This is a genomic window from Streptomyces sp. NPDC017940 (assembly GCF_044328435.1).
In the GTDB taxonomy this organism is placed as follows: Bacteria; Actinomycetota; Actinomycetes; order Streptomycetales; family Streptomycetaceae; genus Streptomyces.
Map to the genome: position 1 here is coordinate 414,636 of NZ_JBIRHJ010000003.1, position 99,730 is coordinate 514,365.

A 99,730-nucleotide genomic window follows, 5' to 3' on the forward strand; every position below is an offset into this window, starting at 1 on the left:
CTGGTGACCGCCGAGGGTGTCTCCACCTTCGAGGCCGAAGGGCGCACGTTCCTCAAGGTCGAGCCCGAGGCGCTGCGCAAGCTCGCCGCCGAGGCGATCCACGACATCCAGCACTATCTGCGCCCGGCCCACCTGGCGCAGCTGCGGCGCATCGTGGACGACCCGGAGGCCTCGGGCAACGACAAGTTCGTCGCCCTCGACCTGCTGAAGAACGCGAACATCGCGGCGGCGGGCGTGCTCCCCATGTGCCAGGACACCGGCACGGCCATCGTCATGGGCAAGCGCGGCCAGAACGTGCTCACCGAGGGCGGCGACGAACAAGCCCTGTCGCGCGGCATCTACGACGCGTACACGGAGCTGAACCTGCGCTACTCGCAGATGGCCCCGCTGACCATGTGGGAGGAGAGGAACACCGGCTCCAACCTCCCGGCCCAGATCGAGCTGTACGCGACCGACGGCGGCGCCTACAAGTTCCTCTTCATGGCCAAGGGCGGCGGCAGCGCCAACAAGTCGTTCCTCTACCAGGAGACCAAGGCGGTCCTGAACGAGGCCTCCATGATGAAGTTCCTGGAGGAGAAGATCCGCTCCCTCGGCACGGCCGCCTGCCCGCCGTACCACCTGGCGATCGTGGTCGGCGGCACCTCCGCCGAGTTCGCCCTGAAGACCGCGAAGTACGCCTCCGCGCACTACCTGGACGAGCTGCCCGCCGAGGGTTCGGCGACCGGCCACGGCTTCCGGGACAAGGAACTGGAGGAGAAGGTCTTCGAGCTGACGCAGAAGATCGGCATCGGCGCGCAGTTCGGCGGCAAGTACTTCTGCCACGACGTGCGCGTGGTGCGCCTGCCCCGGCACGGCGCCTCGCTGCCCGTCGCCATCGCCGTGTCCTGCTCGGCCGACCGCCAGGCCACCGCGAAGATCACCGCCGAGGGCGTGTTCCTTGAGCAGCTGGAGACGGACCCGGCGCGCTTCCTGCCCGAGACCGAGGACGCGCACCTGGAGGACTCCGGCGACGTGGTGAAGATCGACCTCAACCAGCCCATGGACGCCGTCCTCGCCGAGCTCACCAAGCACCCGGTCAAGACCCGTCTCTCGCTCACGGGCCCGCTCGTCGTCGCCCGCGACATCGCGCACGCCAAGATCAAGGAGCGGCTCGACGCGGGCGAGGACATGCCGCAGTACCTGAAGGATCACCCCGTGTACTACGCGGGCCCGGCCAAGACCCCCGAGGGCTACGCCTCCGGTTCCTTCGGCCCGACCACGGCCGGGCGCATGGACTCCTACGTGGAGCAGTTCCAGGCCGCGGGCGGCTCCAGGGTGATGCTGGCCAAGGGCAACCGCAGCAAGCAGGTCACGGACGCCTGCGCCGCGCACGGAGGCTTCTACCTCGGCTCGATCGGCGGTCCTGCCGCGCGCCTGGCCCAGGACTGCATCAAGAAGGTCGAGGTCGTCGAGTACGAGGAGCTCGGCATGGAGGCCGTCTGGCGGATCGAGGTGGAGGACTTCCCCGCGTTCGTCGTCGTCGACGACAAGGGCAACGACTTCTTCCAGGCCCCCGCCGAGCCGCCGACCATCATGAGCATCCCGGTACGGGCGCCCGGCCAGGCCTGACGCCCGCCGTCCTCCGTCGGCGCGCGGGGCCCCGGGAATACTCCGGGCAGGACGAGGGCTCACCCCCGTAGAGGCAGTCACGGGCCGGGCGACCGTTCCGTGGCTGCCTGTTGCGGGCACCACGGATCGGAAGGACAGTCGGAACATGAGCGGCGGCGCAGGCAGCGACGAGTACCGGACCGAGCACGACTCCATGGGTGAGGTCCGGGTCCCGGCCCACGCCAAGTGGCGGGCCCAGACCCAGCGGGCCGTCGAGAACTTCCCCATCTCCGGGCAGCGCATCGAGCGCGCCCACATCGCCGCGCTCGCGCAGATCAAGGCGGCCGCCGCGAAGGTCAACGCCGAGCTCGGCGTGCTCGACGAGGACATCGCGGAGGCCGTCGCCGACGCCGCCCGCGATGTGGCGGAGGGACGCTGGGACGAGCACTTCCCCGTGGACGTCTTCCAGACGGGTTCCGGCACCTCGTCCAACATGAACACCAACGAGGTCATCGCCACCCTCGCCACCGAGCGGCTCGGCCGGGACGTCCACCCCAACGACCACGTCAACGCCTCGCAGTCGTCCAACGACGTCTTCCCCTCCTCCATCCACATCGCCGCGACGGCCGCGGTGACGGGCGACCTGATCCCCGCCCTCGAGCACCTGGCCGCCGCCCTCGAACGCAAGGCCGAGGAGTTCGCCGACGTCGTCAAGTCCGGGCGCACCCACCTGATGGACGCCACGCCCGTCACCCTCGGGCAGGAGTTCGGCGGGTACGCGGCGCAGGTGCGGCACGGCGTCGAGCGGCTGCGGTCCTCGCTGCCCCGGCTCGCCGAACTCCCCCTCGGCGGCACGGCCGTCGGCACGGGCATCAACACCCCGCCCGGCTTCTCCGCCGCCGTCATCGCCGAGGTGGCCCGCGCGACCGGCCTGCCGCTCACCGAGGCCCGCGACCACTTCGAGGCACAGGGCGCGCGGGACGGCATCGTGGAGACCTCCGGGCAGCTGCGCACCGTCGCCGTGAGCCTGACGAAGATCTCCAACGATCTGCGCTGGATGGCCTCCGGGCCGCGCACCGGACTGGCCGAGATCAGCCTGCCCGACCTCCAGCCCGGGTCCTCGATCATGCCCGGCAAGGTCAACCCCGTGATCCCCGAGGCCGTCCTGATGGTGGCCGCGCAGGTCACCGGGAACGACGCGACCGTCGCGGTGGCGGGGGCCGCGGGCAACTTCGAGCTGAACGTGATGCTTCCCGTCATCGGGAAGAACGTCCTGGAGTCGGTGCGGCTGCTCGCCAACGCCTCCCGGCTCCTGGCCGACCGGACGGTCGACGGGATCGTCGCCCACCGCGAGCGGGCCCTTGAGTACGCCGAGTCGTCGCCCTCCGTCGTCACTCCGCTCAACAAGTACATCGGGTACGAGGAGGCGGCGAAGGTGGCCAAGCGGGCGCTCGCCGCGCGGCGGACGATTCGGGAGGTCGTGCTCGAGGGCGGGTATGTGGACCGGGGGGATCTGACTCTGGCTCAGTTGGACGAGGCGCTGGACGTGCTGCGGATGACGCGGCCGTAGGTCCTCGCGGGGCGCCCCGCTGTGTCCATCAGCGCGCTCCGCGCGCGGGCACCCCTGCTCCGGAACCGGGGCTCCCCCTCGGACTCCGTCGTCGGCGCTCCGCGCCTCGTCCTCGAACGCCGGACGGGCTGAGACGCCGCCGCACCGGGGCGGGGTGGGGGAGGCCCCCGCCAGGACCTAATATCTGTTCATGACAGACCTCGACGGTACGGCGTCACCAGGAAAGGCCCGGCGCTGGGCGCCGGGGACGCAGATTCTGTGGCGGTACCGGGAGAACGCGGGCCCCCGCTTCCACATCTGCCGGCCCGTCACGGTCGTCGAGGACTCCGACGACCTGCTCGCGGTGTGGCTGGCCCCGGGCACGGAGTGCGTGAAGCCGGTCCTCGCGGACGGCACCCCCGTGCACCGGGAACCCCTGGCCACCCGCTACACCAAGCCGCGCGCGGTCCGCCGCGGCCACTGGTTCGGCACCGGCGTCCTGAAGCTGGCCCGGCCGCACGACCCGTGGTCGGTGTGGCTGTTCTGGGAACCGGGCTGGCGGTTCAAGAACTGGTACGTGAACCTGGAGGAGCCGCGCGTCCGCTGGAGCGGCGGCGTGGACTCCGAGGACCACTTCCTGGACATCTCGGTGGACCCGGACGGCAGTTGGCGCTGGCACGACGAGGACGAGTTCGCGCAGGCCCAGGAGGCGGGCCTGATGAGCCGGGAGCAGGCCGGCGCGGTGCGCGCGGCGGGGCACGCGGCGGTGGACGTCATCCGTTCCTGGGGACCTCCTTTCGGTGACGCGTGGCCCGCCTGGCGGCCCGACCCGACATGGCGGATTCCCGCCCTGCCCCAGGACTGGGACCGCACGCCCGCGCACGTGTCCTCATGAGACCCTTGATGCGCCCCCGTACTTCAAACGTAGGATCGTCCTCCGCAAGGGCGCACAGCAGTAACTCCTCGTGCCGCCCGCGCGCTTGACAGGATGTCATCAAGGAGCGGCTGAACGTGAGCGTGGAACACAGCGCGCCTGGCGGCCACGACCGCACGGGCCAGGCCGAGGCCTTCGACGCCATCGGCGCGTCCTACGACGTCGCTTTCCCGCACAAGGACGGTCAGCTCGCGGCAGGACGCCGGCTCGCCGACGAGCTGCCCCCGGGCTCGCGCGTCCTGGACGTCGGCTGCGGCACGGGGCTGCCCACGGCCCGTCAGCTCACCGAGGCGGGCCACACCGTCCTGGGGGTCGACCTGTCGGCCGGCATGCTGGAACTCGCCCGCGCGAACGTTCCTCCGCCCGCGGCCGAGTTCCGCCGCCTGGACCTCGCCGAGCTGCGGCCGACGGGCGAAGGACGCGCCGCCGTCGGCCGGTTCGACGGCATCGTCTGCTTCTTCGCGCTGTTGATGCTGCCCCGGAAGGAGATACCGTCTGCTCTTCGGCTGCTGCGGTCGCTGCTCGGGCCCGGCGGTCTGCTCGGGCTCTCCATGGTCGAGGCCGACCTGGACGACGCCGCGATTCCGTTCCTGGGGCACACGATCCGGGTATCCGGTTACCTGCGGGACGAACTGCGGCAGGTCGTGCGGGACGCCGGTTTCGACATCGCCCACGAGGAGTCGTACACGTACGCCCCCGCGAGCACGACCGCACCACCCGAGCACCAGCTGTTCCTGCACTGCCGACGCGGCTGAGCAACGCTTGGACGGCGCGCGCGGCGCGCAGCCCCGGACGGACGGATTCGAAACGCGTGACGGAGCACTTCAGCCCCTACGAGGGCCGCGAGGCACCAGGTGCCCGGCCCCCAGTCCCCGCGGACCCCCGCGGGGCGCTGCTGCGTGCCCCGGAGACGGACACGTACGGCTCCGGAGCCATGAACGCCCTGCCCGCGCAGGCCCGCACGGGTGAACAGGACGCGGGCACGGGCAACGAGCACGCCCAGTCCGCGACGCCCGCCACCGAGGGCCCCGAAGGCCCCGGCGGCCACCGCCCCCGCCCGCTCCCCGAAGGTGCCGGGGGCGTACCCGCACCCGCCCGCCCCGGCTCCGGCGAGTCGGCCCACCCCGACAGCGAAAGCGCCATGACCGCACCCGACATCACCGGCGTGCCGGGCTCCCCCGACGGCCCGGAGCGCCGCACCGGAAGGCCACGCCCGCCGGGACCCGCGGCCATGCGCCGCGACGGCGACCGCCTGCGCTTCGTGGGCGCCGCCACCCGCCGCATCGCCCGCGGCATCGACCTGGACGAGATCGTGATGGGCCTGTGCCGGGCCACGGTGCCGACGTTCTCGGACGCGATCCTCGTCTATCTGCGCGACCCGCTGCCGGTCGGCGACGAGCGTCCCGCGGGGCCGCTGCTGCTGCGGCTCCGGCGCACCGACCGCATCCCGGAGGACCAGGACACCGACGGCGGCACGCTGCCCGCCCTGCAAGTGCAGTCCGACCTGTCGGCGGCGGCCGAGCTGTGCGAGGTCCGCGTGGGCAGCGCGCTCGCCGAGGTCCTGCGCGGCGTGCGCCCGGTGTTCGCCGACGCCACGGCGGCGCTCGGCGCGCTGCCCGAACTGCTCGGCGAGGGGCGTACGGTGCCCGGCGGGCAGCGGGCCATCCTGGCGCCGCTGCGCGGCCGGCGGCGGGTGATCGGCGCCGCGGTGTTCCTGCGCCGCCCCGACCGGCACCCCTTCGAGGCGGACGACCTCCTCGTCGCCGCCCAGCTCGCCACGCACAGCGCGCTCGGCATCGACAAGGCCGTCCTGTACGGCCGCGAGGCGTACATCGCGGACGAGTTGCAGCGCACGATGCTGCCCGAGACCCTGCCGCGCGCCACCGGCGTGCGCCTCGCCTCGCGCTACCTCCCCGCGGCCGAGACCGCCCGGGTCGGCGGCGACTGGTACGACGCCATCCCGCTGCCCGGCAGCCGTGTCGCCCTGGTCGTGGGCGACGTCATGGGGCACTCGATGACCTCCGCCGCGATCATGGGTCAGCTGCGCACCACCGCGCAGACCCTCGCCGGACTCGACCTGCCGCCCCAGGAGGTCCTGCACCACCTCGACGAGCAGGCCCAGCGCCTCGGCTCCGACCGCATGGCCACCTGCCTGTACGCGGTCTACGACCCGGTCTCGCACCGCATCACCATCGCCAACGCCGGTCATCCCCCGCCCGTCCTGCTGCATCTGGGCGGCCGCGCCGAGGTCCTGCGGGTGCCGCCGGGCGCGCCCATCGGCGTCGGCGGTGTCGACTTCGAGGCCGTGGAGCTCGACGCCCCGGCGGGCGCCACGCTGCTCCTGTACACGGACGGCCTGGTCGAGTCCCGCCTCCGGGACGTCTGGACCGGCATAGAGCAACTGCGCGAGCGGCTCGCAGCGACCGCCCAGCTCACCGGGCCCGACCATCCGCCGCCCCTGGAAGCGCTGTGCGACGAGGTGCTCGACATGCTCGGCCCCGGCGACCGCGACGACGACATCGCGCTGCTCGCGGCCCGCTTCGACGGGATCGCCCCGAGCGACGTGGCGTACTGGTTCCTGGAACCGGAGGACGCCACTCCGTCGCGCGCCCGGCGGCTGGCCCGCAGCGCCCTCGAACGCTGGGGCCTGACCGAGCTGAACGACGCGGTGGAGCTCCTCGTCAGCGAGGTCGTCACCAACGCCGTGCGGTACGCCACCCGGCCGATCACCCTGCGGCTGCTGCGCACGGACGTGCTGCGCTGCGAGGTCGGCGACGACGTGCCGCAGCTGCCGCGGCTGCGCCAGGCCCGCGCGACGGACGAGGGCGGTCGCGGGCTCTACCTGGTCAACAGGCTGGCCCGGCGGTGGGGCGCCACCCGGCTGAGCACGGGCAAGGTGGTCTGGTTCGAGCTGAACCAGAACGGCTGAGCCCGCCGCTACTCCTCGCGCCGCCCGTCCACGCGGTCGGAGCGGTCGGAGCGGTCGGCCCTGTCGTCCGGGTCCTCCGTCGTCGACGGCGGGGGCGTCGTGGGAGGCGTGGTCGGCGGCTTCGTCGTCGGGGACGTCGGCGGCGTCGTCGTCGGAGTCGTCGGCGGCTTCGTCGTCGGAGTCGTGGACGGCGGCGTCGGGGGCTTGGTCGAGGGCTTGTCGTCCTCGTCCTTCGTCTCCGTGGGGCGGGTCGTCGGGGTCGGCGGGGCCTGCGTCGTCGGCTGCGGCGGCGGGGCGACACCGGAGCCCATGTCCGTGTCCAGGTCGAACCTGGTGCGCGAGCCGGACGCGTTGAAGGTGTACGCCGCCCAGATCTGGGCCGGGAAGCTGCCGCCGTCGATACGGGAACGCCCGAGGGCCCCCTTCATCGAGGCCTGGTCGCCCCGCCTGACCTTGTACCTGCCCTTGTCCTTGCCCTCGTTCTTCGGTGCCTCGCCGAACAGGCCGACGGACGTGACGAGCTTCGGCGTGTAGCCGACGAACCAGGCCGACTTGTTGTCGTCGGAGGTACCGGTCTTGCCGGCGACCTGCTGGCCCCTGCGGTTGGGGGCGTCGCGCACCGAGGCCTTGGCCGTACCGTCGTCGACGACGCCCGTGAGCACGGAGGTGACGGAGTCCGCGGCGCCCCGGCTGATGACCTTGTCGCCGATCGGGTCCGGCATGTCCACGGCACGGTCCTTGTGCTCGACGGACTTCACGAGCGCGGGCGTGACCTTCTTGCCGTGGTTGTCGAGGGTCGCGTACACGCCCGCCATCTCCAGCGGGCTCGCCCCCATCGAGCCGAGGGTCTGCGCGGGCACGGCCGGCAGGTCCTCGGTGTCCATGCCCAGTCTGCCCGCGACCTCAAGGACCTTGTCCATCTTCACGTCCACGCCCATCTGCGCGAACACGGAGTTGATGGACTTGTTCATGGCGGTCTGCACATCGACCTGGCCGTAGGAGACGTTGTCCTCGTTGGGCGGGGCGAAGCCGATGTCGCTGCCCACGACCGGGCGCCTGCTGCGGCCGCTGTAGATCGTGTCGGCCGTGATCGGCCTGCCACTCTGCGTGGTCGCGCCCTCCTCCAGGGCCGCGGCGAGGATCAGCGGCTTGAAGGTGGACGCGGGCTGGTAGTCCCTGCGGGTGGCGTTGTTGACGAAGTGCTTCACGTAGTCCCGGCCGCCGTACATCGCGAGGACCTTGCCGGTCCTGGGGTCGACGGAGACCGCACCGGCCTGCACGCGCGCGTCGGCCTTGTTGCGCTCCGGCTCCAGCTCGGCGTTGAGCTTCTTGTCGACGGCTTCCTTCAGCTGCTGCTGCTTCTTGCGGTCGATGTTGAGCGTGATGGTGTAGCCGCCCGCCTTGAGCTGGGCCTCGGCCTCGGACTTGGTGAGCCCCTGCTCGACGAGCTGCTTCTCGACGTCCGCCTCCGCCGCCTTCACCAGGTAGCCGGTCTGGCCCTCCAGGGTGGGGTCGGGCTTCGGCTCCTTCGGCACCGGGAACTTCTGCGCCTCGCGTTCGGCGGCGGGCAGCCAGTCCTCCTCGACCATGTTGTCGAGGACGTAGTTCCAGCGCTGCTTGACCAGCTTCCTGCCGGTGGGGGTGGCGGACGTCCAGTCGTAGGAGCTCGGGGACTGGAGCAGGGCGGCGAGGTAGGCGCCCTGGGAGACGTTCAGCTCCTCGGCGTCGACGCCGTAGTAGGCCTGGGCGGCGGCCTGGACGCCGTAGGCGCCGCGGCCGTAGTAGCTGGTGTTGATGTAGCCCGCGAGGATGCTGTCCTTGCTCTTCTCGCGGTCCACCTTCAGCGAGATGACCAGTTCCTTCAGCTTGCGCGAGACGGTCTGGTCCTGCGTGAGGTAGTAGTTCTTCACGTACTGCTGGGTGATCGTGGAGCCGCCCTGCTTGCCCTTGCCGGCCAGCGTGTTGATGACGCCGCGGGCGGTGCCCTTCAGGTCCACGCCCGAGTCCTTGTAGAAGGACTTGTTCTCCGCGGCCACGAAGGTGCGCTGGACCTCCTTCGGCACCTTGTCGAGATCGACGATCTCGCGGTTCAGGTCACCGGTGCGGGCGAGGAACGTGCCGTCGCTGTACTTGAAGACATTGCTCTGGATCTTCGCCGCGGCATTGCCCTTGGGTATGTCCACGACCAGGTACAGCACGACGAAGCCGAGCATGCCGAGCAGGATGAAGCCGAAGAACGCGCCCAGGAGCTTCTTCCAGGTGAGGAAGCGGCGTATGCCGGTGCGCCTGGGCCCCGCCGTACGCGCCCTGCGGCCGACGCGGCGCCCGCCGTCGCCGGAAGCCGCGTCGGCGCCGGGGGTGCCCCCATCGCCGGTGCCGCCACCGCCGGTTCCGCCGTCCGCCGGGCCGCCCGCCGAGGGACCCGCCGGGCCGCCCGCGGCGGAAGGACCGCCGGTGGCCGGGGCGTCGCCGGGCGAACGACCGGGCGCTGCCCGGCGCGCACCGCGCTGCCGCGCTTTTCGGTCTTCCGCTCGGCCCATGGCTGTGGCTGCTCCGCTCGTCTCGTCGTCCTCGTACGCTTCGGCTCCGTACGTCCCGTCGCTCGCGTACGTCGCGTCGGGTGCGTACGTCCTCGTACCCCTGGCAACGCAGGTCAGCTCACGAAGCTAACACCGCGCCGCAGGACAAACTCCCCACGATCCGCCCTTTTCCGGACGTGACAATCAGCACCCGTCACCGGGGAACCGGTGGTGTCCCACCCAAATCGACTCACCAGGGCCACGGACGGTTGCCCGCGCCTCGACCGCGCGAGCGGCCCTCCAGCTGGACACTGGGTGTATACACCGCAGGTATACGTGGTGTGTATAGTGCTCCGCATGTCCATCGGTCACACCCTCCTCGGGCTCCTCGAATCCGGGCCCCGCCATGGTTACGACCTGAAGCGGGCCTTCGACGAGAAGTTCGGACACGACAAGCCGCTGCACTACGGCCAGGTCTACTCCACCATGTCCCGCCTCCTGAAGAACGGCCTCGTCGAGGTCGACGGCATAGAGGCGGGCGAAGGCCCCGAGCGCAAGCGGTACGCCATCACCGAGGCGGGCATCACCGATGTCCAGCGGTGGCTCGCGACGCCGGAGAAGCCCGAGCCGTACCTCCAGTCGACCCTGTACACCAAGGTCGTCCTCGCGCTGCTCACCCGCCGCGACGCCGCCGACATCCTCGACACCCAGCGCGCCGAACACCTGCGCCTGATGCGGATCCTCACCGACCGCAAGCGGAAGGGCGATCTCGCCGATCAGCTCATCTGCGACCACGCCCTGTTCCATCTCGAAGCCGACCTGCGCTGGCTGGAGCTCACCTCCGCGCGTCTGGGCAAGCTCGCCAAGGAGGTGCTCCCCGGATGACTCCCGCGGGCTCCCTGCTGACCGCCGACGGTCTGCGCAAGGTCTACGGACCGACCACCGCCCTCGACAACGCCGACTTCTCCATCCACCCCGGCGAGATAGTCGCCGTGATGGGCCCCTCCGGCTCCGGCAAGTCCACGCTCCTGCACTGCCTCGCCGGCATCGTCCGCCCCGACGCGGGCGAGATCACCTACAACGGGCAGCGCATCACGGACATGAACGACGCCGCGCTCAGCGCGCTGCGCCGCAGTGAGTTCGGGTTCGTCTTCCAGTTCGGGCAGCTGGTCCCCGAGCTGACGTGCGTGGAGAACGTCGCCCTGCCCCTGCGGCTCAACGGCGCCAAGCGCAAGGACGCCGAGCGCACCGCCCTGACCTGGATGGAGCGCCTGGAGGTCGACGACGTACGCGACAAGCGCCCCGGCCAGGCCTCCGGCGGCCAGGGCCAGCGCGTCGCGGTGGCCCGCGCCCTCGTCACGAGCCCCCGGGTGCTCTTCGCCGACGAGCCCACCGGCGCCCTGGACTCCCTCAACGGCGAGCGCGTGATGGAGCTGCTCACCGACGCCGCCCGCGGAGCCAACGCCGCGGTCGTCCTCGTCACGCACGAGACCCGGGTCGCCGCCTACTCCGACCGCGAGATCGTCGTCCGCGACGGCAAGTCCCGGGACATGGAGCGCCTGGTATGAGCACGACCCGCACGAAGCCCGCGGCCCCGGCCGGTACGGGCCCGCACCCCGGACCCTCCCGGCCCACCGGGCCCACCGGCGCCCGCGCCTGGCTGCGCGATCTCGTCATGGGCATCCGGTTCGCGGTCGGCGGCGGCCGTGAGGGCTGGGTCCGCACCACGCTCACCGCGGTCGGTGTGGGCCTCGGCGTCGCCCTGCTGCTCGGCGCCGCGTCCGTGCCCGACCTGCTCGCCAACCGGGACGCCCGCGCGGCGGCCCGCAACCCCGCCGACACGATGTCCGTCAAGAAGATCGCGCGCACCGACAGGACGATCCTGATAGTCGACGCGGGCACCGACTTCCACGACTCGGAGATCGGCGGCCGCTCGGTACGCGCCGACGGCGACCACCCGGTGCTTCCGCCCGGCGTGCGCGAGCTGCCCGGGGGCGGCGAGATGGTGGTGTCGCCCGCCCTGCGCGACCTGATGAACAGCTCCGGGGGCAAGCTCCTCAAGCAGCGCTTCGACGGCTACCGCGTCACGGGCACCATCGGCGAGGCGGGCCTGATGAGCCCCAAGGAGCTGTACTACTACACCGGTTCCGACACCCTCTCCAAGGCACAGGGCGCCCACCGCGTCGAGGCCTTCGGGTACGACGAGCCGGCCGAGCCGCTCGACCCGCTCCTGGTCGTCCTCGTCGTCCTGATCTGCGTCGTGCTCCTCACCCCCGTGCTCATCTTCATCGGCACCGCGGTCCGCTTCGGCGGCGACCGGCGCGACCAGCGGCTCGCGGCGCTGCGCCTGGTCGGCGCGGACCGGCGGGCGGTGCGCAGGATCGCCGCGGGCGAGGCGCTGTTCGGCGCCCTCCTCGGCCTCGCGCTCGGCGCCGTGTTCTTCCTCGGCGTACGCGAGCTGGTGGGCGTCGTCGACATCTGGAAGGTCAGCGCGTTCCCCTCCGACATGGTGCCGATGCCCGGACTCGCGGCGATGATCGTGGTGGCCGTGCCGGTCTCCTCCGTCCTGGTCACGCTCGTCTCGCTGCGTGCCGTCGCCATCGAACCGCTCGGCGTGGTGCGCAGCACGACGGCCCGTCGCCGACGGCTGTGGTGGCGGCTGCTGCTGCCCGTCGTGGGTCTGCTCATCCTGCTCAACCAGGACCAGGTGTCGCGCACCGGCGGCGAGGACGTGCAGGTGTACACCGTCGCCGTGGGCGCCACCCTCGCCCTGGTGGGTCTCGCGACGCTGATGCCCTGGCTGGTCGAGGCGGCCGTGGCCCGGCTGCGCGGCGGCCCCGTGCCCTGGCAGCTCGCCACCCGGCGGTTGCAGTTGAGCAGCGGCACGGCGGCGCGCGCGGTCAGCGGTATCACGGTCGCGGTGGCGGGCGCGGTCGCCCTCCAGATGCTCTTCGCCTCCATGCACGACGAGTTCAACACCACCACAGACCAGGACCCCCGGCGCGCCCAGCTCAACGTCACCTCGCCGGAGGCCAGCGGCCCGCTCGCCCAGCGGATGATCGAGGACTTCCGTGCCGCGAAGGGCGTCGAGGGCGTCATCGGCCGGGTCTCCTCGTACGTGGTCAGGCCGGGCGAGCTGAAGAACGCCGACGACATGCGGCCCACCACGGAGCTGTCGGTCGGCACCTGCGCGACCCTGCGCGAACTGGCGCGGGTCGGCTCCTGCGAGGACGGCGACACCTTCGTCGTGCACTCCGGGGACCGCGAGCTGGACCAGTGGGTGGACCGCACCGCCAGGCCCGGCGAGAAGGTGGACCTCAACAGCGAGAGCTGGGGCGACTACGAGGGCGAGGCACGCGGGAAGCACACGCCGTGGACGCTGCCGAAGTCGGCCCGCACGATCACCTCGCGCCCCGACCCGGTGGGCGACCGCTACTACGGCATCTTCGTGACGCCCGGCGCGATCGACGTGGCGAAGCTGGCGGACGCGAGCACCCAGGCCATGGTGCAGATCGACCCGAAGGTCACGGACGCCGAGGAGTACGTGCGCAACGCGGCCACGCACATCGACCCGCTGATCCGGGTGTACTCCATCCGCATGGTCGAGCGCGACAAGCAGTACGCCTCCGTGCAGAAGGGACTGCAAGCCGGGGCCATCGCCACCATGATGCTGATCGCGGCGTCCATGCTGGTTTCGACCCTGGAGCAACTGCGCGAGCGCAAGCGGCTCCTGGCCGCCCTGACCGCCTTCGGCACCCGCCGCTCCTCGATGGCGTGGTCGGTGCTGTGGCAGACGGCGGTCCCCGTGGTGCTCGGCCTCGGCCTCGCCATCACCGGCGGCCTGGCACTCGGGGCCGTGATGTGCCGGATGGTGGACAAGCCGGTGTCCGACTGGCTGGTGTTCCTGCCGCTGTGCGCCGCGGGCGCCGCCCTGGTCGCGGTGGTGACGCTCCTGAGCCTGCCGGCGCTGTGGCGGATGATGCGCCCGGACGGGCTGCGTACGGAGTGAGCCCGCCGCCGGTGCGGGTGCCGGGCCCGGTCAGGCCTCGAGCACCCGTACCGGCAGCGGGCGCAGTGCCTCCCGCAGGGCCGCCGCCAGTTCCTCGTACTCCGCCGCCCGCGCGGCCCCCGTCCGCATGGCGAGCGCGACCCGCCGCGTCGGCGCGGGATCGGCGAAGTACCCGGTGAGGAGCTGGCTGCTGCGGCTCGTCTCCACGCGGACCGCGGTGCGCGGCAGGAGCGTCACCCCGAGGCCGCCCGCCACGAGCTGGACGAGCGTGGAGAGACCGGCGGCGGTCGTGGTGACCGGCGCGCCCGCCCGTCCGGCACCACCACCCCCGGCGGACGAGCTACGCCCCGCGCCCAGGTTCTCGCGCCCCGCCTCCCGGCAGATGTCCAGGGCCTGGTCACGCAGGCAGTGCCCCTCGTCGAGCAGCAGCAGGTTCAGCTCGCGCAGCGCTTCGCGCGGGATGCCCTCGCGTCCGCCGAGCCAGTGGTCGAGCGGCGTCACGAGTACGAAGTCCTCGTCGAAGAGCGGCAGTTCCGTGACCCCGGGGACGCCGAGCGGAACGGCGAGCAGGAGCAGGTCCAGGCGCCCCGCCGCGAGCCCTTCGAGCAGCGAGGACGTCTGCTCCTCGTGCACCTGGAGGTCCAGGTCCGGATACCTCTCGTGGACGAGCCCGAGGACCGTCGGCAGCAGATACGGCGCCACCGTCGGGATCACGCCGAGCCGCAGCGCACCGGTGAACGGCGCCTTCACCGCGTCGGCCTCCTCCAGGAGCGCCTCGACCTCGTCGAGGACCGCCCTGGCGCGCACCGCGAGCCGCTCCCCCGCCGGGGAGAGCAGCACCTTGCGGGTGGTGCGCTCCAGGAGCTGGACACCCAGTGCCTCCTCCAGGGCCGAGACCGCGCCGGACAGCGCGGGCTGACTCATCCCGATCGCTGCCGCCGCGTCCCTGAAGTGCAGCTGCTCGGCCACGGCCGCGAAGGCGCGCAGCTGCGCCAGACTGGGTTGCTTACCCCTATTTATGGCTCGCACTGATAGCCACCTCCGATCAACGTGACCAAGTGTAGCTATTTCCCTAATCAATGCACTCTGTGCCACGATCGACAGCAGTCCAACCCTCTGGAGCCCCTTACCGGGCTCCTCCCCTGCAAGGAGTACGTGTGCTCACTGTCGGTGACAAGTTCCCCGAGTTCGACCTGACTGCCTGTGTCTCGCTGGAGACGGGCAAGGAGTTCGAGCAGATCAACCACAAGACGTACGAAGGCAAGTGGAAGATCGTCTTCGCGTGGCCCAAGGACTTCACCTTCGTGTGCCCGACGGAGATCGCCGCCTTCGGCAAGCTGAACGACGAGTTCGCCGACCGTGACGCCCAGATCCTCGGCTTCTCCGGCGACTCCGAGTTCGTGCACCACGCCTGGCGCAAGGACCACCCGGACCTGACGGACCTGCCCTTCCCGATGCTGGCCGACTCCAAGCACGAGCTCATGCGTGCGCTCGGCATCGAGGGCGAGGACGGCTTCGCGCAGCGCGCCGTCTTCATCGTGGACCAGAACAACGAGATCCAGTTCACGATGGTGACCGCCGGTTCCGTCGGCCGTAACCCCAAGGAGGTCCTCCGGGTCCTCGACGCCCTCCAGACGGACGAGCTCTGCCCGTGCAACTGGAGCAAGGGCGACGAGACCCTGGACCCGGTCGCGCTGCTGTCCGGCGAGTGAACGGAGCCTTCTGACATGGCACTCGACGAACTGAAGTCCGCCGTACCGGAGTACGCCAAGGACCTGAAGCTGAACCTCGGCTCGGTCATCGGCAACTCCGACCTGCCGAAGCAGCAGCTGTGGGGCACGGTGCTCGCCTGCGCGATCGCCTCCCGCTCCCCGAAGGTGCTGCGCGAGCTGGAGCCCGAGGCCAAGGCGAACCTCTCCCCCGAGGCGTACACCGCCGCCAAGTCGGCCGCCGCCGTCATGGCGATGAACAACGTCTTCTACCGCACGCGTCACCTGCTCTCCGACCCGGAGTACGGGACGATGCGCGCCGGTCTGCGGATGAACGTCATCGGCAACCCGGGCGTCGAGAAGGTCGACTTCGAGCTGTGGTCCCTCGCGGTCTCCGCGATCAACGGCTGCGGGCAGTGCCTCGACTCCCACGAGCAGGTGCTCCGCAAGGCGGGCGTCGACCGCGAGACGATCCAGGAGGCCTTCAAGATCGCTGCCGTGATCCAGGCGGTGGGCGTCACGCTGGACTCCGAAGCGCATCTCGCCTAGCGGCGCGCTTCCTCTTCACGCCCGTAGGGCCCCGCTCCTTGGTGAGCGGGGCCCTACGGGTGTGTACGCATATCGCCCTGCGGGCTCGTCCTCAATCGCCGGACGGGCTCAAAAGATCCGCAAGGAAAGGCGGCGGGTGGGAGAAGCCCGTCCGGCGCTTGAGGACGAGGCCGCAGGCCGACACAGCCCGTCCGGCGCTTGAGGACGAGACCGCAGGCCGACACAGCCCGTCCGGCGCTTGAGGACGAGACCGCAGGCCGATACAGCCCGTCCGGCGCTTGAGGACGAGGCCGTAGGCCGATACAGCCCGGGGTCAGGGCTGGGGCGAGTCGGTGGCGGGGGCCGGGGCCACCTCGGAGGCGGTGGCCTCACGTGGCTGGGGCGCCGTCTTGAGGGCCGCCTCGCGGGCGTACGCACGGAGGTAGCCGACCACCGTATTGGTCACGGCGACCAGCGGCACCGCGACCACCGCCCCGCCGATCCCGGCGACCATCCCTCCGGCGGCCACGGAAAGCACCACGGCCAGCGGATGCACGGACACCGCACGGCCGAGGATGAACGGTTGCAGGATGTGCCCCTCGATCTGCTGCACGGCGAGCACGACGAGCAGCGTCATCAGCGCCGTGAACACCCCGTGCGTGACGAGCGCGACCACGACGGCGAGCGCCCCCGAGACGACCGCGCCCACGAGCGGGATGAACGCGAACAGGAAGATGAAGACGGCGAGCGGCACGGCCATCGGCACACCGAGGAAGTAGATGCCGACGCCGATGAAGACGGCGTCGATGAGCGCCACTATCACCGTGCCCCGCACATACGCGGTGAGCGTCCGCCACGCCCGCGGCCCCGCCCCCGCGACCCCCGGCCGGGCCGCCTTGGGCACCAGCTTCAGGAACCACTTCCAGATGCGCGGCCCGTCGTACAGCAGGAAGAGCGTGGAGAACATCGCGAGGAGTATGCCCGTGAGGGCCTCCATGATGACGGTGACGCCCTCGAGCCCGGCGGAAGTGATCTCCTCGGAGTTGGCGCCCACCGCCTCGCGCAGCGACTTGGCGATGTCGTTGATCTGGTCCTCGGTGACGTGGAAGGGGCTGTTGAGCAGCCACTTCCGCAAGTCCTCGATGCCGTCCTGGACTTGGCTGGAGAGCGTGTCCACGTTCTCCATGACCTGCCAGACCACGAACCAGCCCACGAGCCCCATGATCACGAAGCCGAGTACGGCGGTGGCCACCGTGGCGAGCCCCTGCGGCAGCCCGAGCCGCTTGAGGCGGGCCACCGTGGGCTGGAGCAGTGCGGTGATGAGCAGGGAGGCGACGAACGCGAACACGACCAGCTGGACCGCGCTGATGACCTTCATCAGGACCCAGACGGTGCCCGCGAGGACGAGCAGCCGCCATCCGGCCTCGGCGGCCACCCGCATGCCCCAGGGCACGGCGTCCACGGGGTCGGGGCGGGCCCCTATGTCGGGGGCGTAGGTGGGCGGGGCGGGCACCTGATCGGTGGCGGGCGCGTCGAGGTCGTCCGTCAGGTCGTCGGCGCCGGCCTGCGCGGCCCGCACCCGGTCCGCGTACCGCTTGCGCAGCGACAGCTTCGGCGGGGCGGCCACGGCTCCGGAGGCCGGGGTGCGCGCGGACCCGGGCTGCGCGTCGTCGGCGCGCCCGCCGGAACCCGATCCGCCGGCGGCGGACCCCTCAGGTCCTGCTCCCCCGGCGCCCTCGGCCCTCTCGGAGGAGGCCCCGCGGGAGGACGCGGCACCGGCCGCCGCCCCCGCGGTCTCCGCTCCCTCGAGTCCCTCGAGCTCCGACGTCCCGTTGTCCGGGGACCCGTTGTCCGGGGACCCGTTCGCCGCCGCGTCCGCGGGACCGTCCGTGGACGCGCCCGCGCCGAGGCGTTCTCCCATCCTGGTCAGCGCGGAGCCCACCCGACCGCGCCACCCTGGAACTCGCGCCATGATCCGTCCTCTACCCCCGTCATTCCCCACCGAGCGTCCCCGGTTGGCTCGGGGAACTTGTTCGGACCGACCGTACACGGGCGGGACCCCTCACCGTAGGACGGTGAGGGGTCCCTGAAGGTTGTGCGCGAGCACCTCAGTACCAGTGGTTCGCCTGCCAGAACTCCCAGGCGCCGCAGGGGCTGCCGTAGGACTCGTTCATGTAGTTGAGGCCCCACTTGATCTGCGTGGCCGGGTTCGTCCGCCAGTCGGCGCCCGCCGACGACATCTTCGACGCGGGCAGTGCCTGGACCAGGCCGTAGGCGCCGGAGGAGGGGTTGGTGGCCTTGTAGTTCCAGGTCGACTCGTGGTTCACGATGTTGCTGAAACACTGGAACTGGCCGCCGGGCACCATCTGCCGTGCCATCGACTGGACCTGCGAGACGGAGTACGAGCCCTGCGGCGCGAAGTCGGAGGCGTCGCGGGAGGACGAGCGGCTGGCCGTCTTCTTGGCCTCCTCCTCGCGCTCCTTCTTCTCCTTGGCCTTCTGCTCGGCGGCTTCCTTCTCCGCCTTCTCGGCCTTTTCGGCCGCCTGCTGCTTGGCGACGGCGTCCTTGGCCGCCTGCTTGCGGGCGGCCTCCGCCGCGGACTTCTTCGCGGCCGTGTCGGCGGCCATCGCCTGGGCGTCCGCCTGCTGCGCCACGGACGTGGTCTGCACCTGGGCGTGCTGACCCGCGGGTATGTCTGCGAGGAGAGTCGCGTCGCTTGCCGTGGCCTCGATGTCGTTCGAGTTCGAGGACTGGGTGTTGCCCGAGGCAACGCCCACGACGGCGCCGACGGTGGTGACCGCGGTGGCCGACGCCACTGCGAATCCCCGGACCGAGATCCGGCTCACACGGTTTCCTTCCAGCATCGCCCGCATAGGTGACCCCGCGGACGCAATCGTGCCCCTGGCGCTGGCCTCCGCTGGGTACATCGGTCACGGGAGGCGCGGGCCCGGTGGACAACTCCTGGGACAGGAGCGCCGCTTGGTGCTCGGGCGGCATACGGCAGCCACTATGAAGTTCTGTTGTTCCGTACCGCTGGGGGTACAGGAGTGCCGTATGCGGGGCCTGACAGGACCCAGACTCTGCCGTAGCGGGACGCCGCGAGGCAATTCCCAGTTGCGTGGGAAAGCTCACACCTCGTTTGCCCCAGGAGTTTTTCGGAAACACCGGCACACCAAGACGCCGCCCGGCTAGGCTCGCTCGCTTCGCCGGACGGCGCCAACTACCGCGTGACGGTGTCGAGCTCGACCAGGGGCGTCACCAGACCCGCCAGACCTGCCGGACCCGTCACGTCCGCCAGACCCGCCAGACCCGTCAGATCTGCACGTCCTCCAGCATTTCGGTCACGAGCGCCGCGATCTGCGACCTCTCGGACCGCGTGAGGGTGACGTGCGCGAAGAGCGGATGCCCCTTCAGCTTCTCGATGACGGCGACCACTCCGTCGTACCGGCCCACTCTGAGGTTGTCGCGCTGGGCGACGTCATGGGTCAGTACGACACGCGAATTCGCCCCGATCCTGGACAGAACGGTCAACAGGACGTTCCGCTCCAGGGATTGGGCCTCGTCCACGATCACGAAGGCGTCGTGCAGCGAGCGGCCGCGGATGTGGGTCAGCGGCAGGACCTCCAGCATGCCGCGGGCCGAGACCTCCTCGATGACCTCCTTGCCTGCCACGGACCCGAGGGTGTCGAAGACGGCCTGGGCCCAGGGCCCCATCTTCTCGGCCTCGGTGCCCGGCAGATAGCCGAGCTCCTGCCCGCCGACGGCGTACAGCGGCCGGAAGACCATCACCTTCTGGTGCTGGCGCCGCTCCAGGACCGCTTCGAGGCCCGCGCACAGCGCGAGCGCCGACTTGCCGGTGCCCGCGCGGCCGCCCATCGACATGATGCCGACGTCGGGGTCGAGGAGCAGGTCGAGGGCGATGCGCTGCTCGGCGCTGCGGCCCTTGAGGCCGAACGCCTCACGGTCGCCGCGCACGAGACGCACATTGCCCTCGGGGCTGATGCGGCCGAGCGCCTTGCCCCGCTCGGACTGGATGGTCAGGCCCGTGTGCACGGGCAGGTCCGCGACCTCGGGGACGTACAGCGTCTCCGTGTCGAAGAGGAGGTCGACCTGTTCCGCCGAGAGGGTCAGCTCGGACATGCCGGTCCAGCCGGAGGCGTCCGTGATGGCGAGCTCCGCGCGGTACTCCTCGGCGAGGAGGCCGACGGACGACGCCTTGATCCTCAGTGGCAGGTCCTTGGAGACGACCGTGACGTCGTACCCCTCCGCCTGGAGGTTGCGGGCCACGGCGAGGATGCGCGAGTCGTTGTCGCCCAGGCGGAAACCGGCCGGGAGCACGCCGGGGTCGGAGTGGTTGAGCTCGACGCGCAGCGTGCCGCCCAGGTCGCCGGTCGGAATCGGCGCGTCCAGGCGCCCGAAGCGGATCCGGCAGTCGTCGAGCAGGCGCAGGGCCTGCCGGGCGAAGTAGCCGAGCTCGGGGTGGTGCCGCTTGGCCTCAAGCTCCGTCACCACGACGATCGGCAGCACGACTTCGTGCTCGTCGAAGCGGGACAGGGCGTTCGGGTCGGCGAGCAGAACGCTGGTGTCGAGAACATAGGTGCGCCGGCCTTGCTGGCGCTTTGTGCTGGTCACCACGGAAGGACGTACCCCCTCGGATGAGGTCGGGGAGCGACGGAGGGAACTGGGCCGGTGCCTGGCCACCCTGCGCGGGCCGTGCGCCGGCCCTCCCTGTCGTCCGCGCTCGGCGCGCGGTCGTCCTGGTGCAAAGGGCCTCCCGGGCGGACGGCCCCGTGCCGTCCGCTGAGATACGGCGTCCGTGAATCGGGCGCCGACCTGCAAGGGGTATTCCCTCGAACAAGCGCAGCCATGCCATGGCATATGACGGCGCGTTGGTTAACTCCTGGTTACCGTGACCTCGTCAGGGCTTTCGGGTCATCCGCCGTAACGGCGGTGGCGCGCCGCGTAATCGCGCAGGGCACGCAGGAAGTCGACTTTTCGGAAGGCGGGCCAGAAGACTTCGCAGAAGTAGTACTCGGAGTGGGCGGACTGCCAGAGCATGAAGCCGGACAGGCGCTGTTCTCCACTCGTACGGATCACCAGATCGGGGTCGGGCTGCCCACTCGTGTAGAGGTGCTTGGAGATCTGTTCGACGTCGACGCTCTCGGCGATGTCCTCGATGGAGGTGCCGCGCTCGGCGTGGTCGAGCAGCAGGGAGCGTACGGCGTCGGCGATCTCCTGGCGGCCGCCGTAGCCCACGGCGACGTTGACCAGTATCCCGGTGCGGGTGTGCGTGGCCTGCTCGGCCTCCTTGAGCACGGCCTGGGTGCGGGAGGGGAGCAGGTCGAGGGCGCCGACGTGGTGGACGCGCCAGCGCCCGTCGTCGACGAGGCTGCGGACGGTGTCCTCGATGATGCCGAGGAGCGGGACCAGCTCCTCCTCGGGGCGGTCGAAGTTGTCCGTGGACAGCATCCACAGCGTGACGACCTCGACGTCGGTCTCGGCGCACCAGCCGAGGAACTCCTCGATCTTGTACGCGCCCGCCTGGTGGCCCTGGGCGGTGGTGCCCCCCGAGGCCTTCGCCCAGCGGCGGTTGCCGTCGAGGATGACGCCGATGTGCTTGGGCACCTGGTCGTGGTCGAGGCGGCCTTCCACCCGGCGTGCGTAAAGTCCGTACACCAGGTCGCGCAAGCTCACGGAATTCCACCTCTCACGAAAGTTGACCGCTGCCGCGGGGGCCGGCCTGCCGGGGGTCCGGGGGCGTGCGGACCTGCCCCCGGGGACGCCGGGAGACACACCACAGGTGTCGGTCCCCGCGCACGGACGGCAGTCCCCGAAGGCGAAAGCGTACCGCTGCCGGAGGGGGCCCGTTCCCCATGTACCGGGCGGGTGGGGGGCGGCGCCCGCGCTCGGCTGCCGTACGCGAGCGCCGTACTCGGTCGCCGTACTCGGAGACGCTCAGGAACCGCTCGCGGCTCCATGACGGGAAACGTTCACGGACACGTTCACTGATCCGCTGACGACTCGTTCACCGATCCGCGCACGACTCGTTCACTGATCCGCGCACGACACGTCCGCTGATCCACTCACGGACACGTTCGCCGACCCGCCTACGAACACGTTCGCTGATCCGCTGAAGTAGCTTCGTCGTCATGAACGACACCTCCGCGTACCGCGCAGCAACGGATCGTTACGACTCCATGGAGTACCGGCGCAGTGGCCACAGCGGTCTGCGACTGCCCGCCGTCTCCCTCGGCCTGTGGCACAACTTCGGTGACGACCGCACACTCGACTCCCAGCGCGCCATCCTGCGTCGCGCCTTCGACCTGGGCGTCACGCACTTCGACCTGGCGAACAACTACGGTCCGCCGCCCGGCAGCGCGGAGCTGAACTTCGGCAAGCTCTTCGCCGACGACTTCGCGCCGTACCGCGACGAGCTGATCGTCTCCACCAAGGCGGGCTACCTCATGCACCCCGGCCCGTACGGCGAGTGGGGCTCACGGAAGTACCTGCTGTCCTCCCTGGACGCCTCCCTGGAGCGCATGGGCCTGGACTACGTAGACATCTTCTACTCGCACCGCTTCGACCCGGACACCCCGCTCGAGGAGACCATGGGCGCGCTCGCGTCCGCGGTCCAGCAGGGCAAGGCGCTGTACGTCGGTGTCTCCTCGTACACCGCCGAGCAGACCGCCGAGGCGGCGCGCCTGCTGCGTGAGATGGGCGTACGTCCGCTCATCCACCAGCCCTCGTACTCGATGATCAACCGCTGGACCGAGGACGACGGCCTGCTCGACACGCTGGAGGAGGCGGGCATGGGCTGCATCTCCTTCGTGCCGCTGGCCCAGGGACTGCTGACGAACAAGTACCTGAAGGGCATCCCGGAGGGTTCGCGCGCGACGCAGGGCAAGTCCCTGGACCCGGACCTGCTCAACGAGGAGGTCGTCCGCCGCCTCAATGGCCTGAACGACATCGCCGTCCGGCGGGGTCAGTCGCTGGCGCAACTGGCTCTGAACTGGGTGCTCCGCGACGAGCGCATGACGTCGGCGCTCATCGGCGCGTCCAGCGTGCGGCAGCTGGAGGAGAACGTGGCGGCGCTCGCGGGGCCGAAGCTGACGGACGCGGAGCTTGCGGAGATCGACACGTTCGCGGTGTCGACACCGGGGACGAACATCTGGGCCGGCCGGGGCTGACGCCCTCGGCGGCCCCCCGCCCTTCCGGCCGGGGCCTCGTCCGTTCCGCCTGATGGGGCGGTACGGGGGCCCGGTCGGGGGTGTGGGGTACGGGGAGCTGCCGGGCAGCGGTGCGGGTGCGGGCGGGCCGCGGCGCGGGTGCGGGCGGGCCGCGGTGCGGGCGCGGGCGGGCCGCGGTGCCGGGGCTGCCGGGCTGGCGGGGCGTGGTGGGTGCGGGCGGGTGCGCGTGGGCACAAAAAACGGGCCGGTCCGTGGGGGGGGAGACGGACCGGCCCGAGGGGGGGTTTCCACCATAACCCTTCGTAAGTGGTTCGGGGTGCATCGGCGTGCCACAACTACGCTCCGAAGTCGCGCGGCGACTGACCGACCCTGTCCTCCCGCCGGGTTTCGGCCCTGGCGGCGGGATTCGACCGCGGCGGCCGATACTCCTGAAGGGTGACGCGCGGGGGGGCGCGGACTTGACGCCGGCGCCGCTACCGGGCGCCGCTGCCCCGGCGCCAGGGGGCACGCTGGGCCGCGCAGCCCCCTCCACTGCGCGGCCCCGTCCGCGCAGCTTTGCTGGCGCGAATTAGCGTTGGTCTGAACTTAGGGGACCGTGGCGGGGGAATCGAGCCATGGGAGGTAACGATCCCGCTAAGCGGGGGCGGAGAGTGGTTCCTGGGGCGGTGCGGTTCGGGGCCCTCTGGGGTACGGGGCCCTCTGGGGTACGGGGCTGTCCTTGTGGCGGCGTGGTGCGCGGGGGGCTTGGGGAGCGGGGGGAGGTCCCCTCAGGGAGCCGTCGTACCACCGACCGCAGCCACGCCCGCGGCGCCACGTACCGCCGCGGGACGCGGAACGACCCGTGCCGCTTCGACGACTCGCCGCGCGGGCCCGCCCCCGCCCGCCTGCTCAGCCGGGGTCCGCGAAGCCCGCCGGGCCGGGTCCTGCTCAGCTCGCTTCGCTTCCCCCGCCCTCTTCGCCTGCTCCGCCTCGTCCGCCTTCTTGGCCTTGGCGGCCTGCTCCGCGGCCGCCTTCTCGGCCTGTCGGGCGACGAGCTGCTCCATGTGCTTGTCGCCCCAGCGGCCGAGGGGCCCGAGCGCCTCGTTCAGGGTCCGGCCGAGTTCGGTGAGGGAGTACTCGACGCGCGGCGGGACCTCTCGGTACACCTCGCGGTGGACGATTCCGTCGGCCTCCATCTCGCGCAGCTGCTGGATCAGCACCTTCTCGCTGACGCCGGACACGTGCCGCCGCAGCTCACCGAAGCGGAACGTCCGGCCCGCGTAGAGCGCCCAGAGGATCAGGGGCTTCCACTTCCCGCCGACGACGTCGACGGCCGCGTCCAGGCCACAGACGTACGGCCCCTTGCCCTTGGCCATGTCCCACTCCTCGTCCCCGTGGTGCCCTGCCGGGGCACCCACTTCCCACAACCAACGGACGAGCCCCGCGAGGAATTCCTCGGTGGGCCCACGGCATGCCTACCGCTTGCGGGCGTCGAAGAGATGCCGGGTGCTGTGGGCGACGAACGCCCCCTCGTCCTGAATCCTTTGGTGCAGTTCACGCAGCCGGGGGCGGTGGGCGTCGACGGTGAAGCCGGGCACCATCCACACGACCTTGCGGAGGAAGTGGACGACGGCGCCGATGTCGAGGAACTCCATGCGGAGCCGCTCGGCGCGCAGTTCGACGACGTCGAGCCCGGCGGCCTCGGCGGCCCTGCGCTCCCCCTCGGGATCCCGCGCGCCCCTGACGTCCGCGGGCTGCTCACCGAGGAAGAACTCGACGAGCTCGAAGACGCTGGCGGGCCCGACGTGCTGGGCGAAGTAGGTGCCGCCGGGCCGCAGGACGCGGGCGATCTCGTCGAAGTGCGGGGTGACGGGGTGACGGCTCGTCACGAGGTCGAAGGCGGCGTCGGCGAAGGGCAGCGGCGCGTCCTCGGGCGAGGCCACGACGACCACCCCGCGGGGCCGCAGCAGAGCGGTGGCCTTGGCGACGTTGGGGGGCCAGCCCTCGGTCGCGGCGGCGAGGGGCGGCAGGACGGGCGCGGAGCCGAGCACCTCCCCGCCCCCGGTCTGGATGTCGAGCGAGGCACAGGACCGCCCGAGCCGCTCCCCCATGGCCCGCGCATACCCCCACGAGGGCCGCGCCTCGGTGGCCCTCCCCTCGAACCACGAGAAGTCCCACCCCTCGGTGGGCACGGCTTCCGCTTCGGCGACGAGGGCGTCGAAGTCCTGGGGGCGGCCGGAGGCGATGCGCATGCGCCGATCGTACGAAGCCAACCGCTCCGTCGCCTCCGCATATCGCCACATCGCCTCGCCCTCGACGCCTCCGCACGTCACCTCGCCCGCGACGCCACCGGACACCGGCTAGCCATTGACGCCTCCGAGCGTCGCTTCACCCTTGCCGCCTCCGAAGATCGCTACCGCGTGGGTCCCGGACACATGTCCCGCCTTGAAACGCGTGTACGTGGACGTGTCCACCTTCAGACACCCGAAGCCGGGGAAGCGTCGGTGCCGTCCGACCAGGCCTTGAGCGCCGCGGTGACCCGAGCGGGCGCCGTCGGCTGCTTCAGGACGACGCCCCCTCCACTCCCACCCCGCCATCCCCTGCCCCGGCAGCCGGCCCCCCGCCCCGCGGGAACGACACCTCCACCCGCCGGTTCTTCTTGCGGCCCTCCTCCGAGCCGTTGTCCGCGATCGGATAGTCCTCGCTGTAGCCGCGCACGGCGTACGTGACCTCCGGGCCCAGGTGGGAGGCCAGCTCGTCGTGGACGGCCTCGGCGCGGTCCTTCGAGAGCTTCTTGCCGTGGCTGTACGAGCCCAGGTTGTCCGTGAAGCCGAAGACGCGGACGTCCGTCGCCTTCTGCGCCTTCGCCTCGTCGGCGATCGCCTTGATGCGCGCGCTCGCCTCCGGGTTCAGCTTGGGGCTGTCCTTGGGGAAGAGGACCTCCGCCTGCAACGCGAACTTCACGTCCGTGTTGGTGTCCTCACGGCGTTCCGCCCCTCCCATGTCCTCCACCACGGACTTGATGTCCAGGACCTTGGCGGGCGCGAGGGTGGCACCGTCGGCCAGCTTGAGACCGGGGCTGTTGGAGTCGACCTCGGGGGGTGGGGAGGTGGTGGTGCTGCCCGGGGGGGCGCTGGGGTCTTCGTCGTCTGCCCAGGCGGGGGTGGTGGGGGCTAGCAGGAGAAGTGCCGTAAGAGTTGTCGTCACGACACGCGTTCGAGGGCGGGAGCCTGGACGGGCCATGGGTCACTCGCCCTCAGAGATCTCGATGGGTGCCGGTGGCATCGACCCGACTTGGAAACTGACCTTGGTGACACCTTCGGGCGGTGCCGGGAACTGGGCGAACCAGTCGACCGTGCTTCCTGCGTCGACGCCCCCCGCGAACTTGGTGCAGAGACAACGGCCGCTGGTGTCCCTCAGGACGAGATACCTCTTCTTGCCCTTACCGTCCAAGAGGTTCGCACCGGCGATCGAACCACCGTTCTTGCGCAGCTCCTGCTCCTCGCCACGCCAGTCGCCGCCGGTCCACAGGTCGCTCGAAGTGTTGGTCACCGTGCCTGAGACAGTGACAAAACCTCCCCCGTCCCGCACCGCCGAGTTGACCACGAGCGTGACTCCATCACCCTTGGCCTCGGCGAGCGCCTGATCGTCTTCGGGCGCCGCCGACTCCCCCTGTTCTCCTTCCGTTGCTGCAGCGGAGGACGAGGACTTGTCCTTTCCGGACTTCGGTTCGTCATCGTCGCCACCGCCGCCGCAACCGACCACCACGAGGACCAGGCCGGTCGTGATCGCCACCGCGGTCATTGCCCTGTGGGCCTTCATGGTGCGCCGAACGTTCATCGCTACGGCTTCCTTTTCTCGATGCTCACTTGTCAGTCGGCCAAGTGGACGCTGAACATGTCGGGCGGGTCAGGGAGGTCTGCCAGGTCGAAGTCGTCCGGGTCGACCACGATCGGATCATCGATGCCTTCGCAGGTGAACTCCACGGCCTTCTCCGGATCGGCGGACGAGTCCGGTTCGCAGCGCGGCTTGATGATCGCGGTGGCACCGGCCTTGGCGTGCTTGGACTCCGTCCCCGGGATGATGGAATCGCCGACGGTGTAGTTCGTCGTGACCTGGGCGCGCCAGCCCGGATACCCGTTCCTCTCGGTTGCGAAGAGGTCTGTCACCGTGGCGTCGTTCTCGGCCGCGAGTGAGTCGGCCGCAGCTTGGGCTCCACCATCGCCGAGCAGGTCGCCGCTGAGCCAATCGAGCCACTCGTCGCCGTCCCCGTTCTCGATGGCGAGCCCCAAACCCTCCATCAATTCGTCCCTGGACTCCTGGGCGGCGGCCAGGGCAGCCGCGTCGGCGGCCGACTGGGCGCCGTTTCGTGCGGAGGCTGCCTGGGCGAAGGCGAAGAACGCCAACGCGACGAAGAGCAGGATGCCTGTCACCCAGATGTAGATCGGGAGCGTCGACCCCCGGTCATCTACTTGACTGCTGGGCGTCAGCCACCGATGACGTCGCCGACCGCGCTTCCGATGGCCTGCGAGATCTTGTTGTCCAGTGCCAGTCCGTCGATCAGTGTGTAGATTCCGGCGATCAAGATCATCAACCCCGCATACTCCACAAACCCCGCGCCCCGATCCCTCTGCGCGCCCCGGACGCGTGCCCCAAGCTCCACCGTCCACTTCACCCACGCCCCCAGCAAGCGTTCCTTCAGCACGACGGACGACCTTTCTCTCCCACCCGATACCGCGACCTTCACCGACGCCGCTGTTCTCATGGGCAACGTACGCGACAACACGTATCTCGGCAGCAACTCCGCGCGACCGATGCGGCTTCGGGTGCGCCCGATGCGCAAGTTGGCGAGTTCCCTTCCCCTTCCGCAAGGCCACCATGCACCCCCTTGAGCCCGGCCACCATTTGTTTCGCCGGATGTCACCCGGCTTCGTACGACACCACCAACTCATCCAGGTCATCGGCGACATATGACACCGGCGAGTGGTCGCACAGGTCGACCGTCGAGTTTCCGGCGGTACCGAGCCCGGTCGAAGTCGTACGCCATCTCATTTCCCCAGAATCGAACCGAAGTCGGAGCCAGACCCGAGGAACATGCCGGACGCGATGAGGATCATCGTGGCCGGGAGCATGAAGACGAGCGTCACCATCGTCGCCTTGGGGATCGTCTTCGCGGCGCGGCGGCGGGAATTCTGGGCGTCCGTACGGCGCATGTCGGTCGCGAGTTGGATCAGGGTCTCGGCGATGGGGGAGCCGAGTTCCTCGCCCTGTTGGAGGGCCGAGACGAACTGGGCGACCTGCTCCGAGGAGTTGCGTCTGCGCAGCTCGTCGAAGGCCTGGCGGCGGCTGACGCCCATGTCCATCTGACGCAGCGTGATGCGCAGTTCGTCCGCCCAGGGCCCCTCGTACTTCTCCGCGACGCGGTCCAGCGCCTGCCGGAAGCCGAGCCCCGCGGAGACGACGACGGCCAGGACGTCGAGGAAGTCGGGGAGCGTACGGTCGATGACCTCGCGGCGTTCGCGGATCGCCTGCCAGATCAGGGCGTCCGCGGCCACCGCGCCGAAGACGAACGTCATGACCGCGAACAGCGGCTGGCCGTTGGTGAGGAAGATCAGGCCCAGGACGATGCCGAAGGCCCCGTACACGGCCCGCCGTGCCGCGTAGCGGTCGATGGTGAGGCCGCCCGGATTGCCCGCCATGTCGATGCGGCGGCGCTTGGCCGTGACCCGCCGGGGACCCATCAGGCGCAGCACGAGTGGCGCGAAACGCATGCCGAGGCGGTCCACCGCGCCGCCCGCCACCGAGACGCGGGACGCGCCGACCTCCAGGGCCACCGCGAGGTCGGCAGGGAGCTTCGCCTCCGCCCGGTACATGCGGATGCCCTGGGCGGCGCCGGCCACGGCGAGGCCCATCAGGGCGGCGAGCAGGAGTGCGGTCATGGCGCGCTCACACCTCGATCTTTCCCAGGCGCCTGATCACGAAGAAGCCCACCGCGTACAGGCCCAGCGAGATCAGGATCAGGGTCTGGCCGAGGGGAGAGCCCGTCACGCGCTCCAGTGCGCCCTCGTTCGAGGAGTTGATCAGCAGCAGGGAGCCCAGGCCGAGGAGCGGGACCGTGAAGGCCGTCGCGTGGACCTCCGACAGCATCGTGCGGACCTCCCGCCGGGTCTCCTTGCGGTCCTCCAGGGTCTGGGTGAGGTTGCGCAGCGAGTTCACCACCGAACCGCCCGCCTTGTTGGACAGGACCAGGGTGGTCACCAGCACTATCAGCTCCCTGGAGGGCAGGCGCTGGGCCAGTTCCTCCAGCGTGTCGTCGATGGAGCGGCCGACGGTCAGCTGGTGGGCGACGTGGGAGAGTTCCTCGCCCGCGGGCGCCTCGAGTTCCTCCGCCGCCATCGCGAGCGAGGTGCGCAGGGCGAGGCCCGCCGCCGTGGCGTTGGCAAGGATGCGGGCGACGTCCGGGAGCTGGTTGATGAACGCCTCGATGCGCTTCTGCCGCTGCCAGTTGAGGAAGATGACGGCGCTCCACACGGCCACGACTCCGGCGATGGGGCCGAAGAAAGGGGCCAGGGACGCGGCCGCTATCAGCCACAGCGCCGCGACGACCGCCATGACGTACGTGAAGAACTCGCCGGGCGTCAGGTCCAGGCCCGTCGCGGAGAGGCGCAGTTGCAGCTCGCGGCCCAGGCGGGTGCGGCGCAGCCTGCGGTCGACCGCCGTGAAGCGGCGCACCCGGCCGCCCTCCAAGGCGGGGCGGGCACCGCCGTCGGCCGCGAGGCGGTTCTCCAGCGCCTGGCGCTGGGCGCGCCCGGACGCGTACGTCTGGAGTCCGGCGACGCCCAGGGTGCCGGTGAGGAGCGTGGCGCCGAGCGCGAGAAGCGTGGGGTTGTTCATCGGCCGGTCGCTTCCCTCGTGTCCCTCGCGTCCCTCGTGGCCCTCGTATCCGTCGTGTCCCTCGTGGCCCTCGTATCCGTCGTGTCCCTCGTGGCCCTGTCCGATACGGCGTTCATCGGCCGGTCGCTTCCCTCGTATCCCTCATGCCTCTGTCCGGCACGGCGTTCACATCTCCGTCCAGTACGGCGCACATCAGCCGATCGCCTCCCTCGTGTTCAGTACGTCGACGGCCTCCGCGACGCCGTACGCGGGTGGCACCGGCTCCCCCGCGACGTACAGCCGGTCGGCGACGGGCCGTGGCAGCGGCAGGTGCTCGAAGTAGCCGTGGACGACGCGGTCCGGGCCCGCGGGGCGCGGTACGAAGCGGGTGACGGGCGCGATGCGGAACTGCTGGCGGCCGTGGCTGACCAGGAGCACGATCTCGGCGACCCTGCGGGAACCGTCCGCGTGCCGGGCGAGTTGGACGACCACGTCCACCGCCGAGTTGATCTGGTCGCGCAGGGCCTCGAAGGGAACCTGGACCTCCGACATGGAGCCGAGGGTCTGGAGCCTCGTCAGGGCGTCCTCCGCGGTGTTCGCGTGGACCGTCGCGAGGGAGCCGTCGTGGCCCGTGGACATGGCCTGGAGCATGTCGAGGGTCTCGCCGCCGCGGACCTCGCCGACGATGATGCGGTCGGGGCGCATCCGCAGCGAGTTCCTGACCAGGTCGCGGATCGTTATCTGGCCCTTGCCCTCGACGTTCGGGGGCCGGGACTCGAGCCGGATCACGTGGTCCTGCTGGAGCTGGAGTTCCGCGGAGTCCTCGATGGTGATGATGCGTTCGTGGGCGGGGAGCAGACCGGAGAGCGCGTTCAGGAGGGTCGTCTTGCCGGAGCCGGTGCCGCCGCTGACGATGATGTTGAAGCGGGCGCGTACGAAGGCGGCGAGCAGCATCAGCATGTGCTCGTCGAGCGAGCCGAGGCCGATGAGTTCGGGGAGCGTGTACGCGCGCGGGAAGCGGCGGATCGTGAGGGTCGCGCCGGTGAGGGCGAGCGGCGGGATGATGACGTTGACGCGTTCGCCGGTGGGCAGGCGGGCGTCGACCATGGGGTTGGACTCGTCGACGCGGCGGTTCACGGTGGAGACGATGCGTTCGATCGTCTGCATCAGCTGATCCTCGGAGGCGAAGCGGAGGGGCAGCTGCTCCACCCTTCCGGCCCGCTCCACGAAGATCGACTCGGGGCCGTTGACCATGATCTCCGTGATGGAGGCGTCGGCGAGCAGCGGTTCGAGCACGCCGAGTCCGAGGGCCTCGTCGACGACCCGGCGGACCAGGTGGGCGCGCTCGGCGGAGGAGAGGACCGGGCCCTCGCGGCTGATGATGTGGTTGAGCACGCGCTCCAGGCGCAGGCGGCGGTCGGGTGCCGCGAGCGACGACATCTCGGCGAGGTCGATCTCTTCGAGCAGTTTCGCGCGGTACGTGGCCACGAGGCCGTCGTCGCGGCTGGGGGCGGTGGTTTCGGCGGGCGACGCGATGCGGGCTCGCAGACTCATGGGGTCAGCCTCCTGTCCCGGGACCGGGACCGGTACCGGTACCGGAACCGGGGCCCGTGCCGGAGCCGGGGCCGGAACCTGTGCCGGGGTCGCCCGGGGCGCCGGTGTCGTCGTTGGGCATCGTCGCGGACTTCTCGACGCTCCAGTCGGTGTCGACGAAGGGGAGCAGGGTGGGGACCTGGACGGTGACGGTGGCGGTCGTCGTCTCACCGCTGCCGTCACCGACGCTGACGTCCGCTTCGAGCCCGGAGTCCATGGCGGCGTGCCCGGCGGCCTCCCCGCCCCCCTCGCCCTGCGAGGCGACGCGGGCCGCGGCACGGGCACCGGATCCGGCCTGGTTCGCGGCGTAGCCGACGAGTCCGAGCTGGATGGCGGCGAGGCCGATGAGGAGGAGGATGGGCAGGAACCCGGCGAACTCCAGCATGGAGACGCCGGTGTCGTCGTAGCGGCGCCGGCGGGGGCCCCTGCGGGGGGCTGCCGGTGCCGGGGCCCCTCGCCGGCGGGCGCTCGCGCGGAGGGTGCCTCCCGGTCCCGGGGGCGTCTGCCGTCGGGCGCCCCCACGGAAAACACCTCCCACTCCCAGGGACGTCAACCGACGGGTACTCGCGCGGAGGGTGCCTTCCGCTCCCGGGAACGTCCGCCGACGAACGCCCCCACGGAAGACGCCTCCCACTCCCAAGGACGTCAACCGACCGGCACTCGCGCCGAGGGTGCCTCCCACTCCCGGGAACGTCTGCCGACGAACGCCCCCACGGAAAACACCTCCCACCCCCAGGGACGTCAACCGACGGGCACTCGCGCCAAGGGTGCCTCCCACTCCCGGGAACGTCCGCCGACGGGCGCCCTCACGGAGGACGCCTCCCGGTACCCGAGGTGTAGGCCCCCGGCCGAGCGCTCGATGCGGGGTGACGGGCGGGCGGGTGGGAGACCCGCCGCGAAGCGGCGAAAGCCGGCGCCCCCCGACAGGGAGCACCCCACGCAGTCCCTGGGCGCGAAGCAAGGGCAAGACCCCCCGGGGCAACTCCCGCTCCCCGGGCAAAGCCCCACCGCCCCGGGGCAACTCCCGCTCCCCGGGCAAGGCCCCACCGCCCCGGGGCACCCCCCGCCCCCGGGCCAAGGCACCCCCGCGCCTCACGGCGCCCCCTCGTACGCCGCCCCGGCCTTCGCCTCGACGGACCACCCCGTCTCGACCCCCGGAAAGAACAGCGGCACATCCACCGTCACGGTGGCCTCCACCACGTCGCCCACCGGCACGCAGGAGATCGCGGCACCCTGCCACGCACCGGGCAGATGCTCCCGCCCGGCCGCGTCGCAGGCACCGCCCGGGTCGCCGCCGGCCACGGCGTACGCGGCCGTCGCGGCCCGGGCCGCCTCGTCCGCCGCGTTCCCCGCCAGCGAGTACGTGTACCCGTACAGCGCGCACTGCCAGAGCAGCCCGATGACGGTGAGCACCAGCGGGAACATCCCGGCGAACTCGAGGGTGACCGCGCCCCGGTCGGACTTGCCGAGCCGCCGCGTGCCGCGCCCGCCCTTGCGCCCGTGGCCGCCGGCCCCTGACTCCCCCTCCACGAGGCCGATCTCCCCGGCGAGCCCCCACAGCGCCTGCTTGACGGTGGACTTGCTGTCGAGGTCCTGTACGCGGCCCGCGTCGACGGCGGCCTGGAGTTCCTTCGGCACGTCGGGGACCGAGGTGCGGGCGGCCCGGGTGCCGGTGACGCGGGCGACGAGGGCCGGCTGGATCTCCGCGCCCCGCGCCGCCCTGTTGAGGACCGTCACCGTCTCCTCGGCCTTGCGGATCTGGAGCCGGTCCCACAGCCGCACCATGCGCTTGGCGGCGCGTACGGCCACGACGTCGGGGGTCAGCAGGAGCACGGCCTGGTCGGCCGTCTCGATGGCGGTGGCGGTCGCGGTCGTGACGTACGTACCGCAGTCGACGACCACGACGTCGTACCGTCCGCGCAGCGCGTTGACGGTCTGCCGGGCGACGCGGTCGGTGATCTCCTCGCCTCGCTCGCCGTCGGCGGGTGCGAGGAGCAGTCCGACGCCGGACTCGTGCGCGTACACGGCGTCCTGGACGACGCGCGGCGAGATGTCGCTGATGGCGGCGAGGTCGGCGACGGAGCGGCGGAACTGTACGTCCAGGTACGAGGCGACGTCGCCGGACTGGAGGTCCAGGTCGAGCAGGACGGTGCTGCGCCCCGAGGCCTGCGCGGCCAGCGCGAGTTGGACGGCGGCGAGCGTGGTGCCGACGCCGCCCTTGGCGCCGGTGACGGCCACGACCTGCCCCCCGCCGCCCACCGCCCCGCCGGGGCCGCCCCCGTACAGCTCGACGGCGGTGGAGCCCAGGTGCCGGCGCATGCCCGTCGACCAGGCGGAGGCCGCCTGCACCCGCTCGGCGAGGGCGTCGTAGCCGAGGGGGAACGTGACGATGCCGCGGGCGCCGCTGTCCATGGCGGCGGTCAGGAGCGCCGGGCTGGTGTCGGCGGTGACGAGGACGACGCCCACCGCGGGGAAGCGCAGGACCAGGTCGCGGATGAGGTCGAGGGCGGGCACGGGCGCGATGCGCTCGTGTACGAGGACGACCTCGGGCAGCTCGTCGAGGGACTCCGCGGCGAGCCGGGCCAGGGTGTCGAGGAGGGCGGTGGAGTCCGGGACGGGCGCGGCGGGTTCGGCGTCCGGGAGCTGGGCGGCGAGGCCGGTCAGGGCCCGGGCCGCGTCCGGGTCGCCGACGGCGGGCAGGATGCGGGTGCTCACGTCCGGCCTCCCCGCGTCCGCACCCGTCGGCTGCGGCGGTACGAGGGAACGTCCCTAGGGCGGCTCATGCGGCGGCTCCCCTTACTTGTCCTCGTCCAGGGTGTACGTGCGGTCCCCGCGCGGCACATCCGCGTCACCCCCCTGTCCGACCAGGGCGAGCCGTACGTGTGAGGCGAACGACTCGGCGTACGCGACGCGTTGGGTGTCCTTGGTGTCCAGCGCGAAGGTGATGGGCACCGCTTCGGCGTTGCGGCGCCGCGAGCGGTCGTCGGGGTCGGCGTCGAGTGCCGTCAGCCTGCCCACGTCGATGACCTTCGCGCCCTCCACGATGACCTTCGACTGGTCGGAGCCCTTCTCGTCCTCGGCCTTGAAGGTGGCGTAGATGTTGACCGTCGAACCGGGAGTGATCTTTCCGGCGACCCCTGTCGCCGCGTCGATCATGATGGCGATCTCCTGCTGCCCGGGCTCCAGTCGGGGCCGCTTCACGATCATGTCGGTCTGGAGCAGAGAGCCCTTCCGCAGCTGCGTGACGGCGATCTTCCCGCGGATCTCGCGCAGATCGGTCACGGCGTTGTCGGACAGCCAGCGTTCGGGCATCTCCACCTTCGTGAACTGTCCGGGCTCCAGTGCCTTGTAGGGCGCGATGTCCGTCTTCAGCTCGTACGCCTCGACCTCAGGACCGACCTTGGAGTTCACGTCGCGGATCACCGAGAGCACCCCGGCGAAGGCGCCGAGCGCGCACAGGACCGAAAGGACAAGGAGGATGACTCCGCGGCGCTGGCGTGCGTTCATGGGCCGGACTACCTACCTCGTTCGTGCAGCGGGTGCGTGTGGCTACGGACGGTGAGCGGTGTGGTGCGCGGGTTGTCGGCGGTGGTGCCCGCGCGGCCGTGTGGGCCGGTGGGCACGGGGCCCTAGGTGGCGCCTCTGGGCAGGGCGCGCACTCCGGTGGCCGCGGGCCCTTCGCCGCCGGGGTCGGCGGCGGGCGTCCGCTCGGCCGGGGCCCGCTCGGCCGGGGCCCGCTCGGCCGGGGTGCGTTCCGGCGGCGGGAGCAGTGGTGCCGCGCAGAAGGCGCAGCGGTCACCGATGAGTTCGAGACCGCACCAGCGGCAGTCCTCCCTCCGCACGGACGACACCAGTTGGTAGAGCACGGAGATGTCCGGGATGGCGGCGGCGAACTCGACGAGTCTGCCGGTGGCCCACCAGCGGGCCGACTCGCCGGGGAGCCGCACGTCGGCGCAGTCCTGCACGTTCCACGCGGGCGCGAGCGTGTCGACGACCCAGTCGGGAGCGAGCTGCCCGGCGGCGTACAGCATCTTCGTACTGAACGCGGGCCCGGCGAGCGGCGCGTCACCGCTCGCCTTGCCTACCTTGACCAGCTCGGGCCGGGGCGTCGCGAGGACGGCGAACTGTGTGCCGGGGACCCAGGACTTGGCGTGCGACTGGAGGGTGACGGGCACGCGGTCAAGCCTGGCGACGGAGCCGAGGAGGGCGCCCGCGTAGATGTAGTGACTGAGGAGCCGGGCGGCGCACGCGAGCACGCCCGGGCTGAAGTCGCAGACCGACAACTGCCGTAACTGGAGCGCGAGTACGGCAAGGCCGAGCGGTGGCAGCTCGCTGCGCACGATGGCGATCCGGTCGGTCTCCAGCACGGAGCGGACGGTGTGGAGGCGGTGCAGGACCGCGGGTGGTGCGGAGGCGGGGCAGAGGACGATGACGTACCCGTGGTACTCGATGAGGGTGTGCGCCTCGGTGAGCGCCTGCTCCAGGGAGTACGCGGCGCTCCCCTTGCCTCCCTTGCCCCCCTTGGCACCCTTGGCCCCCCGGGTGCCGATGCCCTCGATGGCCCCTGCGGCACCCTTGGCCCCCGCGCCGCTACCGGGACGGGCGACGCCCTGGAGGACGGCGGCGGTCGGGGTGTGCCGGTCGGGCGAGGGCAGCACGAGATCGGGGCTGGTGACGGCTATCGCGGTCGGCATCCCCACACCCCCGGTCCCGGTCCCCAGGCTCCCGCCCGCACTCCGACGGTCACCTGCACCCTGCGCGCACGCAGGATCACGCGCGCCTCTGCCTGTGCACCATATCCACGCAGGGCCCCGGCCAACACCCAACTTCCCACTGTTCACCTACGGGTTGTCGGAACGCCCCGGCTTCTGGGACCCACGCCCCACCACCAGATCCCCTCGCTCGCACCCTGGAACCCCACTGCCGTCGCCCCTGTCCCCGTGTGATGCCCGCGGCTCTACTCCTATAACAGGGCGACGATCTGGCCGTCATCAAGAACTCCTTCGACCACGCCCGCATCGGCGTCACAGTCGGTGTCTACGCCCATATCAGACTCCGACGCCAAGCCATCAACAACCTCGGCAACACGCTCAGCACACCACAGAGATGCACTGACGAACCGTCCGCCACGATGACCGTCCACTGACGTTGCCTTCACGGTTGCCGTCAAGGCACAGCGGAAGTTGACGTATCAGACCTACTGGCTCAGCAGCGTCGCCATCCACCGACTCCGCGAGAACACCCACACCCGCTACGCCGCCTGCGTCCGCCTCCACCTCATCCCCGACCTCGGCACCAAGAAGGTCGCCCGCCTCACCGCGAAGGACGTACGCACCTCTCTCGACCGACTCCGCACCACCTGCCAGTGCCCACTGCGGCCGCCGTCCGCTGACGTTGCCGTCACCGTTGCCGTCAAACGCCCTGGAGGCCCGGTCGGAATCTTCTCCGTCCGGGCCTCCAGGCTTTTGCGTAAGCAGAGCGCTATGCATGTTCCATTCGACTGATCCATCGCTGGCATACGTCAACGGTGATCGGCTCGAATAGTTCAGGACTCGACACCTCGAAGAGGAATTGAGTCAAAATCTCAACGTCCACTTCGTCGATCTCGACACGCTCCAGCATGTGAATCGCCCCAGCCCATCGTGGCAATTGTAGAACGTCTAGCTCTCCGGAGGTGCATCGCTCCAGAACCTCTCTTACCGCATCACGATCCAAGCGGACAGACGGCCCCTCGTGTCGATCGCATCGGTTAGCGGCGTCGATCAGGCCATCCAGCGATGATTCCCAACCAAGCAGGCTGGTCAGAGCTTGGCAGGTATCCGACCCCATGGACCTCACCCTCACTTGAACTTGATGTGAGCAATGCTGCCATCAGGAAGGAAGGTCGTCTTGTAAGCCAACTCCGTGACCCCTTCAGAATCTACTCGCTTCCGATACATCGCGTACGACCTGGGAACCCTTCCGGGGACCTTGTAGTAGAACTCCGCACCACCTCCAGGGAGGCGAACGATCTGTGGAATTTCGGCATCCCCTGGACTCTTCTTCATGAAGCCGGTGAGGCTCTTTCGCAACGCTGGCGACAGATCATCGACACCCGTAGTGGCCGCAACCTTTTCACCTCGTGTCAGGTTTGTGCCGCAGGCCCCATTCGAATTATGCACGAGGACCGGAGTCTGCCCCGCCAGCACATAGTACGTGTGAATGCCCTCGACAGTGAGGTTGTACGTACGCGCACGCTGCGTGAAAGCGCGGTTCTTGGTGACGGTGACCGTGTCGCCGTCGTTGGTCCGCAGGGTCATCCCCGGCTTCAGTTCCGCTGCCCCGAGCCAGCGGTGTTCCGACGGGGACCAGAACGGGTGCTCGTAGGTCGCCTTCAGCCGCTCGACGCCCTGGTCGGTAGCGATGAACAACTCGTTGAAGCGCTTGTCGCGGTCCGTGACGATGAGATGGGTGACCTTCCTGGGGCCGGTCTCCCCCGTCTCCGGGTCGGTTGCCAGGACCTTGTCGCCGAGTTCGACGTCTTCGATGTTCTTCGTCGCACCGTCGGCCATGAGCACATCAGTGCCGGCCAGGAAGCAATTGCAGTCCGCCTTCTTCAGCCGCTTGAGCGTCTTGACCGCCTTCAGCGCCTTGGCCCAAGGAAGGTCCATGGCCGCGTTGCCGCACTGACTACTGAGGCCACGCTGGTTGAAGCAGGTCTTCCACGCCTGTACGTCAGGCAGGACGACCGCCTTGATGAAGTCCAGAGCACCGAACGACGAGGAGTCGCTCGGGCCCTACTTGGGCAGTTCACCCGTGGTGCAGTAGGTGGCAAGCCCCGATCCCATGCATTTCAGCCCGGTGCCACCGCCGGAGGAGGTGTGGCCGCCGCTGCTCGTGCGGGCAGTACCACCACCGCCACCGCCACCCCCCCTCCGCCACCGAAGGAGCCGGGACCCGGGCTGATGACACCTCCAGGCCAAGGGCTACTTCCGCCACAATCCCAGCCGATGATGGGGTTACTGGGGCAGTGTCCACCGCCGCCCCCTCCACCGCCGCCACCGCCACCACCGCCACCACCGCCACCATCTTTCACATGGCAGTAGTCATCGGCGCAGAACTCCAGGCCAGTGGGGTCACTAAATGTGACAGGACTGTTGTTCGCATAGGCGTAGCCGTTGAGGGACTGATTCTGCGCAGGGCTCAGGAGGGGGTCCACGCTGATGAACTGGGCGATCGCCGGGTCGTACTCGCGTGCCCCGATGTGTGTCAGGTCCGTCCCCCGGTCAACGGGTTTGCCCAAGAACCCCTTGTCGTCCGGCCAGGCCGGGGATTTCGCGCCGCGCGGGGTCCCGAACGGCGACGTGTACCGCTTCGTCACCGCGTACGTCGTCGCGTCCAGAGCGATGCTCGACGTGCCGTGGTGGTCGGCCGCCAGGAAGCTGAGTTCCGTTTCCGCCGTACCGCTCGTGCCGGTACGGACCGCGATGGTCTGGTCGTTCGCCGTGTAGTAGCGGGTGCCGGCGAGGGTCTTCTTCGTGCCCTTCGTCGTCAGACGGACTTCCATGCCGCCGAGGTAGAGCACGGTGTCACCGTCGCCCTTGGCCCGGCGGATGAGGAGTGCACCGTCGGCGTCGTACAGGTAGCTGGTCTCCGACGTGCCTTCGAGGGCCTTGGCCAGCTTGCCCTCGGGACTCCACGTCAGGGTCTGCCGGTCCTTCGGGCCGGGGCGCTTCGTCGTGTTGCCGGTCTTGTCGTACTCGTACGTGGCAGCGCGCGCGCCGGTCGTCTTGGTGAGCGGGTGCGGCTGACCCTCCGGCGTGCCGTAGTCGTACGTCGTGGTCTCGTCGTCACCCGTCGTCTTGTGCTGGGTCTCGGTCTTCCGCTGACCTGCTTCGTTGTAGGTGTAGGACGTCCAGTAGGGGGCCGCGCCCTCGATGTTGGACTTCGTGCGCTTCGCGGTGGCGCAGTCCGCCGTCTTCGGAGTCCAGGCCTCGGTCAGGCGGCTGTAGCCGTCGTACGCGAAGCACTGGTAGTCGGGTTTGCTCGTGCCGCCCTGCGTCGTGGCGTCGAAGATCGACGTGACGTTTCCGGCGTCGTCCCTCTTGAATTTCAGCTCCTGCGGCATATAGCCGTGCACGTCGTCGGTGACGTAGGAGCGAGTGAGGCGACGGGTGCCCGCCTCGTAGTCGTAGTTGAGGTAGGCCTTCTTCTCCGCGCTCGCACCGCTCATGCCGAGCGTGAGCTGGCGCAGGTCGCCCTGCGGGGAGAACGCGGCCTCGTGGAGGTAGCCGGTCGTCCCGTCCAGGCCGGTCTGCTGGCCGGTGGCGTTGTACTCGTAGCCGATCGTCTCGGCCTTGAGGCCGCCGGCCGCCGGCTGCGAGGCCTGGCTGATCGTGCCGTCGAAGCGGTACCCCGTACTGAACGGCAGCTTCTGCGGGACGCCCGCCTTCACGAGGGGGTCGCTGTCGGGCAGGCTGAGCTCGCTCTCCTTCACCTCGTAGAGAGGGGTGTAGGAGGTGACCTTCTGGGTGTACGCCTTTCCGGTCAGACCGCCGTCGTAGCGGGTGGCCGTGTCCTGCCGGCCCTTGGCCAGGTCGTCGTACGTCCACGCGGCCAGCTTGTGGTTGTCCGTCTTGTCCGTGTGCCACATGCCGGTCCTGCGGCCCAGGTCGTCGTAGCCGTAGAGCAGCTGCCGGTTCTCGTCGTCCTTGGCGGTCAGCGGACGGTCGAGGACGTCATACGTCGTCGTGGTGACGCCCTTGTCCGGGTCGTCGGCCCTCACCTGGCGGCCGAGCAGGTCGTAGGCGTAGGACCACTTGGCCTTGTCCGGGCCGGTGATCGTCTCCTGCTGCCCACCGGGGGTGTAGGTGAAGCGGGTGCTCGTGAAGTCGGTTCCGGCGGGCTTCGGGCTTCCGTACTCGCGGCGCAGCACGACCTGACCGCGGGCATCGGTGACCTCGGCCGTGGCCTGGCCGTCCTCGGGGGCGCTGGTGGCCACCGAGTCACCGGTGTACGCCGTGGTGGTCGTCCAGCGCGGCACGCCGAAGTTCTTGGTGACGGACTTGGTGGCGCGGCCCGCCGCGTCGTACGTCGTGTCGGTCTGGAGGGGGGCCTGGCTTCCCTCGGTCTGCACGGGCTCGCCACTCGGGGCCGACGTCTCGTCCCAGGTGTCGCCCTGGCTGCTGACGGCGAGACCGCGGTCGTCGTAGAGCGTGATACCGATCAGACGACCGCCTGTCGGCGTCGGAGTCTGCGTCTGGCGGGAGCGCAGCAGGGAGTCGTAGAACTCGTACGAGGTGTTGTAGCCGGAGCCGTCACCCTTGAGGGTGCCGGTGGACACCCAGGACATGGCCTTGCTGGTGACCTTGTAGTCGTAGACATGGTTGGGGGTCTTGTCGAGGACCCGGAGCCGGTTGGGCAGCCAGATCTGGGTGGTCCGGCCGAGACTGTCGTACGTCGTCTCGGTGATCCTGTTGTTCGGGTCGGTGACCTTCTCCGGTGCCCCGGTGGCGAACTCGACGTCCGTGGTGACCTTGTGGCCCAAGGTGTTCGTCACGCTGCTCGACGTCAACGGGCCGGAGGCGGCCGGCGTGTAGCTGGTCCTCGCCGTCGTCAGGCCGTTGGTGTCCTTCACCTCGGCCGGGCGCCCGAGGGTGTCGTACGTCGTCGTGGTGGTCCTCTGCCAGGACGCCACATTGTCGCTGCCGTACCCCTTGGCCCTGCCGGTCCAGGTGGGCTGGCCCTTGGTCGGCTTCAGGGAGGACATCCACTTGGTGGCGTCGGGGTCGTCGTACACGGTCGCCGTGTCGCTCACGACATCACCGGGCTTGTCGGAGTCGGCGGGCAGGTCCAGGTCCGCGACCGGGGTCGAGCAGGGCTTGGCGACCGTACGTACCCGGGACGCCAGGGCGTTGAGACCCTTGTCGTCGTTGCGGGCGTACCAGGTGCGGGTGCACGTCTCGTCGCCCGTTGCAGCACTGTCGCCCTGGTCCTCGACGGCTTCGGCCATGCCGTACTCGTCGTAGGTGGTCTTGGTGGTGCGCACCCGGTCGCTCGGCTCGGAGCCGCTGGTGACGCGGGTGCGGGCGTGGGACGCGGCCGTACGGACGTAGTACGCCTCCGTGTCGGCGTACGACTTGTGCTGTGTGGCCGTGCGCTTCGACCAGGGGTCGTTGATCGTCGCGGAGACCTCGGTGTCGCCGTTGTACGTCACCGTCTCACGGGCGAAGCCCGCGTACTGGTCGGCGTCGGTGATCTCCGCCGCCTTGATGCCGTCGGCCTTGGCTGCCTTGCGCTTGTCGGGATCCGGGGTCTTGCCGTCCGGCAAGACCTGGCCAGTCGGCACCCGTGCGGCAACAGCGCGCACTCACTCTGAGCGATCCCCCGACACCCCCGCCCCACCCCCACCCCCCGCCCAAACCCTTGACAACCCCAATGGTCTGGACCAGTTTGTACGACCAGCGGTGGCCACCGTTTTCGGCTCTCCTCCCTCACTTCCCCCCACACGGAGGCAGAAGATGGACCGCGCACGCACGAAGAGAAGTGCTCTCGTCGGTGGGATCGCCGCGCTGGGGCTCGCGTTCGCCGGGCTCGCGACCGGGGGTACCGGTGCCGCGGACGCCGCGGATGCCGTCGGCTCCGCCGGGACCTCGGGGGCTTCGGCCGTCGGGGCCCGTGCCGTCCCCAAGCACGCCGTCACCGGCTACTGGCAGAACTTCAACAACGGCGCGACCGTGCAGAAGCTCAGCCAGGTGCAGAACCAGTACGACATCATCGCGGTGGCCTTCGCCGACGCGACCGGTACGCCGGGGCAGGTGACCTTCAACCTCGACTCCGCCGGGCTCGGCGGGTACACCGTCGCCCAGTTCAAGGCCGACATCAAGGCCAAGAAGGCCGCCGGCAAGTCCGTGATCATCTCGGTGGGCGGTGAGCGCGGCGCCGTGGCCGTCAACAGCTCCGCCGCCGCCACGAACTTCGCCAACTCCGTCCACAGGCTGATGCAGGAGTACGGCTTCGACGGCGTCGACATCGACCTGGAGAACGGGCTCAACTCCACCTATATGACGCAGGCCCTGAAGTCTCTCGGGCAGAAGGCCGGGCCCGGCTTCGTGCTGACCATGGCGCCGCAGACCATCGACATGCAGTCCACGAGGAACGAGTACTTCAAGACCGCCCTGAACGTGAAGGACATCCTCACGGTCGTCAACACGCAGTACTACAACAGCGGGTCGATGCTCGGCTGCGACGGCAAGGTCTACTCCCAGGGGTCCGTGGACTTCCTGACCGCCCTCGCCTGCATCCAGTTGGAGGGCGGGCTCGCGCCCTCCCAGGTCGGCATCGGGACGCCCGCGTCCGCGCGCGGCGCCGGCTCGGGGTATGTCTCCCCCACCCTCGTCAACAACGCCCTGAACTGCCTCGCCAAGGGCACCAACTGCGGCTCCTTCAAGCCGTCGAGGACCTACCCGGGCATCCGCGGCGCCATGGCCTGGTCCACCAACTGGGACGCGGCAGGCGGCAACGCCTGGTCCAACGCCGTCGGCCCGCACGTCCACGGGCTGCCGTAGGCCCCCCCGCTCCGCAGCGCCGCGGCGCCGCCGCTCCCCCGGCGGCGCCGCGGCGCGGTGGGGCAGTGCGGCGGTGGGGCCTAGAAGAAGCTGCCCCAGTCCTGGTCCGTGATCTGCTTGACGGTCAGGATCAGGAAGAGCAGGCCCGCGATCAGCAGCATGCCGTTGCTGAGCCAGCCGTTGCGCCACTCGCGCGGAGTGCGCTCCGAGTTGAGCAGCCAGATCAGGGTCAGGGCGAGGAACGGCATGAAGGCCGCGCCCAGGACCCCGTAGATGATGATCAGGCGGAACGGCTGGCCCTCGAACAGCAGGATCATCGGCGGGAACGTGAGCCACAGCAGGTACGCGCGGAACGGCACCGACTTCTCACGGGCCCCGGAGGCCACCTCCTGGCCGGTCAGGGCCGTGCTGTCGGCGCCCACCCGCGTCTTGCGGTAGCGCTCGACGAAGTCCGCGAACATCAGGCTCACGCCGTGCCACACACCGATCAGCGAGGTGAAGGACGTGGCGAAGAAGCCCACCAGGAACAGCTTCGCGGTGGCGTTCCCGTACTCCTTCTCCAGGATGTCGGAGAGCTGGACCAGGCCCTTGTCGCCGCTCGCGATGGCGACGTTCGTGGAGTGCAGCATCTCGGCGCCGACGAAGAGCATCGCGATGACGAAGATGCCCGTGGTGATGTACGCGACGCGGTTGTCGAGCCGCATCACCTTCATCCAGCCGGTGTTCGTCCAGCCCTTGGCGTTGACCCAGTAGCCGTACGCCGCCAGCGTGATGGTGCCGCCGACGCCGCCGATCAGGCCGAGGGTGTTGAGGATCGAGTCCTTCTCGTCCGGGACCACGGGGAGCAGGCCCGCGAAGGCGTCGCCGAGGTTCGGGGTGACGCGGATCGCCAGGTACACCGTCACCACGAACATGACGCCGACCAGGACCGTCATGACCTTCTCGAAGACGTCGTACTTGTTGAACCAGACGAAGACCAGGCCGACGAGCCCGCTGAGGATCGCCCACCACTTGAGGTCCATGACGTCCGGGAACAGCGCCTGTAGTGGCAGCCCCGACGACGACATCGCCGCGGCGCCGTAGACGAAGCCCCACACCACGACGTAGACGACGAAGAACCACGTCGTCCAGCGGCCCAGGCTCGCCCAGCCGTCGAAGAGCGTGCGTCCCGTCGACAGGTGCCAGCGGCCCGCGGCCTCCGCGAGGGAGATCTTGACGACGCAGCCGAGGACCGCGGCCCACAGCAGGGTGTAGCCGAAGTTGCTGCCTGCGATCAGCGTGGCGACGAGGTCACCGGCGCCGACACCGGTCGCGGCGACGACGATGCCGGGACCGATGTACTTCCAACTGGACTTGCGGGGCGCTGAGGCGACGTCCCCGGATTCGGTGGATCCACCCTTGGTTTCGGCCATGCGATCAAGAAAGCGTAAAGCCTCCTGGCGCACAAGAGGTCGTACCGCCGTACGCGAACTGGCCCGCGGGGGAGGCTCAGACGGCTCAAAGGGGCCATTGACCGGAGCATGCCAGGCCGCGACCATGGGCCAGCACGGCCCCGCCCGACCGGCGGCGGCCCGTGCGACCGGGCCGCGTCCGTGCCCGCACCACCCGCACAGCGCACCCCGCACGCCGCACCCCGCACCGCACCGCACCGCACCGCATCTCATATGGGCCATGAGCGTCATACGGCTCATACGCGTCGCACTGAACCACCCCCCACCCCCACAGGAGCATTCATGCGACTTCGCATCCGCGGAAGGAGATCAGCGGCCATCGCCGCCGTGCTCGCCCTCGCGGTGGCGGCGCCCCTGAGCGCCAATGCCTCCGATTCGTCCTCGCCGTCGGCCAAGAAGGCCGCGGCGGCCACCGCGGCCGACGAGAACGTCCGTCAGTACTCCATACCCGGCCCCTCCACGCCCGCCGAACGCACGGCCGTCGCCGCCACCGGCGTGTCCATCGACGAGGCCCACGACCACGCGGTCGTCGTCACCGCGGACGCCGCCCAGGCCAGGAAGCTGCGCGCCCTCGGCTACAAGCTCAAGGTCCTGCCCGCGCCGCCCGCACGCACCGACGGCAAGCGCGTCGAGGTCCGGGACTTCCCGCCCGCCGACTCCCGCTACCACAACTACGCGGAGATGAACGCGGAGATCAACCAGCGGCTCCAGCAGTACCCGAACATCATGAGCAAGCGCGTGATCGGCAAGTCCTACCAGGGCCGGGACATCGTCGCCATCAAGATCAGCGACAACGTGGCCACGGACGAGAACGAGCCCGAGGTCCTCTTCACCCACCACCAGCACGCCCGTGAGCACCTGACGGTGGAGATGGCGCTGTACCTCCTGCGGGAGTTCGGCGCGGGCTACGGCGGCGACGCGCGCATCACCAAGATGCTCAACGAGCGCGAGATCTGGATCGTGCCGGACCTCAACCCCGACGGCGGCGAGTACGACATCGCGACCGGCTCCTACCGCAGCTGGCGCCTGAACCGGCAGCCCAACACCGGCGGCGCCACCGGCACCGACATGAACCGCAACTGGGACTTCAAGTGGGGCTGCTGCGGCGGCTCCTCGGGCACGCCGGGCTCCGAGACCTACCGCGGCCGCGCCCCCGAGTCCGCGCCCGAGGTGAAGGTCGTCGCCGACTTCGTGCGCAGCCGGGTCGTCGGCGGCAAGCAGCAGATCAAGACGGGCATCGACTTCCACACGTACAGCGAGCTGGTGCTCTGGCCGTACGGCTACACGTACAACGACACGGCGCCCGGTCTCACCCAGGACGACCACGACGCCTTCGCCACCGTCGGCCGCAAGATGGCCGCGAGCAACGGCTATACGCCCGAGCAGTCCAGCGACCTCTACATCACGGACGGCACCATCGACGACTGGCTCTGGGGCAACCAGAAGATCTTCGGCTACACCTTCGAGATGTACCCGCGCTCCGGTGGCGGCGGGTTCTACCCGCCCGACGAGGTCATCGAACGCGAGACGTCCCGGAACCGGGACGCTGTGCTCCAGCTTCTGGAGAACTCCGACTGCATGTACCGGTCCATCGGCAAGGAGCAGCAGTACTGCTCCGGCGGTCGACGGTAGCCAGGCTGCCGCACGGGCACGGCGAGGGTCCCCTCTCGGGGCCTCGCCGTGCCCGTACGTCACTCGGCTCGCGGCCGGCCGAGGCTCGGGGGGCCGCCCGGGAGGGCCGAGGTGCCGCTGCCGGTGCATTTGTATACGTTGCGGGCGGCCAGGCGGAGGGTTTCTGCGGTGAGTTCGGCGAAGGCTTGGGGGTCTGAACTGGTTGCCGGGGAACTACTCGTGTCGCGGACCCTCGCCGAGATAGTCCCTGGATAACCCTGCATGGTGCAGTTCAGGAGCAGCACGGCGGCACGCTTCGAGGTGTAACCCCGAGCTTTACCGAGACGCAGCGGAGTACTGCCTGGGATATCTGCGATGCGCTCGACTTGTTCCTCTGCCTCGTGACGAGTCTTGTACCTCTCCGTGTCCAGGAACTTGTCGTAATCCACGGTCACTTGTCGGTCGCCAGCGGCAAAAGTACACGTGGGGGGCGGCCCGGTGTATGGTAAGCCAAATTCTTCCAGGCGGTTACTGTGCTCTTGGTATCGCTCTCCCTTTTCCGGCAGGAGATCAGCCACTGGCTTTCCCGGTAGCTTTTCGGCGCACACTCGTTCCGGTATGGAGACAGCAGGCGCGTCGGTGGGCCTAAACAGCCATACAGCCACACCAATGGAGGCCACCAAGACCACGGCGGCAGCCCCCCAGAGCTTCGTCTTGCGCCTAGGCGCCTGGGACCCAGCCATCAACCTTCCCGACTTCTCTCCGGCCCGAAATCTCATACTGCAATACCGTGCTTCGGCGCGCGCTATCCGCTACGACCGCCGCATCGGACGGGCTCTGCCCATGCTGCCTCGCTGCGCTGTAAACGGCATCGTATGTAGCATCAGCAGAACTTTCACGCTGCCCACCCAGGAATACCCGCCTGTCCTGCGCCGCATCCCCGCTGGAATCCCTGCTGTACTTGTCGACGACGCTCTCCCGCGCATCCTCAGCGATCCAGCCGACGGCTTCGTTGACGTATGGCACATCACTCACCCCTAATCTGAGGGTGCGTTCCGCCCACTTGCCCGCCGTATCGATGCCGCTGTTGAATTCCTGGTCAGCCGCGATGCGGTCGTCGTACACGGCCCGTGTGCGTGCTTCGGCCATGATTCCGGCGATCTCGGCGCCCGGGGCGACCTTGTTGTTCACATCCGTGTCGACCTTTTCCCGGGAGAGACCGTCGGGGTTCTGGAACGTCTCGTGAACGAGCTGGGTCGTGGTGGACTGCTGGGCGTTGAGGACGGCTCCGTAGGCTCCGGGGTCCGTGCCCACCGCTCCCAGGAAATCGCGCACGTGGTACGGGGGGAGGCTGCCGAGGTTCGCGTTGCTGCCGTACGTCCTGATCTCCCGCTCCCCGTTCATGCCGTCCTGGAAGTCCCGCATGTACTCCGCCGTGATGTTCCCCAGACTGCCCCGCAGCTTCGAATCGTCCAGGATTTCCGGGTTGCTGCCGTAGTGGTCCACCAGGCGGTTGACGAAGGACGCGCTGGCATCCGAGTGGGGCCTCGGTGGTGCGTCGGTGTCGTACGGAGTGCGGGTGGCCGCCGATTCCAGGGCGTGGCCGAGGCTGGTCTCGTACTGGTCGCGGCCGGTGTCGGTGAGGCCTACGACGTCCAGCGCGGAGAACCTGAGGTTGCGGGAACCGTCCTCGTGGCCGACGAGGTAGTCCCAGTTGCTCTCGGCGCCCGAGCCGGTGTGGAGGAACTCCAGGGAGGCTTCCGGGTTGTGGCCGAGGGACTCCAGGAATCCGGAGACCGGGTCGCTGGAGGGCCTGTCCGGGGGGTAGTTGAGGTTTTCGGTACCCCAGGACGTGAACGGCGGGAGCCCCCTCTCGTGCTCGAGGAGTTTGCCGCCGTAGTCCTGTAGGAACTTGGTCTCGAACTTGCCCTTCTGCATGAGACTCGTCATGACCTCGAAGCCGAACGGTGGCGTGGCTCCGCCCGGCCCCGGGGCGACGGGCAGCCGTTTCCCGCCGGCCTCGATCATGTCCTTCTTCCACGCGTCCATCTCCGGGCTGTCGACGCGGGTGGCCCCGGCGAGTGTCAGGCTCAGACTGTCCTGGACGGCACCGAGGATGCCGGCGCGGTCGGGCCCCACGACACCCATCGTCCCGGCGGGGGCGGCGAGGTCGCGCCAGAAGCGGAGCGTGCCCTCGGCGCCCAACCGGGTGGCGAGGCGCTCCCCGAAGGCGGGGGTGTCCTGGTAGCGGCCGAGAGTGTCGTTGAAGCTCTTGAGCTTCTTGTCGCTCCATCCGTCGACGCCGCCCTTGGCCACCTCCTTGGCCCAACGGTCCGCGTCCGCCCGGCCCTGGAGGTCCTTCGCGTGGTCGAGGCTGTTCACGCGTACGTCGGAGAAGTCGTGCCTGCCGCGCGCCAGTTCCCGCAGGGCCCGTTCCGCGACCCGGTCCGTCTCGTCCGCTTCCCTGAGGACTCGCGTCGCGTCCCGCGTGGTCGCGACCAGGTCCATCTGCGTGGGGGCACCGTCCTTGGCGGCGTCCTGCGGAGAACGAGCCTCCGCCCCGCCCGCGGGGGTGATCCGGATGTTGCGCCGCGCGGCGCTGTCCGCCACCCGCTGCATCTCGTCCTTGTGCCGGGTGAACGCCTTGAGCGCTCCCTGGAGGACAGCGAGGACGCTCTGCGCCGACGTGACGGCGTCGTCGAACTCGGCTGCCGTCCTGACCACGAACGCCTTGCCCACGGTGGCGTTGACGCCCTTCCAGTCGGCCAGCTCCGCCTTGCGTTCGAGCAGGGCCGCGCTGTCGCCGCCGCCACCGCCGGTGGCCAGCCGGCCGAGGCGCCGCACCATCACTTCCCAGTCGTCGACGGCGGACGCCAGTTTGCCCAGCCGCAGCCCGAGGAGATCCTGAACCGTCAGCATGCCCTCGCCCTCGCCCCCGTGACCGCTCCCGGCTCCGTCACTTCATGTACTTGTCGATGACGGACACGGAGACGGACGTGGCGACGTCGTCGTCGTCCTTCTTGTGCTGCGCGCGCGTGAAGTCGAGGTGGTTGGAGATGTGCCCGCACGCGTCCACCAGGGTCCTCGACTTGGTGTTCCACGCGTCGTGCAGGGCGGTGAGGGCGGCGCCCATGGCGAGCCCGTCCCCGGACAGCTCGACGGCGGCACCGAAGGTGCTCTCCCGCGCGTGGTAGGAGTCCTTGCGGAGGCGCTCACGGAGCCGGTACGCGATGCCGCCGAGCGCGCCGAGCTCGTCGTCGTGGACGACGAGGTCCGCCGCCGCGTTCGGCCCGGGCACGCCGTCGAGTCGCACGCCGTCCGCCCGCCGCTGCGCGGCCTCGGCCTTCAACTGCTCCCACTCGTCCCACGACATCGCGGCCTCCCCCGCTCACGACCGATCCGCCGGGCCACTATAGCCACGTACGTCACACAGGGTCGTGACGCAATCACGCCAGGCCGTACGACGTGGGGGGCACCCGGCAGGTCGCCGGATGCCCCCACGTCGTACGGACGAGTCACACGAACAGGCTCACCACCGCCGCCACCGCGAACCCGGCCACGGAGAGCACCGTCTCCAGGACCGTCCAGGTCTTGAGGGTGTCGCGTTCGGAGATGCCGAAGTACTTGGCGACCATCCAGAAGCCGCCGTCGTTGACGTGCGAGGCGAAGATGGAGCCCGCGGAGATGGCCATGATGACCAGGGCCGTGAAGGCGTTGGAGTAGTCGCCCTCGGCGAGGAGGGGGGCCACGATGCCCGCGGTCGTGACGATGGCGACCGTCGCCGAGCCCTGGGCCACGCGCAGGACCACGGAGATGAGGTAGGCGAGGACGATCACCGGCAGGCCGACGTCGTGGAAGGTGTCCGAGAGGGCCTGGGCGACGCCGCTGCCCTTGAGGACGGCGCCGAAGATGCCGCCCGCGCCGACCACGAGGAGGATGTTGCCGACCGGCTTCAGGGACGCCGTCGACACCGTCTCCAGGGACTTGCGGGACCAGCCGCGGCGGATCCCGAGGAGGTAGTACGCCATCAGCAGGGCGATCGTCAGGGCGACGAAGGGGTTGCCGAAGAACTCGATGACGCTGCGGCCCGTCGACGGGTCGAAGGCGATGGACGAGAACGTCGCCAGGAGGATCAGGACCAGGGGGGTACCGATGATCAGGAAGACCGTGGAGAGCGCGACCGGCTGCTCCTGCGGCTCACGGCCCGCGGCCCGCTGCTCGGCGACGACCGCCGCCCTGGCCTCCTCCGAGGCCTCCAGCATGTCCTGCGGTACGGGGACGAAGATGCGCTTGCCGATCCAGGCCGAGAACACCCAGGCCGCGAGGACCGCGGGGATGCCGCAGACGATGCCCATGAGGATGACCCAGCCGAGGTCGACCTTGAGCAGTCCCGCCGCGGCCACCGGGCCCGGGTGCGGGGGCAGGAACGCGTGGGTCATCGACAGGCCCGCGAGCAGCGGCAGGCAGTAGAGCAGGATCGACTTGCCGCTGCGCTTGGCGGCGGCGTACACGATGGGCGCGAGGACGAAGATGCCCACGTCGAAGAAGACCGGGATGCCGAAGATCAGGCCGGTCAGGCCCATGGCCAGCGGGGCGCGCTTCTCGCCGAAGAGACCGAGGAGCCTCGACGCGAGGACTTCGGCGCCGCCGGAGACCTCCAGGATCGCGCCGAGCATGGTGCCGAGGCCGATGATGATCGCGACATGGCCGAGGATGCCGCCCATGCCGGACTCGATGAGCGAGACGGCGTCCGACTTCTGGACCGTGCCGAAGAGTTCGGTGACCGAGAGGCCGGCCGCGAGGCCGACGGCTATGGAGACCGCGAGGAGCGCGACGAACGGCTGTAGCCGCACTTTGATGATCAGGAAGAGCAGCAGCAGGATGCCGAGGGCGGCGACGGTCAAAAGACCCGCCGTGCCGTCGATGAGAGCCATCAGGCCGCCGGTGTGCGGTGGCGCTTCGGCTGGGGCGGTGGCCGCGAGCGTCGCGGAGAGGGTGGACGGGGACATCGTTGACCTCGTAAGTGCATGGAGCTTTCTGGGGCAGGGGGGATCGCGGCACGGCGCCCCGGGGGGCGTCGGGGCGGCGCGTCGCGATGACGTACGGCTTGCGTGGGGGTGGGAGAGCGCGCGGGAGTGAGTGGGGGTTCCCGGGGGGTCGGTGGGGTCGGTGGTGTGCTACCCCGGGCGGGGGCGGGGAGGCCGGATGGCGGCCTTGCCGCCCCCGCGGGACGGACCGCGGCGGTCAGCCGAGTACGGCCAGCGCGTCGATCTCGATGAGCAGGCCCTTGGGCAGGCCGACGTACACCGTGGTGCGGGCGGACGCGGGGGCCTTGAGGCCCTGCTCCTCGAAGTACTGGTTGTAGATCTCGTTCATCTCCGCGAAGTGGTCCACGTCCGTGAGGTAGACGCGCATCATCATCACGTCGTCCCAGGTGGCGCCGCCCTCTTCGAGGATCGCCTTGACGTTGGCGAAGGTCTGGAGGGTCTGCTCGCGCAGGGTGGGCCCGGCGGGGGTGGGGGCCTTGCCCTCCTCGGCGGGCAGGAAGCCGACCTGGCCGGCGACCTGGAGGATGTTGCCCTTCCTGACGCCGTGGGAGAACTTGGCGGGCGGGGCGGTGTGCGTCGCCGGGGTGATGGCGGTCTTCTCGCTCATGATGTTGCCTTCTTCGTAGGGGTGTTCACAGGGCGTGTCTGGCGTCCGGTACGGCGCCCGAGTACTCCCTGCTGATGGCCTCCGCCGTACGCCGTACCAGCGGAAGGAGCTTGAGGAGTTCCTCGGCCGTGACGACGACGTTCGGCGCGGACACCGACATGGCGGCGACGACCCGGCCGTCCGCGCCGCGGATGGGGGCGCCGACGCAGTTGATGGACTCCTCGTGGCCGCCGAGGTCGGTGGCCCAGCCCTGCTCGCGCACCTGCGCCAGTTCCCGCAGGAAGGCCGCGGCGTTGGGCGTCGAGCGGGACGTGTACGCGGGATAGTCGAGCTTCTCCGCGAAGGCGCGGCGCTCGGCCTCGGGGAAGTCGGAGAGCAGCAGCTTGGCGACGGCGGCGACGGTGATGGCGACGGGCTTGCCGATGCGCGAGTACATGCGGACCGGGTAGCGGCTCTCCACCTTGTCGATGTAGAGCACTTCCTGCTCCTCGTACACGGCGAGGTGGACCGTGTGCCCGCACTTCTCGTTGAGGGCGAGCAGGTGGGGGTGCGCGATCTCGCGTACGTCGAGGTTCTCCACCGCTTCCTGGGCGAGCGCGAAGAGGCGGGCGCCGAGGCGGTAGCGCTGATCGGACTGGCGGAAGACCAGGCCGTGTTCGTGCAGGGTGCGAAGGAGGCGCAGGGCCGTGGACTTGTGGACGCCCAGGCGCTCGGCGACCTGGCCGAGGTCGGCGGGGCCCTCGGCGAGCAGGGGCAGGATCGACAGGGCGCGGTCGACTGTCTGGCTCATGACGTTCGTACCTCCTCGTCGGCCACGGTGGTGGCCCGGGTGGGATCCGCCGCCGTCCAGCCGGGCCCGAGACGCAGGGTCTCCCAGCCGGCGGGGTCAAGGGCGGCGAGCGCGTCGGCGTGGCCGCGGGACGCGGGTGCGGCGAGGTCGCCGGGCACGGTGAGGGCGGCGGCGGCCATCAGGTGGCCGTGCCGCAACCGGTGTTCGGCGGACAGGCCGCGCAGGGTCGCGGAGAGGAACCCGGCGGCGAAGGCGTCGCCCGCTCCGACGGGTGCGACGACGTCGACGTGCAGGGCGGGGACGAAGGTAGTGGTGTCGCGGCCGGTCGCGGGGTCGGTGGCGAGGGCCGTGGCGCCGTGCGCGCCCTGCTTGACGACGAGCACGTCGGGCCCGGGCAGCGCCTCGCGGATCGCCGCGGTGCCGCCGGTGACGCCCCAGGCGGCCGCGGCCTCGTCCTCGCCGACGAACACGATGTCGGCGCCGCGGGCGAGGTCGAGCAGCACGTCGGCGCCGCCCTGCTCCCGCCAGAGGCCGGGACGGTGGTTGACGTCGAAGGAGACCAGGGAGCGGCGCCCGGCACCCCGGTCGCACAGGGTGCGTACGAGGGCGAGGCAGTCGGCGGAGAGCGCGGGCGTGATGCCGGAGAGGTGCAGCACCCGCCCGGACCACAGGGCCTCGTGGTCCACGGTGTCCGGGGACATCGCGGAGGCGGCGGAGCCCGCGCGGTAGTAGACGACCTCGTGGGCGTCGGTGTCGCGGTCGTCGGCGGTGCGGAAGTAGATGCCGGTGGGGCGGTGCGGGTCGCGGCCGACGGCTGAGGTGTCCACGCCGTACCGCCCGATCGCCTCGACCAGGTGGTCGCCGAAGCCGTCGGCTCCGACGCGGCTGACCCAGCGGGTGCGGTGGCCGGCGGCGGCGAGCGCGCAGACGACGTTGGACTCGGCGCCGCCGATGCCGCGCTCGAAGGACGGCACGTCGGCGATCCTGCCGGGGCGCGACGGCAGGAAGGTCACCATCGACTCGCCCAGGGCCACCACGTCGGTGTCCAGGGAGTTCGTGTCTCCGCCGCCTGCTCGGGTCACGTCGGTGTCAGCCCCTCATTCGCTTCCCGGGTCCGTTGACCCGGCGTTGGCTCGGATGTTAGACAGCAGTAAGCGACATACGCAATGAACGTTGCATATCTTGCAACGCATGCGTGGAAGAGGCACGAGGAGACGTCCATGGCCGCCGAAAAGTCCGCCGAGCAGCCCGCCACCCTGTCCGCCGAGCAGCCCGACGGCCCGGCCGCCGACCCGTCCGACAGCCGGTCCGAGGGCCGGCCGGCCGGGCAGGCGGCGCCGGAAGCCGTCGCGCGGCTCGCCGAGGAGCGGATCGACGCCCGCTTCAAGGCCCTGCCGCCGGACACCGACGGCCTGAGCGTGGGCGAGCTGGCCGCCCAGCGCCGCAACCTCTTCACCGGCGGTTTCACGACCCCCGTCCTCGCGCTCTCCGCCGAGCGCCTGGAGCACAACCTCGCGCTCATGGAGCAGTACGCGGCCCGGCACGCCCTCACCTTCGCGCCGCACGGCAAGACCTCGATGGCGCCCCAGCTGTTCTGGCGCCAGCTGGAGCACGGCGCCTGGGGCATCACCCTCGCGGTCCCCCACCAGGTGCGGGTGGCCCGGGCGTTCGGCATCCGGCGGATCTTCCTCGCCAACGAGCTGGTGGACGCGGCGGCCCTGCGCTGGCTCGCCGCCGAGCTCGACTCGGACGCCGACTTCCGCTTCGTCTGCTACGTCGACTCCGTACGGGGCGTGCAGCTGATGGACGCCGCCCTGCGCGCGGCGGGGGCGCGCCGCCGCGTGGACGTCGTCGTGGAACTGGCGGCGGGCGCGGGGGCGCGGACCGGTGCCCGCACCGAGGCCGACTGCGCGACCGTCGCCGACGCGGTCGCCGCGAGCGGCACGCTGCGGCTGGTGGGCGTGGCCGGGTACGAGGGCGAGGTGCCCGAGCCCACTCCCGAGCGGGTGCGCACCTGGCTGCGGCGGCTCGTGGCGCTGGCGGCGGAGTTCGACGCCGCGGGCCGTTTCGGGGCGGGTGCGGCGGCCCCGGTGGGCCAGGCGACCCCGGCAGACTCGGCGACCCCGGTGGACCAGGCGACCCCGGCAGACTCGGCGACCCCGGTGGGCCAGGCGACCCCGGTGGACCCGCCCGCCGAGATCGTGATCAGTGCCGGTGGCTCCGCCTGGTTCGACGCCGTCGCCGACGTCTTCGCCGAGATCCCCGACCTCTCCCTGCCGGTCCTGAAGCTGCTGCGCTCCGGTGCGTACGTCTCCCACGACGACGGCCACTACCGGCATCTCACCCCCTTCAACCGCGTCCCCGACGAGGGCGCCCTGCACCCCGCCTTCCGGCTGTGGGCCCAGGTCGTCTCGCGGCCCTCGCCGGAGCAGGCCTTCATCAACGCGGGCAAGCGGGACGCGGCGTACGACCTGGACCTGCCGGAGGTGCAGGTGATCCGGCGGGGCGACGGGACGGAGGTGCCCGCCACCGGGGTCACCCTGCACGCCCTCTCCGACCAGCACGGGTGGCTCAGGACCGGGCCCGGTGTCGACCTCCAGGTCGGGGACTGGGTGGGGCTCGGGCTCTCCCACCCCTGTACGTCGTTCGACAAGTGGCAGCTCATTCCGCTGGTCGCGGCGGACGGGACGGTCACGGACTACGTCCGTACCTACTTCTGACCGCAGCGATCTTCCCCAGTCCCGCCCCTTCCCGAACCAGGGGGCTGCGCCCCCTGGACCCCCGCTTTATCGGCGCTCCGCGCCTCGTCCTCAAACGCCGGACGGGCTGAATTACCCTCGCCGCACCGGTGACGATCTGAGCCCGTCCGGCGTTTGAGGACGAGGCCGCAGGCCGATGACGGGGTCCGGGGCGGAGCCCCGGTTTCGGGAAGGGGCGGGGTTGGGGAGCCCCCGGCAGGGAACCAACCCGCACCCCCAGAGAGGCACCCCATGGACATGGTCATCCGCGGCGCCCGCGTCATCGACGGCAGCGGCGAACCCTCGTACAGAGCCGACGTGTCGATAACGGACGGCCGAGTGGGCGAGATCCGCCGGGAGGGCGAGGGCCCCCGCCCCACGGGCACCCGCACCGTCGAGGCGGACGGCCTCGCCCTGGCCCCCGGCTTCATCGACATGCACGCCCACAGCGACCTGGCCCTCCTGCGCGACCCGGACCACAGCGCGAAGGCGGCCCAGGGCGTCACCCTGGAGGTCATCGGCCAGGACGGCCTGTCCTACGCGCCGGTCGACGACGCCACCCTCACCCAGGTCCGGCAGGCGATCACGGGCTGGAACGGCGACGGCAGCGACATCGACTTCGACTGGCGCACGGTCGGCGAGTACCTGGACCGCCTGGACCGGGCGCACGGCGGCCGGGGCATCGCGGTGAACGCGGCGTACCTGATCCCGCAGGGCACGGTCCGGATGTACGCCATGGGCTGGGACGACCGCGAGGCCACCGCCGCCGAGCTGGAGCGGATGAAGGAGCTGGTCGCGCAGGGCATGCGGGAGGGCGCGGTCGGCATGTCGTCGGGCCTGACGTACACGCCGGGCATGTACGCGAAGGACGCCGAGCTGACGGAGCTGTGCCGGGTGGTGGCGGCGCACGGCGGCTACTACTGCCCCCACCACCGCAGTTACGGTGCGGGCGCCCTGGAGGCGTACGAGGAGATGGTGGAGCTGACCCGCTCCGCGGACTGCCCGCTGCACCTGGCCCACGCCACCATGAACTTCGGTGTGAACAAGGGCAAGGCACCCAGTCTTCTCGCGCTCCTCGACGACGCGCTCGCGGCCGGTGCCGACATCACCCTCGACACCTACCCGTACACACCCGGCTGTACGACGCTCGTGGCGATGCTGCCGAGCTGGGCGAGCGAGGGCGGCCCCGACGCGATCCTCGCCCGCCTCAAGGACGACGACACGGCGGCGCGGATCCGCCACCACATGGAGGTCATCGGCGCGGACGGCTGCCACGGCGTGCCCATCGAGTGGGACACCATCGAGATCTCCGGCGTCTCCGACCCGGGGCTCGCCTCCTGCGTGGGCAAGACGATCAAGCAGTCGGCGGACATGCGCGGCGAGGAGCCGTGGGTCACGGCCCGGCGGCTGCTCATCGCCGACGGGCTCGGCTCGACCATCCTCCAGCACGTCGGGCACGAGGAGAACGTGCGGGCGATCATGCGCCACCGCGTGCACACCGGCGGCAGCGACGGCATCCTCCAGGGCTTCAAGCCGCACCCGCGGGCGTACGGCACCTTCCCGCAGTACCTCGGCAAGTACGTACGGGAACTGGGGGTGCTGTCCCTGGAGGAGTGCGTCGCGCACCTGACCTCGCGTCCCGCCGCCCGGCTCCGCCTGCCCGACCGGGGTCTCGTCCGCGAGGGGTACCGCGCCGACCTGGTGCTCTTCGACCCTGACACGGTCGCGGCGGGGTCGACGTTCGACGCGCCGCGCACGCTGCCCGTGGGCATCCCGCACGTCTTCATCGACGGCCACCCGGTGATCGAGGACGGCCGGCGCACGGACGTCCTCGCGGGACGTTCCGTGCGCCGGACCGCCTAGGCACGCAAGGCGTCGCGGGGCTCGGGCCGGGTCAGGGCTTGGGGAGCGTGCAGCCGGGGCGGTTCAGGTCGATCTTGCTGCCGGCGCCGACGCAGGGGACGATGGTGTAGGTCTGCTGGCCGTAGTTGATGCCCTGGCGGACCGTCACCTTGCCGTTCTCGTCGACCTCGCACGGGTTGTTGTCGGTGCAGCGCCCGCCGCTCTCGTTGCCGGTGTTGTTGAGGGCGACGACCTTGCCGGTCGCGTCGTCGACCACCGGCGATCCCGAGGTGCCGCCGATCGTCTGGCAGGCGGAGGTGTAGCGGACCGAGTCCTTCCAGGTCCAGCGCCCCTCCTTCAGCCGGTACGCGAAGCCGTCGACGTTGCACTTGTACATCCGCTTCCAGTAGCCGGACACGACCGTGATGGCCTTGCCCTGCGCCGGACGCGCGGAGTCCAGCTCCAGCGCCTTGATGCCGTACCGGCTCTCTATGTCCTTGTAGGTGCTGGTGAGCTGGTAGAGGGAGACGTCGTTGTCGGTCATCGTGCCGTACGCGATCTTGCTGGCGCGTACGGTGCCCGCGTTGCCGCCGCTCGCGTTCAGGAGCGTGAAGCTGCGGGTGGACGCGCGGTCCACGATGACCTGTCCCGGGGCCGGGAAGCCGGTCTCCAGACAGTGTCCGTTGGACATCACGAGCGCGGGGTCGGTGGGCTGCGAGGACGGTACGCGGACGACGGAGCCGGAGCAGTTGCTGAGCGCCACGGTCCCGGCGAAGCTCACGGCCTTGGCGGCCGGCGCCTTGACGGCCGCCGGTGCGTCGTCGCCGACGGCCGCCGCGGGTGCCACGGTCGCGCCGAGGATCAGCACGCCGAACACGGCACCGACGAGAGGCTTGTTCATGTGGGGGTCCCCTCTGAGGATGATTCTGTGACCGAAGGGTCTCTTCGGTCGAAGGGTCTCTTCGGTTTTGTCATGCGCATTGTTCGGGCCCCGGGGCTTCACTACAAGACCGCGTACGGCCAAGCACCTGCACGGGGCGGCGCCCGAAGGGGCGCGGGGAACTGCGCCCGAAGGGGCGCGGGGAACTGCGCGCTCAGCGCGCGACGGGCCGCAGTCGCGCCTCCTCGCCGACACGGCAGACGCGTCCGCGGCTCTGTAGTGGTTGCGCGCGCGGTTCCCCGCGCCCCGGCCGGGCCCCGCCGCCCCCGGCCGGGGCACGGCGTGACCCAGCTCTCCCCGCCGATGGCGCCCCCGCCAGATACCCTCGCGGCATGCAGGTGATCCAGTCGACCAAGCTCGCCAACGTCTGTTACGAGATCCGGGGCCCGGTGCTCGAGGAGGCGATGCGGCTCGAAGCAGCAGGTCACCGCATCCTCAAGCTCAACACCGGCAACCCCGCGGCCTTCGGCTTCGAGTGCCCGCCGGAGATCCTGGAGGACATCCTCCGCAACGTCGGCGACGCGCACGGGTACGGCGACGCGAAGGGCCTGCTCGCGGCGCGCCGCGCCGTCGTGATGCACAACCAGACCCTCGGCATCGAGACCGACGTCGAGCACGTCTTCATCGGCAACGGCGTCTCCGAGCTGATCGTGATGGCCATGCAGGGCCTGCTCGACGACGGCGACGAGGTCCTGGTCCCGGCGCCGGACTACCCGCTGTGGACCGCCGCCGTCTCCCTGTCCGGCGGCACCGCGGTGCACTACCGCTGCGACGAGCAGGCGGACTGGATGCCCGACCTCGCCGACGTCGAGCGCAAGGTCACCGACCGCACCAAGGCGATCGTGATCATCAACCCGAACAACCCCACGGGCGCGGTGTACGACGAGGCGGTGATCCGGGGTCTGACCGACATCGCCCGCCGCCACAACCTCCTGGTCTGCTCGGACGAGATCTACGACAAGATCCTGTACGACGGCGCCACGCACACGCCGACCGCCGCCGTCGCCCCCGATCTGCTCACCCTCACCTTCAACGGCATGTCGAAGGCGTACCGCGTGGCGGGGTACCGCGTCGGCTGGATGGCGGTCTCCGGACCGAAGGCCCACGCGGCCTCGTACATCGAGGGCCTGACGATCCTGGCGAACATGCGCCTGTGCGCGAACATGCCGGGGCAGCACGGTGTCGTGGCCGCGCTCAGCGGGCGGCAGACCATCAACGACCTCGTCCTGCCCGGCGGGCGGCTGCTCGCGCAGCGCGACGCCGCGTACGACCTGCTCACGCAGATCCCCGGGGTGACCTGCGTCAAGCCCAAGGGGTCGCTCTACCTCTTCCCGCGCCTGGACCCGAAGGTCTTCAAGGTCAAGGACGACCGTCAGATGGTCCTCGACCTGCTCCGCGCCGAGAAGATCATGGTGGTGCACGGCACCGGGTTCAACTGGCCCGAGCCCGACCACTTCCGGATCGTGACGCTGCCCACCGCGCAGGACCTCACGGAGGCGGTCACCCGGATCGGCACCTTCCTGGACGGCTACAGCCAGCCCTGAGCGCGGGTCGCACCCAGCTCAGTCATGACTCAACTTTAGACACAATCTAATGTAGGATGGCTTTCAAGCAACCAGCTTGGAGGCCATCTCATGTACGAGCCGATCCGTACCAAGTCGGTCCATGCCATGGCCGACCCGGGCGACTTCCCGCACCGCTCCCGCGAGGAGGAGCTGGACATCCAGCTCGCCGGGCATCTCGCCGCGTTGCTCGCCGTGACCGACGAGTTGCGTGCCCTTGCCCCCGACGCCGGGCTCGACGCCGCCGCCGAGCAGCTCTCGGCCCAGGTGGCGCGGCTGCGTGGGGGGCTGCCGCCGGTGCGGGCCTCGGTCGCCACCGCCATCCACGAGCCGCATCTGTCCGCGCTGCATCAGCGTGCGCATGCCCTGGCCGGGCGGGCGCTCGTCGTTGCGGCGTCGCGTGCCGATACGGGGGCGGCGATTCTTGCGGCCCGCCGCATGGAGGCCCACGCGGCGGCCACGCCTTGGGCGGCCGCCGCGTAGTCCCTCGCCTTCCTATGGGGGCTGCGCCCCCGTTCCCCCCGCTGTCGGCCCTCCGGGCCTCGTCCTCAATCGCCGGACGGGCTGGAACCAGCCCGTCCGGCGATTGAGGACGAGCGCGCAGCGCGACGGAAGGGCGGGTGGGTGGGGGAAAAGACTCAGCCCAGGCGGGCGACCAGGGCCCGGTACTCGTCCCACAGCTCCTTCGGGGTGTGCTCCCCGAAGGTCTCGAGGTGCGCGGGCACAAGCGCAGCCTCCTCCCGCCAGACCTCCTTGTCGACGGTGAGCAGGAACTCGAGCTCCGCGGCGGGCAGCGCAAGCCCGGCGGTGTCGATCGACGCGGGCGTCGGCAGCACACCGATGGGAGTCTCGACCCCCTCGGCACGCCCGTCGAGCCGCTCCACGATCCACTTCAGGACCCGGCTGTTCTCACCGAACCCGGGCCACACGAACTTCCCGTCCGCGTCCTTGCGGAACCAGTTCACGTAGTAGATCTTCGGCAGCTTCGCCTGGTCCTTGCCCTTGGCGACGTCCACCCAGTGGGCCATGTAGTCGCCCATGTTGTAGCCGCAGAAGGGCAGCATGGCGAACGGGTCGCGGCGCAGCTCACCGACCTTGCCCTCGGCCGCGGCGGTCTTCTCGGAGGCGACGTTCGCGCCGAGGAAGACGCCGTGGTTCCAGTCGAAGGACTCGGTGACCAGCGGCACGGCGGAGGCGCGGCGGCCACCGAAGAGGATCGCGGAGATCGGCACGCCCCTGGGGTCCTCCCACTCGGGCGCGATGATCGGGCACTGCGAGGCGGGCACGGTGAAGCGGGCGTTCGGGTGCGCGGCCGGGGTGCCGGCGTCCGGGGACCAGTCGTTGCCCTTCCAGTCCGTGAGGTGCTTGGGCTCCTCCTCCGTCATCCCCTCCCACCAGACGTCGTGGTCGTCGGTGAGGGCGACGTTGGTGAAGACCGCGTTGCCCCACAGCGTCTTCATCGCGTTGGCGTTGGTGTGCTCACCGGTGCCGGGCGCGACGCCGAAGAAGCCCGCCTCGGGGTTGATCGCGTAGAGGCGGCCGTCCTCGCCGAACCGCATCCAGGCGATGTCGTCGCCGATGGTCTCCACGGTCCAGCCGGAGATCGTGGGCTCCAGCATGGCGAGGTTCGTCTTGCCGCAGGCGGACGGGAAGGCGGCGGCGACGTACTTGGACTCGCCGGTGGGCGGGGTGAGCTTGAGGATCAGCATGTGCTCGGCGAGCCAGCCCTCGTCGCGGGCCATCACGGACGCGATGCGCAGGGCGTAGCACTTCTTGCCGAGCAGGGCGTTGCCGCCGTAGCCGGAGCCGTACGACCAGATCTCGCGGGTCTCGGGGAAGTGGGAGATGTACTTCGTGGAGTTGCACGGCCAGGGGACGTCCGCTCGGCCGGGCTCCAGCGGGGCGCCCAGGGTGTGCACGGCCTTCACGAAGAAGCCGTCGGAGCCGAGTTCGTCGAGGACGGGACGGCCCATGCGGGTCATGGTGCGCATGGACACGGCGACGTACGCGGAGTCGGTGATCTCGACGCCGATCGCGGACAGCGGTGAGCCGAGCGGGCCCATGCAGAACGGCACGACGTACATCGTCCGGCCGCGCATGGAGCCACGGAAGATCCCGCCCCGGCCGCCCTCGCCGGTGAAGATCTCCCGCATCTCCGCGGGGGCCTTCCAGTGGTTGGTGGGCCCGGCGTCCGCCTCCTCCTCGGAGCAGATGAAGGTGCGGTCCTCCACCCGGGCGACGTCGGTCGGGTCGGAGGCCGCGTAGTAGGAGTTGGGCCGCTTGATCGGGTCCAGCTTCTTGAAGGTGCCCTTGACGACGAGCTCCTCGCACAGGCGCTCGTACTCGGCCTCGGAGCCGTCGCACCAGACCACCCGGTCCGGCTGCGTCAGTTCGGCGATCTCGTTCACCCAGGAGAGCAGCTCCTGGTGGTCGGTGGGGGCGGCGCCCAGGGAGTCCGGGATGTCCGCTGAAGAGGGAGCCGCGATGTCGCGCGCCACGATTGCTCCTAGTACGAGGGATTTGTGGTTGGGGCCCCGTGGGGGCTGCGGCCCGGACGCTTCACTGCTTCGAACTCATGGGCGCTCATCCGGTGCCGACCGCACTCATTTGATCATCCGACGCGTTCGCCCATCTGTCCAGAGTGCCTCACACCTGAGCGGCGTGAGCATCGCCACTCGCCGCACCCGTCCCCACACCCCCCGTCTGGCACACCCGCACCCCTCTCCGTGACGCTCGCCACTTATGGGCTTTCGGCAGGTCAGGCTTGATACCTGACTTACGGTCCCGTAGGTACGATGGAGGCCATGACCGCACCCGTCCCCGACGCGATCGTGAATTCCCCCGTAAGAGAACCGAGTACGGCCGCCCCCGCCCCCGTGCTCCCGGTGAAGCCGAAGCTGCGCGGCTGGCTGCACGCCGGGATGTTCCCGGCGGTGCTGATCTCGGGCGTGTTCCTGACGGCCCTCGCCGACTCCACCCGCGGCCGCATCGCCTGCGGGATCTATGTCCTGACGGCCTGTCTGCTGTTCGGCGTCAGCGCGCTCTACCACCGAGGCGAGTGGAGTCCGCGCGCGGACGGCGTACTGCGCAGACTCGACCACGCCAACATCTTCCTGATCATCGCGGGGACGTACACACCGCTGACCCTGCTGCTCCTGCCCGACGCCAAGGGCCAGTGGCTGATGTGGGGCATCTGGGCGGCGGCCGCCGCGGGCATCGTCTTCCGCGTCTTCTGGGTGGGCGCGCCGCGCTGGCTGTACACACCCTGCTATCTGGCGATGGGCTGGGCGGCCGTCTTCTTCCTGCCCGACTTCCTGCGCACGGGCGGGATCGCGGTCCTCGTCCTGGTCGTCGTGGGCGGCCTGCTGTACAGCGCGGGCGGCGTGGTCTACGGCTTCAAGCGCCCGGACCCCTCCCCCCGCTGGTTCGGCTTCCACGAGGTCTTCCACTCCTTCACGCTCGCCGCGTTCGCGGTGCACTACGTGGGCATCTCCCTGGTCGCCTACCAACACGCCTGACGCCCTCGCGAAGGCCTGGACCACCCGGGGCCCGAAGGGGGCCGCGGCCGTCACTTCCGCGCGTACGCCCGGCCCCCGTCGCCGGTGCGCCCTCGGCGTCCTGGACATGCCGACGGCCCGGTTCCGGGCCCGAGCGGGGTGCCGACGGGGCGAAGCGCCGGTCAGGAGCGGCGGGCGCGTGCCATCCTGGCCGGATGAACGGTCCGGAAATCCTTGTCGACTTCGACCCCGGCCTCGCGCTCTTCGTCCCGCACGAGCGGCGCGACGGCCCCACCACGGCGGTCACCGACGGCGCGTCGACGCTCGGGCACGTCGTGGAGTCCCTCGGCGTGCCGCTCACGGAGGTCGGGGCGCTCGTCGTGGACGGGGCCGAGGTCCCGGCCGCGCACGTGCCCGCCGCCGGGCAGCGGGTCGAGGTGCGGGCCGTGCCACGGCCGCAGCGGGTACGGCCCGGGGAGACCCCGCAGGAGCCGCTGCGCTTCCTCCTCGACGTCCATCTCGGCACGCTCGCGCGGCGGTTGCGGCTGCTCGGCGTGGATGCCGCGTACGAGAGCACGGACATCGGCGATCCCGCGCTCGCCGCCCGCTCCGCCGCCGAACGCCGGGTGCTGCTCAGCCGGGACCGAGGGCTGTTGCGGCGGCGCGAGCTGTGGGCGGGCGCGTACGTCTACAGCGACCGGCCCGACGACCAGCTGCGGGACGTGCTCGGCCGGTTCGCGCCCGCCCTGTCGCCGTGGACGCGCTGCACCGCGTGCAACGGCGCGCTGCGGGCCGCCCGCAAGGAGGACGTCGCGGAGCGGTTGCACGGGGGGACGCGGGGGTCGTACGACGTGTTCGCGGAGTGCGGGTCCTGTACCCGCGTGTACTGGCGGGGCGCCCACCACGATCGGCTCGAGCAGATCGTGCGGGACGCCCTCGCCGAGTTCCCGCCCGCCTCGACTGCCTCGCCTGCGCCGCCCGCCTCGGCTGCCGCGCCCGCGCCTCCCGCCCCCCGACTCGCTTCAGGTACGCCTGGCTGAACACGCATCGGCCTGCGGCCTCGTCCTCAATCGCCGGACGGGCTCCCATGAGCCCGCTCCGCAGCCGCCGACGGTGGAGCACCCCGGTGGGCGACGATCACCTGTCGGACGGCTGGAAACGGGTGGCCGGGTGGGAGAAGGAACGGGTCGGGTGGGAGAAGGAACAGGTCAGGACAGGGTGCCCAGGGTCCTCGCCAGGGTCTGGGGGTCCGTGGTCGGGAGGTCGCAGACGAAGTCGCGGCAGACGTAGGCGGTCTCCCTGCCGTCCACCGCGACGCGGTCCGCGAGGAGGGGAAGCTCCCCGCCGGACGGCCCCGCGGCCACGACGGCGCCGGGGGCCGTGCCGAGCAGCGCCACGCGGTGCATCGCACCGCCGACCTCGCCGACGACGGCCACCTCCCGGGGGCCGTCGAGCGCGGCCTCCGCCACCGCGAGGCCGTGCCCGATGAAGCGCGGCACCCGCGGACCGAGCGCCTTGACGACGCCGAGGGCGCGCTCCGCGGCGTCGCGGTGCGGGCGCGCCCCGGTGTGCGCGGCGTACGCGAGGAGCGCGCCCGCCGCCGCGGTCCACCCGGAGGGCGCCGCGTTGTCCGTCGGGTCCTGCGGGCGCCGGATCAGGCGCTCCCCGTCGGCCGCCGTGTCGTACAGCGCCCCGGACTCCGCGTCCACGAACTGGGCGAGGACATGGTCGAGGAGGAACCCGGCGAAGTCGAGCCACACGCCCTCGCCGGTCACGGAGGCGAGCGCGAGGAAACCCTCGGCCACGTCGGCGTAGTCCTCCAGGACCCCGGCGTTGGCGCCCGCCTGCCCGTCCTTGGAGGTGCGGGCGAGCCGGGCCCGGTCGTCGAGGTGGAGGCGCACCAGCAGGTCCGCGGCGCCGACGGCCGCGGCGACCAGGTCGGGGCGGTCGAAGAGCGCGCCGGTCTCGGCGAGCGCGGCGATCGCGAGGCCGTTCCAGGCGGCGACCACCTTGTCGTCGCGCCCGGGCGCGGGCCGCTCGGCGCGGGCGGCGAGCAGCCGCTCGCGGATCCCGGCGATCCGCTGGGCGTCGGCGACCGCTCCCCCGTCGCCCTGCGGCAGCTGGAGGACGGAAGCACCCTCCTCGAAGGTACCCTCCTCGGTCACGCCGAAGTACGCGGCCGCCAGGTCGCCGTCCGCCTCGCCGAGGACCTCGCGCAGCTGCGCGGGCGTCCACACGTAGTAGGCGCCCTCCACGGGCCTGCCCGCCGCGTCGGCGCTGTCGGCGTCCAGGGCGGACGCGAAGCCGCCCTCGTCGGTGCGCAGTTCGCGGACCATGAACTCCGCCGTCTCCAGGGCGACCCGGCGGGCCAGGTCCGAGCCCGTGGCGCGCCACAGATGGGCGTACGCGCGACAGAGCAGCGCGTTGTCGTACAGCATCTTCTCGAAGTGCGGTACGACCCACTCCCGGTCGACGGAGTAGCGGGCGAAGCCGCCGCCGAGCTGGTCGTAGATGCCGCCGCGCGCCATCCGCTCGCAGGTGTCGGCGGCCATCTCAAGGGCGCCCTCGGCGCCGGTGCGGGCATGGTGGCGGAGCAGGAACTCCACGACCATGGACGGCGGGAACTTGGGCGCGCCGCCGAAGCCGCCGTGGTTCGCGTCGTAGTCCCTGGTCAGGCCGAGCAGCGCCTGGGCGAGTTCGTCCTCGCCGGGGAGCTGCCCGTGGCCGAACGCGAGCCGGCGCTCCGCCAGGTCCTTGACGATCTTCCCGGCGACCTCGCCGACCTCGTCGCGGCGGTCCGTCCAGGCCCGCCGCACCCCGTCGAGCACCTGCGGGAAGGACGGCATGCCGTGGCGCGGCTCGGGCGGGAAGTAGGTGCCGAAGTAGAAGGGTTCGGCGTCGGCGGTGAGGAACACCGTCATCGGCCACCCGCCCTGCCCGGTCGCCGCCTGGACGGCCTCCATGTAGACGGCGTCGACGTCGGGGCGCTCCTCGCGGTCGACCTTGACGTTCACGAAGTGCTCGTTCATGAGCGCGGCCGTCGACTCGTCCTCGAAGGACTCGTGTGCCATCACATGACACCAGTGGCAGCTCGAATAGCCGACGGAGAGCAGCACCGGCACACCGCGCTCACGGGCGGCGGCGAACGCCTCGGCCGACCACGGCCACCAGTCGACCGGGTTGTCGGCGTGCTGGAGCAAGTAGGGGGACGTCTCATGGGCCAGTCGGTTCGGCATGGTCCCATCCTCGCGCACCGGGGGCCCTGATCCGCGGAGTCGCTCGCGCCGACGCCTCGTACGCAGGACACTGACACGTACATGTAGAGGTACCGGCACCTGTGGACGGCACGTGCCGCTCTCGGAGGGGGACCACATGCGGGACAGCCATCGGGCCGAAGCCGAGGGGCTGTTGGCACGGGCGGTCGAGGAGGAGGTCCGGCGCACCGGCGGCCGCACGGACGGCGGTGTGCTCCTGTCCCGGGCCCGGGGCGCCCTCGACGCCATGGCGCGGACGGCGGCCGAGGAGTACGAGGCGTACACGCGCGCCCTGGACGAGGCGGCGGCCGGACAGCTGACGTTCGGCCAGCGGTACGCCAAGGAGGGCGCGGGCACCCCGCTGCTCGTCGCCGCGGTCGCCGCCGTCGCGGCCGCGGCGGCCGACCTCGCGCTCGGCACGGGCGGCGGCACGGCCCTGGGCGCGGGCGCCGCCGTCGCGGTGGCGGGGGCCGCGGCGACGGTGGTGAAGGTGACGGTGTCCCACGTACCTGCCGCGCAGCGGCACGCGGGCGTGGTGAGCCAGCCGGGCGGGCCCGAGCAGCTGCGGTTGCAGTGGCTGACGGCTCTGGAGGTGCGGGGCATCCGGCCGTTCCTGGACCAGCAGCGTGTCCTCACGGCCGCGTCGGGCGGCGGCGTGTCGGGCGGCGGGCAGAAGAAGGCCGCGCCCCGGCTGCGGCGCACCGACAAGAGCGCGGCGGCACGCCGGCGCACCGTACTCGAACAGTCCTACACCCAACTCCCGCAGTCCCAGGGCCCTTTCGCGGGCAGGCGCGCCGAGCTCGGGCGCATCGCGCAGTGGGTGCACGCGGGCCGCGCGAGCACCCGGACCATGCCGACGGTCGTCGTGCTGCACGGCCCGCAGGGCGCGGGGCGGTCCTCGCTCGCGGTGCGGGCGGCGCACGACCTGAAGGACCAGTTCCGCGGCGCCTGCCTGGTGGACCTGCGCGGCGACACCCCCGGCGCCCCGCCCCTGTCGACGCGCGACGCCCTGCTGCACCTGTTGAACCGTCTGGGCGCCCCGCGCGAACAACTCCTCTTCCGGGAGCGGTCCACGCAGGAACAGCAGGTCAAACGGCTCAGCGAGCTGTACCAGCAGCACCTGACGGGCCTGGAGGCCGTCATCGTGCTCGACGACGCCGCCGACCCGGAGCAGGTGCGCGCCCTGGTCCCCGAGCGCTCCGACAGCCTCGTCCTCATCACCGCCCGCGAGCCCCTCGCCCTGCCGGACGACCTGCCCGCCCGGGTGTACGACCTGCCGGTGGCGGCCCTGGACGCGGCGGGCGCCGAGCAGTTGCTCCGCGAGGCGGCGGAGGACCTCGCGGGGCCCTACGACGCCGCGTCCCTGGAGACCGTCAGGGACCTGTGCGGCGGGCTGCCGCTCGCGCTGCGCGCAGCGGGTTCCTCGCTCGGTCCCCGTACGCCGCTGCAACTGGTCGCCGACCTGTCCGCGTACGGGCCCGAGGACGCCGTGGCGCCCGTGGAGCGCGCGCTGTGGCTGCGCTACACCGACCAGTCGGAGACGGCGCGGCGCCTGCTGCGGCGGCTCGCGCTCGCGGGGCGCGCCTCGCTCGGCGCCGCCGCGGCCGCCGCGCTGCTCGGCCTCCGGCCGGGGCCCGCAGGGCCTTCGAGCAAGGGCCGCGGCGGGCGGCGGGAGGGCGAGGCCGAGGCGGGGCGGCAGCTGACCGCCCTCGCGCGGGCCGGGCTCATCGACCACATCAACGGCGACCGGTACCGCCTGCACGACCTCGTCCGCGCCTTCGCGCGGGCCCGCCTCGCCGACGAGGAGGAGCCCGCGGAGCGCACGGCCGCGCAGGAGCGGCTCATCGTCAGCTACGGCGAGCTCGCCGACGCGGTGATCCGCCTCGTCGACGGCAAGACGTCGACGCGCGCCGACCACTTCGGGCAGCACGGCTTCACGTCCCTGGACTCGGCGCTGCGCTGGCTCGACGACGAGTCGAGCTTCATCACGGCGGCGCTGCGGCAGGCGGAGGGCGTGGACCCGCAGGCGGTGCTCAACCTGCTCGGCGCGCTGTGCGACTACTGCCTGCTGCGCGGCGACCTCTACCGCCTCGGTGAGATCAGCGAGTTCGCGCAGTCCCTGGAGAAGGCGGGCGCGGGCGCGGGCGGGCACAACCGGATGGAGCGCAGCGTGCAGTGGCGCACCGGCATCGCCGCCCGCCAGCTCGGCGACCTCGACCAGGCCCGCTCCACGCTCTCCTCCGTCGTCGACCTCTACTTCGAGGCCCACCAGGACGCGGGGGCCGCCCGCGCCCTCGGCTCCCTCGGCATCACCCTGCACCACCAGGGCAATCTGGCGGAGGCCGCGGCGCGCCTGCGCGAGGCACTCGACCTCCAGGTCTCGCAGGACCTCGCGGGCGACCGCGCCTGGACCCTGCACGCCCTCGCCGCCGTCGAACGCGACCGCTCCCGCCTCGGCGAGGCCCAGGAGATGCTGCACACCGCCCTGGCCCTGCACCGCGGCAGCGAGTCCGTGCACGGCGAGGCCTGGGCGCACTTCCAGCTCGGCCAGGTGTGTCTGCGCATGGGCGAGGTGGAGCGCGCCGAGGAGGAGCTGCGCCGCGCCCTCGATCTGTACGTCACCACGCGTGACGCCCGCGGGGAGGCCTGGGCCCTCACCCAGCTCGCCCGGGCCCGCCTGGTCGCGGGCGATCCCTCACCCGCCGTCGACGGGCTGCGCCAGGCCGTCTCCCGGCACCGCGACAACGAGGACGCCCGCGGGGAGGCCTGGTCCCTGTACTACCTGGGCCAGGCCCTGGAGGAGACCGGCGACCTCGCGCAGGCCGTCCGCGACCTGGAGCGGGCCCGCACGATGTTCTCGCGCATGCGCGACGTGTACGGCCTGGCCTGCGCCCGCCACCACTCCGCCCGCGTCACCCGCGACCAGCGCGCCGCCCAGACCGGCTCCCTGCGCAACTCCGGGTTCGCCCGCCAGCTCCTGGTGGACGCGCGCGCCGACTTCCAGCGCATCGGGGTCGCGCACGGGGAGGCGTGGACGTGCCTGGAACTGGCGGTCGTCGACGCGGGGAACGCCCGCACGCAGGCGGCCCTGACCCTGTGCGACGACGCCATCGCCCTGTTCGCCTCCTACGGCGACCGCCGCGGCGAGGACTGGGCCCACTTCCTGCGCGCCACCCTCCTGCCCTACGCGTCCCCCGGCGGCTGGGAGATCGGCACGGCGGTCGCCCAGGAGGAACTCGCCCAGCTCTCCCACGCCGCCCACCCGCTGCGCGACGGGAAGCTCGACGAGTACGTGGAGGCGTATCTGCTGTTGCTGGAGCGGGGGGCCGAGCTGGATGCCGGGTGGCAGGGGTGGCGGCTCGGGATGACGCCCAGCAGGCATGCCCGGGAGATCATGGGGGTGCCGGTGTCGCCGGTGCACTAGCGGCGCCATAGTGGGGAGTTGACGGGCCTACGAAGGGGGCGGGGCGCCATGGACGACTGGCTGCCGAAGGACCCGGCGCCCTCCCTGGGGCCCCGGGAAGCAGCGGATCTTCCGCCGGAGCTGGCGGCGTTCATCCGGCCCGGCGCCGAGGCTCCCGCGGTCCTGGAGCTGTACGGGCCCTCGGACGCCGCGGCGTACGCACTTGCGGTCCGCCTCGCCCGGCTGGCACGGCGGCCGGAGTCGTGGCAGCCGTTCCGGTCCTGCTGGATACCGGTCGAAGCGGCTGGCACCGGGCCGGAACTGTTCCTGCTGAAGCTGCTCGAACAGCTGCTGGACGGCCGTCCGCCGACAGCCCTGTACGACATGCTGCGGGCCGAACCCGAGCACCTCCCCCGGGTGCTGCTCCAAGAGTGCCGCCCGCTCCTGACGGACGTCCCGCGCCTGGTCGTCCTGGACGGGGAGGCCGACGCCGAGCTGCTGCGGGCCGCCGCCCGGCTCGTGCGAGGGACGAAGTGCAGGGTGCTCGCCCTGTCCGGGACCCGGCCTCGGGGGCTCGAACCAGGAACGGCGGGACACCGGGTGCCCGCGGGCGGAGGCAGAGCCGCGGCGGCGCTCGGGAGGGCCGCCTCGGCGCTCCTCGACCGCCTCGCGTCCTGGGCCGGTGACGACGTCGACGCCGAGCTGGCGGTACGGCTGTCGCACCCGGAGCCCGGAGAACACCCCCTGCTCAGGGCGGCGTTCCATGAACTGTGCTCGGGCGGGCTCCTCCGGGAGACGAGTCCCGGCCGGTACCGGTTGGCCCGCCCCCGCCCCGGCCCTCGTCACGGCGTGTCCTCGGCCTCCCTGGACCGGCACCTGCTGACCGCCGCTCTCGACGGCCGGACGGACCTCGAAGGCGGGGCCGAGGTGTACGCCGACCTTGCCGTTCGGCTCCTGCGCCAGGGGGTGCCCGACGGCGGGGTGCTGCTCGACCTGCTCGAACCGCATCTGGTCGGACGGCAGGGCCTGTTCCGGCTGCTGCGCATGAAGCAGTCGCTCTGGCGGCACACGGACGGCTGGGAACCCCTGCGGACCGTCGTCGCCGTCGCGGTCCGTGAGACGGGCGGTCCGCTCGCGGCCATGGAAGTACTCGCACCGCTCGCCACCGCCCGCGCGATCCGCGAGACAGCGGTCGCCCAACGTCACGCGGGCGCCCTGGACGAGGCCTTGGCGACGCTCGACGAACTCCCCGCGGCCACTCGACCGGACGGCTGGGCCCTGCACACCCGCGCCGCCCTGCTGTGCGACAAGGGCGAACCGGCGGCGACCGAGCGGCTGCTGCGCAGCGCCATCGAGGCCCATCAGGTACGCGGTGACGTGCGCGGGGAAGCCTGGGCCATCCACCACTACGGGCGCCAGCGGCTGATCCGCGGCGCGCTGGAGGAGGCGCGGAAGCACTTGGAGACCGCGCGGCACATGTTCGTCGGCCTGGGCGACCGGCAGGGACGGGCCTGGTCCGAGACGGAGCTGGGGCGGGTCCTGCTGCTGCACGGCACGCACGACGAGGCCGCCCACGTCCTGAGCAAGGGCCTCGGCCTGCACCTGTCGAACCAGGACGTGCGGGGCAAGTACTGGACGTATGTGTACCTCGCCCTGGTCCATGCCGAGTCCGGCGCCCTGCCGGAGGCCGTGCGGCTGGTCAGGGACGCGTCCCGGCACTTCCCGACCATCCCCGACCAGCTGGGGGCGGCCTGGGCGCGGCACTTCCTCGCGGTACTGCCGTGGGTCGGGACCTCCGCCACTGACGCGGCCGCGATCCGTCTGTTCGACGTACGGCAGGAGTTCCGCCGGGTCGGGTGCCCGCACGGAGAGGCCTGGAGCATGCTGGAGCTCGCGGAGCTGGAGCAGCGGGAGACGGGACGCGACAGCGCGGCGGCCGGGTACGCGGAGGCGCGGCGGCTCTTCGAACTGATCGGGGACGAGTCGACCCGGCGGTGGACCCGACTGCTGCCCCAGTGCCCCGACACGGCGGTCCCGCTCGCTGGGCGGCCTCCCCTGACCGCCCGCCTCACCATCCCCGAACCGGGCGCCGACTTCGCGTGGGGCGCCCTCCTCCAAGCCGCCCACTCGCATGTCCGCCTCACCCTCCACGACGAGCACTCGACCGCCGGTACGGCATCCCGCATCGCCCTGCGCATCGACCCCGCCCCCGACCACCCCTGGTCGACCCGCGCCGCCGACCTCCCCTGGCTCACCGCCCGCGCCACCCCCCTCACCGCCGCCGACGTCGAACCCGCCCACGCCGTCACCCTCAAACCGTCCCCCCGGGACCCGGACGGCGCCGAGTTCCTGTTCACACCGCGCCGGGCGGGTAGGCACCGGCTGCTGTTCACCATCGAGCACGCGGCGACCGCCACCGTCCTGCAACAGGTCGAGACGTACATCGACGTCACCGACGGCACAGGCGCTACCCCGGCCGCCATGCTGTCGCCCGAAGCGCTGCGGAGGGCCTAGGAGAGATGGCCCACGAGCTTCCGACCCGCATCACGCACGACCCCAGTCTCGGCTTCACCCGGCTCCCGCGGCGTGTCATCCGCCACCCGGACCTGGTCGTCGGCCTCGACGCCCGGCGCGACGACGAGAACGTGCGCGCCCGGATGTACGGGCCCGCCGTCCCCTCGCTCAGCGGCTCCGAGCACACCGTCACGCTCAGGGTCCGCCCCGGCGAGGTCCGCAGGGTCGCCGCGCGCCTCCGGCAGGTGTGGCGGGACGAGTTCGTGGCCCTGACGCCCCTGGACCCGGCGGGGCGCCCGGCTCCCGGCCGCACCCCGCTCCCGTACGCCTCCCTGGTCGACCTCACCACCGAACCGGAGGCCGAACTGCGCGCCGCGCTCTCCCGCCTCGCGCTCTACGGAACACAGCTCCTGTACGACGTGCTCCTCGGCGGCGACGACGAGGAGCTCAAACTCTTCCGCGGCTTCCTGACGGACGCCCTGAGCAGCGACCGGGCGCTGCGCATCCGCTTCCACTCGGACCTGTTCCTGCCCTGGCCGATGCTGTGCCTGCCGGCCGCGGCGGACGACGGGAAGGCCGGGGGTCCCGGGGGCGCGGAGGACGCCGGGGGTCCCGGGGGCGCGGAGGGCGCCGGGGGTCCCGGGGGCGTGGAGGGCCCCGGGGGTGGTGCCGCCCTGGACCGGGTGTTCGCCCGGTTCCTCGGCTACCGGCACCAGCTGGAGCACACCGGCGGCAACGCCTACGCCCGCGTCGCCGACGACCGCGACCCGCCGCCCCGCAGCGCGCCCGCCGTCAGCCTCAACCACGACACCGGTGTGGACGCGCAGGGCCTGACCCTGGCCGCCGAGGTCGCCGCCGCCCTCGCCGAGGGCACCGACTTCGTGGAACGCACCACCCGCGCCGAACTGGAGCGCGCCCTGCGTGACGACCTCCTCGACGAGCAGCTGATGTACTTCTGGTGCCACGGCCACTTCACCGCCTCGGGCGACGAGCCCCCGTACCTCGTACTGAAACTGACCGACCAGCAGGCCATCGACGCCTACACCCTGCGCGCCCACCGCCCGCCCCTGGACGCCTGCGTGCCCTTCCGCCCCTTCGTGCTGCTCAACGCCTGCTACGCGGGGCTCCCCGGCAACGCCGACCTGGCGTATCTGGGCCGGGCCCTGTTCGACGCGGGGGCCGGCGGGATCCTGGGGCCGCAGATCGAGATGCCCCAGCGCTTCGCCGCCGAGTACGCGCTCGCCTTCGTCACCCGCTATCTCGCGGGCCGGGAGACGGCGGGCGGGATCGCCCACTCCCTGGCCCGGCACTTCGCCGACACCTGCCGCAACCCGCTGGGCTTCGCCTACGCGCTGCACAGCGGCATGGACAGCCGCCTGGAGCGCACCGCGTGACCGGCGCCGCAGAGCCGTACGCCACCGGGGGCACCACCGCCGCCGACATCGCCGTCGTCGACCTCGACGAGAGCGGCTGGCCGCTGCGGCCCACGCGGGAGGGGCCGCGCCCCGTCCCCGCGCCCGCCCTCACCGCCCACCTCGCGGAGCGTCTCGCGCCCCCGCCGTGGGCGACGGACATCGTCGTGTACGTACACGGCTGGCAGACGTCGCAGCGCTCGGCACTCGGCGCGCTGCGCGCGCTCCTCGCCCTCGTGGAGCGACAGCGCGCCGAGCGTCCGGGGCTGTATCCGGCGCTTGCGCGGCGTGTGCGCGGCACGGGCGCGTGGGGCGCTGGCGTGCGGGGCACGGACGCGCGGGGCACGGACCCGCAGGGCACTAACCCGCAGGGTGAGGGCGGGCCGGCGGCAGGCATGGTGGGCCCGGGCGTGGCGGGCGCAGGCGTGGCGAGTGTCGGGCGGGGCTTCGTGCCCTGGCCCGTCCTGGTCCGCTGGCCCTCCCGCTCCCTGCCCTCCCTGGGCGGGTACCGCCGCATCCGCGACCGCGCACACGCCATGGGCACCCACGGGCACGCCGCCCGCGTCATCGGGCAGTTGCTCGGCTGTCTGGACGAGCAGCGGGGCGACCCGCGTACGGCCCCGGTCCTCGCCAGCCGTGGCGGTCAGTATCTGCATCTCGTCGGGCACTCGTTCGGGTGCCGGTTCCTGTGCGAGGCGGTGCAGTGGGCGGCGGCGCCACCGGGCGGGACGCTGGGGTGGAGCACGCCGGCGCCACCCGGGCAGCCGTTCACCGTCGACTCGATGCTGCTGCTTCAGATGGCGGCGCCCAGGGACGCCTTCGCGGCGACGTTCACCGCGCTCGCGGGGGCGCCGCTGCGCGGGCCCGTCGTGGCGACGTACTCCCGGCACGACCGCGCCACCGGCTTCTGGCACCTGCGGGCGGAGCGGCGTGCGGGCATCGGGTACGCGGGAATCGGCACCGCGCCCGCGCCCGTGTCGGGCATCCGGATGCGGGACGCCGCCGAGGCGTACCCGCACGACGCCCTCGACCACCGCTTCGTCAGCGTGGACGCGGGCGAGGTGTTCGTCCGCGGCCGCGGGCCCGCGGGCGCGCACTCGGACCACCTGCGCCCGGAGACCGCCCACCTGCTCCTGTCACTGGCCGACCACACCCGGTGACCGTTCAAGCCCGTCCGGCGTTTGAGGACGAGGCCGTCCAGGCCGATACGGGGGTCCGGGGGCGGAGCCCCCGAAAGGGCCGGGGGGACCCGGCCCAGAGCGGGAGCACGCCGGACGTAACCGCCCAGGGCACCCCCGCCAGAACCCTCAGGCCTTCTTGGAGCCCTTGTCCCCAGCGGCGCGCCCCGCCCCCGACACGGCGGGCTCGGCACCCGAGGCACCCGCTGGGGCACCCGCCGCGGCCGAGGAACCGGCCGAGCCCGGGGCATCCGGGGCGTCCGGGGAGTCCAAGGAGTCGGGGGACTCCTTGAAGTCGACCTTCCCCATGTGCCGGTTCATGGACTTCATCAGGCGCCACACCGCGAGCGCCATCACCGCGAACACGATGAACCCCAGGACCCCGGGGGTCACCTTGTTCTCGTCGACCTCCTTGGCCAGGGGGACGAGGTGCGTCACTGCAAGGCTTGCGCTTCCGCTCATGTCAGGCATTGTCGCGGATGCCCGCGAAGAGGTCGTCCTCGGGGAGGGAGGTATCGACGAGAGACTTCGCCAGCTCGTACTCCTCCGTGGGCCAGACCTCCTTCTGGAGCTCCATCGGGACCCGGAACCAGCCGCCCTCGGGGTCGATCTGGGTGGCGTGGGCGATCAGGGCCCTGTCGCGGATCTCATAGAAGTCGGCGCACGGGACGTGCGTGGTCAGCGTGCGCTCGACCCGCTCGAACTCGTCCCAGCGCTTCAGCCACTCGCCGTACGGGGACTCCAGGCCGCGGTCCAGCATGGCCTGGTGCAGCGCCTCGGTGCGGGGGCGGTTGAAGCCCTGGTTGTAATACAGCTTCTGCGGCTGGAAGACCGGGCCGTACTCGCTCTCCGGGTACTTCTCCGCGTCCGCCGCGCCGTCGAAGGCCACCATCGAGATCTTGTGGGTCATGATGTGGTCGGGGTGCGGGTAACCACCGTTCTCGTCGTACGTCGTGATCACCTGCGGGCGGAACGCCCGGATCTGGCGCACCAGGGCCCCGGACGCCTTGTCGACGTCCTCGAGCGCGAAGCAGCCCTCGGGCAGCGGGGGCAGCGGGTCGCCCTCGGGCAGGCCCGAGTCGACGAAGCCGAGCCACTCCTGCTTGACGCCGAGGATCTCGCGCGCCTCGTCCATCTCCTTCTTGCGGACCTCGTGGATGTGCTCCTGGATGTAGGCGTCGCCCTGGAGCTTGGGGTTGAGGATGTCGCCGCGCTCCCCGCCGGTGCAGGTCACAACGAGTACGTCCACCCCTTCGGACACGTACTTGGCCATCGTGGCCGCACCCTTGCTCGACTCGTCGTCGGGGTGGGCGTGAACGGCCATCAGTCGAAGCTGCTCAGTCAAGACTCGATCCTCAGGTGTCCGGCGCCGCTGCGTGCTGTGGCGCCCTCGGTCGTCCGGCGTTGTGCGGGGCTTCTATAGTGACGGAACCGGGGGGCGGAAAATTCCGGCAGGAGGACGATCATGACCGCGGTGAGCGGCGGCGACGGCGGCGGTCTCGCCACTGGTGACGGCGGCGGCCCGGCCACGTCGCCTCCGCAGGGCCGCTACGGCCGCTCCGCGGACGAGCGCGCCGACCGCAAGCTCAAGGTCATCGGCGCCGTCCTGGGTGTCGTCGGCCTCGGGGTCGTCGGCTGGTTCGGGTACGACTCGATCGCCGGATCCAAGGTCAGCGGCGAGATCATCAAGTCCGACATCGTTTCGGACAGGTCCGTCGAGGTGCACCTGGAGGTGCACAAGAAGGCGGACGCCAACGGTTACTGCACGCTCCGCTCCCAGGCCGAGGACGGCTCCGAGGTCGGCCGCGCGGACTTCCGCTTCGACCAGGACGAGGGCCGCATCGACAAGGTCGTCACGCTGCGCACGACGGAGCGCGCCACCAGCGTCGAGCTGGTCGGCTGCCACAAGGACTGAGCGGGCGCCTGCCACCGGGGACGGGCGGATCCGCTGCCACCGGGGACGGGGCGGATGCGCTGCCGCCAGGCCTGAGCAGGGCGTGCGACACGCCCAGTCACTCCGAGTAGACCCGCTTTCACCTGCGGCGACGTAACTCTGACGGCTTATGTCCTCCCCCTTCGGCAGCGGAATTGTTAGGCTCGTGGTTTCGCCCACCCGTGAGGGAACATCCTTCTGGGTAGGGCGATGCTTTGTATTCCCAGTACCTACGAGGAGCACCTGTGACCCAGACCAGCGACAACGTCACCTGGCTGACCCAGGAGGCGTACAACCAGCTCAAGGCCGAGCTGGAGTATCTGTCTGGTCCTGCGCGCACCGAGATCGCAGCCAAGATCGCGGCGGCGCGCGAGGAGGGCGACCTGCGCGAGAACGGCGGGTACCACGCGGCCAAGGAGGAGCAGGGCAAGCAGGAGCTCCGTGTCCGTCAGCTGACCCAGCTCCTGGAGCACGCGAAGGTCGGTGAGGCTCCCGCGGCGGACGGCGTGGTCGCCCCCGGCATGGTCGTCACCATCGCCTTCGACGGCGACCCGGACGATACGGTGACCTTCCTGCTCGCGTCCCGGGAGTACGCCAGCGACGACATCGAGACGTATTCGCCGCAGTCGCCGCTCGGCACGGGTGTCAATGGCAAGCGGATCGGGGAGAACGCGCAGTACGAGCTGCCGAACGGCAAGCTCGCCTCCGTCAAGATCCTCGAGGCCAAGCCGTACCAGGGCTGAGCCCGAAGACCCCCGGCGCCCGTGGCGCCGGGGGTTTCGTTCTGCGTATCGGCCCGGCCGCCGGGCTCGGGCTCAGCCGCCGGTTTCCGGCCCCGGTGCCGCGCCCGGCGATACGCCGGTGGTCAGCGGCACTTCACGAAGCGCGGGGCCGAGTCCTTGATGTCCTTGCGGTTGTTGGTCCTGGTACCCGACATCAGGGTCCGGAAGATGCCTTCGCGCGGGCAGTTGATGCTGACGCTGATGCTGCCGAGGGAGCTCGGGGACACGTTCTGGCACTTGCTCGCCGCCACCACCGGCGGGATGGTCCCGAAGCTCTCCTGGAGCAGCGAGACGCAGACCTTCTTGTAGCCCTCGTAGAACCCGCTGGCGTACACCTTGCCGTTCTGCGCCTTGGGCTGGTTGGCGACCAGTTCCAGCTCCTGGGCAGCGGCCGACGACTGCGCCGTCGCGCCCATCAGCATCCCCGCCGCCAGCACGGCCGCGGCCGCACCCATCCGCACCTTGGACATGGTCTTCCCCTCGTTCGGCTGTACTCGGTCCGCCGGCCCCGGCCGGGGCGCGCCGCCCGGCCGTTCCCGGCGTAGATAGCTTCCAGCCCCACGCATCCCGGGCAGTACCCCCCGCCCAGGGGATCTTTCCGGCCAACCTCCTACGCATTGTTCATGTTCATGCCGCCCGGGGTTCACCTCTCGCGTCGCACCATCGTGGGCGGGCGCAGCTTGATCACGAGTCACTGCCGTGGTCGACCACGAGGTGCGCCGCCTGACCACGGGGAAGCAGTGAGACACGGGGGACAGCTGTGATATCGGTCGGTGTCATCGCACGGGGCGGGCCGGAACGGGCGGAGCTGCGTGCCGCCCTGGAGGCGGAGGGGCGCCATCTCGTCGCCGGTGAGGGCGAGCCGGGCGGTGAGCTGGCGCTCGTACGCCGTGCCGGGCCGCGCGTGCTCGTGGTCGGCCAGGACGACGAGGACTCGGCGCTCACCGCCCTGCACCGGCTCACCGCCGCGTCCGCGCCGGTGGCCGTGCTGCTGCTCGCCCACCGGTTCACCTGCGGCGGGCTGCGGCGGATCCTGTCCTGCCGCCCGGCGGGCGTCCTGCACCGGGCCACGGCCGCCGCGCATCTGCCGTGGGCGGTCGGCGCGGCGGCCGCGGGCGGTCCGGTGCTCGGCCCCGAGCTGGTCGGCGTGGTCACCGGCGCCTGCCCGTGCCCCGGCTGCGCCCCGTCGGCGCGGGACGAGGCGCGCACCCTCATCGCCACCCTGTCCACCCGCGAACTGGAGGTGCTCGAACTCGTCGGCGAGGGCCTCTCGAACCCGCAGATCGCCGCGGCCCTCACCATCAGCTCCGACACCGCCAAGGACCACTTGGGCAGCATCTGCGGCAAGCTCGGCATCCGGGGCCGCTTGCAGGCGGCCCGGGTCGCCTGGCAGGCGGGGCTCACCGGGCGGCGGGGGCCCTCGGCCGGGCGGGGGCCTTCGACGGGGCGGGGGCCCGCCGCGCACGGCGGTCGCACACCGGCGGCTGCGGGTTGCCGGTGACCGCCGGTGCTGGTGCCTGCCGGGTGCCGGTGCCTGTCGGGTGCCGGTGCCTGCCGGGCGCCGGACTCCGAAGGTTCAGGCGCCGTTGCATCGATAGCCGACCCACGATCGCGCTGCGTCCTCCATGGCTCGCCGCCACTCTTCCGGGAAGTGGCGAGCCCAGTGCCGGTACATACGCCAAGTGGCCCTGGCGAAGGCATCGATGGCTCGCGGCTCTGCGCCTTTCCAGCCACTGCACTGCGCGGCCCAGGATTCCGCGGAGGCCGGGGTGTGCCCAGCGGAGATGAGCTGGACGACGAGGGTGGCGGGGTCGATGAAGCCCGCTCCTCGGGTCGGCCATGACCAATCAATGACCCATGTTCGATCGGTCCCGATCATGATGTTGCTTGGGTTGATATCCGTGTGCAGCAGAGTCGTACCGCGGAACAGCTCAGCTTCCGACTCATTGTCGGCGAAGCTGTCCCAGCGTTCTTCGATCCATCCCTGCGCAACGGCCGGTACCGGAATCTCCGCGACGCTATTCAAGGCGTCGACAACTTCGGGGAGATCCGTAGTACCTGGATCAAAGACTGACATGCGGCCGTCGACGACCTCGAATCCGAGGATCACCCAGCCCTCGCCATCGACACTCCACAGCAGTTGTGGTGCTACCGACTGAACGAAGGGGGCAATGTCCCTCTCCTTGAAGAGAGACTCCAGCCGTGCTCCGGGTTCGTTGAACATGCCCTTGACGAAGAACTGCCCGTGTTCGGCGTGGATGATCGCAGCGTAGTCAGAGCTGAATCCGCTGGCCGGACACCTCACTCGGGTGACGTCGCCGGTGTACGGGTGGATCAGTTCCTGAAAGTGGGGGTCTGGCAGATCATCCACGCGTGTCCTCCTGGGGCGGATCAGTTCCTTGGGGGGCATCCAGTGCCCGGACTCCCCGGTTTGCAAGCGGCGTTCGGTTCGCATCGAGGGTCACACGGATTGTTCGGAACACAGTCAGGGCGGCAAGCGCTGACCTCATCCCCGCGTGCTTTCCGGATGCGAGCGGTCGCCTGCTCCATCGCGGGGCCGCCCAGAATAGAGGACAACGACCCCGCCCGTACGTTTCCAGTAGGCAGCCAGGTCGAGAACACGCACGGAGAGACTTCACCGTTCGGCCCTACGGATGCCACTCCGGAACCGCAACGGCCGCACAGCCCTGCGGGGTCCGGGGCTTGGCTTGAGGACGCTCCACGTCCGAACAGCCTGACGTGGTCGACGCCGATGTTCGTCACGCCCAGGGTTTCGAGATCTTTGCGAGTCGCCTCAGTGTCTTTGACGTCGTCCATAGCGACGATTCCCACCCGTAAGGGTGTGCCCTGGGCAAGCGCCTTGATGATGTTCTGCCGAGTGCGTGCATGGCTTCGGCGGCCGGTGACGGCGTCGTGTTCGGTGGCCTGGTCCGAATAGTACGAGGTCGCCAGCGACATGCGGGCGTGCCGCAACTGCTCCCACCACGGCTCTGAGACATGCACGAGGTTGCTGTACACCTCGACGCCCATGCCCTTGCTCAGGGCGAAGTCAGCGATCGCGATCCCGTTGGGGTGCATCATCGGCTCGCCTCCGATGAGCTGCACATGAGGCACGCCCATCTCTGCGGCCTCTCCGATCAACCGGAACCAGTCGTCACGCTCCATCGACCCGTGATCGCCGCCAGGGCCCGACTCGTTGTAGCAGTGAACGCAGGCCAATTGGCATGTGCGGGTGAGGTCCAGCCACAGCATTCGTGGCGGCTTCAAGGCCTCCGAAAGGGGCCGTTCTGTGGTCAGTGCAGACATGCTCACTCCTGTGAATTTTGGGTGTCTCGTCTGTCCATTCGGCGTCGACACTGGGCCGATGCTTGGCGCAACCCGCCTACCGGCGGGGGCGGGCCTGGGGGCCAATACCGGAGAGGGAACCCCCGCTCCCTTTCCCGCAGCCTGTCTTGTCGCTCCCCGACTTGCCCTCACGAGAGGGCCCTCACCGCCCCGTTCACTCGCACGTCCACGCGAGCGCCGAGGAAGAGATACTGCGTTGTGCTGCCAACATCGAGCACCCCGAGAGACTCCCTGATGCGTCGGAGCTGCTCTCCACCGGTGTAATCGGTGAGCCTTGCGGGTTCGGCCCACTGATATCGCTTCAGTTTTCCGGCATCAGCTACATGTGGGGCACTGAAGTCCACGATTCCGCAGTAGAAGACGAAGTTGGTGCTTTCCCATTCGTCTTCGTGGATGTTCCCCGGAACGGTGTCGACGACGAGGAAGCGCGCGGGGACCACTTCGAGGCCCGTCCCGTCCCGGACCTTGCGCGTCACGGCCATGTGCGGCGGCTCGTTCTGCATCGCCTTGCCGCCCGGAAGGGTCATTCCGCCACTGCCGTGCGGTTCCACCAGGAGTACGTCACCCGCTCGATTGAGGATGAGCGCGGCAGCCTTGATCTCGCGCCGCGGCGTTTCTGGCATGTCTTTGTGCATCCGAATCCTCATGTACTTGCCTTGGGAAGGGATGGATTTACGGAGGGAGCGGCGGGCCCCTGGCTGCCACTGACTGGCAGCCGGTAGCCCGCCGTCGGCGCAGCCTGGCCCAAGCCTCAGGAGCAGGAGTGGCTGAACGGCGCGCAGAAGCCAGCGGGGCCCCTCGCAGGGAGCTGCCAGAAGGGGTTCCGTGGGTGTCTCAAACGAGAGCCGCGCCTTCAGGCGAAGTCTGGAAGCGTCGCGGGAAGTTGGACTTCTTTACAGCGCGGCGAGCGGCTACACGGGAGGGAGAAGGCGAGGCGGAATCATGAAGGTGCCTGGATGGTGCGGCGCCTCGCACTTCGGGTCCGCCTTGCAGAAGAAGCCGCGCCCTCGGCAGTGCAAGCACTTGTGCGGCGCGTGGGCCGTCGTCCCCTCACCGTAACTGGTGACAGTCAACGTCGGCTCTACCTTTTGCCCGGTGCCTGAGCACCCACCACAGCTCAGATGCGGTCCCCGACAGAGCTGTTGGCCATCTCGCCCGCCGTCATCCCCCATAACCCCTGCCGCCTCCTGCAACCCGCCCTGACCCGCCGCACGTCGCACAGGTCTTCTCTTCGTACTCTGCGCCTCCGGGGTTGTCCTCCATGTCGTGCGCTCGCTGCACCTGGACTGTGCCGTTGCCGCCGCACGTGCCACACACCTGGTCCATGGCGAGAACTCCCTACTTGTCGAATGTACGCGGTTGTTGCGCTATGCGGTCGGAAGTCACCCGTAAGTGACATCCGACTTGCGCGTGGGATCCGGGCCGATCAACGGGACCCGGCCGGAGAGCTGGTCGTACCTCCCGGTCAGGGCCGTGCTCGCGCCCGCCGTGCCGTAGACAGCTGGGAGCGGGGCGCCCAGCCGCCGCTACCGCTCGGGTCGTAGCGGTCCCCCGGGCCGGCCAGGTCCGGGACTGCCGCACCACGGGACCCGGACGCTCAACGGCCGCGTATCGCGACCGGGGCCCGTTGCCGCCCTAGCGCGCCCGGTGGTGTCGGGGACGGGCTGTGGACGCATGTCCCGTCGCTCCCAGGACTGCCATCACAGGATCGGTCTCTCATTTTCGTTCACGACCACGCTTACGCGCCGCCCATTCACGATGTACTGGGACGATTGGCGGCCCTCTTCGAGCGCCAGCAGTGCTTCACGGATTCTGTGGTACTGGTCTCGCGCGGTGTGGATCGGAAGTCTTGACCGCTCCGCCCATCGATAGCCTTTCAGCTCGCCGGGCGCAGCCAGTCGGGGAGCTTCGGTGTCGACAGTTCCGCAGTCGAAGACGAGATCGATCCCTACTCGCACGTCCCCTTCCACGTTCTCTGCGACGACATCCATGACAAGGAGGCGCCTGGGAACAACCTTGAGGCCGGTCTCTTCCTCGACCTCCCGCACCACGGCGTCGTGCGGGTATTCGTTCCCCTTGGCACCCCCACCGGGCAGGGTCATGCCGTCTCTGTAGCGCGGGTCCACCAAGAGAACGTGACCCTCATGGTTGCGGATGATTGCGAGGGCGCCGACCTTTCGGCGCGGAGGTGCTGACAGACTCACGTCTTTGTGCATCTGAATCCTCTGGGAACTGGCTTCAATGAGACAGCACTTCATGGGGGGCGACGAGCCCCGGCTGCCACTGGCTGGCAGCCGGTAGCCCGCCGCCGGCGCAGCCTGGTCCACGTAGGGAGGTCGTGGAACGGCTGCTCCCATCCGTGCGGAGGAAGTGGGGGCGACCCCGGCACGGGGGTTATGGGGAAGGCTTTCTGCTAGCGGACGCCCCGCGAGGTGGGCGGATCCGTGACGTCCTGGCGCTCGACGTGTGCTGACCCGAAGGGCTGCGATGACGCGTCGGAGTACGGGAGTATCACCGGCCCCACTCCTCCGGGACGGCCGGGAGGTGCGGGTCGAGCCCTTCGTGCGGAGCCTCGGGAGACAAGTCTCGGGGGTCGGCGTCCCACTCCCGGCCGCCGCGCGGCGGGCGGAGTTGGACTATCCCCCACTCGGTGTCCATGACCTCACCGATCCGTTTGGTCCGCGAGTCGTACACCGTCTCGTGCAGCTCGGGCATCACAAAAGTCTCCCGAGCGCGTGTTCAGCCACCTTCAGAAGTTGCGGGGTCGGAGGAGCGTAGGTGCGAGGGGCCAGGGGCTGGGCCTCCCCCAATATGGCGCCCGCCCGGATCAGCGCTTCCAGATCGTCCGTAAGTCGTTGAAACTCTTCAGAACCGGGTCCCTGGGCGGTCCCGCTCTGTCCACCGGTCATGGCGTCACTCCGTCTGGCGATCAACCGCGATGCCTTGCGATCTCCCTTGCCTGTAGGTAACCGCACCGCTCCGAGCGGCGGTACCGTGGCAGCGCAGCCACGGTTTTAAATCGTTTAAAGCGCCCTCGGGCGCGAGGAGTTGACGCGATGCCGCAGCCGAACGAGGCCCTGCAACGGCTCTTCGACATGAGCGGCTGGACACTCAGCCAGTGCGCGCGAGCCGTGAACCGCGTCGGCAGCGAGAACGGCACGCCGTTGAAGTACAACGCGTCAGCCGTCCACCACTGGCTTCGCGGCACGACTCCCCGGGGTGAGCGTGTGCCCGGTTACATCGTGGAGGCGTTCTCCAGGCGGCTGGATCGCCCAGTCACCTACCTGGAGGCCGGGTTCGAACCCACGAGCGGTCAGCGTGCCCAACACTTGGACACCGTGGGGGAGATGATCGAACTGGGAAAGGACGACATGGACCCGTCCCGCCGGGGAGTGCTGGGCGCCACGCTCTTCTCGGTCGCGCTCACCGTTCCGGACTGGCCGAACGCGGTCGACCGCCTGACGGCCGTGGAGTCCGGGCGAGCCCAGCGGATCGGCTTCCGCGAAGTGGACACCATCATTGCTATGACGGAAGAGCTTTCCCGTCTCGATGACCAGTTCGGAGGGCGTCACGCGCGGCCGATGGCGGCGGTGTTCCTCGTCGATACGGTGGGCCCGCACCTTCGCGCCGCTGCTTCGGACGCTGTTCGTAAGGCCCTGTTGTCCGCTACGGCCGACCTCCTCTACCTGGCCGGTTTCATGGCCGTTGACGAGGGCCTGGACGGTTTGGCTCAGCGGTACTACTTGAAAGCCCTTGAATGCGCCGGTGCCGCTGGCGACCACCTGACCTACTGCACCACATTGCGCGGGATGAGTCTGCAAGCCATCGACCTCGGCCACGCCCCACACGCTCAACGGCTCGCGGACGCCGCTGCTTCGGCATCGCCCGAGGCCGGACCGCGCATGCGGGCATTCCTGGCGGGGCAACAGGCGCACGCATACGCGGCCACAGGATCAAAGAGCCAAGCTCTGACTTTGATCCGCGAGGCGGAAGTGGCCATGGAAAGAGCCGAAGCCAAGGCCAAGGCCTTTGGAAGCTATGCGCCTTCGTCGCTGGCCTATCACGTGTCTCAGGTGAAGTACGCCCTGGGAGACAAGGCTGGCGCCGTCGAGTCCCTGAAGGAGTCGGACCGACTTCGCCACTCCCACTACCGTCGGAGCAGCGTCCGGTACAACGCCCTTCTGGCGGAACGGCAACTTGAACTCGGGCACCTGGAAGAGGCCTGTTCCACCTGGGGACGGGTCCTCGATGAGTACCCGCTGGTGCGGTCCGGGAGCGCGGACGAGAAGGTCCGGCGCATGAAATCCCTGCTCCGCCCCCATCTTCGTAACCCCGCAGCAGCACACGTGTACCAGCGAGCCCAGCTGCCTGAAGCGGTCTGACACCGCCCCCCCGGGGAACACCGTGCCCGCACCGAAGGCGGAACGCTTCCCGGCAGGGTAACGCCGAAGGGAGGGAAGTCAGCCGGTCGAGCGGTACTTGCGCACCGCCAAGGTGCGGAAGATCAGCAGAATCACCACCGACCAGATCACCGACGCCAGTACCGGGTGCCGCATGGGCCACGCCTCGGGGGTCTGGAAGCCTGGCGGGAGGTTGCCGAACAGTTCTCGGCAGGCCTGGACCGTGGTGCTGAACGGGTTCCACTCGGCGATGTGCCGGAAGAACGTCGGCAGTTTGTTGGAGTCCACGAAGGCGTTCGAGATGAACGTGAGAGGGAACAGCCAGATCAGTCCGCCCGAGGTCGCCGCCTCCGGCGTGCGGACCGACAGGCCGATCAGGGCGCCGATCCACGAGAAGGCGTACCCGAGCAGGAGCAGCAGGCCGAAGCCCGCGAGGATCTTGCCGAAGTTCTCGTGGGTGCGCCAGCCGAGGATCAGGGCGACGCCCGCGAGGACGAGCAGGGTCAGCGCGGTCTGCGCCAGGTCGGCGATGGTGCGGCCGGTGAGGACGGCGCCGCGCGCCATGGGCAGGGAACGGAACCGGTCGATCAGGCCCTTGTGCATGTCGTCGGCGATGCCCGCGCCCGCACCTGCCGTGGCGAAGGTGACGGTCTGCGCGAAGATGCCCGCCATCAGGAAGTTGCGGTAGTCCTGCGACGAGATCGAGCCGCCCACCTGGATGGACCCGCCGAAGACGTACGTGAAGAGGATCACGAACATCACGGGCTGGATCAGACCGAAGAGGACCACTTCGGGAATCCGGATCATGCGGATCAGATTCCGCTTGGCGACGACCAGGGAGTCCCTGACGGACTGGCGGAGTCCGCCGGCGGGCCTTGGCCCGGCCTTGAGCGCGGTATCGGTGGCGGTACTCACTTGTCGGCCTCCTTCTTGCGCTGCGGCTCGGCGAGGGAACTGCGCTGCGGCCCGGTGCCGGAACCGCGCCGCGACCGGGCGCCGCCCCCGGCCCCGGGCCCGGCGTCGGTGCCCGCGCCATCGCCCTCGTCCGCCAACTCCGCGGCGTGGCCGGTGAGGGAGATGAAGACGTCGTCGAGGGTGGGGCGGCGCAGTCCGATGTCGTCGATCTCGATGCCGCGGGCGTCCAGCTCGCGGATGACCTCGGCGAGCAGCTTGGCGCCGCCGGTGACGGGGACGGTCAGCTTGCGGGTGTGCTCGGCGACGGCGACCTCGCCCTTGCCGAAGCCGCGAAGGACCTCGGAGGCGGTGGCGATGCGCTCGCGGTCGTGCACCACGACCTCGACGCGCTCTCCGCCGGTCTGCGCCTTGAGCTGGTCCGAGGTGCCGCGGGCGATGACGCGGCCGTGGTCGACGACGCAGATGTCGTGCGCCAGGTGGTCGGCTTCCTCCAGATACTGCGTGGTCAGGAGCAGGGTCGTGCCGCCCGCGACGAGTTCCTGGATGACCTCCCACAGGCCCTGGCGGTTGCGCGGGTCGAGCCCCGTGGTGGGCTCGTCCATGAACATCACGGGTGGCGACACGACGAGGGCGGCGGCGAGGTCGAGGCGGCGGCGCATACCGCCGGAGTAGGTCTTGGAGGGGCGGTCGGCGGCGTCGGCGAGGTGGAACCGGTCGAGCAGCTCACCGGCCCGGGCCTTGGCCTCCTTGGCCTTCATCTGATAGAGCTGGCCGACCATCTGGAGGTTCTCACGACCCGTCAGATACTCGTCCACGGCGGCGAACTGGCCGGAGAGGCCGATGGAGCGCCGCACTTCGTTCGGATGCTTCAGGACGTCGATCCCGGCGACGGTCGCCCTGCCGCTGTCGGGCGTGAGCAGCGTCGTCAGACAGCGGACCGCGGTGGTCTTTCCCGCGCCGTTCGGCCCGAGCAGGCCGAGGACGGTGCCTTCCGGGACATCGAGATCGACGCCGTCCAGAGCCCTTACGTCACCGAAGGTCTTCACCAGACCTTCGGCGTAGATGGCGCCTGGCATGTGGGTCTCCCATGGGTGGGTGGAACCTGGCGAACTGGCTGAAGCCGAACATGCTCTCCGGCTTGAACGGGCTACCTAGCGAAAAGTTTAGGTTTGTCGGGTTCTGCTTGCCCAGCGCTTTTCCTGGCGCACAGCACACTAACGCGATACATCGCGTCTACTCAACGAGAATGGCCGAGTCCGCATGTCCCCCCGGTGCACGCACGACCACGCACGGCGCGCGCGACACCCCCGCACGCCCCCGGAAGGCCGTCCCCCCGACCGATGGCCGGACGGCCCCCTCAGCCGATGACCAGATACCCCGCCTCCCGCAACGCCCCGCCGACCTCGGCGCAGTGTTCCGGGCCCTTCGTCTCCAGCTGGAGCTTCACCTCCGCCTCGGTGAGGCCGAGCCGGGGGTCGGTGCGTACATGGCGTACGTCCAGGACGTTGGCGTCCACCTCCGACAGCACGCCGAGCAGCGTGGCGAGGGCGCCGGGGCGGTCCGTCAGGCGCAGCCGCAGCGACAGATAGCGGCCCGCCGCCGCCATGCCGTGGCGCAGGGTGCGCTGCATCAGGAGCGGGTCCACGTTGCCGCCGGAGAGCAGCGCGACGACGGGGCCGCCCGCGAAGGCGCCCGGGTCGCTCAGGAGGGCGGCGACCGGGCTCGCGCCCGCGGGTTCGACCACCATCTTCGCCCGCTCCAGGCAGAGCAGCAAGGCACTGGACAGCTCGTCCTCGGAGACCGTGACGATGTCGTCCACGAGCTCCTCGACGATGCGGAACGGCACGTCCCCCGGCCGCCCCACCTTGATGCCGTCCGCCATGGTCACCGGGTGCTCGACGGACACCGGCCGCCCCGCGGCGAGCGAGGGCGGGTACGCGGCGGAACCGGCGGCCTGCACGCCGACAAGGCGCACGTCCGGGCGCACCGCCTTCACGGCCACGGCGATGCCCGCGGCGAGACCGCCGCCGCCCACGCCGACGACGAGGGTGCGCACCTCGGGGCACTGCTCCAGGATCTCCAGGCCGACGGTGCCCTGCCCGGCGACGACGTCCGGGTGGTCGAAGGGGTGTATGAAGACGGCGCCGGTCTCCCGGGCGTAGTCCTGCGCCGCGGCCAGCGTCTCGTCGACGACCTGGCCGCGCAGGCGCACCTCCGCGCCGTACTCCCGGGTCGCCGCGACCTTGGGCAGCGGGGCGCCGACCGGCATGAACACCGTCGAGCGCACACCGAGCAGCGAGGACGCGAGGGCCACGCCCTGGGCGTGGTTGCCCGCGCTGGCCGCGACGACACCGGCGGCGCGCTCCTCGGGCAGCAGCCCGGCGATCCGCACATAGGCGCCGCGCAGCTTGAAGGACCCGGTCCGCTGGAGGTTCTCGCACTTCAGGTGCACCGGGGCGCCGACGAGCCGCGAGAGGTGCCTGCTGCCCTCCATGGCGGTGACCCGGGAGACGCCGACGAGCATCTTCTGCGCCCCGCGCACGTCGTCGAGCGTCACCGAAGGAAAGGAGCGAGTGGTGCGGTAGCTCATGACCGCAGTCTCGCAGTTCACGCCCGTCTCCTCGCCGTGTGACCAAGCCGCGAGACGGGTTTGCGCAGCGCCGGTACGGGTAGCGCCGGGGCCGCGTACTCTGTCCCCCAATCCACCACTCTTCACATGAAGTGAGCCCCCGGCCATGCCCACAACTCCGGACATGACGACCGCCAGTGATCCCGGCCTCCTCGACACGCTCCAGCACCAGGTCGCGGTGTTCGCGCGGCGCGCGGAGCAGACCCGCCTCGGCGGCGTCGGACAGGTCCGCAACTCCATGGATCGCGCCGCGTACCTGCTGCTCAACCGCCTCGACAAGGAAGGGCCCATGGGCGTCAAAGCGCTAGCGGCAAGCATGGGCATCGACTCCTCGACCGTGACCCGCCAGGTCGCACCACTGGTCGACACCGGCCTGGTCAAGCGCACATCGCACCCCGAGGACGGCCGCGCGGTCGTCCTCCAGTTGTCGCCGCGCGGGCAGGCCCGCCTCGACGAGGTCCGCTCCTCGCGGCGCGAACTGATGGCGGAGCTCACGCAGGACTGGGCTCCGCAGGAGCGGGAGAGCTTCACGACCCTGCTCACCCGCTTCAACACGGCGCTCTCGGCGCGGCAGTCGTCCCAGGCACTACCGGACGCTGTCGCTCCGGCCGACTCCTGAGCCCCCGGCCGCGGTTCGCCGACTGCCGCGGCCGGGCCCCGGGCGGATCGTTCCGCTCGCGCAGGGCTCTTGACCTGGGCGCCGTGCCTGGCCTCAGATGAAACCGGGTCCCCCGATGCCGAACGGCGGGAGGCGCGGTGCGAGAGCGGCAGGCCACGCAACAGGGCCGCCGTGCCCGGGAGTTCGAAGCGTTCGTCGCGGGCGCGGCAGGCCGCCTTCTGCATGCCGCGACGCTGCTCACCGGTGAGCGGCCCGGTGCCGACCCGCGCGCGCGGGCACTGCTCACCGGGGCGCTCGCCGCCACCTACGCCTCCTGGGACCGCCTCCGCGGCGAGGACCCCTACGACCGCACCCGTACCGCCCTGGTCGTCCGTTTCGCCCGCGGTGCCTGGCGGCGGCCCCGCGGGCGCGGGGGCCTGCTCGACCGGCTCTCCCCGCAGGAGCGGCTCGTACTCGTCCTGCGCCTCTACGAAGGCGTGGCCGAGGAGCAGACGGCCGCGCTGCTCGGGCTCCCCGTCGAACGGGTACGGGCCCTCTCCGCGCGGGCCGTCGCCGCGGTGCTCCGTCCGCCGCGCGGGCCCGCAACCGCCGCGGCACAGCCCCCCGTACCGCCCACCGCGCTGGGGAAGGCGGCCCCGTCATGAGTCAGCAGGAGCGCCGTGAGGCGGCCGTGCGGCAGTTGCTCGACGCGGGCGGGCCCGCGCCCGTGCCGCCCGACCTGCACGCCGACGCCGTGCGCCGCGGCGCGGGCATGCTGCGGCGGCGCACCGTGCTGCGGCGCGCCTGCTGGCTGCTGCTGCTCGCCGCCGTCCTCGCCTTCACCGTCTGGGCGGCGGACGCGAGGCCGTGGACGGAGCCCCCGTCCCGGACCACGCCGCCGCTCACCCGCTGGTAGCGGCCGGGGAAGGGGCGTACGCCGGATCCGCGGCCCCCTAGCCGAGCGCCTGCCGCAGGTCCGCGAGCAGGTCGTCGGCGGACTCGATGCCTACGGAGAGGCGCACCAGGTCGGCGGGGACCTCCAGGGCGGAGCCCGCGGTGGAGGCGTGCGTCATCCGGCCGGGGTGCTCGATGAGGGACTCGACGCCGCCGAGGGACTCACCGAGCGTGAAGAGTTGGGCGCGGTTGCAGACCTCGACGGCCGCTTCCTCGCCGCCTTCGACCCGGAAGGACACCATGCCCCCGAAGGCCTTCATCTGCTTGGCCGCGACCTCGTGGCCCGGGTGCGAGGAGAGCCCGGGGTAGAGGACCTCCGTCACGCGCGCGTGCCGCGTGAGCATGTCCACGATGCGCTCGGCGTTCTCGCTGTGCCGGTCCATGCGGACGGCGAGGGTCTTGACGCCCCGGAGCACGAGCCAGGAGTCGAAGGGCCCGGCCACGGCGCCCATGGCGTTCTGGTGGTAGGCCAGCTCCTCGCCGAGCGCGTCGTCGTTCACGACGAGCGCGCCGCCGACGACGTCGGAGTGCCCGCCCATGTACTTCGTCATGGAGTGCACGACCACGTCGGCGCCGAGGGCGAGCGGCTGCTGGAGGTAGGGGCTCGCGAAGGTGTTGTCGACGACGAGCCTGGCCCCGGCCTCGCGGGCGATCCGGGCCGTGGCCTCGATGTCGGTGATGCCGAGGAGCGGGTTGGACGGGGTCTCCACCCACACCGCCTTGGTGCGCGGCGTGATCGCGGCGCGCACCGCGGCCGGGTCGGAGGTGTCGGCGACGGACCACTCCACGCCCCACCGCGAGACGACCTTGGCGAACAACCGGAACGTGCCGCCGTACGCGTCGTTGGGGATGACCACGTGGTCGCCGGGCCCGAGCAGCGTACGCAGCAGGCAGTCCTCGGCGGCGAGGCCGGAGGCGAAGGCGAGGCCGCGGCGGCCGCCTTCGAGGGCCGCGAGGTTCTCCTCCAGGGCGGTGCGCGTCGGGTTGGCGCTGCGGCTGTACTCGTAGCCGCCGCGCAGTCCGCCGACTTCGTCCTGCTTGTACGTGGACACCTGGTAGATGGGCGGGACGACGGCGCCGGTCAGCGGGTCGGCGGTGTTGCCCGCGTGGATGGCGACGGTCTCGAAGCTCTGGCTGCTGTGCGAGTCACTCATGCGGCCTGAGCGTAATGCGGCGCGGCGCCCGGGGCCGGGCGGGTGGGGGCCCGCGGGCCCGGCGCGGGATGGTTCGGCCGGGGGCGCGACCAGGTTGGCCAATTGTCACAGGCTTCTGGTTCGCTTGTCCGTATGGAGATTCTCTGGGTCCTGATGGCCCTGGTCATGATCGGCGCGGTCCTCGGCCCCTACCTGCTGCGCAGGCGCGGCGGGATCCGCCAGGTGCACCCGGGCTCCCCGGACGCGGCGGACCCGGCGAACTACGGCTTCGCGCTCCAGGAGGAGCTGGACATCCGCATGCCGGGCCCGGACGCCGACCTCCTGGAGGTCCTCGACGTGGTGCAGCGTACGCAGGACTGGCGCGCCGCATCCCAGCTCCTGGCCGGGACGGAGGTGCACGGGGAGCAGCGCTGGCAGCGCGTGCAGGCCTTCGCCGGCGCCGCGTCCCTGGAGCTCGCGCAGCGGCCCGGCGGGGTCGGCGACACCCCCGGGGGGCAGTGGCTGCGGGTGTGGCGGGCGGAGGCCCCGAAGGACGCGGGCGGCGCCGCGGTGCACGCGGAGTTCCTGGTGCAGCAGGCCTGGCGCACGGCGACACCCGGGACGGACGAGTTCCGGATCATCCTGGAGGAGGCCAAGGAAGCCTGCGGCCAAGCGGCCCTGCTCTCCCCCGGCGACCCGATCCCGTACATCGTGGAGCTGTCGATCGCCCGCGGCCTCGCCTATCCGCGCGCGGAGTTCGAGCAGCTGTGGCTGAAGATCCTGGACCGCGCCCCGGCGCACATGGGGGCGCACATGGCGGCGCTGCACTACTGGTGCGAGAAGTGGCACGGCACCCGCGAGGAGGCCTCCTCCTTCGCTGAGGCCGCCGCGACCCGTGCCCCGCAGGGCTCCCTGCTCTCCGCGCTCCCGCTGTTCGCGGTGTACGAGCACCTGCCGGAGGTCAATCTGGTCCGCGGGTTCTACGAGAGCGAGGTCGTGACGAAGGCGATCGAGGGCGCCCAGTTCGCGGTGCACTCGGCCCGCGCGGGCGACCCGATGCTCGCGCACGTCCGCCACCTCCTGGTGTTCTTCCTGGTCCGCTGCGAGCGCTGGGGCGAGGCGATGCACCAGCTGGTGCACGTCGACGGCCATGTGGGCGCCCTGCCCTGGACCGTGTCCGGCGACCCGGCGGCGGACTACGCGGTCTACCGCGCCCTGGCCGTCGCGGGGTACGAGGCCAACGGCGGCAGCCCGGCGACCCTGCCGCACTGAGCGCCGCCGAGCGCCCCGGGTCCCGGGTCCCGGGTCCCGCGCCGCGCCCCGGGCCCCGCGCCCCGGGACCAGGTGTGACCGGCAGGAATGTCCCCGGCCACCCCGTCGTTGTACGGGTACGCCGCCCCGCCCCGCACCGCCGGGTGACGCCACGCCAGCCGACGCCACGCCACGCCACGCCACGAGGAGAGAAGCACATGATCTTCGGCCGCACCCCCGTGCTCCCCACGCCCGAGGAGGCCCTGAAGGGCCGCGCGACACCCGAGTTCGAGGTGCCCGCGCGGCACACCGTCCTCGGCAACGCCCTGCTCGGCCCCTACCCCGAGGGCCTGGAGGTGGCCGACTTCGCGCTCGGCTGCTTCTGGGGCGCCGAGCGCAAGTTCTGGCAGACGGACGGCGTCTGGACGACCCTCGTCGGCTACCAGGGCGGATACACCGAGAACCCCGCCTACGAAGAGGTCTGCTCCGGCCTCACCGGCCACGCGGAAGCCGTACGCGTCGTCTTCGACCCCACCAAGGTCACCTATGCCGAGCTCCTGAAGCTCTTCTGGGAGTCGCACGACCCGACCCAGGGCTTCCGCCAGGGCAACGACGTGGGCACCCAGTACCGCTCCGCGATCTACACCCACTCCCCCGCCCAGGAAGCCGCCGCCACCGCGTCCCGCGACGCCTACCAGCAGGTCCTGACCGCCTCGGGACACGGCACGATCACCACGGCGCTGCTGCCCGCCGACGGCCGCACGTTCTGGCCCGCCGAGGCCCACCACCAGCAGTACCTGGACAAGAACCCGGACGGCTACTGCGGCATCGGCGGCACCGGCGTGAGCTGCCCGATCGGCGTCGCCAAGGCCGGCGGCGGCGCCTGAGGCCCGGGCCACCGCACCGGAACAGCCACGGACCCGCGTCCCCGTGCCCCACGCCCACGCCCCCGACGGCACCGCCCTCCACTACGAGCTGCGCGGCTCCGGTGCACCGCTGGTGCTGCTCAGCGGGCAGTCCAACAGCCGCCGGTGGTGGGACCCCGTGGTCGCGGACTTCGCCGCCCGGTACACGACCGTCACGATCGACTGGCGCGGGACCGGCGAGAGCGACCGGCCCGACACCGACACCTACAGCACCCGAGGGTTCGCCGCCGACGTGACGGCCGTGCTCGACGACGCCGGGATCGGGCGTGCGCACGTGTACGGCACCTCGATGGGCGGCCGGGTCGCCCAGTGGCTCGCCGCCGAGTACCCGGAGCGGGTCGAGCGGCTCGTGCTCGGCTGTACGTCGCCGGGGGCGCCGCACGGCGTCGAACGCGGCCCCGAGGTGCGGCGGGCGCTCGCCCAGGCCGACCCGGTCGCGGCCCGGCGGGTGCTCCTGGAGCTGATGTACACGCCCGCGTGGATCGCCGCGCGGGAAGCCGCGGGGCGCACGGAGTTCACCACCCTCGGGGACCCCGCCATGCCCGCGCACGCCCGCCGCCGCCATCTGCGCGCCAGCGCCCGGCACGACGCGTGGGACGCCCTCCCGCGGATCGAGGCACCGACGCTCGTCGTGCACGGCGGCGACGACACGTTCAACCCGACCGCGAACGCCGCCCTCATCGCGAACCGCGTCCCGAACGCCCGCAAGGAGCTGGTCCCGGGCGCGCGGCACGCCTACTTCGAGGAGTTCGCAGCGGTGGCGACGCCACTGGTGCTCACGTTCCTGGAGGGTTCCTAGGAGACCTCACGCACCGGGACGGCTCCCGGCGGGCCCGGGGCCGCACGCTCCGGGACGGCCCGGCAGACCCGGCCCTCACAGATGGCGCGGCGGGCTGTTGCGGATCGCCGAACGGCGGGCCCACAGCGCGCAGATCAGCAGGACGAGACCGGCGAAGCTGTACGCCCAGGCGTCCGTGGTGCCGGTGGCGGCGCCGACACCCCAGGCGATGGACCAGAGCGCGAGCAGGACACAGAGCGCGGTCCACGCCAGCGTCCACATCCGGTGGCGCGCCTCGAGGCGGTGCGGGGTGCCGCGTTCCATCTGTCCCATGTCCGGCGAGGCATCGTGTTCTCCGTGAACAGTCATACTTCGCCGGATTCCCGGGACCGCGGGGACGAACCAACTTCGCGCCCGGTTCACTCGTCGCGTTCGCCGGACCGCTCTCCCGGCGTGCGCGACGCCTTGCCGCCCCCGCGAGGATGCCGGAGGCGTAGCCAGAGGTCCCGTGCCCGCCTGCCCTCCTCGACGCGGCTGCGGGCGACCACTTCGCGGGCCTCGCCCTGGGTCTCGACCATCGGGCCCGAGCCGCGCAGCGGCTGCCCCGCCGTCTCGTGCAGGAAGAACGTCGACACCAGACCGATCACTCCGGCCACCATCAAGTAGTAGCCGGGAATCAGGGTGTTGCCCGTCCGCTCGACCAGGAACGAGGCGAAGAGCGGGGTGGTGCCGCCGAACAGGGACACCGAGATGTTGAAGGCGATCGACAGGGCGCCGTACCGCAGCCGGGTGGGGAACAGGGCCGGCAGTGTGGCCGCCGCCGTACCGGCGAAGCACACCAGGAGCAGCCCGAGGATCGCGCAGCCGAACGCGGGGAAGAGGATGCCGCCCTCGCGGATCAGCAGGAACGCGGGCACGGACAGCGCGATCAAGGCGATGCTGCCGCCCATGAACATCGGACGCCTGCCCCACCGGTCGGAACTGCGGCCCACGGTGGTGATGGCGAGCGCCACGAGCAGCATGGTGCCGAGCACGAGCACCTGCGCGGTGGTGTCGCTCTCGCCCAGGGTCACCGTCATGAACGTCGGCAGGTACGACGTCACCATGTAGTTGGTGACGTTGTAGAGCAGCACCAGGCCCATGCAGATGAGCACCGCCTGCCAGTGCCGGGTGAAGATCTCCTTGAGTCGGCCCTTGCCGGACTGGCGGGCCTCCTCGACGGGGTCCCCGCCGTCGCCCCGCTCCTCGTCCTGCCCCTCGCCGTCCCCCCGCCCGGCCGCCGCGGAGGCGACCTCCTGCTTGAAGGCGGGCGTCTCCTCCAGCTTCAGGCGCATGTAGAGGCCGATGATGCCGAGCGGTCCCGCGATGAAGAACGGGATGCGCCAGCCCCAGCTCTCCAGGCCGTCCGAGCCGAGCGTCAGCGTGAGGACGGTGACGAGGCCCGAGCCCAGGGAGTAGCCGACGAAGGTGCCGAAGTCGAGCCAGCTGCCGAGGAACCCGCGCCGCTGGTCGGGGGCGTACTCGGCGATGTAGGTGGTGGCGCCCGCGTACTCGCCGCCGGTGGAGAAGCCCTGGACGAGCCGGCACAGCAGGAGCAGCAGCGGGGCGGCGAAGCCGATCGAGGCGTACGAGGGCAGGAAGCCGACCGCGAAGGTGCTCGCCGCCATCATGATCATGGTCGCGGCGAGGACGCGCTGCCGGCCGATGCGGTCGCCGAGCGGCCCGAAGACGAGCCCGCCGAGGGGGCGTACGACGAAGGCCGCGGCGAAGGTGGCGAAGGTGGCGACGACCTGGGCACCGGGCGAGCTCGACGGGAAGAAGACCTTGCCGAGCGTGCCCGCCAGGTAGGCGTAGACCCCGAAGTCGAACCACTCCATGGTGTTGCCGAGCGCGGCGGCCGACACCGCGCGCCGCACCATCGGCTGGTCCGAGACCGTGACGTCCTCGGGGCTCAGTGACTTCTTGCGCCGCCGAAGGAGCGTGCGCTGCATGCGGTCGGTCGCCGCCGAGCGGGCCTTGGGCGCCGTGTCCGTCTCGGCCCCGCCGGGTCGTCGTGGGGTTCCGCGTGGAGAGCCTCTCGCCATGGACCCTTTCCCCTCCTGCCGACCAAGGTAAAGCTGTGCCGCCGCAAAATTAAGCCGCCCCCTGGGGAGCGGCAAGGCGACGATTCCCTTCTGCGCCCGTTCCCGGACGCAACGGATTCATACATGATCTTTGGCAGGGAGAGGTGGAGGGAGGCTCTGGAGAGAGGGGACGAGGACCGCGGGGCCCGGTGCGGACGTACGCCCGTACGGATGAGGAGGGGGCGTACACCCGTACGGGTGAGGAGGGGACGCACGCGCATACGGATGAGGAGGGGACGCGAGCCCGTACGGATGAGGGGGCGGCCCGAAGGCTCGCCCCCTGGTGCACCGCGCCCGGCTCCGCGCCGGGTCAGTCAGTCCCCCGACCCGTACGGCCTGGTGAGGATCTCCAGCTTGTGGCCGTTCGGGTCGTTCCAGTACAGACCGCGGCCGCCGTCGTTCGTGTTGATCTGATGGTCCAACTTGTGGTACGGGTCAGCCCAGTAGGTGAGACCGCGCTCCTTGATGCGCTCGAAGATCGCGTCGAACTCGTCCTCGGAGACCAGGAACGCGTAGTGCTGCGCCACGAACGGCTCGCCGTCGCCCTCGTAGTAGTCGAGCGTGACGCCGTTGGGGATGGTCACCGGGATGAACGGGCCGTACTGCGGGCCGACTTCGAGACCCAGGATGTCGGCGAGGAACTGCGCCGAGGCCTTCTTGTCCTCAGCCACGACAATGGTGTGGTTCAACTCGATGGTCATCGTGCGGACCTCCTCGTAGGTGACGTCCACCACGGTAGGCACGCGCACCGGCCCCGGGAATCGGCCGACAGGTCGGGGCGGACTGCGCTCTGCGCCCTAGGCCGGGGGTCGCAGTCGCATTCCGGTCAGCCGCGCGGTCCGTCAGATCGTCGCCGCGTCGATCACGAAGCGGTAGCGCACGTCGCTGGCGAGCACCCGCTCGTACGCCTCGTTGATCTGCTCGGCCGTGATCAGCTCGATCTCGGCGCCCAGGCCGTGCTCGGCGCAGAAGTCCAGCATCTCCTGGGTCTCCCTGATGCCGCCGATGGCGGAGCCCGCGAGGGTCCTGCGCTGGAGCATGAGGGGGAAGAGGTTCAGCGAGACGGGCTCCTCGGGGGCGCCGACGTTCACCAGGGCGCCGTCCGTCTTGAGGAGGCCCAGGTACTGGTCGAAGGGCAGCGGCGCGGAGACCGTGGACACGATCAGGTCGAAGGACCCCGCGAGCCGCTCGAAGGTGCTCTCGTCGCTGGTCGCGTAGTAGTGGTCGGCGCCGAGGCGCAGGCCGTCGTCCTTCTTGCGCAGGGACTGCGAGAGGACGGTCACCTCCGCGCCCATGGCGTGCGCGATCTGCACGGCCATGTGGCCGAGGCCGCCGAGCCCGACGACGGCCACCTTCTTGCCGGGGCCCGCGTTCCAGTGGGCGAGCGGGGAGTACGTGGTGATGCCCGCGCACAGCAGCGGCGCGGCCACGTCGAGGGCGAGGCCGTCGGGGATGCGCAGCGTGAAGGCCTCGTCGACGACGATCCGCGCGGAGTAGCCGCCGAGGGTGGGCTCGCCGTTCTTGTCGAGGGCGTTGTACGTCTGGATGTTGCCCTTGTCGCAGTACTGCTCCTGGCCCGCCCGGCAGTTCTCGCACACGCGGCAGGAGTCGACCATGCAGCCGACGCCGACGCGGTCGCCTGCCGTGAACCTGGTGACGTCGGCACCGACCTCCGCCACCACACCGGCGATCTCGTGCCCCGGGACCATCGGGAAGATGCCCTCGCCCCAGCCGTCACGGGCCTGGTGGATGTCGGAGTGGCAGATACCGGCGTACTTGACGTCGATGAGGACGTCGGACGGGCCGACGGGGCGGCGCTCGATGGTCGTGCGCTCCAGCGGGGCCTTGGCGGAGGGAGCGGCGTAAGCGGGTACGTGCGTAGTCTGTGCGGTCATGCTTTCGAGGCTGCCACCTGCGCGAACAGTCACCCAGCCCTCCATCGTGCCTACGCCCGGCGGGCGTGGCACCGGCCTGCGTACCACTGCTCTGCCTACTACTGACAGGAACAGGCTGGCCCCAGGACGAGGCCGGATACTGGACGTATGGACGAGAACGCGCCCGCAGGTCATCCCACCGAGGCCCCCGCCCCGCAGGAGCCGCAAGACCCGCGGGAGCCGCAAGACTCGCGGGAGCCGCAGGACTCGCGGGAGCCGCAGGACCCGCAGCCGCAGCCGCAGCAGTCTCAGCAGCCGGACACCCTCGACCCCCGCGCCGAGCTGAGCGAGTTCCTGCGCACCCGCAGGGCCCGCCTCCAGCCCCACGACGTCGGGCTGCCGAGCTACGGCCGCCACCGGCGCGTTCCCGGGCTGCGGCGCGAGGAGCTCGCGCAGCTCGCCGGGGTGTCGGTGGCGTACTACACCCGCCTGGAACAGGGCAACGGCCGCAATGTGTCGGGCGAGGTCCTCGACTCCATCGCGCGGGCCCTGCGACTGAGCGACGCCGAGCACGCCCACCTCACGCACCTGGCGAAGCCGACCGCGCACAAGAAGAAGAAGGCCACCCGCACCCAGCACCTGCGGACCGAGATGCGGCACCTGATGGACGCGATGGACGGCGTGCCCGCGTACGTCCTCGGCCGCCGCTCGGAGATCCTCGGCTGGAACCGGATGGCGGCGGCGCTCTTCGGCGACTGGGGCGAGCTCCCGCGCGAGGAGCGGAACTGGGCGCGGCTCACCTTCCTGGACGCGCGGATGCGGGAGCTGTTCCACGAGACGTGGGAGCAGAAGGCGTCGGACATCGTCAGCTTCCTGCGCATGGAGGCGGGCTGCTACCCCAACGACCCGCTGCTCTCCGCCCTGGTCGGCGAACTCTCCGTGAAGAGCCCGGAGTTCCGCGGCCTGTGGGCCACCCACGACGTCCGGGAGAAGAGCCACGGCGTGAAGCGCCTGCGGCACCCCGTGGTGGGCGAGCTGACCCTGTCGTTCGAGTCGATGCGGCTGCCCGACGACCACGACCAGACCCTGGTGACGTACCACGCCGAACCGGCGTCCCCGTCGGCCGAGGGCCTCGCGCTCCTCGCCAGCTGGGGCGTGGAACGCCCGGCGCACCGGTAGCGGACCGCGGGGGGGCGGGGGGCCCCCGCCCCCCCCCCCCCCGCCCCGGGCGCGCCGGGGGGGGGGGGGGGCGCCATCCCCGAGGTCGGGGGGGTTTTGGTGGGCCGGGGGGTGTGGGGCG

The 99,730-nt window shown here is 71.0% G+C and carries 80 protein-coding genes and 3 pseudogenes (1 of these 83 running past the window's edge); 35 read left to right on the plus strand and 48 right to left on the minus strand.

The window, feature by feature from the left end:
* The 5 genes from ACH4DX_RS11965 to ACH4DX_RS11985 all read left to right on the plus strand — a co-directional run.
* Positions 1 to 1,608 carry the 3' portion of a fumarate hydratase gene (locus ACH4DX_RS11965; protein WP_398120198.1) on the plus strand. It extends 60 nt beyond the left edge of the window, so only the last 1,608 of its 1,668 coding nucleotides appear in the window; the start codon falls outside the window, past its left edge; the stop codon is at positions 1,606 to 1,608.
* A gap of 145 nt (positions 1,609 to 1,753) precedes the next feature.
* Entirely contained in the window at positions 1,754 to 3,157 is a 1,404-nt protein-coding gene (locus ACH4DX_RS11970; RefSeq protein WP_398154971.1) for a class II fumarate hydratase, read from the plus strand.
* A 190-nt stretch (positions 3,158 to 3,347) separates the two neighbouring features.
* Positions 3,348 to 4,031 (plus strand): DUF402 domain-containing protein, encoded by a 684-nt coding sequence (locus ACH4DX_RS11975; protein WP_398154972.1) that lies wholly within the window; start codon positions 3,348 to 3,350, stop codon positions 4,029 to 4,031.
* A 116-nt stretch (positions 4,032 to 4,147) separates the two neighbouring features.
* Positions 4,148 to 4,825 carry a class I SAM-dependent methyltransferase gene (locus ACH4DX_RS11980; protein WP_398154973.1) on the plus strand — a complete coding sequence of 226 codons (678 nt, stop codon included), beginning with the start codon at positions 4,148 to 4,150 and terminating at the stop codon, positions 4,823 to 4,825.
* A 56-nt stretch (positions 4,826 to 4,881) separates the two neighbouring features.
* Positions 4,882 to 6,999 carry a SpoIIE family protein phosphatase gene (locus ACH4DX_RS11985; protein ID WP_398154974.1) on the plus strand — a complete coding sequence of 706 codons (2,118 nt, stop codon included), beginning with the start codon at positions 4,882 to 4,884 and terminating at the stop codon, positions 6,997 to 6,999.
* 8 nt (positions 7,000 to 7,007) lie between these two features.
* On the opposite strand, the gene ACH4DX_RS11990 is transcribed toward ACH4DX_RS11985, so the two are convergent.
* Positions 7,008 to 9,539 carry a transglycosylase domain-containing protein gene (locus ACH4DX_RS11990; protein WP_398154975.1) on the minus strand — a complete coding sequence of 844 codons (2,532 nt, stop codon included), beginning with the start codon at positions 9,537 to 9,539 and terminating at the stop codon, positions 7,008 to 7,010.
* A gap of 336 nt (positions 9,540 to 9,875) precedes the next feature.
* Here ACH4DX_RS11990 and ACH4DX_RS11995 point away from each other — a divergent pair, with 336 nt between their 5' ends.
* The 3 genes from ACH4DX_RS11995 to ACH4DX_RS12005 are packed head-to-tail and all read left to right on the plus strand — an operon-like array spanning position 9,876 to position 13,527.
* Positions 9,876 to 10,403 (plus strand): PadR family transcriptional regulator, encoded by a 528-nt coding sequence (locus ACH4DX_RS11995; RefSeq protein WP_398120189.1) that lies wholly within the window; start codon positions 9,876 to 9,878, stop codon positions 10,401 to 10,403.
* Positions 10,400 to 11,086, plus strand: coding sequence for an ABC transporter ATP-binding protein (locus ACH4DX_RS12000; protein WP_398120187.1), 687 nt, complete (start codon positions 10,400 to 10,402; stop codon positions 11,084 to 11,086). Before ACH4DX_RS11995 ends, ACH4DX_RS12000 begins: the two co-directional genes overlap by 4 nt.
* Positions 11,083 to 13,527, plus strand: coding sequence for an FtsX-like permease family protein (locus ACH4DX_RS12005; protein WP_398154976.1), 2,445 nt, complete (start codon positions 11,083 to 11,085; stop codon positions 13,525 to 13,527). The genes ACH4DX_RS12000 and ACH4DX_RS12005 overlap by 4 nt, the downstream gene beginning before the upstream one ends.
* A 30-nt stretch (positions 13,528 to 13,557) precedes the next feature.
* On the opposite strand, the gene ACH4DX_RS12010 is transcribed toward ACH4DX_RS12005, so the two are convergent.
* Positions 13,558 to 14,556 (minus strand): LysR substrate-binding domain-containing protein, encoded by a 999-nt coding sequence (locus ACH4DX_RS12010; protein ID WP_398120184.1) that lies wholly within the window; start codon positions 14,554 to 14,556, stop codon positions 13,558 to 13,560.
* A gap of 128 nt (positions 14,557 to 14,684) precedes the next feature.
* On the opposite strand from ACH4DX_RS12010, the gene ACH4DX_RS12015 reads away from it, so the two are divergent.
* Both ACH4DX_RS12015 and ACH4DX_RS12020 read left to right on the plus strand, forming a co-directional pair.
* The gene (locus ACH4DX_RS12015; RefSeq protein ID WP_030562719.1) at positions 14,685 to 15,239 is read left to right on the plus strand and encodes a peroxiredoxin; all 555 of its coding nucleotides are present in this window, start codon (positions 14,685 to 14,687) and stop codon (positions 15,237 to 15,239) included.
* A gap of 15 nt (positions 15,240 to 15,254) precedes the next feature.
* Entirely contained in the window at positions 15,255 to 15,785 is a 531-nt protein-coding gene (locus tag ACH4DX_RS12020; RefSeq protein WP_398154977.1) for an alkyl hydroperoxide reductase, read from the plus strand.
* Positions 15,786 to 16,098: 313 nt separating this feature from the next.
* On the opposite strand, the gene ACH4DX_RS12025 is transcribed toward ACH4DX_RS12020, so the two are convergent.
* The 4 genes from ACH4DX_RS12025 to ACH4DX_RS12040 all read right to left on the minus strand — a co-directional run bounded on the left by ACH4DX_RS12025 (position 16,099) and on the right by ACH4DX_RS12040 (position 21,458).
* Positions 16,099 to 17,736 carry an AI-2E family transporter gene (locus ACH4DX_RS12025; protein WP_398154978.1) on the minus strand — a complete coding sequence of 546 codons (1,638 nt, stop codon included), beginning with the start codon at positions 17,734 to 17,736 and terminating at the stop codon, positions 16,099 to 16,101.
* Positions 17,737 to 17,872: 136 nt separating this feature from the next.
* The gene (locus ACH4DX_RS12030) at positions 17,873 to 18,628 is read right to left on the minus strand and encodes a transglycosylase SLT domain-containing protein (protein WP_398120178.1); all 756 of its coding nucleotides are present in this window, start codon (positions 18,626 to 18,628) and stop codon (positions 17,873 to 17,875) included.
* A 448-nt stretch (positions 18,629 to 19,076) separates the two neighbouring features.
* Complete coding sequence (locus tag ACH4DX_RS12035; protein ID WP_398120176.1) at positions 19,077 to 20,399, minus strand: PhoH family protein; 1,323 nt, start codon at positions 20,397 to 20,399, stop codon at positions 19,077 to 19,079.
* 297 nt (positions 20,400 to 20,696) lie between these two features.
* Positions 20,697 to 21,458, minus strand: coding sequence for an isoprenyl transferase (locus tag ACH4DX_RS12040; protein ID WP_030562729.1), 762 nt, complete (start codon positions 21,456 to 21,458; stop codon positions 20,697 to 20,699).
* A gap of 455 nt (positions 21,459 to 21,913) precedes the next feature.
* Here ACH4DX_RS12040 and mgrA point away from each other — a divergent pair, with 455 nt between their 5' ends.
* The gene (gene mgrA / locus ACH4DX_RS12045; RefSeq protein ID WP_398120173.1) at positions 21,914 to 22,951 is read left to right on the plus strand and encodes an L-glyceraldehyde 3-phosphate reductase; all 1,038 of its coding nucleotides are present in this window, start codon (positions 21,914 to 21,916) and stop codon (positions 22,949 to 22,951) included.
* A 1,034-nt stretch (positions 22,952 to 23,985) separates the two neighbouring features.
* Here the strand turns inward: mgrA and ACH4DX_RS12050 are convergent.
* The 14 genes and pseudogenes from ACH4DX_RS12050 to ACH4DX_RS12115 all read right to left on the minus strand — a co-directional run.
* A pseudogene (locus ACH4DX_RS12050) lies at positions 23,986 to 24,306 on the minus strand (winged helix-turn-helix transcriptional regulator); the annotation flags it as partial.
* Positions 24,307 to 24,405: 99 nt separating this feature from the next.
* On the minus strand, positions 24,406 to 25,182 hold the full coding sequence (locus ACH4DX_RS12055; RefSeq protein WP_398154979.1) for a class I SAM-dependent methyltransferase: 777 nt from the start codon (positions 25,180 to 25,182) through the stop codon (positions 24,406 to 24,408).
* A gap of 310 nt (positions 25,183 to 25,492) precedes the next feature.
* Entirely contained in the window at positions 25,493 to 26,173 is a 681-nt protein-coding gene (locus tag ACH4DX_RS12060; RefSeq protein ID WP_398154980.1) for an OmpA family protein, read from the minus strand.
* A gap of 3 nt (positions 26,174 to 26,176) precedes the next feature.
* Positions 26,177 to 26,770, minus strand: coding sequence for a hypothetical protein (locus ACH4DX_RS12065; protein ID WP_398154981.1), 594 nt, complete (start codon positions 26,768 to 26,770; stop codon positions 26,177 to 26,179).
* Between the two features lie 32 nt (positions 26,771 to 26,802).
* On the minus strand, positions 26,803 to 27,420 hold the full coding sequence (locus ACH4DX_RS12070) for a pilus assembly protein TadG-related protein (RefSeq protein ID WP_398155259.1): 618 nt from the start codon (positions 27,418 to 27,420) through the stop codon (positions 26,803 to 26,805).
* Positions 27,417 to 27,620 carry a hypothetical protein gene (locus ACH4DX_RS12075; RefSeq protein ID WP_398155260.1) on the minus strand — a complete coding sequence of 68 codons (204 nt, stop codon included), beginning with the start codon at positions 27,618 to 27,620 and terminating at the stop codon, positions 27,417 to 27,419. The genes ACH4DX_RS12070 and ACH4DX_RS12075 overlap by 4 nt, the downstream gene beginning before the upstream one ends.
* 230 nt (positions 27,621 to 27,850) lie before the next feature.
* Positions 27,851 to 27,982 carry a hypothetical protein gene (locus tag ACH4DX_RS12080; protein WP_398154982.1) on the minus strand — a complete coding sequence of 44 codons (132 nt, stop codon included), beginning with the start codon at positions 27,980 to 27,982 and terminating at the stop codon, positions 27,851 to 27,853.
* Complete coding sequence (locus ACH4DX_RS12085) at positions 27,979 to 28,869, minus strand: DUF5936 domain-containing protein (protein WP_398154983.1); 891 nt, start codon at positions 28,867 to 28,869, stop codon at positions 27,979 to 27,981. The genes ACH4DX_RS12080 and ACH4DX_RS12085 overlap by 4 nt, the downstream gene beginning before the upstream one ends.
* 7 nt (positions 28,870 to 28,876) lie before the next feature.
* The gene (locus ACH4DX_RS12090; protein ID WP_398154984.1) at positions 28,877 to 29,824 is read right to left on the minus strand and encodes a type II secretion system F family protein; all 948 of its coding nucleotides are present in this window, start codon (positions 29,822 to 29,824) and stop codon (positions 28,877 to 28,879) included.
* Between the two features lie 192 nt (positions 29,825 to 30,016).
* The gene (locus ACH4DX_RS12095) at positions 30,017 to 31,357 is read right to left on the minus strand and encodes a CpaF family protein (RefSeq protein WP_398154985.1); all 1,341 of its coding nucleotides are present in this window, start codon (positions 31,355 to 31,357) and stop codon (positions 30,017 to 30,019) included.
* A gap of 106 nt (positions 31,358 to 31,463) precedes the next feature.
* Positions 31,464 to 31,781, minus strand: a pseudogene (locus ACH4DX_RS12100) (TadE/TadG family type IV pilus assembly protein); the annotation flags it as partial.
* A 707-nt stretch (positions 31,782 to 32,488) separates the two neighbouring features.
* Positions 32,489 to 34,111 carry a CpaE family protein gene (locus ACH4DX_RS12105; protein ID WP_398154986.1) on the minus strand — a complete coding sequence of 541 codons (1,623 nt, stop codon included), beginning with the start codon at positions 34,109 to 34,111 and terminating at the stop codon, positions 32,489 to 32,491.
* 81 nt (positions 34,112 to 34,192) lie between these two features.
* Complete coding sequence (gene cpaB, locus ACH4DX_RS12110) at positions 34,193 to 34,903, minus strand: Flp pilus assembly protein CpaB (RefSeq protein ID WP_398154987.1); 711 nt, start codon at positions 34,901 to 34,903, stop codon at positions 34,193 to 34,195.
* 122 nt (positions 34,904 to 35,025) lie between these two features.
* Complete coding sequence (locus ACH4DX_RS12115) at positions 35,026 to 36,090, minus strand: hypothetical protein (RefSeq protein ID WP_398154988.1); 1,065 nt, start codon at positions 36,088 to 36,090, stop codon at positions 35,026 to 35,028.
* Positions 36,091 to 36,585: 495 nt separating this feature from the next.
* Between ACH4DX_RS12115 and ACH4DX_RS12120 the strand changes: the two are divergent.
* Positions 36,586 to 36,765: pseudogene (locus tag ACH4DX_RS12120) on the plus strand (site-specific integrase); the annotation flags it as partial.
* Positions 36,766 to 37,236: 471 nt separating this feature from the next.
* Here the strand turns inward: ACH4DX_RS12120 and ACH4DX_RS12125 are convergent.
* Both ACH4DX_RS12125 and ACH4DX_RS12130 read right to left on the minus strand, forming a co-directional pair.
* Positions 37,237 to 38,046 (minus strand): polymorphic toxin-type HINT domain-containing protein, encoded by an 810-nt coding sequence (locus tag ACH4DX_RS12125; protein ID WP_398154989.1) that lies wholly within the window; start codon positions 38,044 to 38,046, stop codon positions 37,237 to 37,239.
* Positions 38,047 to 38,228: 182 nt separating this feature from the next.
* A complete protein-coding gene (locus ACH4DX_RS12130; protein WP_398154990.1) occupies positions 38,229 to 41,705 on the minus strand; it encodes an RHS repeat domain-containing protein in 3,477 nt (1,158 codons plus the stop codon).
* A gap of 190 nt (positions 41,706 to 41,895) precedes the next feature.
* On the opposite strand from ACH4DX_RS12130, the gene ACH4DX_RS12135 reads away from it, so the two are divergent.
* The gene (locus ACH4DX_RS12135; RefSeq protein WP_398154991.1) at positions 41,896 to 42,942 is read left to right on the plus strand and encodes a chitinase; all 1,047 of its coding nucleotides are present in this window, start codon (positions 41,896 to 41,898) and stop codon (positions 42,940 to 42,942) included.
* An 80-nt stretch (positions 42,943 to 43,022) separates the two neighbouring features.
* Here the strand turns inward: ACH4DX_RS12135 and ACH4DX_RS12140 are convergent, their stop codons facing one another.
* Positions 43,023 to 44,354: an Nramp family divalent metal transporter gene (locus ACH4DX_RS12140; protein ID WP_398120147.1), complete on the minus strand. Its 1,332-nt coding sequence runs from the start codon at positions 44,352 to 44,354 to the stop codon at positions 43,023 to 43,025.
* Positions 44,355 to 44,675: 321 nt separating this feature from the next.
* Between ACH4DX_RS12140 and ACH4DX_RS12145 the strand changes: the two genes are divergently transcribed.
* The gene (locus ACH4DX_RS12145; protein ID WP_398154992.1) at positions 44,676 to 46,025 is read left to right on the plus strand and encodes a M14 family metallopeptidase; all 1,350 of its coding nucleotides are present in this window, start codon (positions 44,676 to 44,678) and stop codon (positions 46,023 to 46,025) included.
* 699 nt (positions 46,026 to 46,724) lie between these two features.
* Here the strand turns inward: ACH4DX_RS12145 and ACH4DX_RS12150 are convergent.
* The 6 genes from ACH4DX_RS12150 to ACH4DX_RS12175 all read right to left on the minus strand — a co-directional run bounded on the left by ACH4DX_RS12150 (position 46,725) and on the right by ACH4DX_RS12175 (position 53,531).
* Complete coding sequence (locus ACH4DX_RS12150) at positions 46,725 to 48,923, minus strand: DUF6571 family protein (protein ID WP_398154993.1); 2,199 nt, start codon at positions 48,921 to 48,923, stop codon at positions 46,725 to 46,727.
* Positions 48,924 to 48,960: 37 nt separating this feature from the next.
* Positions 48,961 to 49,377, minus strand: a complete 417-nt coding sequence (locus ACH4DX_RS12155) for a hypothetical protein (RefSeq protein ID WP_398154994.1) — start codon at positions 49,375 to 49,377, stop codon at positions 48,961 to 48,963.
* A 142-nt stretch (positions 49,378 to 49,519) separates the two neighbouring features.
* Positions 49,520 to 51,013, minus strand: coding sequence for a GntP family permease (locus ACH4DX_RS12160; RefSeq protein ID WP_398120139.1), 1,494 nt, complete (start codon positions 51,011 to 51,013; stop codon positions 49,520 to 49,522).
* Positions 51,014 to 51,248: 235 nt separating this feature from the next.
* Entirely contained in the window at positions 51,249 to 51,659 is a 411-nt protein-coding gene (locus tag ACH4DX_RS12165; protein ID WP_398120137.1) for a RidA family protein, read from the minus strand.
* Positions 51,660 to 51,684: 25 nt separating this feature from the next.
* On the minus strand, positions 51,685 to 52,449 hold the full coding sequence (locus ACH4DX_RS12170) for an IclR family transcriptional regulator (protein ID WP_030572368.1): 765 nt from the start codon (positions 52,447 to 52,449) through the stop codon (positions 51,685 to 51,687).
* Positions 52,446 to 53,531 carry a sugar kinase gene (locus tag ACH4DX_RS12175; protein ID WP_398120134.1) on the minus strand — a complete coding sequence of 362 codons (1,086 nt, stop codon included), beginning with the start codon at positions 53,529 to 53,531 and terminating at the stop codon, positions 52,446 to 52,448. The genes ACH4DX_RS12170 and ACH4DX_RS12175 overlap by 4 nt, the downstream gene beginning before the upstream one ends.
* 138 nt (positions 53,532 to 53,669) lie before the next feature.
* Between ACH4DX_RS12175 and ACH4DX_RS12180 the strand changes: the two genes are divergently transcribed.
* Both ACH4DX_RS12180 and ACH4DX_RS12185 read left to right on the plus strand, forming a co-directional pair.
* The gene (locus ACH4DX_RS12180) at positions 53,670 to 55,169 is read left to right on the plus strand and encodes an alanine racemase (RefSeq protein ID WP_398154995.1); all 1,500 of its coding nucleotides are present in this window, start codon (positions 53,670 to 53,672) and stop codon (positions 55,167 to 55,169) included.
* A gap of 270 nt (positions 55,170 to 55,439) precedes the next feature.
* The gene (locus ACH4DX_RS12185) at positions 55,440 to 57,050 is read left to right on the plus strand and encodes an amidohydrolase family protein (RefSeq protein ID WP_398120130.1); all 1,611 of its coding nucleotides are present in this window, start codon (positions 55,440 to 55,442) and stop codon (positions 57,048 to 57,050) included.
* A 31-nt stretch (positions 57,051 to 57,081) separates the two neighbouring features.
* On the opposite strand, the gene ACH4DX_RS12190 is transcribed toward ACH4DX_RS12185, so the two are convergent.
* On the minus strand, positions 57,082 to 57,930 hold the full coding sequence (locus ACH4DX_RS12190) for a serine protease (protein WP_398120128.1): 849 nt from the start codon (positions 57,928 to 57,930) through the stop codon (positions 57,082 to 57,084).
* A gap of 371 nt (positions 57,931 to 58,301) precedes the next feature.
* Here ACH4DX_RS12190 and ACH4DX_RS12195 point away from each other — a divergent pair, with 371 nt between their 5' ends.
* Both ACH4DX_RS12195 and ACH4DX_RS12200 read left to right on the plus strand, forming a co-directional pair.
* Positions 58,302 to 59,513, plus strand: a complete 1,212-nt coding sequence (locus ACH4DX_RS12195) for a pyridoxal phosphate-dependent aminotransferase (protein ID WP_398120126.1) — start codon at positions 58,302 to 58,304, stop codon at positions 59,511 to 59,513.
* A 90-nt stretch (positions 59,514 to 59,603) separates the two neighbouring features.
* Entirely contained in the window at positions 59,604 to 60,014 is a 411-nt protein-coding gene (locus ACH4DX_RS12200; RefSeq protein WP_398154996.1) for a hypothetical protein, read from the plus strand.
* 155 nt (positions 60,015 to 60,169) lie between these two features.
* On the opposite strand, the gene ACH4DX_RS12205 is transcribed toward ACH4DX_RS12200, so the two are convergent.
* Complete coding sequence (locus tag ACH4DX_RS12205; RefSeq protein WP_398120123.1) at positions 60,170 to 62,029, minus strand: phosphoenolpyruvate carboxykinase (GTP); 1,860 nt, start codon at positions 62,027 to 62,029, stop codon at positions 60,170 to 60,172.
* A gap of 306 nt (positions 62,030 to 62,335) precedes the next feature.
* On the opposite strand from ACH4DX_RS12205, the gene ACH4DX_RS12210 reads away from it, so the two are divergent.
* Both ACH4DX_RS12210 and ACH4DX_RS12215 read left to right on the plus strand, forming a co-directional pair.
* Positions 62,336 to 63,049, plus strand: coding sequence for a hemolysin III family protein (locus ACH4DX_RS12210; RefSeq protein WP_398154997.1), 714 nt, complete (start codon positions 62,336 to 62,338; stop codon positions 63,047 to 63,049).
* Positions 63,050 to 63,243: 194 nt separating this feature from the next.
* Positions 63,244 to 64,068 carry a Mut7-C RNAse domain-containing protein gene (locus ACH4DX_RS12215; protein WP_398154998.1) on the plus strand — a complete coding sequence of 275 codons (825 nt, stop codon included), beginning with the start codon at positions 63,244 to 63,246 and terminating at the stop codon, positions 64,066 to 64,068.
* A 168-nt stretch (positions 64,069 to 64,236) separates the two neighbouring features.
* On the opposite strand, the gene ACH4DX_RS12220 is transcribed toward ACH4DX_RS12215, so the two are convergent.
* The gene (locus ACH4DX_RS12220; RefSeq protein ID WP_398154999.1) at positions 64,237 to 66,264 is read right to left on the minus strand and encodes a thioredoxin domain-containing protein; all 2,028 of its coding nucleotides are present in this window, start codon (positions 66,262 to 66,264) and stop codon (positions 64,237 to 64,239) included.
* Positions 66,265 to 66,400: 136 nt separating this feature from the next.
* On the opposite strand from ACH4DX_RS12220, the gene ACH4DX_RS12225 reads away from it, so the two are divergent.
* The 4 genes from ACH4DX_RS12225 to ACH4DX_RS12240 are packed head-to-tail and all read left to right on the plus strand — an operon-like array spanning position 66,401 to position 74,771.
* Positions 66,401 to 69,706: a tetratricopeptide repeat protein gene (locus ACH4DX_RS12225; RefSeq protein ID WP_398155000.1), complete on the plus strand. Its 3,306-nt coding sequence runs from the start codon at positions 66,401 to 66,403 to the stop codon at positions 69,704 to 69,706.
* Positions 69,707 to 69,754: 48 nt separating this feature from the next.
* Complete coding sequence (locus tag ACH4DX_RS12230) at positions 69,755 to 72,199, plus strand: hypothetical protein (RefSeq protein WP_398155001.1); 2,445 nt, start codon at positions 69,755 to 69,757, stop codon at positions 72,197 to 72,199.
* 5 nt (positions 72,200 to 72,204) lie between these two features.
* Positions 72,205 to 73,593: a CHAT domain-containing protein gene (locus ACH4DX_RS12235; RefSeq protein WP_398155002.1), complete on the plus strand. Its 1,389-nt coding sequence runs from the start codon at positions 72,205 to 72,207 to the stop codon at positions 73,591 to 73,593.
* Positions 73,590 to 74,771, plus strand: a complete 1,182-nt coding sequence (locus tag ACH4DX_RS12240) for a hypothetical protein (RefSeq protein WP_398155003.1) — start codon at positions 73,590 to 73,592, stop codon at positions 74,769 to 74,771. The genes ACH4DX_RS12235 and ACH4DX_RS12240 overlap by 4 nt, the downstream gene beginning before the upstream one ends.
* Before the next feature lie 147 nt (positions 74,772 to 74,918).
* On the opposite strand, the gene ACH4DX_RS12245 is transcribed toward ACH4DX_RS12240, so the two are convergent.
* Together ACH4DX_RS12245 and mca are read right to left on the minus strand one after the other, a co-directional pair.
* Positions 74,919 to 75,251 (minus strand): hypothetical protein, encoded by a 333-nt coding sequence (locus ACH4DX_RS12245; protein ID WP_398120108.1) that lies wholly within the window; start codon positions 75,249 to 75,251, stop codon positions 74,919 to 74,921.
* A gap of 1 nt (position 75,252) precedes the next feature.
* Positions 75,253 to 76,134, minus strand: coding sequence for a mycothiol conjugate amidase Mca (mca, locus tag ACH4DX_RS12250; protein WP_398120106.1), 882 nt, complete (start codon positions 76,132 to 76,134; stop codon positions 75,253 to 75,255).
* A 120-nt stretch (positions 76,135 to 76,254) separates the two neighbouring features.
* On the opposite strand from mca, the gene ACH4DX_RS12255 reads away from it, so the two are divergent.
* Together ACH4DX_RS12255 and greA are read left to right on the plus strand one after the other, a co-directional pair.
* The gene (locus tag ACH4DX_RS12255) at positions 76,255 to 76,704 is read left to right on the plus strand and encodes a DUF4307 domain-containing protein (protein WP_398120105.1); all 450 of its coding nucleotides are present in this window, start codon (positions 76,255 to 76,257) and stop codon (positions 76,702 to 76,704) included.
* A gap of 263 nt (positions 76,705 to 76,967) precedes the next feature.
* Complete coding sequence (gene greA, locus ACH4DX_RS12260; RefSeq protein ID WP_398120103.1) at positions 76,968 to 77,465, plus strand: transcription elongation factor GreA; 498 nt, start codon at positions 76,968 to 76,970, stop codon at positions 77,463 to 77,465.
* A gap of 122 nt (positions 77,466 to 77,587) precedes the next feature.
* Here greA and ACH4DX_RS12265 read toward each other — a convergent pair whose 3' ends face one another.
* On the minus strand, positions 77,588 to 77,974 hold the full coding sequence (locus ACH4DX_RS12265) for a hypothetical protein (RefSeq protein ID WP_398120101.1): 387 nt from the start codon (positions 77,972 to 77,974) through the stop codon (positions 77,588 to 77,590).
* Between the two features lie 290 nt (positions 77,975 to 78,264).
* Between ACH4DX_RS12265 and ACH4DX_RS12270 the strand changes: the two genes are divergently transcribed.
* Complete coding sequence (locus tag ACH4DX_RS12270) at positions 78,265 to 79,005, plus strand: LuxR C-terminal-related transcriptional regulator (RefSeq protein ID WP_398155004.1); 741 nt, start codon at positions 78,265 to 78,267, stop codon at positions 79,003 to 79,005.
* 75 nt (positions 79,006 to 79,080) lie between these two features.
* Here the strand turns inward: ACH4DX_RS12270 and ACH4DX_RS12275 are convergent, their stop codons facing one another.
* The 5 genes from ACH4DX_RS12275 to ACH4DX_RS12295 all read right to left on the minus strand — a co-directional run bounded on the left by ACH4DX_RS12275 (position 79,081) and on the right by ACH4DX_RS12295 (position 83,564).
* The gene (locus ACH4DX_RS12275; protein WP_398155005.1) at positions 79,081 to 79,875 is read right to left on the minus strand and encodes a protein kinase; all 795 of its coding nucleotides are present in this window, start codon (positions 79,873 to 79,875) and stop codon (positions 79,081 to 79,083) included.
* Between the two features lie 20 nt (positions 79,876 to 79,895).
* Positions 79,896 to 80,810 (minus strand): radical SAM/SPASM domain-containing protein, encoded by a 915-nt coding sequence (locus ACH4DX_RS12280; RefSeq protein ID WP_398155006.1) that lies wholly within the window; start codon positions 80,808 to 80,810, stop codon positions 79,896 to 79,898.
* A 167-nt stretch (positions 80,811 to 80,977) separates the two neighbouring features.
* Positions 80,978 to 81,484 (minus strand): NUDIX domain-containing protein, encoded by a 507-nt coding sequence (locus ACH4DX_RS12285; RefSeq protein WP_398155007.1) that lies wholly within the window; start codon positions 81,482 to 81,484, stop codon positions 80,978 to 80,980.
* A 1,065-nt stretch (positions 81,485 to 82,549) separates the two neighbouring features.
* Positions 82,550 to 83,206 (minus strand): NUDIX domain-containing protein, encoded by a 657-nt coding sequence (locus ACH4DX_RS12290; RefSeq protein ID WP_398155008.1) that lies wholly within the window; start codon positions 83,204 to 83,206, stop codon positions 82,550 to 82,552.
* Positions 83,207 to 83,360: 154 nt separating this feature from the next.
* Positions 83,361 to 83,564 carry a hypothetical protein gene (locus tag ACH4DX_RS12295; RefSeq protein WP_398155009.1) on the minus strand — a complete coding sequence of 68 codons (204 nt, stop codon included), beginning with the start codon at positions 83,562 to 83,564 and terminating at the stop codon, positions 83,361 to 83,363.
* A gap of 341 nt (positions 83,565 to 83,905) precedes the next feature.
* Between ACH4DX_RS12295 and ACH4DX_RS12300 the strand changes: the two genes are divergently transcribed.
* Complete coding sequence (locus ACH4DX_RS12300; RefSeq protein WP_398120089.1) at positions 83,906 to 85,231, plus strand: tetratricopeptide repeat protein; 1,326 nt, start codon at positions 83,906 to 83,908, stop codon at positions 85,229 to 85,231.
* A 78-nt stretch (positions 85,232 to 85,309) separates the two neighbouring features.
* On the opposite strand, the gene ACH4DX_RS12305 is transcribed toward ACH4DX_RS12300, so the two are convergent.
* The 3 genes from ACH4DX_RS12305 to ilvA form a co-directional block, all read right to left on the minus strand.
* Positions 85,310 to 86,164, minus strand: coding sequence for an ABC transporter permease (locus ACH4DX_RS12305; protein WP_398120087.1), 855 nt, complete (start codon positions 86,162 to 86,164; stop codon positions 85,310 to 85,312).
* Positions 86,161 to 87,240 carry an ATP-binding cassette domain-containing protein gene (locus tag ACH4DX_RS12310; protein WP_398155010.1) on the minus strand — a complete coding sequence of 360 codons (1,080 nt, stop codon included), beginning with the start codon at positions 87,238 to 87,240 and terminating at the stop codon, positions 86,161 to 86,163. The genes ACH4DX_RS12305 and ACH4DX_RS12310 overlap by 4 nt, the downstream gene beginning before the upstream one ends.
* Before the next feature lie 281 nt (positions 87,241 to 87,521).
* The gene (ilvA, locus tag ACH4DX_RS12315; protein ID WP_398155261.1) at positions 87,522 to 88,754 is read right to left on the minus strand and encodes a threonine ammonia-lyase; all 1,233 of its coding nucleotides are present in this window, start codon (positions 88,752 to 88,754) and stop codon (positions 87,522 to 87,524) included.
* Between the two features lie 145 nt (positions 88,755 to 88,899).
* Here ilvA and ACH4DX_RS12320 point away from each other — a divergent pair, with 145 nt between their 5' ends.
* The 3 genes from ACH4DX_RS12320 to ACH4DX_RS12330 all read left to right on the plus strand — a co-directional run bounded on the left by ACH4DX_RS12320 (position 88,900) and on the right by ACH4DX_RS12330 (position 90,307).
* Positions 88,900 to 89,412 (plus strand): MarR family winged helix-turn-helix transcriptional regulator, encoded by a 513-nt coding sequence (locus ACH4DX_RS12320; RefSeq protein ID WP_398120083.1) that lies wholly within the window; start codon positions 88,900 to 88,902, stop codon positions 89,410 to 89,412.
* A gap of 137 nt (positions 89,413 to 89,549) precedes the next feature.
* Positions 89,550 to 90,056: a sigma factor-like helix-turn-helix DNA-binding protein gene (locus ACH4DX_RS12325; RefSeq protein ID WP_398155011.1), complete on the plus strand. Its 507-nt coding sequence runs from the start codon at positions 89,550 to 89,552 to the stop codon at positions 90,054 to 90,056.
* Positions 90,053 to 90,307 carry a hypothetical protein gene (locus ACH4DX_RS12330; protein WP_398155012.1) on the plus strand — a complete coding sequence of 85 codons (255 nt, stop codon included), beginning with the start codon at positions 90,053 to 90,055 and terminating at the stop codon, positions 90,305 to 90,307. The genes ACH4DX_RS12325 and ACH4DX_RS12330 overlap by 4 nt, the downstream gene beginning before the upstream one ends.
* Before the next feature lie 37 nt (positions 90,308 to 90,344).
* On the opposite strand, the gene ACH4DX_RS12335 is transcribed toward ACH4DX_RS12330, so the two are convergent.
* Complete coding sequence (locus ACH4DX_RS12335; RefSeq protein WP_398155013.1) at positions 90,345 to 91,499, minus strand: cystathionine gamma-synthase; 1,155 nt, start codon at positions 91,497 to 91,499, stop codon at positions 90,345 to 90,347.
* Between the two features lie 132 nt (positions 91,500 to 91,631).
* On the opposite strand from ACH4DX_RS12335, the gene ACH4DX_RS12340 reads away from it, so the two are divergent.
* The 3 genes from ACH4DX_RS12340 (at position 91,632) to ACH4DX_RS12350 (ending at position 94,454) form a co-directional block, all read left to right on the plus strand.
* The gene (locus ACH4DX_RS12340) at positions 91,632 to 92,750 is read left to right on the plus strand and encodes a hypothetical protein (RefSeq protein WP_398155014.1); all 1,119 of its coding nucleotides are present in this window, start codon (positions 91,632 to 91,634) and stop codon (positions 92,748 to 92,750) included.
* 197 nt (positions 92,751 to 92,947) lie between these two features.
* Positions 92,948 to 93,616, plus strand: a complete 669-nt coding sequence (gene msrA, locus ACH4DX_RS12345) for a peptide-methionine (S)-S-oxide reductase MsrA (protein ID WP_398120074.1) — start codon at positions 92,948 to 92,950, stop codon at positions 93,614 to 93,616.
* Between the two features lie 43 nt (positions 93,617 to 93,659).
* Positions 93,660 to 94,454 (plus strand): alpha/beta fold hydrolase, encoded by a 795-nt coding sequence (locus ACH4DX_RS12350; protein WP_398120073.1) that lies wholly within the window; start codon positions 93,660 to 93,662, stop codon positions 94,452 to 94,454.
* 75 nt (positions 94,455 to 94,529) lie between these two features.
* Here the strand turns inward: ACH4DX_RS12350 and ACH4DX_RS12355 are convergent, their stop codons facing one another.
* The 4 genes from ACH4DX_RS12355 to ACH4DX_RS12370 form a co-directional block, all read right to left on the minus strand.
* Positions 94,530 to 94,766 carry a hypothetical protein gene (locus ACH4DX_RS12355; RefSeq protein WP_398120072.1) on the minus strand — a complete coding sequence of 79 codons (237 nt, stop codon included), beginning with the start codon at positions 94,764 to 94,766 and terminating at the stop codon, positions 94,530 to 94,532.
* Positions 94,767 to 94,852: 86 nt separating this feature from the next.
* Positions 94,853 to 96,424 (minus strand): glycine betaine/L-proline transporter ProP, encoded by a 1,572-nt coding sequence (gene proP / locus ACH4DX_RS12360; protein ID WP_398155262.1) that lies wholly within the window; start codon positions 96,422 to 96,424, stop codon positions 94,853 to 94,855.
* 446 nt (positions 96,425 to 96,870) lie between these two features.
* Positions 96,871 to 97,257, minus strand: a complete 387-nt coding sequence (locus ACH4DX_RS12365) for a VOC family protein (protein WP_398120778.1) — start codon at positions 97,255 to 97,257, stop codon at positions 96,871 to 96,873.
* Between the two features lie 141 nt (positions 97,258 to 97,398).
* A complete protein-coding gene (locus ACH4DX_RS12370; RefSeq protein WP_398155015.1) occupies positions 97,399 to 98,451 on the minus strand; it encodes an NAD(P)-dependent alcohol dehydrogenase in 1,053 nt (350 codons plus the stop codon).
* Positions 98,452 to 98,598: 147 nt separating this feature from the next.
* Between ACH4DX_RS12370 and ACH4DX_RS12375 the strand changes: the two genes are divergently transcribed.
* Positions 98,599 to 99,609: a helix-turn-helix transcriptional regulator gene (locus tag ACH4DX_RS12375; RefSeq protein ID WP_398155016.1), complete on the plus strand. Its 1,011-nt coding sequence runs from the start codon at positions 98,599 to 98,601 to the stop codon at positions 99,607 to 99,609.
* The last annotated feature ends 121 nt before the right edge of the window (positions 99,610 to 99,730 follow it).

Excerpts from the sequence above, each read along its gene's own strand:
- ACH4DX_RS12000 (WP_398120187.1), top strand. The coding sequence starts at position 10,400 with ATGACTCCCGCGGGCTCCCTGCTGACCGCCGACGGTCTGCGCAAGGTC.
- ACH4DX_RS12140 (WP_398120147.1), bottom strand. The coding sequence starts at position 44,354 with ATGGCCGAAACCAAGGGTGGATCCACCGAATCCGGGGACGTCGCCTCA.
- ACH4DX_RS12155 (WP_398154994.1), bottom strand. The coding sequence starts at position 49,377 with ATGTCGTGGGACGAGTGGGAGCAGTTGAAGGCCGAGGCCGCGCAGCGG.
- ACH4DX_RS12060 (WP_398154980.1), bottom strand. The coding sequence starts at position 26,173 with ATGGCCCGTCCAGGCTCCCGCCCTCGAACGCGTGTCGTGACGACAACT.
- ACH4DX_RS12265 (WP_398120101.1), bottom strand. The coding sequence starts at position 77,974 with ATGTCCAAGGTGCGGATGGGTGCGGCCGCGGCCGTGCTGGCGGCGGGG.
- ACH4DX_RS12320 (WP_398120083.1), top strand. The coding sequence starts at position 88,900 with ATGCCCACAACTCCGGACATGACGACCGCCAGTGATCCCGGCCTCCTC.
- mgrA (WP_398120173.1), top strand. The coding sequence starts at position 21,914 with ATGAACGACACCTCCGCGTACCGCGCAGCAACGGATCGTTACGACTCC.
- ACH4DX_RS12160 (WP_398120139.1), bottom strand. The coding sequence starts at position 51,013 with ATGTCCCCGTCCACCCTCTCCGCGACGCTCGCGGCCACCGCCCCAGCC.
- ACH4DX_RS12065 (WP_398154981.1), bottom strand. The coding sequence starts at position 26,770 with ATGAACGTTCGGCGCACCATGAAGGCCCACAGGGCAATGACCGCGGTG.
- ACH4DX_RS12030 (WP_398120178.1), bottom strand. The coding sequence starts at position 18,628 with ATGCTGGAAGGAAACCGTGTGAGCCGGATCTCGGTCCGGGGATTCGCA.
- ACH4DX_RS12215 (WP_398154998.1), top strand. The coding sequence starts at position 63,244 with ATGAACGGTCCGGAAATCCTTGTCGACTTCGACCCCGGCCTCGCGCTC.
- ACH4DX_RS12230 (WP_398155001.1), top strand. The coding sequence starts at position 69,755 with ATGGACGACTGGCTGCCGAAGGACCCGGCGCCCTCCCTGGGGCCCCGG.
- ACH4DX_RS12330 (WP_398155012.1), top strand. The coding sequence starts at position 90,053 with ATGAGTCAGCAGGAGCGCCGTGAGGCGGCCGTGCGGCAGTTGCTCGAC.
- ACH4DX_RS12200 (WP_398154996.1), top strand. The coding sequence starts at position 59,604 with ATGTACGAGCCGATCCGTACCAAGTCGGTCCATGCCATGGCCGACCCG.
- ACH4DX_RS11970 (WP_398154971.1), top strand. The coding sequence starts at position 1,754 with ATGAGCGGCGGCGCAGGCAGCGACGAGTACCGGACCGAGCACGACTCC.
- ACH4DX_RS12090 (WP_398154984.1), bottom strand. The coding sequence starts at position 29,824 with ATGAACAACCCCACGCTTCTCGCGCTCGGCGCCACGCTCCTCACCGGC.
- ACH4DX_RS11975 (WP_398154972.1), top strand. The coding sequence starts at position 3,348 with ATGACAGACCTCGACGGTACGGCGTCACCAGGAAAGGCCCGGCGCTGG.
- ACH4DX_RS12280 (WP_398155006.1), bottom strand. The coding sequence starts at position 80,810 with ATGTCTGCACTGACCACAGAACGGCCCCTTTCGGAGGCCTTGAAGCCG.
- ACH4DX_RS12095 (WP_398154985.1), bottom strand. The coding sequence starts at position 31,357 with ATGAGTCTGCGAGCCCGCATCGCGTCGCCCGCCGAAACCACCGCCCCC.
- proP (WP_398155262.1), bottom strand. The coding sequence starts at position 96,424 with ATGCAGCGCACGCTCCTTCGGCGGCGCAAGAAGTCACTGAGCCCCGAG.
- ACH4DX_RS12210 (WP_398154997.1), top strand. The coding sequence starts at position 62,336 with ATGACCGCACCCGTCCCCGACGCGATCGTGAATTCCCCCGTAAGAGAA.
- ACH4DX_RS12225 (WP_398155000.1), top strand. The coding sequence starts at position 66,401 with ATGCGGGACAGCCATCGGGCCGAAGCCGAGGGGCTGTTGGCACGGGCG.
- ACH4DX_RS12185 (WP_398120130.1), top strand. The coding sequence starts at position 55,440 with ATGGACATGGTCATCCGCGGCGCCCGCGTCATCGACGGCAGCGGCGAA.
- ACH4DX_RS12150 (WP_398154993.1), bottom strand. The coding sequence starts at position 48,923 with ATGCTGACGGTTCAGGATCTCCTCGGGCTGCGGCTGGGCAAACTGGCG.
- ACH4DX_RS12165 (WP_398120137.1), bottom strand. The coding sequence starts at position 51,659 with ATGAGCGAGAAGACCGCCATCACCCCGGCGACGCACACCGCCCCGCCC.
- ACH4DX_RS12020 (WP_398154977.1), top strand. The coding sequence starts at position 15,255 with ATGGCACTCGACGAACTGAAGTCCGCCGTACCGGAGTACGCCAAGGAC.
- ACH4DX_RS12145 (WP_398154992.1), top strand. The coding sequence starts at position 44,676 with ATGCGACTTCGCATCCGCGGAAGGAGATCAGCGGCCATCGCCGCCGTG.
- ACH4DX_RS12085 (WP_398154983.1), bottom strand. The coding sequence starts at position 28,869 with ATGACCGCACTCCTGCTCGCCGCCCTGATGGGCCTCGCCGTGGCCGGC.
- ACH4DX_RS12295 (WP_398155009.1), bottom strand. The coding sequence starts at position 83,564 with ATGCCCGAGCTGCACGAGACGGTGTACGACTCGCGGACCAAACGGATC.
- ACH4DX_RS12375 (WP_398155016.1), top strand. The coding sequence starts at position 98,599 with ATGGACGAGAACGCGCCCGCAGGTCATCCCACCGAGGCCCCCGCCCCG.
- ACH4DX_RS12285 (WP_398155007.1), bottom strand. The coding sequence starts at position 81,484 with ATGCACAAAGACATGCCAGAAACGCCGCGGCGCGAGATCAAGGCTGCC.
- ACH4DX_RS12025 (WP_398154978.1), bottom strand. The coding sequence starts at position 17,736 with ATGGCGCGAGTTCCAGGGTGGCGCGGTCGGGTGGGCTCCGCGCTGACC.
- ACH4DX_RS12245 (WP_398120108.1), bottom strand. The coding sequence starts at position 75,251 with ATGAGCGGAAGCGCAAGCCTTGCAGTGACGCACCTCGTCCCCCTGGCC.
- ACH4DX_RS12115 (WP_398154988.1), bottom strand. The coding sequence starts at position 36,090 with ATGCCGACCGCGATAGCCGTCACCAGCCCCGATCTCGTGCTGCCCTCG.
- ACH4DX_RS12300 (WP_398120089.1), top strand. The coding sequence starts at position 83,906 with ATGCCGCAGCCGAACGAGGCCCTGCAACGGCTCTTCGACATGAGCGGC.
- ACH4DX_RS12310 (WP_398155010.1), bottom strand. The coding sequence starts at position 87,240 with ATGCCAGGCGCCATCTACGCCGAAGGTCTGGTGAAGACCTTCGGTGAC.
- ACH4DX_RS12190 (WP_398120128.1), bottom strand. The coding sequence starts at position 57,930 with ATGAACAAGCCTCTCGTCGGTGCCGTGTTCGGCGTGCTGATCCTCGGC.
- msrA (WP_398120074.1), top strand. The coding sequence starts at position 92,948 with ATGATCTTCGGCCGCACCCCCGTGCTCCCCACGCCCGAGGAGGCCCTG.
- ACH4DX_RS12195 (WP_398120126.1), top strand. The coding sequence starts at position 58,302 with ATGCAGGTGATCCAGTCGACCAAGCTCGCCAACGTCTGTTACGAGATC.
- cpaB (WP_398154987.1), bottom strand. The coding sequence starts at position 34,903 with ATGAACGCACGCCAGCGCCGCGGAGTCATCCTCCTTGTCCTTTCGGTC.
- ACH4DX_RS11995 (WP_398120189.1), top strand. The coding sequence starts at position 9,876 with ATGTCCATCGGTCACACCCTCCTCGGGCTCCTCGAATCCGGGCCCCGC.
- ACH4DX_RS12235 (WP_398155002.1), top strand. The coding sequence starts at position 72,205 with ATGGCCCACGAGCTTCCGACCCGCATCACGCACGACCCCAGTCTCGGC.
- ACH4DX_RS12135 (WP_398154991.1), top strand. The coding sequence starts at position 41,896 with ATGGACCGCGCACGCACGAAGAGAAGTGCTCTCGTCGGTGGGATCGCC.
- ACH4DX_RS12355 (WP_398120072.1), bottom strand. The coding sequence starts at position 94,766 with ATGGGACAGATGGAACGCGGCACCCCGCACCGCCTCGAGGCGCGCCAC.
- ACH4DX_RS12180 (WP_398154995.1), top strand. The coding sequence starts at position 53,670 with ATGGCCGCCGAAAAGTCCGCCGAGCAGCCCGCCACCCTGTCCGCCGAG.
- ACH4DX_RS12365 (WP_398120778.1), bottom strand. The coding sequence starts at position 97,257 with ATGACCATCGAGTTGAACCACACCATTGTCGTGGCTGAGGACAAGAAG.
- ACH4DX_RS12170 (WP_030572368.1), bottom strand. The coding sequence starts at position 52,449 with ATGAGCCAGACAGTCGACCGCGCCCTGTCGATCCTGCCCCTGCTCGCC.
- ACH4DX_RS12340 (WP_398155014.1), top strand. The coding sequence starts at position 91,632 with ATGGAGATTCTCTGGGTCCTGATGGCCCTGGTCATGATCGGCGCGGTC.
- ACH4DX_RS12255 (WP_398120105.1), top strand. The coding sequence starts at position 76,255 with ATGACCGCGGTGAGCGGCGGCGACGGCGGCGGTCTCGCCACTGGTGAC.
- ACH4DX_RS12370 (WP_398155015.1), bottom strand. The coding sequence starts at position 98,451 with ATGACCGCACAGACTACGCACGTACCCGCTTACGCCGCTCCCTCCGCC.
- ACH4DX_RS12220 (WP_398154999.1), bottom strand. The coding sequence starts at position 66,264 with ATGCCGAACCGACTGGCCCATGAGACGTCCCCCTACTTGCTCCAGCAC.
- ACH4DX_RS12005 (WP_398154976.1), top strand. The coding sequence starts at position 11,083 with ATGAGCACGACCCGCACGAAGCCCGCGGCCCCGGCCGGTACGGGCCCG.
- ACH4DX_RS12080 (WP_398154982.1), bottom strand. The coding sequence starts at position 27,982 with ATGAGATGGCGTACGACTTCGACCGGGCTCGGTACCGCCGGAAACTCG.
- ilvA (WP_398155261.1), bottom strand. The coding sequence starts at position 88,754 with ATGAGCTACCGCACCACTCGCTCCTTTCCTTCGGTGACGCTCGACGAC.
- ACH4DX_RS12125 (WP_398154989.1), bottom strand. The coding sequence starts at position 38,046 with ATGGACCTTCCTTGGGCCAAGGCGCTGAAGGCGGTCAAGACGCTCAAG.
- ACH4DX_RS12290 (WP_398155008.1), bottom strand. The coding sequence starts at position 83,206 with ATGGGAGCAGCCGTTCCACGACCTCCCTACGTGGACCAGGCTGCGCCG.
- ACH4DX_RS12055 (WP_398154979.1), bottom strand. The coding sequence starts at position 25,182 with ATGCGCATCGCCTCCGGCCGCCCCCAGGACTTCGACGCCCTCGTCGCC.
- ACH4DX_RS11990 (WP_398154975.1), bottom strand. The coding sequence starts at position 9,539 with ATGGGCCGAGCGGAAGACCGAAAAGCGCGGCAGCGCGGTGCGCGCCGG.
- ACH4DX_RS12335 (WP_398155013.1), bottom strand. The coding sequence starts at position 91,499 with ATGAGTGACTCGCACAGCAGCCAGAGCTTCGAGACCGTCGCCATCCAC.